This window comes from Enhygromyxa salina (assembly GCF_002994635.1).
GTDB classification, from domain to species: Bacteria; Myxococcota_A; Polyangia; order Nannocystales; family Nannocystaceae; genus Plesiocystis; species Plesiocystis salina_B.
Genome location: NZ_PVNL01000030.1, coordinates 230,685 through 329,329, shown reverse-complemented (window position 1 = coordinate 329,329; position 98,645 = coordinate 230,685). Strand labels below are relative to the sequence as shown.

Annotated in this window: 78 protein-coding genes (1 of these 78 only partly in view); 42 read left to right on the top strand and 36 right to left on the bottom strand. The window is 68.8% G+C overall.

Translation table 11 applies throughout. The features are described 5' to 3' along the window. Both ENSA7_RS44980 and ENSA7_RS06275 read right to left on the bottom strand, forming a co-directional pair. Nucleotides 1–207 (bottom strand): hypothetical protein (locus ENSA7_RS44980; RefSeq protein ID WP_219907920.1); only part of this gene is annotated, 207 nt, incomplete at its 3' end. A 43-nt stretch (nucleotides 208–250) separates the two neighbouring features. Then, nucleotides 251–5,926 carry a trifunctional serine/threonine-protein kinase/ATP-binding protein/sensor histidine kinase gene (locus ENSA7_RS06275; RefSeq protein ID WP_181233278.1) on the bottom strand — a complete coding sequence of 1,892 codons (5,676 nt, stop codon included), beginning with the start codon at nucleotides 5,924–5,926 and terminating at the stop codon, nucleotides 251–253. A 247-nt stretch (nucleotides 5,927–6,173) separates the two neighbouring features. Between ENSA7_RS06275 and cobA the strand changes: the two genes are divergently transcribed. From cobA to ENSA7_RS06255, 4 genes are all read left to right on the top strand, one after another. After that, entirely contained in the window at nucleotides 6,174–7,763 is a 1,590-nt protein-coding gene (cobA, locus tag ENSA7_RS06270) for a uroporphyrinogen-III C-methyltransferase (RefSeq protein WP_146157396.1), read from the top strand. 63 nt (nucleotides 7,764–7,826) lie between these two features. Beyond that, nucleotides 7,827–8,498, top strand: coding sequence for a CDGSH iron-sulfur domain-containing protein (locus ENSA7_RS06265; protein WP_106088295.1), 672 nt, complete (start codon nucleotides 7,827–7,829; stop codon nucleotides 8,496–8,498). A 40-nt stretch (nucleotides 8,499–8,538) separates the two neighbouring features. After that, nucleotides 8,539–9,435, top strand: a complete 897-nt coding sequence (locus ENSA7_RS06260; protein WP_244923725.1) for a LysR family transcriptional regulator — start codon at nucleotides 8,539–8,541, stop codon at nucleotides 9,433–9,435. Between the two features lie 110 nt (nucleotides 9,436–9,545). Next, nucleotides 9,546–11,231, top strand: a complete 1,686-nt coding sequence (locus ENSA7_RS06255) for an AIPR family protein (RefSeq protein WP_106088278.1) — start codon at nucleotides 9,546–9,548, stop codon at nucleotides 11,229–11,231. 186 nt (nucleotides 11,232–11,417) lie between these two features. On the opposite strand, the gene ENSA7_RS06250 is transcribed toward ENSA7_RS06255, so the two are convergent. Further along, nucleotides 11,418–11,891 (bottom strand): nuclear transport factor 2 family protein, encoded by a 474-nt coding sequence (locus ENSA7_RS06250; protein WP_106088277.1) that lies wholly within the window; start codon nucleotides 11,889–11,891, stop codon nucleotides 11,418–11,420. 257 nt (nucleotides 11,892–12,148) lie between these two features. Here ENSA7_RS06250 and ENSA7_RS06245 point away from each other — a divergent pair, with 257 nt between their 5' ends. Next, nucleotides 12,149–12,547 carry a hypothetical protein gene (locus ENSA7_RS06245; protein ID WP_146157395.1) on the top strand — a complete coding sequence of 133 codons (399 nt, stop codon included), beginning with the start codon at nucleotides 12,149–12,151 and terminating at the stop codon, nucleotides 12,545–12,547. A 66-nt stretch (nucleotides 12,548–12,613) separates the two neighbouring features. Continuing rightward, complete coding sequence (locus tag ENSA7_RS06240; RefSeq protein ID WP_106088275.1) at nucleotides 12,614–12,883, top strand: hypothetical protein; 270 nt, start codon at nucleotides 12,614–12,616, stop codon at nucleotides 12,881–12,883. A 53-nt stretch (nucleotides 12,884–12,936) separates the two neighbouring features. Here the strand turns inward: ENSA7_RS06240 and ENSA7_RS06235 are convergent, their stop codons facing one another. The 3 genes from ENSA7_RS06235 to ENSA7_RS06225 are packed head-to-tail and all read right to left on the bottom strand — an operon-like array spanning nucleotide 12,937 to nucleotide 16,947. Continuing rightward, entirely contained in the window at nucleotides 12,937–13,947 is a 1,011-nt protein-coding gene (locus tag ENSA7_RS06235) for an FAD binding domain-containing protein (protein WP_106088274.1), read from the bottom strand. After that, nucleotides 13,947–16,424, bottom strand: a complete 2,478-nt coding sequence (locus ENSA7_RS06230) for a xanthine dehydrogenase family protein molybdopterin-binding subunit (protein WP_106088273.1) — start codon at nucleotides 16,422–16,424, stop codon at nucleotides 13,947–13,949. The genes ENSA7_RS06235 and ENSA7_RS06230 overlap by 1 nt, the downstream gene beginning before the upstream one ends. 19 nt (nucleotides 16,425–16,443) lie before the next feature. Further along, nucleotides 16,444–16,947, bottom strand: coding sequence for a (2Fe-2S)-binding protein (locus ENSA7_RS06225; protein WP_106088272.1), 504 nt, complete (start codon nucleotides 16,945–16,947; stop codon nucleotides 16,444–16,446). Between the two features lie 93 nt (nucleotides 16,948–17,040). Between ENSA7_RS06225 and ENSA7_RS06220 the strand changes: the two genes are divergently transcribed. From ENSA7_RS06220 to ENSA7_RS06200, 5 genes are all read left to right on the top strand, one after another. Continuing rightward, nucleotides 17,041–18,051 carry a hypothetical protein gene (locus ENSA7_RS06220; RefSeq protein WP_146157394.1) on the top strand — a complete coding sequence of 337 codons (1,011 nt, stop codon included), beginning with the start codon at nucleotides 17,041–17,043 and terminating at the stop codon, nucleotides 18,049–18,051. Nucleotides 18,052–18,085: 34 nt separating this feature from the next. Then, nucleotides 18,086–18,670, top strand: a complete 585-nt coding sequence (locus ENSA7_RS06215; RefSeq protein ID WP_219907919.1) for an RNA polymerase sigma factor — start codon at nucleotides 18,086–18,088, stop codon at nucleotides 18,668–18,670. Further along, nucleotides 18,667–19,326: a hypothetical protein gene (locus ENSA7_RS06210; protein ID WP_106088270.1), complete on the top strand. Its 660-nt coding sequence runs from the start codon at nucleotides 18,667–18,669 to the stop codon at nucleotides 19,324–19,326. The genes ENSA7_RS06215 and ENSA7_RS06210 overlap by 4 nt, the downstream gene beginning before the upstream one ends. A gap of 144 nt (nucleotides 19,327–19,470) precedes the next feature. Continuing rightward, entirely contained in the window at nucleotides 19,471–19,740 is a 270-nt protein-coding gene (locus tag ENSA7_RS06205; RefSeq protein WP_146157393.1) for a hypothetical protein, read from the top strand. Between the two features lie 20 nt (nucleotides 19,741–19,760). Beyond that, nucleotides 19,761–21,014 (top strand): MFS transporter, encoded by a 1,254-nt coding sequence (locus tag ENSA7_RS06200; protein ID WP_106088268.1) that lies wholly within the window; start codon nucleotides 19,761–19,763, stop codon nucleotides 21,012–21,014. 12 nt (nucleotides 21,015–21,026) lie between these two features. Here the strand turns inward: ENSA7_RS06200 and ENSA7_RS06195 are convergent, their stop codons facing one another. After that, nucleotides 21,027–22,952, bottom strand: coding sequence for a glycosyltransferase family protein (locus ENSA7_RS06195; RefSeq protein ID WP_106088267.1), 1,926 nt, complete (start codon nucleotides 22,950–22,952; stop codon nucleotides 21,027–21,029). Between the two features lie 47 nt (nucleotides 22,953–22,999). Between ENSA7_RS06195 and ENSA7_RS06190 the strand changes: the two genes are divergently transcribed. The 4 genes from ENSA7_RS06190 to ENSA7_RS06175 all read left to right on the top strand — a co-directional run bounded on the left by ENSA7_RS06190 (nucleotide 23,000) and on the right by ENSA7_RS06175 (nucleotide 28,557). Beyond that, entirely contained in the window at nucleotides 23,000–24,256 is a 1,257-nt protein-coding gene (locus ENSA7_RS06190) for a hypothetical protein (RefSeq protein WP_146157392.1), read from the top strand. A gap of 67 nt (nucleotides 24,257–24,323) precedes the next feature. Next, the gene (locus tag ENSA7_RS06185) at nucleotides 24,324–26,015 is read left to right on the top strand and encodes an IgGFc-binding protein (protein ID WP_106088265.1); all 1,692 of its coding nucleotides are present in this window, start codon (nucleotides 24,324–24,326) and stop codon (nucleotides 26,013–26,015) included. A gap of 23 nt (nucleotides 26,016–26,038) precedes the next feature. Then, a complete protein-coding gene (locus ENSA7_RS06180; protein ID WP_106088264.1) occupies nucleotides 26,039–26,551 on the top strand; it encodes a hypothetical protein in 513 nt (170 codons plus the stop codon). A gap of 77 nt (nucleotides 26,552–26,628) precedes the next feature. Further along, nucleotides 26,629–28,557 (top strand): CASTOR/POLLUX-related putative ion channel, encoded by a 1,929-nt coding sequence (locus tag ENSA7_RS06175; protein ID WP_181233276.1) that lies wholly within the window; start codon nucleotides 26,629–26,631, stop codon nucleotides 28,555–28,557. Here the strand turns inward: ENSA7_RS06175 and ENSA7_RS06170 are convergent. From ENSA7_RS06170 to ENSA7_RS06145, 6 genes are all read right to left on the bottom strand, one after another. Further along, nucleotides 28,490–30,487 (bottom strand): beta-ketoacyl synthase N-terminal-like domain-containing protein, encoded by a 1,998-nt coding sequence (locus ENSA7_RS06170; RefSeq protein ID WP_106088262.1) that lies wholly within the window; start codon nucleotides 30,485–30,487, stop codon nucleotides 28,490–28,492. The two genes, ENSA7_RS06175 and ENSA7_RS06170, sit on opposite strands and share 68 nt — an antisense overlap. Continuing rightward, a complete protein-coding gene (locus ENSA7_RS06165) occupies nucleotides 30,484–31,017 on the bottom strand; it encodes a 3-hydroxyacyl-ACP dehydratase FabZ family protein (protein ID WP_181233274.1) in 534 nt (177 codons plus the stop codon). The genes ENSA7_RS06170 and ENSA7_RS06165 overlap by 4 nt, the downstream gene beginning before the upstream one ends. Further along, entirely contained in the window at nucleotides 31,014–31,958 is a 945-nt protein-coding gene (locus ENSA7_RS06160) for an ACP S-malonyltransferase (RefSeq protein ID WP_146157391.1), read from the bottom strand. Before ENSA7_RS06160 ends, ENSA7_RS06165 begins: the two co-directional genes overlap by 4 nt. A 5-nt stretch (nucleotides 31,959–31,963) precedes the next feature. Then, the gene (locus ENSA7_RS06155) at nucleotides 31,964–32,704 is read right to left on the bottom strand and encodes an SDR family NAD(P)-dependent oxidoreductase (protein ID WP_181233272.1); all 741 of its coding nucleotides are present in this window, start codon (nucleotides 32,702–32,704) and stop codon (nucleotides 31,964–31,966) included. Beyond that, nucleotides 32,701–33,771, bottom strand: coding sequence for an aminomethyltransferase family protein (locus tag ENSA7_RS06150; protein ID WP_106088258.1), 1,071 nt, complete (start codon nucleotides 33,769–33,771; stop codon nucleotides 32,701–32,703). The genes ENSA7_RS06155 and ENSA7_RS06150 overlap by 4 nt, the downstream gene beginning before the upstream one ends. Before the next feature lie 71 nt (nucleotides 33,772–33,842). After that, entirely contained in the window at nucleotides 33,843–34,139 is a 297-nt protein-coding gene (locus tag ENSA7_RS06145) for an acyl carrier protein (RefSeq protein ID WP_219907918.1), read from the bottom strand. A 175-nt stretch (nucleotides 34,140–34,314) separates the two neighbouring features. Between ENSA7_RS06145 and ENSA7_RS06140 the strand changes: the two genes are divergently transcribed. Then, nucleotides 34,315–37,110, top strand: a complete 2,796-nt coding sequence (locus ENSA7_RS06140; RefSeq protein WP_181233270.1) for a serine/threonine-protein kinase — start codon at nucleotides 34,315–34,317, stop codon at nucleotides 37,108–37,110. Here the strand turns inward: ENSA7_RS06140 and ENSA7_RS06135 are convergent. Next, nucleotides 37,081–37,446, bottom strand: a complete 366-nt coding sequence (locus tag ENSA7_RS06135; RefSeq protein ID WP_146157390.1) for a hypothetical protein — start codon at nucleotides 37,444–37,446, stop codon at nucleotides 37,081–37,083. The two genes, ENSA7_RS06140 and ENSA7_RS06135, sit on opposite strands and share 30 nt — an antisense overlap. 434 nt (nucleotides 37,447–37,880) lie before the next feature. Here ENSA7_RS06135 and ENSA7_RS06130 point away from each other — a divergent pair, with 434 nt between their 5' ends. The 5 genes from ENSA7_RS06130 to ENSA7_RS06110 all read left to right on the top strand — a co-directional run bounded on the left by ENSA7_RS06130 (nucleotide 37,881) and on the right by ENSA7_RS06110 (nucleotide 42,966). Then, complete coding sequence (locus ENSA7_RS06130) at nucleotides 37,881–39,017, top strand: hypothetical protein (RefSeq protein ID WP_146157389.1); 1,137 nt, start codon at nucleotides 37,881–37,883, stop codon at nucleotides 39,015–39,017. 333 nt (nucleotides 39,018–39,350) lie between these two features. Continuing rightward, a complete protein-coding gene (locus tag ENSA7_RS43265; protein ID WP_181233268.1) occupies nucleotides 39,351–39,941 on the top strand; it encodes a hypothetical protein in 591 nt (196 codons plus the stop codon). 181 nt (nucleotides 39,942–40,122) lie between these two features. Continuing rightward, the gene (locus ENSA7_RS06120) at nucleotides 40,123–41,868 is read left to right on the top strand and encodes an FAD-dependent oxidoreductase (RefSeq protein WP_181233266.1); all 1,746 of its coding nucleotides are present in this window, start codon (nucleotides 40,123–40,125) and stop codon (nucleotides 41,866–41,868) included. Between the two features lie 5 nt (nucleotides 41,869–41,873). After that, complete coding sequence (locus ENSA7_RS06115; protein WP_146157388.1) at nucleotides 41,874–42,695, top strand: DUF1702 family protein; 822 nt, start codon at nucleotides 41,874–41,876, stop codon at nucleotides 42,693–42,695. Between the two features lie 10 nt (nucleotides 42,696–42,705). Further along, complete coding sequence (locus ENSA7_RS06110) at nucleotides 42,706–42,966, top strand: hypothetical protein (RefSeq protein WP_106088251.1); 261 nt, start codon at nucleotides 42,706–42,708, stop codon at nucleotides 42,964–42,966. 16 nt (nucleotides 42,967–42,982) lie between these two features. On the opposite strand, the gene ENSA7_RS06105 is transcribed toward ENSA7_RS06110, so the two are convergent. Then, nucleotides 42,983–44,158, bottom strand: coding sequence for a hypothetical protein (locus tag ENSA7_RS06105; protein ID WP_106088250.1), 1,176 nt, complete (start codon nucleotides 44,156–44,158; stop codon nucleotides 42,983–42,985). A 75-nt stretch (nucleotides 44,159–44,233) separates the two neighbouring features. Here ENSA7_RS06105 and ENSA7_RS06100 point away from each other — a divergent pair, with 75 nt between their 5' ends. Together ENSA7_RS06100 and ENSA7_RS06095 are read left to right on the top strand one after the other, a co-directional pair. Then, a complete protein-coding gene (locus ENSA7_RS06100) occupies nucleotides 44,234–45,352 on the top strand; it encodes a TolB family protein (protein ID WP_106088249.1) in 1,119 nt (372 codons plus the stop codon). A 189-nt stretch (nucleotides 45,353–45,541) separates the two neighbouring features. Then, nucleotides 45,542–46,579: a restriction endonuclease gene (locus ENSA7_RS06095; RefSeq protein WP_106088248.1), complete on the top strand. Its 1,038-nt coding sequence runs from the start codon at nucleotides 45,542–45,544 to the stop codon at nucleotides 46,577–46,579. Nucleotides 46,580–46,602: 23 nt separating this feature from the next. On the opposite strand, the gene ENSA7_RS43260 is transcribed toward ENSA7_RS06095, so the two are convergent. After that, nucleotides 46,603–46,770 (bottom strand): hypothetical protein, encoded by a 168-nt coding sequence (locus ENSA7_RS43260; RefSeq protein ID WP_181233264.1) that lies wholly within the window; start codon nucleotides 46,768–46,770, stop codon nucleotides 46,603–46,605. A 618-nt stretch (nucleotides 46,771–47,388) separates the two neighbouring features. Next, nucleotides 47,389–49,896, bottom strand: a complete 2,508-nt coding sequence (locus ENSA7_RS06080) for a penicillin acylase family protein (protein WP_181233262.1) — start codon at nucleotides 49,894–49,896, stop codon at nucleotides 47,389–47,391. Nucleotides 49,897–50,020: 124 nt separating this feature from the next. Here ENSA7_RS06080 and ENSA7_RS06075 point away from each other — a divergent pair, with 124 nt between their 5' ends. Then, nucleotides 50,021–51,433, top strand: coding sequence for a T6SS phospholipase effector Tle1-like catalytic domain-containing protein (locus tag ENSA7_RS06075; protein ID WP_106088244.1), 1,413 nt, complete (start codon nucleotides 50,021–50,023; stop codon nucleotides 51,431–51,433). A gap of 13 nt (nucleotides 51,434–51,446) precedes the next feature. On the opposite strand, the gene ENSA7_RS06070 is transcribed toward ENSA7_RS06075, so the two are convergent. Next, entirely contained in the window at nucleotides 51,447–53,567 is a 2,121-nt protein-coding gene (locus ENSA7_RS06070; RefSeq protein WP_106088243.1) for a type VI secretion system Vgr family protein, read from the bottom strand. Between the two features lie 79 nt (nucleotides 53,568–53,646). Between ENSA7_RS06070 and ENSA7_RS06065 the strand changes: the two genes are divergently transcribed. The 8 genes from ENSA7_RS06065 to ENSA7_RS06030 all read left to right on the top strand — a co-directional run bounded on the left by ENSA7_RS06065 (nucleotide 53,647) and on the right by ENSA7_RS06030 (nucleotide 61,291). Next, nucleotides 53,647–54,960, top strand: coding sequence for a HEAT repeat domain-containing protein (locus tag ENSA7_RS06065; protein ID WP_146157387.1), 1,314 nt, complete (start codon nucleotides 53,647–53,649; stop codon nucleotides 54,958–54,960). A 253-nt stretch (nucleotides 54,961–55,213) separates the two neighbouring features. Further along, nucleotides 55,214–56,281 (top strand): hypothetical protein, encoded by a 1,068-nt coding sequence (locus ENSA7_RS06060; RefSeq protein WP_219907917.1) that lies wholly within the window; start codon nucleotides 55,214–55,216, stop codon nucleotides 56,279–56,281. Continuing rightward, nucleotides 56,274–57,905, top strand: coding sequence for an ATP-binding protein (locus ENSA7_RS06055; protein WP_106088240.1), 1,632 nt, complete (start codon nucleotides 56,274–56,276; stop codon nucleotides 57,903–57,905). Before ENSA7_RS06060 ends, ENSA7_RS06055 begins: the two co-directional genes overlap by 8 nt. Nucleotides 57,906–58,026: 121 nt before the next feature. Further along, nucleotides 58,027–58,437: a hypothetical protein gene (locus tag ENSA7_RS06050; protein WP_106088239.1), complete on the top strand. Its 411-nt coding sequence runs from the start codon at nucleotides 58,027–58,029 to the stop codon at nucleotides 58,435–58,437. Nucleotides 58,438–58,487: 50 nt separating this feature from the next. Then, nucleotides 58,488–58,808 carry a YbjQ family protein gene (locus ENSA7_RS06045; protein ID WP_106088238.1) on the top strand — a complete coding sequence of 107 codons (321 nt, stop codon included), beginning with the start codon at nucleotides 58,488–58,490 and terminating at the stop codon, nucleotides 58,806–58,808. Between the two features lie 14 nt (nucleotides 58,809–58,822). Next, nucleotides 58,823–59,866 (top strand): DUF2169 family type VI secretion system accessory protein, encoded by a 1,044-nt coding sequence (locus ENSA7_RS06040; protein ID WP_106088237.1) that lies wholly within the window; start codon nucleotides 58,823–58,825, stop codon nucleotides 59,864–59,866. After that, nucleotides 59,863–60,909, top strand: coding sequence for a beta-ketoacyl synthase N-terminal-like domain-containing protein (locus ENSA7_RS06035; protein ID WP_106088236.1), 1,047 nt, complete (start codon nucleotides 59,863–59,865; stop codon nucleotides 60,907–60,909). Before ENSA7_RS06040 ends, ENSA7_RS06035 begins: the two co-directional genes overlap by 4 nt. Before the next feature lies 1 nt (nucleotide 60,910). After that, nucleotides 60,911–61,291, top strand: coding sequence for a DUF4150 domain-containing protein (locus ENSA7_RS06030; RefSeq protein WP_106088235.1), 381 nt, complete (start codon nucleotides 60,911–60,913; stop codon nucleotides 61,289–61,291). A 35-nt stretch (nucleotides 61,292–61,326) separates the two neighbouring features. On the opposite strand, the gene ENSA7_RS06025 is transcribed toward ENSA7_RS06030, so the two are convergent. The 4 genes from ENSA7_RS06025 to ENSA7_RS06010 all read right to left on the bottom strand — a co-directional run bounded on the left by ENSA7_RS06025 (nucleotide 61,327) and on the right by ENSA7_RS06010 (nucleotide 69,690). Further along, nucleotides 61,327–64,359, bottom strand: a complete 3,033-nt coding sequence (locus tag ENSA7_RS06025; protein ID WP_106088234.1) for a hypothetical protein — start codon at nucleotides 64,357–64,359, stop codon at nucleotides 61,327–61,329. A gap of 15 nt (nucleotides 64,360–64,374) precedes the next feature. Beyond that, nucleotides 64,375–66,141 (bottom strand): acetyltransferase, encoded by a 1,767-nt coding sequence (locus tag ENSA7_RS06020; RefSeq protein ID WP_106088233.1) that lies wholly within the window; start codon nucleotides 66,139–66,141, stop codon nucleotides 64,375–64,377. Continuing rightward, on the bottom strand, nucleotides 66,141–67,979 hold the full coding sequence (locus ENSA7_RS06015) for a hypothetical protein (RefSeq protein ID WP_106088232.1): 1,839 nt from the start codon (nucleotides 67,977–67,979) through the stop codon (nucleotides 66,141–66,143). The genes ENSA7_RS06020 and ENSA7_RS06015 overlap by 1 nt, the downstream gene beginning before the upstream one ends. A 187-nt stretch (nucleotides 67,980–68,166) precedes the next feature. Continuing rightward, the gene (locus tag ENSA7_RS06010) at nucleotides 68,167–69,690 is read right to left on the bottom strand and encodes an OmpP1/FadL family transporter (RefSeq protein ID WP_106088231.1); all 1,524 of its coding nucleotides are present in this window, start codon (nucleotides 69,688–69,690) and stop codon (nucleotides 68,167–68,169) included. An 87-nt stretch (nucleotides 69,691–69,777) separates the two neighbouring features. On the opposite strand from ENSA7_RS06010, the gene ENSA7_RS06005 reads away from it, so the two are divergent. Further along, nucleotides 69,778–70,518 (top strand): hypothetical protein, encoded by a 741-nt coding sequence (locus ENSA7_RS06005; protein ID WP_106088230.1) that lies wholly within the window; start codon nucleotides 69,778–69,780, stop codon nucleotides 70,516–70,518. A 34-nt stretch (nucleotides 70,519–70,552) separates the two neighbouring features. Here the strand turns inward: ENSA7_RS06005 and ENSA7_RS06000 are convergent, their stop codons facing one another. From ENSA7_RS06000 to ENSA7_RS05985, 4 genes are all read right to left on the bottom strand, one after another. Next, nucleotides 70,553–73,579, bottom strand: a complete 3,027-nt coding sequence (locus tag ENSA7_RS06000; RefSeq protein ID WP_181233260.1) for a protein kinase domain-containing protein — start codon at nucleotides 73,577–73,579, stop codon at nucleotides 70,553–70,555. Nucleotides 73,580–73,690: 111 nt separating this feature from the next. Then, nucleotides 73,691–74,281 (bottom strand): histidine phosphatase family protein, encoded by a 591-nt coding sequence (locus ENSA7_RS05995; protein WP_106088228.1) that lies wholly within the window; start codon nucleotides 74,279–74,281, stop codon nucleotides 73,691–73,693. Then, nucleotides 74,278–75,126, bottom strand: coding sequence for a tRNA 2-thiocytidine(32) synthetase TtcA (ttcA, locus tag ENSA7_RS05990; RefSeq protein WP_244923723.1), 849 nt, complete (start codon nucleotides 75,124–75,126; stop codon nucleotides 74,278–74,280). The genes ENSA7_RS05995 and ttcA overlap by 4 nt, the downstream gene beginning before the upstream one ends. Continuing rightward, a complete protein-coding gene (locus ENSA7_RS05985) occupies nucleotides 75,123–75,797 on the bottom strand; it encodes a hypothetical protein (protein ID WP_146157384.1) in 675 nt (224 codons plus the stop codon). Before ENSA7_RS05985 ends, ttcA begins: the two co-directional genes overlap by 4 nt. A 179-nt stretch (nucleotides 75,798–75,976) precedes the next feature. Here ENSA7_RS05985 and ENSA7_RS05980 point away from each other — a divergent pair, with 179 nt between their 5' ends. Both ENSA7_RS05980 and ENSA7_RS05975 read left to right on the top strand, forming a co-directional pair. Further along, nucleotides 75,977–78,049, top strand: coding sequence for a PAS domain-containing hybrid sensor histidine kinase/response regulator (locus ENSA7_RS05980; RefSeq protein WP_181233258.1), 2,073 nt, complete (start codon nucleotides 75,977–75,979; stop codon nucleotides 78,047–78,049). A 246-nt stretch (nucleotides 78,050–78,295) separates the two neighbouring features. Continuing rightward, nucleotides 78,296–83,911: a protein kinase domain-containing protein gene (locus tag ENSA7_RS05975; protein ID WP_106088225.1), complete on the top strand. Its 5,616-nt coding sequence runs from the start codon at nucleotides 78,296–78,298 to the stop codon at nucleotides 83,909–83,911. Between the two features lie 5 nt (nucleotides 83,912–83,916). Here the strand turns inward: ENSA7_RS05975 and ENSA7_RS05970 are convergent, their stop codons facing one another. The 4 genes from ENSA7_RS05970 to ENSA7_RS05955 all read right to left on the bottom strand — a co-directional run bounded on the left by ENSA7_RS05970 (nucleotide 83,917) and on the right by ENSA7_RS05955 (nucleotide 87,560). Next, nucleotides 83,917–84,468, bottom strand: coding sequence for a cupin domain-containing protein (locus tag ENSA7_RS05970; RefSeq protein WP_106088224.1), 552 nt, complete (start codon nucleotides 84,466–84,468; stop codon nucleotides 83,917–83,919). A 3-nt stretch (nucleotides 84,469–84,471) separates the two neighbouring features. Then, entirely contained in the window at nucleotides 84,472–84,762 is a 291-nt protein-coding gene (locus ENSA7_RS05965) for a nickel-binding protein (RefSeq protein ID WP_181233256.1), read from the bottom strand. A gap of 359 nt (nucleotides 84,763–85,121) precedes the next feature. Continuing rightward, nucleotides 85,122–85,721 carry a DUF3224 domain-containing protein gene (locus ENSA7_RS05960; RefSeq protein ID WP_106088222.1) on the bottom strand — a complete coding sequence of 200 codons (600 nt, stop codon included), beginning with the start codon at nucleotides 85,719–85,721 and terminating at the stop codon, nucleotides 85,122–85,124. A gap of 216 nt (nucleotides 85,722–85,937) precedes the next feature. Then, nucleotides 85,938–87,560, bottom strand: coding sequence for an ABC-F family ATP-binding cassette domain-containing protein (locus ENSA7_RS05955; RefSeq protein WP_106088221.1), 1,623 nt, complete (start codon nucleotides 87,558–87,560; stop codon nucleotides 85,938–85,940). 96 nt (nucleotides 87,561–87,656) lie between these two features. Between ENSA7_RS05955 and ENSA7_RS05950 the strand changes: the two genes are divergently transcribed. Further along, nucleotides 87,657–88,130, top strand: a complete 474-nt coding sequence (locus ENSA7_RS05950; protein ID WP_106088220.1) for a CBS domain-containing protein — start codon at nucleotides 87,657–87,659, stop codon at nucleotides 88,128–88,130. Between the two features lie 24 nt (nucleotides 88,131–88,154). Here ENSA7_RS05950 and ENSA7_RS05945 read toward each other — a convergent pair whose 3' ends face one another. The 3 genes from ENSA7_RS05945 to ENSA7_RS05935 all read right to left on the bottom strand — a co-directional run bounded on the left by ENSA7_RS05945 (nucleotide 88,155) and on the right by ENSA7_RS05935 (nucleotide 90,761). Then, complete coding sequence (locus tag ENSA7_RS05945) at nucleotides 88,155–88,970, bottom strand: alpha/beta fold hydrolase (protein ID WP_181233254.1); 816 nt, start codon at nucleotides 88,968–88,970, stop codon at nucleotides 88,155–88,157. A gap of 65 nt (nucleotides 88,971–89,035) precedes the next feature. Further along, the gene (locus ENSA7_RS05940) at nucleotides 89,036–89,863 is read right to left on the bottom strand and encodes a hypothetical protein (RefSeq protein WP_106088218.1); all 828 of its coding nucleotides are present in this window, start codon (nucleotides 89,861–89,863) and stop codon (nucleotides 89,036–89,038) included. A 10-nt stretch (nucleotides 89,864–89,873) separates the two neighbouring features. Then, the gene (locus ENSA7_RS05935; protein ID WP_106088217.1) at nucleotides 89,874–90,761 is read right to left on the bottom strand and encodes a serine/threonine protein kinase; all 888 of its coding nucleotides are present in this window, start codon (nucleotides 90,759–90,761) and stop codon (nucleotides 89,874–89,876) included. A gap of 237 nt (nucleotides 90,762–90,998) precedes the next feature. Between ENSA7_RS05935 and ENSA7_RS05930 the strand changes: the two genes are divergently transcribed. Next, entirely contained in the window at nucleotides 90,999–91,265 is a 267-nt protein-coding gene (locus ENSA7_RS05930; protein ID WP_106088216.1) for a hypothetical protein, read from the top strand. A 411-nt stretch (nucleotides 91,266–91,676) separates the two neighbouring features. Beyond that, nucleotides 91,677–91,880, top strand: coding sequence for a cold-shock protein (locus ENSA7_RS05925; RefSeq protein WP_106088215.1), 204 nt, complete (start codon nucleotides 91,677–91,679; stop codon nucleotides 91,878–91,880). 69 nt (nucleotides 91,881–91,949) lie between these two features. On the opposite strand, the gene ENSA7_RS43255 is transcribed toward ENSA7_RS05925, so the two are convergent. Continuing rightward, nucleotides 91,950–93,377: a penicillin-insensitive murein endopeptidase gene (locus ENSA7_RS43255; protein WP_181233252.1), complete on the bottom strand. Its 1,428-nt coding sequence runs from the start codon at nucleotides 93,375–93,377 to the stop codon at nucleotides 91,950–91,952. A gap of 228 nt (nucleotides 93,378–93,605) precedes the next feature. Between ENSA7_RS43255 and ENSA7_RS43250 the strand changes: the two genes are divergently transcribed. Genes ENSA7_RS43250 through ENSA7_RS05915 form a run of 3 tightly spaced genes read left to right on the top strand, consistent with a single transcriptional unit; the run spans nucleotide 93,606 to nucleotide 95,401 of the window. Beyond that, entirely contained in the window at nucleotides 93,606–94,058 is a 453-nt protein-coding gene (locus tag ENSA7_RS43250) for a hypothetical protein (protein ID WP_181233250.1), read from the top strand. Nucleotides 94,059–94,061: 3 nt separating this feature from the next. Beyond that, nucleotides 94,062–94,646, top strand: a complete 585-nt coding sequence (locus ENSA7_RS43245; RefSeq protein ID WP_181233248.1) for a MotA/TolQ/ExbB proton channel family protein — start codon at nucleotides 94,062–94,064, stop codon at nucleotides 94,644–94,646. 8 nt (nucleotides 94,647–94,654) lie between these two features. Beyond that, the gene (locus ENSA7_RS05915; RefSeq protein WP_146157383.1) at nucleotides 94,655–95,401 is read left to right on the top strand and encodes a hypothetical protein; all 747 of its coding nucleotides are present in this window, start codon (nucleotides 94,655–94,657) and stop codon (nucleotides 95,399–95,401) included. On the opposite strand, the gene ENSA7_RS05910 is transcribed toward ENSA7_RS05915, so the two are convergent. Together ENSA7_RS05910 and def are read right to left on the bottom strand one after the other, a co-directional pair. Beyond that, complete coding sequence (locus ENSA7_RS05910) at nucleotides 95,395–96,825, bottom strand: FAD-dependent oxidoreductase (RefSeq protein ID WP_106088212.1); 1,431 nt, start codon at nucleotides 96,823–96,825, stop codon at nucleotides 95,395–95,397. The genes ENSA7_RS05915 and ENSA7_RS05910 overlap by 7 nt on opposite strands. A 216-nt stretch (nucleotides 96,826–97,041) precedes the next feature. Continuing rightward, the gene (def, locus tag ENSA7_RS05905; protein WP_106088211.1) at nucleotides 97,042–97,599 is read right to left on the bottom strand and encodes a peptide deformylase; all 558 of its coding nucleotides are present in this window, start codon (nucleotides 97,597–97,599) and stop codon (nucleotides 97,042–97,044) included. Between the two features lie 205 nt (nucleotides 97,600–97,804). Between def and ENSA7_RS05900 the strand changes: the two genes are divergently transcribed. Next, nucleotides 97,805–98,645, top strand: the 5' portion of a protein-coding gene (locus ENSA7_RS05900; protein WP_106088210.1) for an Mrp/NBP35 family ATP-binding protein. 242 nt of this gene lie beyond the right edge of the window; the window shows 841 of its 1,083 coding nt (coding positions 1–841); it begins with the start codon at nucleotides 97,805–97,807; its stop codon lies beyond the right edge, outside the window.

The following is a 98,645-nucleotide window of genomic DNA, read 5'->3' as shown; positions in this document are numbered from 1 at the left end:
AAATAGCAAAAAGAAAGCGAAGCGTTCCCACAGGCCAATCCCGACCTCGAGCCCGAGCGAAGCGAGGGTGGCGGCTCGCACGGAGGCGAAGCCGAGTACGAGCCGCGTCGGGCAGGCCTGGGGGCTAAATAGCAAAAAGAAAGCGAAGCGTTCCCACAGGCCAATCCCGACCTCGAGCCCGAGCGAAGCGAGGGTGGCGGCTCGCACGGAGGCGAAGCCGAGTACGAGCCGCGTCGGGCAGGCCTGGGGGCTAAATAGTCTTGTTGGGTAGTTCCAGGTGGAAGCTCGCTGACACCCCTGGCTCGTTCTCGAGCCGCAGCTCGCCGCCGTGCTCCGCGACGATCCCATGACTGACCGCGAGCCCGAGCCCGGTGCCCTGGTCGCGACCCTTCGTCGTGAAGAAGGGATCAAAGATCCGCGCGACGACGTCCTCGGGCACGCCGCCGCCCGTGTCCGTCACGGTCAACCGCACCCACGGCTGGCCGTTGCGCTCGAAGGTCGATCCAACGATCTCGATCCGCTTCTTCTCGTGATAGTCAGGCCAGCGACCGCCGACGGCGTCGCGGGCGTTGGTGACCAAATTCATGATCACCTGCTGGATCTGCTGGACGCGACAGTCCACGCTCGGCAGCGTGTCGGGGATGTCGATATGCAGCGCGATCTGGTCCTTGCGCAAGACCGTGCGGATCAGCGACAGCGTGCCTTCGACGATGTCCGCGAGCTTGGCCGGGGTCGCCGCGCGATCGCCCTCTTGGCGCGAGAACGCCAGCAGGTTGCGCACGATCGTCGCGACCCGCTGCGACTCGTGGCCGATCTCCTCGGCGAACTCGCGGGTCATGTCGCTGACGTCCTCCGAGCTCGCGATCAGCTCGGCGTAGTTCATGATGCCCTGCACGGGGTTGTTGATCTCGTGGGCGACGCCGCTGGCCAGGGTCCCGATCGACTCGAGCCGCTGCTGCTGGCGCAGCACGGCCTCGAGCTGGGCGTGGCTCGCCTCGGCCTCGCGTCGCGCGGTGATGTCGGTGCCGACGGCGATCACCCGATCGACGCGGCCGTCTACGACGATCGGCGCGAGTCGGGCCGTGTACCAGCGCGACTCGCCGCTGAGAAAGTGGGCGCGCAGCTCGAGCTCGCGGTGCTCGGCGTCACGGATGACCTCGGCCATGGCCGCGCGCAGCTGCGGCAGGTAGGCGGCGTCGATGAATTCACCAGCGAGCCGGTTCGCGCGGCGGTCGGGCTCGGCGTGGCCTTGGTGGATGACGCGCTCGACATGATCCGCGTGGTTGAGAAATTCGACGCGCCCGGTTCGGTCGACCAGCATCACGACATCGGGCAGGCCCTCGACCAGCGAGCGCCAGCGGACCTCGCTGGCGCGCAGCTGCTCATACAGTCGCGCGTTCTCCAGCGCGCTCGCGGCCTGGGTGACCAGCAGCTCGAGGACCTGCAGGCGATCTTGCGTGAAGCTCCTGGGGCTCAGCTTGTTCTCGAGGTACAGCAGCCCGACGTACTGGCCCTGCTTGAGAATTGGCAGGCACAAGACCGATCGGACCCGCTGGTGATCCACGTAGGGATCACTCGCAAACCGCAGGTCGGTCGCGATGTCGTCGAAGATCGCGGGCTCCCGGGTCCGCTCGACAAAATGCAGCAGCGACAGCGGCGCGCGGCTGCCCACTTCAGTGAGCGGGACCGGGTCACGCAGGAAATTTTGTAGCGGCTGATCGGCCGAGCACAGGGCCACCAGCGCGGTGCGCCCGTCAATTCGTAGCAACAGCGCCCCTCGATCCGCGCCCGCGTTCTCCAGCGCGAGCTCCATGACCCGGCCGATCACCTCGTCGAGGCGAAGCTCGGCCGAGATCGCCGCCGAGGTCTGCAGGATCGTGGCCATGTCCAGCGCCTGCGCGGACGTCGAGCCGCTCCCGCTGGCCGTCTGCCGCAGTGTCCCTGTCGAGTCGCCGGACTTCGAGCGCGACCGGCCGTGAGAGGCGCGCCCGGTTCGAGTTCCGCTCGTCGACTCGCCTGGATCGCGGGGGCCCTCGCTGACGCTGGCGTCGTCGCGAGTCAGCGCTGGCCACCGCCGCTCGAGCGCGGCGACCTTCGTGAACGCGCCCCAGTAGTGGTAGCGGGCCCGAGCCTCACGCAGGGGTCCGAGCGCCAGCTCGTCGAGCCCGCGGGCCCGCGCATGCACGGCCATGCGCTCGAGCGCGATCGCTTCGGTCATCAACGCCCGCTGCTCCGCAGCCTTGTGCCGGGCCTGCCGAAACAGCTCGAAGGCCCGCATGATCGGCCCACGGATCGCGACGAGCTCGGCCTCGAGCAGCAGCGCCCCCGCTTCGAACGCGACCGTCCCCTCGCTCACGTAGCGACGCAGACGACGGTGGCAGCGCTCGATCATCCACATCAAGCGCACACGCTCGACCCGACTCGCGCGCGCGTACAAGGCCGCCGCCAGCAGCCCGCGGACCTCGAGGTACGACCCCACCTCCCACGCGGCCAAGCTCTGGGCCTCGAACTCGCGCTCGTGGGCGTCGAGCGAGGCCATGGCCTCACGGTGGCGCCCAAACAAGAAGAACAGCTGCGCCTGCAGCTTGGCCACGGACAGGCGCGCGCGCGTCAGTTCGGGGGACTTGTCGATCGCCTCGAACCCGAGCGGATCCGGGAGCACCAGCAGCTCTTCGTCACCCGAGAGCATCAGGCGGGCGAAGTCGAGGTGGGCCATCGGCGGCGGCACCAGGGTCCGGGCGTTCCATTGTTGGAGGCGGTGGACCGCGACCTCGGTCGCGCGCTCGAGCGCGCGCAGGTGCAGCCCGCTGGCGAAGCTCAGCGAGCACTGCATCCCGGTCGCGTAGCCAGCGAACTCGATGTCACCGGCCTCGAACGCGCGCGCGCCCGCGTCCCGCAGCGGGGTCAACACCTCGGTGAAGGGCTGCCGCCAGCTCATCACCAGCGACCGGAACATGTCCATGCGATGCCGCATCGCGGCCGGACCCTCGAGCTCGGCCAGCTCCTGCGCGACGGCCAAGACCTCGATCCCAAGCTCGCGACTCGCGGCCGCGAGCAGCAACCCGAGCTGCGTCAGCGCCAGCGGGCCCGAGGTGTGGCGACCGTGAACCAACAACAGCTGCACGTGGGTGGCGACCAACGCCACGTGCATCGTGCGATCGACGAAGTGGGCCACGGAGCCGAGCATCATCAGGATGCTCATCGCGGCCTTGGCCTTGGGCTCTTCGGCCCGCGGGCGGGCGATCAGCCCACGCAGCTGCTTGGGGCGCAGGTTGGGCAGCTGCCGCAGCAACCCGGCCCCGACCTCGAGCTTGCCGCGCGAGGTCTCCACGTCGTAGCCGAGCGCGCGCAGCCCCGCGAGCCCAACCGTGAGCGCGGCGCGACGATCGCTGGCGAGCACGTGGCCCTCGATCCGCTTGGACACGATCCGCCCGTAGTCCGACGGCTCGACGCGGCGCCTGAGCAGGGTCTCGAAGCGCTGCTCCGAGCGGTCTCGCTGACCACACAGCGCCAGCGCCTGCGACAGCCCGAGCTCGAGCGCCAGCCGCAAGGTGTGGCCTGGATCGCCCGGATCTGGGAACCCGCTCTCGCGCTCGAGCAGCTTGACGCCGGCCTCGAGGTAGCTGGCCGCGGTCGCGGCCGCGCCGCCGTTGAGCGCCTTGTAGCCGGCGAGCGCGTTGAGCTCGGCCAGGTTGCCGCGCGCAAACTCGTCCATCTGATCGAGCGCCCGCTCGGCGCGAGCCGACGCCGCGGCCGGATCTTCGTCGGACAGCGGGATCAGCCCACAGCCGAGATCCAGGTGATCGACGAGATCGAACACCGCGTCGGCGAGATCGTTGAGCCCGACGCGATCGAGCCGAAACTGACCGATCTGCTCGTGCAGGGCGCAGCGGCGCTCGAGCGAGATCATGGTGTAGGCGACCTCGCGGATCCGGTCGTGGGTGAACGCGTAGCGACTGGCGCCGACCGCCGTGAGCAGGCCCTCTTCGACCAGTCGGACCAGCCCGCGGCCGAGGTGCTTCGACCCCGCCGTGAACTCGAGGGTGGCGACGTCGAAGCGGGTGCCGATCACAGCCGCCACGGTCAGGAGCTCGCGCGGCCCGTCATCGAGGCGCGCGAGCTTCTCCGTCATCATCTCGAGCAGATCGTCGGGGATCCCCGCGAGCTCGATCGCCTGCTCATCCCAGGCCCAGCCCTCGGCGGTGGCCCGCAGTAAATTCAGGTCGACGAGGTGGGCCAGGAACTGGCGGATGAAGAACGGGTTCTGGTTGGCCTTGCGCCCGACCAGGGCCGCGAGCGAGAGCACGTCGTCGGGGCTGCGCGCCAGTGAGTCGCCGACCATCGCCGCGATCTCGCGCCGCCCGAGCGGACCCAGGTCGAGCCACAAGATCTGATCGCGCTCGGCCTCGCACTCATCAATGACCTCCCGCAGCGGGTGGCCGCCCGACAGCTCGTCCATGCGGATCGTCGCCAGCACCAACAGCGCGCCGCGGGGCTCGGCGAGCAGGGCGGCGAGCAGCTCACAGCTGGCCCGATCAGCCCAGTGCACGTCGTCGAGCGCGAGCGCGAGCGGGTGCTCGGCGCGGGCGAACACCGAGATCAGCCGGGCGCACGCGAGCGCCGTCCGGTTGTGAGCCTCGGCCGGTCCGACGTCGACCATCGCCGGGGTCGAGCCGATCACCATGCGCAGCTTGGGGACCAGCTCGCACATCGCCGAGGCCAGCGACTCCAGCGCGAGCAGGATCTCTCGCCGCCAGTGCTGCAGTTGCTCGTCGGTCTCGGTGAGCAGCTGCTCGACCAGATCGGTCAGCGCGACCACAAAGCCCGCGTAGGGCTTGTCGCTCTGCTCACGATCGAACTTGCCCCGGGCCAGGAACCCCTGCCGACCCATGACCGGCTCGGCGAGCTGGGCGATCAGTGCGGTCTTGCCGATCCCGGCCGGCCCGCTGATCAGCACGAAGCGCGGCTCGCCGGTCGCGATGCGTCGGTACTCGCGGATCAGCAGCTCGACCTCGACGCTGCGCCCGTAGAGCCGATGCGGCAGCTGCAGGGTCATCGGGACGTCGTCGATCCCGAGCTCGAAGTGGTCGAGGCCGTGGCCCTCGCGCAGCGCCGCGTCGAGCCGGACGAGATCCGCCCGCAGCCCCTGGGCCGACTGGTAGCGCCGCTCCGGCGCCTTCTCGAGCAGCTTCATCACGATCGCCGACAGCGGGGCCGGGATCTCGGCGCGCAGCCAGTGCGGCGCCTCGGGCCGGCGCGCGAGGTGGGCGTGGATCAGCTCGAGCGGCGAGCGGGCCTCGAACGGGCGGCGCGCCGTCAGCATCTCGTAGAAGGTGACCCCCAGCGAGTAGAGGTCGCTGCGAAAGTCGACCTCGCGGCGGGTTCGACCGGTCTGCTCGGGCGAGACAAACGGCAGCGTGCCCGCGACCACCGCGGGATCGTTGATCCGCTGCCGCTCGCTCTCGAGCAGCACCGAGATCCCAAAGTCGGCGATCGAGACCACGTGGGTCTCGGGATCGATCAGGATGTTGGTCGGCTTGATGTCGCGGTGGATCACCCGCTGCGCATGCACGGCCGCGAGCGAGCGGGTGAGCTGCAGCGCGATCTCGAAGAACACCTCGAGCGCCAGCGGTCGGCCCGCGCAGAACTGCTCGAGGTTGACGCCCTCGCACCACTCGAGCACCACCGCGATCTTGGTGCCCGCCCGCTCGAGCGCGAGGGCCCGCACGACCCCCTCGACTTCCAGGTCATGGATCAGCCGAAACTCATGCTCGACCCGCGCCTCGAGCCCCTCGTCACCGGCGAGCTCGTAGACCTTGGCCACGACCGAGCGCTGGTCCTGCTCGCGGACCGCGGCGTAAACCTTTGTCGAGGGCGACGAGCGCAGCAGTCGCGTCGTTCGATAGCCATCCAACGCGAAGCTCACGTTGCCCGCCCCCGCTTGGATTGCTGCCGTCGACCCTGCAAACTGGCCCGGTCCAGAGTACACCGCCTATCGCACACAAACGCCACGCGCTCCGCCGCCCAAATGCGTGTGACACCCGCTACTCTGCGCGCTGGCGAGCCCTCGGATCGCCACCACTCCTTCACTGCGCGAACGTGCATGAGTGCCACTTCGACCATCCTCACCCACCCGGTCCCCCCACGCCACACCCTTGTCGGAGGGCCAGCGCATGACTGAGGGCTTCGTCTCGCTGGTCGGCGCTGGGCCGTGGGATCCCGAGCTGCTCACGCTGGCCGCGCGCGATCGACTCGCGCGCGCCGACGTCGTGATCGTCGACTATCTCGTCAACCCCGCGGTGCTGCTGCACTGCCCACCCCACACCGAGGTTCTGCAGCGCGTTCGTGGTCCGCATGTCGGGCCAGGTGCGCCCAAGCTCGCCCAGGCCCAGGTCAACGAGCTCATGGTCGCGCGCGCCAAGGCCGGGCTCTACGTCGTGCGGCTCAAGGGCGGCGACCCCATGATGTTTGGCCGCGGCGCGGAGGAGGCCCAGTACCTCGCGCGGCACCAGGTGAAGTTCGAATTCGTGCCGGGCGTGTCCTCGCCGATCGCGGCCCCGCAGACAGCGGGCATCCCGATCACCCATCGCGATCACACCCCCTCGGTCAGCTTCGTGTCGGGCTACGAGGCCTACGAAAAAGCCGGCTTGACCGTGGCCTGGAACCACCTGGCCAACAGCGCTGGCACCCTGGTCTTGATGATGAGCGTGAAGAACGCGAGGACCAACGCGCAGCGGCTGGTCGACGCGGGCCGCGACCCGAGCACGCCCGCCGCGGTGGTCCGCTGGGGAACCCGCGGGATCCAACAGACCGTGGTCGGCACGCTCGGAGACCTCGCCGATCGCGTCGCCGCGGCGGGGATCCGCCCGCCCGCGGTCATGATCGTCGGCGACGTGGTCACGCTGCGCGAGCGGATCCAGTGGTTCGAGCAGCGCCCGCTGTTTGGTCGCCGCGTGGTCGTGACTCGGGCCGCGCGCCAAGCTGGGGGTCTGGTCAACCTGCTCGCGGCCGAGGGCGCCGACGCTGTCGTGTTTCCCTGCCTCGACTTCGCGCCTGCCGCGGCGGATCAGCAGGCTGCCCTCGATCAGGCCCTCCGATCATTCGCACCGGGCGGCGCCGGGCCGGACTTCGCGGGCGTGATCGTGTCGAGCCCCAACGGCGTCGAGGCGCTGTTCGAGGCGCTCGCCCGCGCGCAGCTCGACGTGCGGATCTTCGCCGGTAAGCTCGTCGCCGCGATCGGCACGGGGACCGCCGAGCGCCTGATCGAGCGCGGCCTTCGCCCCGACATCGTCCCCGATCGAGCCCGCGCCGAAGGCCTGATCCAGGCGCTGCGCGACCGCCAGGTGCTCGGCCGCGCGTGGCTGCAGATCCGCGCCGACGAGGGCCGCGAGCTGCTCGGTCAGGCGATCGCCAAGGCCGGCGGTCAGCTCACGCTGGTCGTCGGCTACCAGACCGTGCGTCCGGCCGTGCCTGGGCTGCTGCTCGCCTCGCTGCAGCCGGTCGACGAGGGCGGTGAGGGCTACGACGCGATCTGCTTCGCCAGCGGCCGCACGGCTCGGCACTTCCTCGAGACCACCGGTGAGGTGTTGGGTGACGAGCGAGCGCGAGCGCACCTCGCACGCGCCAAGGTCATCGCGATCGGACCCGTGACCGCCGACGCGATCACGGCGCTCGGGATCAGGGTCGACGCCGTCGCCACCGAGCAGACCGAGGCCGGTCTCCGCGACGCCGTACTAAAGCTGTTTGCGACCCCCAGCCCGTAGCCGCTCGATACCGAGCGCCCGCAGCCTGCGTGGCGACGTCCCAAAAAGCATAGAATGGTGGGCATGTCGGACAAGCCGAGCATCCACGAGTACCCCGGTGACCAGGTCGACGTCAGCTGGGACGGGCGGCTGTGCATTCACGTCGGTGAGTGCGGGCGGGCCGAGGGTCCGTTGTTCACCGGTGGGCGCAACCCCTGGTGTGACCCCAACGTGGCCGGCTCGGCGGCCGAGGTCGCCGAGGTGTGCGAGCGCTGCCCAACCGGCGCGCTCACTTACGTGCGCAAGGACGGCGAGCTCGAGCGCGCGCCCGGGCGCAACCAGGTCGTGATCTCGAACGACGGCCCGCTGTATTTCACGGGGGATCTCCAGATCGCAGGCGCCCCCGAGGACATGAGCGGCGTCCGGTTCCGCGCGGCGCTGTGCCGCTGTGGCCGCTCGGCCAACAAGCCGTTTTGCGACAACAGCCACCGTGCGGCCAGCGATGGCGTCGAGCCGTTTCATGACGCGGGCGCCGTCGGTGCTGCAGGTCAGGCGTCGATCGACGAGGGCGGCCCGCTCGAGATCAAGCGCGTGCCGAATGGGCCGCTGCTCGTCAACGGTAGCTTCACGATCGTGACCGGGGCGGGGCGCGTAGCCTGGCGAGGCACCCGGCATGCGCTGTGCCGCTGCGGGGCGTCCACCAACAAGCCGTTTTGCGATGGCTCGCACAAGGCCGCTGGGTTCACCGCCGAATAATTAGTTCCATTGCGTAAGGCAGCGCTTCATAATCGATCGTGTGGAGGCGCTGCCCTCGATCGAAAATTTGCGCTGCTTCGAGGCCGCGGCGCGGACCGAAAATTTTCGGGCCGCCGCCAAGCTGGTCGCGCTCACGCCCGCGGCGTTTGGCCAGCGCATCAAGCAGCTCGAGGATCAGCTCGGCGCCTCGCTGTTTCTGCGCACGACCCGTTCGGTCCGGCTGACGACCGAGGGGCAGGCGCTGCTGCCCCAAGCCCGGAAGATCCTGGTCGAGGCGGGCGAGTGCGCTCGCATCGTTCGCGGCGAGCTCGGGACCCCGCTCTCGCTCACGGTCGGGACCCGGTTCGAGCTGGGCCTGTCATGGTTGCTGCCGCTGCTGCCCGAGCTCGAGCGCGCGCTCCCGCAGCTGCGCGCCAACTTGTACTTTGGCTCGGGCCCGGACCTGCTCGCGCGGCTCGCCGACGGCACCCTCGACTGCGTCGTCACCTCGGCGCGGCTGCCCGACCCCAGCTTCGAGGGCGAGGTGCTGTTCGAAGAGAACTACGCGTTCGTGGCCGCCGCCGCGCTGATCGAGCACACACCGTTTCGCCGCCGCCGCGACGCGATCCGCCACCGCCTGCTCGACGTCGACGCCGAGCTGCCGCTGTATCGCTACCTGCGAGACGCCCCGGGCCTGCGCGGGGCCATGCGATTTGAGGATCACCGCTACCTCGGGCTCGGCGAGGCGGTGAAGCGGCGGGTGATCGCGGGCGAAGGCGTGGCCGTGCTGCCGGAGTACATGGTTCAGGCCGAGCTCGCGGATGGCTCGCTGGTCCAGCTGCTGCGCAGCGTCGAGCTGCTGCGCGACCACTTTCGTCTGGTGTTTCGCAGCGCGGATCTTCGCCGGGAGCGCTTCTTCGAATTCGCCGAGGCGCTGCGCCGCTGGCCGCTCGCGTAGTCGCCGGTTTGCTTGGGCATCACCGAAGTCCGAGCTGGCTCCGCGGCCTCCCGCGCAATAGACGCGGATCGGTGACCGTGCTAGCCTCCACCCGCCAGAGCAGGTCCCGCATGAACGTCAGCGCCGCGATCATCGACCAACGCGTCACCGCACTCGTCGAGGAGCTTCGGGACCGAGCGAAGCAAGAGCTGAAGCTCAGCGGTGATGACGCCAAGCTGAGGTCTGTCGCCTTTGTGTTTCTATGTGTTCGGACGCTGCTGGATCTCGACACCGACGACGCCTTCGATTGTCTCGTCGAGGGTGGACAGGACTTTGGGGTGGATGCCATCCACATCAGCGAGGAGCGCGACGGAGAGTTCGTCGTCACCTTGTTTCAGGGGAAGTACTCCAAATCGCTAGATGCAGGCTCGGGCTTCCCGGCAACCGGTCTCGAGAAGCTGGCTCGAGCCGTCCGCTACCTATTTGATCCAGACACGCTGCTCACCACCATCAACACGCGGCTGAGCACCCGAGTTGAAGAGGTGCGCAGCTTGATTCGAGATGGGATCATCCCGCAGGTCCGCGTCATTGCCTGCAACAACGGCAGGACCTGGGAATCCAACGGCGCCGAGGTCATCCGCGTGGCCAATTTCGGCGACCAGGTCACGTGGGAGTACGTCAACCACGATGATCTCGTCAAGATCCTCCAGGCTACCAAGCCGGTCGACGATCGCCTGCAATTGACCGGCAAGGCGCTCGTCGAGGATATGAACTTCAGCCGTGTGCTCGTGGGCCGGGTGTCGGTCGAGGAGATCCATGCGCTGATCAGCAAGCACGGCGACCGCTTGCTCGAGCGCAATATCCGACGCTATCTCGGGCTGCGCGGAAACCGAGTCAACGAGGGTATTCAAGCCACGTTGCGAAGCGAGGAAGAGCGCTCGAGGTTCTATTTCTATAACAACGGCATCACCCTGACCTGCGACAAGTTCTCGCACAATGCGCTGCAGAGCGGTGATTTCCAGGTCCAGGTCGAGAACATGCAGATCATCAACGGTGGTCAAACCTGCATGACGATCTACAGGACATTGGAGATGTACGGGCCGGCGAGCGGTTCTTTCGGGCCCGCGTCGGTGTTGCTGCGGCTCTATCAGCTCCCCAGCCACGACTCCGATCTGGTTCAGCGGATCACCTACGCGACCAACAGCCAGAACCCGGTTGACCTACGTGACCTGCGGGCCAACGACGAGCGCCAGCGGCGGCTAGAGCTGGACATCGAGCAGCTCGGCTACACCTACCGGCGAAAGCGCACCGATCACTCCACGCGCCCCACTGACATCACCTCGGGGGCCGCGGCCCAGGCCGTGCTGGCGGTATGGCGGCGACGCCCACACCAGGCCAAGTTCTTCAGCCGCGAGCACTTTGGCAAGCTCTACGACCTCACCTTCAGCGCGGACCTCTCCGGCGCACAGGTGATCGTCGCCGTCTTGCTGTATCGAGTGGCCGAGAATCGCCGGCGACGCCCGCGAGAGACCGACCCCAACTATGTTCGCTATGCCTCTGCGTTCATCGCCATGCAGATGGGGCGCCGGCTGCTGAGCAAGCTTGGGCGTCCGGCGAAAATTGATCATCGCGCGCTGGCTCAGGCGCAGAGCGAGATCGAGGCGAACGGAGACGCGTATTTCGAGGCAGCGTTGGGTGACATCGAGTGTGCGTTGAAAGATCTATACGGTGACCGCGAGATCTCGTTGCAGCAGCTCGCGGCGACGTTTCGGCGTGGTGACTTGATCAACCGGCTCGAGGCGATCGCCACGATCTAGAGCGCCGATCAGTTCGGAGTCGCGTCGTCAGGTGCGTCTGGGGCCGTTCCTGCCTAGGAGCGAGGCCGAAGCTGTATCCGGCATACTGCGAGCGCCGAGTCGACAACGGCAGGAGCGGCCCCAGATGTGCCTGGCGTCGTGAATTCAAGCTGATTGGCGCTCTAGTACCGAAGCTTTACGCTAGCGTTAACCTGGGTGCTTCCGCAGATAGCTCTCGAGCCCCTTGCGGGCCTGCCCGCGAACCTTGTTGCGAATCACCCCCGACCACCCCAGCAACAACCCAGGCATCCCGAGCGCCTGCCGGGACCAGCTGTAGAAATCGAACTGATCGCGATGCTCGATGATCTTCCCATCAGCAAACCGAAACGTCGCGTCGATCACGTTGTGCACACGGCGTCCCGTCGTCGTGAACACGTAGCGCGCCTCCCAGTGGGCCGAGCCGCGCTCGCCATCGGCCGACACGTTCGAGAACTCCAGCGAGAAGTCCTGGGCTCGCTCGCACAGCATCCGCCACATCCCGCAGGCCTCGCGCGCGTCGAGATCCACGAACACGGGATCCGAGAAGCTGACGTTCGGGTGGTAGCACGCGACCATCGCGTCGGCGTCTTGCTTGGCGAACGCGGTGTAGAACTGCTCAATGGTCTCAGCGGGGGTCGGCACTGGCGTGGGCTAGCAGATCTACGCGACAGCTGACAGCGGGACACGGCACCCACTCACCACGAAGCGGCTCATCGAGCTTGGCGTGCCCCGCAGCGGCGATTTTGACCAAGGGGTTGGCGCTGGGCTCGCAGTCGCGCCGGGGGCCGTCGTGGCCCCGACCGCCCGACAGTCCGCGGCTCGATCCGCGGCTCAGATCGCCGCCAGGCCCCACATTTCTGGTTGCTATTTTTGCCAGTTTCTGGGAACGATAGACGGTCATGCGCCGTACATTTTCGTCAATCGCTGTGGTTGGTCTGTCCGCGTCGCTCACGCTCGCGGCGTGCGAATCGGCAGACGAGGGTGGAGGGCTCGACGGCCTGGTCGGGGACACGACCGGCGATGGCGACAGCGAGACTGGTGACGGTAACGAGGGCGACGGCGACGGCGACACGGGCAACACCGATCCGGTCGGCTGCAACGCCGAGAGCCCCTACATGGCGGGCTGGGACATCGGCTGCTGTCAGGACGAGATCGTCCAGAACGGCTGGTCACCCGGGGCCGTGTACGCGGGCACGATCATGCCGGACTGGACCCTCATGAACCAGTTCGGCGAGGACACCCGGCTCTACGACTTTTGCCATGAAGCTGTATATTTCGAGTATGTAGCCCTCTGGTGAGGCGCTTGCCAGGCGCTGGCACCCGCGGTCGCGGGTCTGTTCAACACGTACGACGAGTCCGGTCTCATGACCCTCACCTATGTCAGCGAGGGGGCCGACGGCTCTCCGGCGACGTTGGCTGACGTCCAGGCGTGGACCAACAACTACAGCCACAAGGGCCTGGTCGTGCGCAGCGATCTGTCGGACGTCTGGTATCCGTTTGGCGTCGACCAGGGCGGCGGCTCGTTTGCGATCGCGCTGCCGGGGACGATCCTGATCGGTCCCAAGATGAAGATCGCCAAGATGGGCGAGCCGACCACGCAAGAGATCGAGCTCGTCATTCCTGGCAAAGACTGAGTGTCTAGACGGGCGTGGGCCAGCATGCTGGCCCACGCTGATTACAGTCAGCACTAGCCCGCGGCGACCAGCTCCGCGATCGCCCGGCGGGTGAACACCTCGAACATCCGCCGCCGATACGGCGCCTCATAGGGCACGTTCTCGAGCGGCTTGCACTGTTTGCCGACGGCGGCGCAGACGATCCGCGAGAGCGCGGGATCCGACAGCGGCTTGCCGATCACGTCGTCGAGCTTGGCGATGACCCGCGGCTTGGCCCCGAGCACGCCCGCGACCACGACCAGCTCGGTCACGGGCGCGTCCACGCTGTCCGACTTCAGATCAAAGCGCAGCGCGACCGAGACCAGCGGAAAGTCGATGCTCTTGCGCACCGTCCACTTGGCGTAGGCGCTGCGCCGCGGCGTGGTCGGCACGGGCACCCGCAGCTTGGTGGTCAGCTCGGCGTCGTCGCGCACGGTGTGGCGCAGGCCGTCGGCCTTGAAGTACTTCGCGGCCGGGACCACCCGCTGGCCCTCGGGGCCGGCCAGCACGATCTCGGCGCCCAGGCTGATCAGCACGGGCACGCAGTCGCTGCTCATCGCGGCCACGCAGTTGCGCCCGCCCGGCACCACGAAGCACACGTTGCCCTCGGACTTGAGGCAGCCGCCGCCCAGCGCCTCGCGCCAGAACTTGGTCTGGTTGACGTAGCGACAGCGCGTGTCGAGGTTCACGTTGCCGCCGAGCGTGCCCATGTTGCGGATCAGCGGGCTGGCGACCAGGCCGGCCGCCGTCGCGAGGCTGGGGAACAGCTCGCGCACGAGCGGATCTTCGCTGACGCGAGTGAGCGTGTTGCCAGCGCCGATCTCGACCACCTCGCGGCCTTCGTGCGCGAGCTTGGCGATGCTGCGCAGCTCGCTGACCTGCGCGAGGCTGATCAGCATGCCCGGCTCGTCGAGTCGGTGCTTGAGGTTGGGCAGGATGTCGGTCCCGCCCGCGACGATCCGCGCCCCGGGGTTGTCGCGCAGCAGCGCGACCACGGCGTCGACGTTGCTCGGCAGCGCGACCCCAAACTGTGGAAGCCGCAGCATCAGGCCACCCCCCCAGCCGCGCGCGCGCTGGCGAGCCCTGCCCGACCGCGACCGAGCTTGAACGTGGGCAGCTCGCCCGCGTGCTCGAGCGCCAGGCGATCGTCGATCGCGGTCAAAACCCGCGGCGGCGCGAACGGCAGCGAGTCCAGGCGCACGCCGACCGCGTCGTAGATCGCGTTGGCGATCGCCGGGATGCTCGGGTGCAGCGGCCCCTCGCCGGCCTCCTTGGCGCCGTACGGGCCCTGGGCGTCGGGCGCCTCGACGATCAACGCGTGCAGCTCCGGAGTGTCGAGGAAGGTCGGCATGCGGTAGTCGAGCAGGCTCGGGCCAATGTGGACGCCGTTGTGGCCAGGGTCGACGTCGTGGCGCTCCATCAGCGCCTCGCCGAAGCCCATGTAGGCCGAGCCCTCCATCTGGCCTTCGACGATTCGCCGCGACAGCGCGGTCCCGCAGTCGTGCGCGACCCAGATGTGCTTGACCTCGACCACGCCCGTGTCGGGGTCGACCTCGACCTCGGCGACGTGGGCGGTGAAGCTGTAGGCGGGCGAGGCCCCGATCGTCCCGCCACGGTAGCTGCCGTGCCGGTCCTTGGGCGTGTTGTAGTTGCCGACCTCGCCGAGCAGACCGTGGTCGGCCTCGGCCCACTGAAATGCCTCGACGATCGACACGCTGCGCGAGGGATCCTCGAGGTCCATGGCCTTGCGATCGATCAAGGTGACCCGTCGGGCCGGCAGCTCCCAGCGCTTGGCGACCGCGGCGCGGACCTTGCGGCGCAGCTTCTGGGCGGCGTCGAGGCACGCGCCGCCGACCATCAAGGTGATCCGCGAGCTGTAGGCGCCAAGGTCGACCGGGCACAGATCACTGTCGGCCGAGAGCACCCGGATGTCGTCGAGCTCGAGCCCGAGCTCCTGCGCGACGATCACCGCGAGCATCGTGTTGCTGCCCTGGCCGATGTCGTTGGCGCCCGAGAACACGCGCGCGCGACCGCTGCGATCGAGGCAGACCTGGACCGCCGCCTGCGGCATCTCGTTGGGGTAGATCGGGTAGTTGGTGCCCGAGATATACGTGCTGCCGGCGATCCCGAGCCCGCGCCCATACGGCAGCGTGGCCCGGCGTCCCCAGTCTGACGCGGCCTCGACCCGCGCGAGGCACTCGAGGAACCCGTTGCTGCCGATCTTGAACTCGTTGACGGTCATGCCGTCGGGCCCGATGTCGTTGCGGCGCCGCAGCTCGATCGGATCCAGGCCGAGCTCGACGGCGGCCTTGTCGAGCTGCACTTCGATCGCAAACCGTGGCTGGACCGAGCCGTGCCCGCGCTTGGGCCCGCACGCGGGCTTGTTGGTGTAGGCCCGGGTCGAGTGAAAGCGGTAGGCCGGGAACGCATACGGGGCGCACAGCAGCTGGCCCGAGTAGTAGGTGGTGACCAGCCCAAAGCTCGAGTACGCGCCGCCGTCGATGAAGGTGCGGGCCGAGACCCCGGTGATCGTGCCGTCCTGGCGAAACCCGGTCTTGTAGCGCATCCGCATCGGGTGGCGGCCGCGGTGGCTGTAGAACACCTCTTCGCGGGTGTAGAGGCACTTGACCGGCCGCTGGGTTCGGATCGCCAGCAACGCCACGCAAAACTCGAGGTCGAAGGGCTCGGACTTGCCACCGAAGGCGCCGCCGAGCGGAGGCTGGATCACGCGGATCGTGTGGGCCGGTCGGCGAAGCACCTTGGCGAGCTCGCGGTGCAAGTAGTGCGAGACCTGCGTGGCCGACCACACGGTGAGCAGGCCGTTGGGCTCGACCTGGGCGACCGCGCAGTGCGGCTCGATCGCGCCGTGGGTGGTGCCCTCGAAGTAGTACTCGCCCTCGACGACGACGTCGGCCTGCTCGAGGCTGGCCTCGACGTCGCCAAACTCGAGCACGACGTCCTTCGAGAGGTTGCCGCGCTTGGCGTAGGGGTTGATCTTGTGGTCGCCAGCGAGCGCCTCTTCCGGGTCGTAGTAGGCCGGGAGTGGCTCGTACTCGACGTCGATCGCCTCGCACGCGGCGATCGCCGTGTCCTCGTCGATCGCGGCCACGGCCGCGACGCCATCGCCGACGTAGCAGACCTTCCCGCACGCGAGCGCGGTCTCGTCGGGCGTCCAGGGGATCACGCCGTAGGGGACCGGGAGGTCCTCGCCCGTGAGCACCGCGTGGACGCCCGGCATGGCCAGCGCGCGGCTGACATCGATGCTGAGGATGTTCGCGTGGGGGTGGGGACTGCGAAGGATCTTGCAGTGCAGCAGCCCGGGTAATTTGATGTCGTCGGTGTAGCGGGTGATCCCCCGCATCCGCTCCATCGCGTCGACCTTCCGGTGCGACTTGCCGAGCTGCCACCGAACGGGCTCGGGCTCGGACTCGGGTGCCTCCCCATCAACTGGACCGTCGACTGGGGCTTCGACTTGGCCGTCGACTGGGCCGACGTCTTCCTCAGGGCCTGGTTGCTCTGGCATCTCGCTCGCTCCTCGAAGCTCAGGTCTCGTCGCGGGGCGCGGCCAGCATCTCGCTGGCGTCGACGACCGCGTCGATGATCTTGGTGTAGCCGGTGCAGCGGCACAGGTTTCCGGCCAGGGCCTCGCGGACCTCGTCGCGGGTCACGACGCGACCGACCTTGCGCAGCAGCGCCTCGGCGCTCATCAGAATTCCCGGCGTACAAAACCCGCACTGCGCCGCGTCCCACCGATCAAACGCGTCCTGCAGCGGATGGCAGCCGTTGCTGGCCTCGGGCGACCAGCCGAGCCCCTCGACGGTTCGAACCTCGCGGCCCGCCGCCGCGCAGGCCAGGGTCAGACACGCGAGCACCGGCTCGCCGTCGACCTGGACCGTACAGGCACCGCAGTCGCCCTTGTCGCAGCCCTGCTTGCTGCCAATTAGATCGAGCCGGTACCGGAGCACCTCGAGCAGCGTCCAGTGGGCGGGGGCGGCGGCGTGCACCGACTCACCGTTTATGCGCAGGGACAGGAGCGCCTCAGCCATCGGGCCTAGATTCGCGCCCGGCCCCGAGCTTCGCAACCCGGGCGCCCGTGATAACGCGTGCGTAAGCTCTGGGAGCCGTCTATGTTGATGGTGGTGCCTGTGATCGCTCACCGCGTTCGACGCCTCGGGCTGCTTGGCATGCTTGGGATGGCGAGCGCGGGTTGTCAGCAGGTCAGCTACGGCGACGACGGCCGCGACGACGACTGGCAGCCGGCTCCCAACGCCTGGTGGGAGGACACGGACAGCGGCAATGAGCCGCCGCCACCCGACGACGAAGCCGACGAGTCGGACGAGGCCACGGACGAGGGTCTGCCGCCCAAGCTCGACACCCCCGACGACAAGCCCGAGACCCCGTGCAGCGTCGTCGATCTGTTGTTCGTGATCGACAACTCGAACAGCATGAGCGCCGAGCAGGCCAACCTGATCGCCAGCTTCGACGGGTTCATCGCGGGGATCCAGGCCAACCTCGACGAGGCCAACGACTATCACATCGGCGTGGTCACGACCGACGCCTACGCGCTCAACGACGCGCCCTGCCAGCAGCTCGGCGCGCTGGTGACCAGCAGCGCCGCGGGGCCGTGCGGGCCGTGGGCGGCCGGTCGCTTCATCTCGCTGGCCGACGACCTGGCCCCGGCGTTCACCTGCGCCGCCAACATCGGCGGCAACGGAGACACCGACGAGCACCAGATCGAGGCCGCGCTGCGTGCGATCAGCCCCGAGCTGGGCGCCCCCGGTGCGTGCAACGAGGGCTTCATCCGTGACGACGCGCTCCTGGTCCTGGTCCTGATCACCGATGAAGACGACGGCGCGGTGTTCAATCAGGGCTCGCCCGGTGGCCCCTCGGATTGGTTCGCGGAGTTCGTGGCCCGCAAGGGCATCGAGTCCAACGTGGTCATGCTCGCGCTCGGCGGGCTCCCGCCACCCAACGCGTGCAACAACGCCGAGCCGTTCGAGGGCGCGCAGATCACCTATCGCGTCGCCCAGCTCGTCAACAAATTCAGCTACGGCCAGATGGGTGACGTGTGCGCCGACGACTACTCGGCGTTCTTCGCCGACGCGCTCGAGGTCATCCACGACGCCTGCAACAACTTCACCGAAGGTTGATAACGGTTCGTCGGCGGGCCGCGTCCTTGGGGAGATGGCGATCGCCACCGCGCCCATGCCAGTCACCGAGCGAAGGCCTGCGTGGGTCGCCGTGGTCGAGTCGGCCAAGCACGGCGACGAGGCCGCGTTCGAGCGGCTGTACGTCGAGTTTGGATCCATGGTCCACGGCCTGCTGCTCGCGCGCGTGGACCGGGCCAGCGCCGACGATCTGACCCAGGAGGTGTTCCTGCGGGCGTGGCAGCGGCTCGCCAACCTCCACGACCCGATCGCGTGGCCGGCCTGGCTGGCGACGATCGCCCGCAACGCCGCCGTCGATCAGCTGCGACGCGCGCCGCAACCAGGGACCCTGCCACCTGAGGCGCAGCTGCCCGCGACCCGGTCCGACGACGCCGGGATCCGCAGCGAGGCCGAGCAGCTGCTGCAGATCATTCGCGAGCTGCCACACGCCCACGCCGAGCCGCTGATCTTGCGGCTGGTCGAAGGGCTCAGCGGGCCCGAGATCGCCCAGCGCACGGGCCTGCGCCCCGCGTACGTGCGCGTGAACCTGCATCGGGGCATGAAGCTGCTGCGCGCGCGCTTGCACGGTCGCGTGAATGACAACGAAGGAGTGGGAACGTGAGCGAGATCCCAGACGAGTACCTGTGGACGGGAGAGGGACCGCCGAGCGCCGACGTGGTCGCGCTCGAAGCCGAGCTCGGCCGCCTGAGTTGGCGACCGCGCGCGCTGAAGCTTCACGCTGACTCGGCCGCCGCGGACCCGGCTCACGCGGCCGCGCGCGTGGTCGCGATCGAAGCGCCGCGCAGGTCGTCGCGGCGGTCGGCGACGTGGATCGCGGGCGTGGTCGCGGCGGCGGCGGTGCTCATGGTGGCGGTCTGGCTGCGCCCGCCCACCGCGCCGAGCGCTGCGCCCGATCCCGTCGATCCGACCTCGCGTCCGATCTCGCCCGACCTAAAGGACCCGTTCGCGCGCCAAGCTCTCGATCAGCAGGGCGGATTGACCACGCCGATCACCGATCCCCCGCAGCAGCCGCCAGCCGCGGGCCGCGAGGTCAGTCCTGATCTCGAAGATCCGTTTGCGGGCTCGTCGTCCACGCCGAACCAACGCGTGCCCCCCGATCGTCGCAACCGCGAACGGCGGGTCTCACCCGATCTCAAAGACCCGTTCAAGTCCGGCGACCAACCGCGAGACCCACCGAAGTCACGCCCGAGTCACGAACCACCACAGGCGAAGAAACAGGTCTCGCCGGATCTCAAAGATCCGTTCGCGAACAACTGAGCGCGCGCACGCCAGCGCGATCGTTCTCGCGCCAACACGGCAACGAGAACGCAAACTGTGCTCGCGCCGAGACCCCGCCCCCACCCACGAACCGGTCGCAAGGCCAGTTGCGCCGTGGCGGCCAAGCCCTTAGGGTCCGCCGGCATGAGCGAGGCAGAGGACAGGTCGGTGAAGAGCTTCGAGGTCTACCGGCGCGACAACGGGCGCACCGCCATCGTTCGCACGCTCCACCACAACCCCTACAGCGGACGCACGTGGGTCACGGAAGTCCACGAGAAGAGCGGCGCTGGGGACTCGCTGCGGATCGAGACCAGCACCGAGCTCGAGGACATGGACCCCGAGGACCGCGCGCTCTACCAGCTCCGCCTGCACAAAGAGCTCGCGGCCGAGCAGGCCACGATGCCGCCCGTCTGAAGTTCTGGTAGATCTCGCGAATGACGGCCCGCCAGCCCCTGTCCGCGCGGGTCGCCATCTTGTCGGTCTTCTATCTGGTGCAGGGCCTGCCGTTCGGGTTTCAGGCCAAGGCCCTGCCGGTCTACCTGACCACCCACGGTCTGTCGCTCACCAACATCGGCTTCGCGGGCGCGGTCTCGGCCCCGTGGCTGCTCAAGCCGCTGTGGGCCCCGATCGTCGACCGCTACGGCAGCGCTCGCTTCGGTCGGCGGCGCAGCTGGATCGTGCCCTTGCAAGCGGCGCTCGCGAGCACCTGTTTGGGCCTGGCGTTCGTCCCGGCCGAGGCGCTCGGCCTGTTCCTCGGCATGATCGCGCTGACGAACCTGTTCGCGGCGACCATGGACATCGCGGTCGACGGGCTCGCGGTCGACATGCTCGAGCCCGAGGAGCTCGGCTGGGGCAACATCGCGCAGGTCGTCGCCTACAAGGTCGGCATGCAGATCGGCGGCGGGATCTTGCTGTGGGCCAGCCAGTGGATCGGCTGGCGCGGGCTGTTTCAGGCCATGACCGCGCTGATCGTCATCGCGTTGCTGGTGACCTTGGCGTGGCACGAACCGCGACGCGACGCGGCCGCTCACCAGGCCGAGGCCAAGATCCGGACCAGCATCCGCGCGATGTTGAAGACCCTGGGCCAGGCCCTGGCCAGCAAAGGTGGGATCGCGCTGTTGGTGGTGGTCGCCAGCTACAAGATCGGTGAGTCGATCAGCGACGCGATGTTCGAGCCGTTCTTGGTTCGCTACGCCGGCTGGGGCGAGTCGCGCGTGGGCCTGGTCCTGGGCATCTACTGCATGTTCTTCTCGCTGGCCGGCTCGTTCGTGGGCGGGTGGTTGGCCTCGCGGATCAGCATCTTGCGCGCGGTGGTCGGGTTCGCGGTCGCGCGCAGCTTGGCGATCGGCGGGGTCGTCTGGCTCGCCACCTTGGCGCCCGGCGAGATCGGCAACGCCGAGGTCGTCGTCGCCAAGGGCTTCGAGGAGCTGACCGGGGGCGCCCTGACCACCGCCATGTTCGCGTTCATGATGAGCCGCGTAGATCGGCGGATCGGCGCGACCCACTACACCTTGCTCGCGGGGGTCGAGGTGTTCGGCAAGGCCCCCGGCGGTCTGTTCTCGGGGGTGCTCGCGGACGCCGTCGGGTTCACGGCGACCTTCGCGACGGGGCTCGGGATCTCGCTGCTGTGCCTGCCGCTGCTCACGTTGGTCCGCGCGGCCCCGGCTCCGACCGACGACACGGCGTAGACCTGCGCCGGGTCAGTTCGAGCCCGGCCGTGCGCGCGCGGGCATCACCTGGGCCCGCGGCTCGACGGCGGCGGGGACCGGCGTCATCGGTTCTTCCGCTCGTTCGATCAGCTCGTCGGGGACGCACATCGCGTCGCGCCGCTCCTGACGCTTGCGCGCGGCCTCGTGGGTGCGCCGCTCACGAGCCTTGCGCTGGCGCTGGGCCAGGCGCTCGACCTTCTCGCGCTCGCGCCTCTCATCATCCCACGCCTGATACTCGGCGCGTCGCTCGGGCGTGGCGAGCTCCCAGACATCGAGCTGGCGCTGACGAAACACGACATGCCCGAGCTTGCGCCGCGCGACCAGCATCTCGGGCACCTGGTCTTGCATGAGCTCCTCGACGAAGTCGTCGTCGCCCGCGACGACCAGGTGCGTGATGCCGAGCTGATAGAGGATCTCCGGCCGAAAATTAAACTGGTTGGGGCGCACGTAGAAGTGGCGATAGTCGGTCTCGAACGCGGCCTGGGCCGCGAACTCGCCGACGACCACGGCCTCGCTATCGCCGATCAGCGCGCGCAGGTCCTCGCCGATCCACGCCGCCGAGGCCTCGCCGTCACGCATCCAGCCGACGAAGCGCATCGCCGTCAGCGAGGTCCCGAGCAGGGCGATCCAGACCAACCCGACGCGGACCGCCCGGCCCCAGCGCGGGGTCGGCCAGCTGTGCAGCCACGCCCGCCCGATCATCGCGCCAGCCAGCCACGCCGCGGGCGGCAGCAGCACCAGCTGAAACCGGATCGCCCGGTGCGGGCTGGCGAGGTTGGCGAGCAACGCGAAGATCGCCCACGCCAACATCCACAGGTCGATCGCGTCGGCGGGCGCGTCGAGCCCGGCGCTCGAGGGGGTCGGCGCGACGACCTCGCCCCGCTTGCGCGCGCGTCGAGTCTTCCACGCCAGGATCACCACGCGAACCAGCTCGAGGGTCGCCAGCCACAAGATCACCGGGGCCAGCAGCATGAACATCAGCTGCAGGCGCATGCTGAAGAACCCGCGGACCAGCGTGGCCACGGCCCGCTGCCACACCGATTGCTCGTACGCGGCGGTGAAGTGCACGGCGTTGAAGGCCAGCCGCTGCTGGTACTCGGGACGCAGCACCAACAACGCCAGCGCCAGCGCCAGCGTGGCCACGGCGATCAGCGTGACTTTGGCCTCGCGCGTTCGCAGCCGGGCTTTGAGTCGGTCTTGCCAGCGCGCGTCTGGGTCTCGCAGGCCGCCGACCACGGCCGCCGCGCGCAGCCCCAGCAAGGTCAGCGCGATCGCAAACGCGGGCACCAGCAGCAACCCCGTCTGCTTGATCGTGCACGCGACCAACATCGCGAACACGGCGAACATCGACCACCGCCCCGCCTGCTCCGGTCGCCGCTCGAGCTGCGAGAGCCCGACCGTGGCCACGAGCAGCCAGCAGATCAGCGCGCCCTCCATCAGCGCCAGCCGCGAGTACACCAGGTAGGCCCAGTTGAGCCCGAGCAGCAGCCCGGTTGCGATCGCGGACGGGAGCCCGTGGCGGACCAGCGCCAGCCACATCAACAGCGCGAGCGCGACGATCGACTGCACGACCACGAACGCGCGCGCCTGAGCCAGGCCGACCCCGAACTGGCGAAACCATAGACACTCGCCCCACACCCACGCTGGCGACTGCGCCCGCCAAAACCCGTACTCGTCGACCGGCGAGAGCGACCACTGCTCCCACTTGGCCATGTTGCGGGCCTCGTGGGCCTTGGCTGCCTCGTCGCGAAAGTGGGCTTGGCCGCTGTAGCCGCGCACGACCGACAGCGGCGGATCCAGCTCGAGCTTCCACACCCGCAGCAGCGAGAACCCGAGCAGCAGGCCGAGCAACACCAGCCACGCGCGACGCGAGGGCGCGCGGCGGGTGGCCTCGCGCTCGCTGGTCTGGTCCGGCACGCCGGGAGTATGCACGCTGCGCCCGCCAAACTGATAGCGTGGCGGCCGTGCGCAGCGGTCTCGGTTTGCGTCTGTCTCGCCGAACGCGGTCGCGCGCGGCCGCGCTGCTGGTGCCGCTCGTCATGGTTGCCGCTGGCTGCCGCCATCGTGGGGCTGCGTGGGCGGATCCGGCCGGGCCAGTCCCCGGCGCGGCCGGGGTCGAGATCATCGTGATCGGCCAAGCGCGCGAGAGCCGACAGACCCGCCAGGTCGCCCACGCGCTCGAGGTCGTCCTCGCGGACGCGGCCGCGGCCGGGCGCACGCCGATCGTCGCGTGGCTGGGGACCGATCTCGGCCGACCCGGGCCCGATCGCGCCGCCCCCTGCCCGGCCCCCGGAGCAGCCCACGCGGGCCCGGTCCTGACCGAGCTCGCGCGGGTGATCCGAAGCTCGGGCGCGGGGATCTGGGGCCTGCCGGGACCCGACGGCTGGCGCTGCGGCACGACCGGCTTCGAGGCACGCGCGACTCCCCTGCCCTACGCGCAGCCAGGTGTCGCGTACGTCGTGCGGGTCAGCGAGGCCGGCGAGGCTGCGCTGGTCTCGAGCTGCGATCTCGACGCCTGCACGATCGCGCCGCCAGCAGACGACACGCTGATCGAGCTCGTGGCCCTCGACTTCAGCTTCTGGCACTACCCGGCGCTCGCGGGCGAGGATCTGAGCGCCGCGGTGCTCGCCCAGCAAGCGGCGCTGCTCGACGCGCTCGCGGCCCAGCCCGCTCGCCCGCGCGTGTTGCTGTCGCCGATCCCGGTCGAGTCCGCGGGCGCCCACGGTGTCGGTGGGCGGCTGCAGCGAGCCGGGTATCGCTACCTGCCGAAGTTCGTTCAGGAGGCGCTCGCCGACGGGCTGTTCGTTGGCGTGGTCGGGGCCCTCGAGCGCAACCTGCAAGTCAGCGAAGATCTGTCCAACGCGATCTATCGCAGCGCGCGAACCTTCGTGGCCAAGCCGATCTTCGAGGTCGTGTCGGGGTCCGCGGGCGGGGCCAAGCCCACGCCGCGAACCAGCCGCGGCGACACGCTGCTGCCCGATCTCGAGAGCGAGCACGTTGGGTTTGCGCGGGTGATCGTCGCCGACGAGCGCGTGTACCTGCGCGTCCACGCGCGGGTCGCCGGGCGCTGGCGGGTCGCGGGGATCGAGCTGCCGCTGGTACCCGCGCCGCTCCCCAACCTGCGCGAGCCACCGACGATCCAACCTTGCCACAGCTGCGACCCAACGCGTGGAGCCGCCGACGGAGACGTGGACATCCCCCGTGGACCGCGGCCGCGGTAGCCGTCGCAGCGCTGGTCGTCGCGTGGGCGTGAACGCGAGCGGCCGCAAATCGCGCTATCCTCCGCGCATGTCCGCTCGTCCGCTCCTGCTGCTGTGCGTCGTCGCTGGTCTGACCGCGTGCCAAAACCCCCCATCCGCCGACGGCAACCAGACCGAGACCGACAGCGGTGAGTCGAGCTCTACCTCGAGCGACGACGCCGAGACCGGAGGCGTGTGCGAGCCGGGCCAGACCAGCTGCGCGGACCCGAGCACGCTCGACACCTGCGCGCCGTCGGGCCAGGCGTGGTCGTCGACGGCGTGCGAGGGCGGCCAGGTCTGTGACGCGTGCGCGGCGGACGACGGCGTGGGTGGGTGCCTCGCCGCGTGCGTCGATCCATGCGCGCAGCCACGAGGATCCACGGGGTGCTCGTTCTACGCGACCGGTCTGTACCAGGCCACGCTGCCGCCTGGGGTGATGTCGAGCTCGGATGCGATCGTGGTCGTCAACCCCGATCCCGATCACACCGCCACCGTCGAGCTGTACTGGAACTCGCCGTTCTTGGGCGGTGAGGCGCTCGAGGCCAACGCCACGCTCGCGCCCGGCGAGTCCGCCGTGCTCGACCTCGCGTCGGGTCTGACCTCCGACATGGGCCCCAGCGAGACCTCGGTGTTTCGCTCGGGCGGCGTCTATCACGTGGTCAGCGACTTCCCGATCGGCGCCCACCTGCACGCGCCCTACGAGTCGGTCAACGCCAACGCCTCGACGCTGCTCGTGCCCGAGCGCTCGCTGGGCAGCTCGCACGTGGTGTTCAACCATGGCGCGTGGGTCGACCCCAACTACTTCGTGGTGATCGCCATTGAAGACGACACCGCGGTGACCTGGCAGCCCAGCGTCGAGACGGCCGGCGACGACATGCCCGTGCCCTTCGTCGCTCAGGGCGCGACCGGGATGATGGTGCTCGATCGCTTCGACAACCTGCGGGTCGAGACCTCGGCGAGCCTCGGCCGACCCAAGTGCGAGCAGGATCTCTCGGGCACGCTGGTCACGGCCGACAAGCCGATCTGGGTGCTGTCGGCCGTCCGCGGGCTGCGGCTGCCGTGGTGTGGCGGGTCCATGGTCCCGGGCTGTCCGACGATCGTCGACAGCGCGTGCGACTTTGGCTCGGACTTTGCGATCGAGCAGAGCCTCCCGCTGGCGGTCTGGGGCACCCAGTACGTGGGCGCGCACGCGCCCGTGCGCGGGAGCGAGAGCCACTACTGGCGGATCTACGCGGGCGCCGACAATGTCACGGTGACCACGGATCCGCCCCAGCCGGGCACGCCGATCAGCCTGGCCGCGCGCGGCGGCTGGGCCGAGCTGGTGCTCCCGACCGGGACCAACGTGGTGTTCGCCGGCGACGGCCCGTTCATGCCCGTGCAGTACCTGACCGGCCACCACGACGCGCAGACCGACATGGGCTCACCGGAGATGATCCAGGGCGTGCCCAGCGATCGCTTCTTGGATCGCTATGTATTCGTGACGGCGGCCAGCTACGAGCAGCACTTCGCCCAGGTCACCCGGGCCGCTGGCGGTGCCGAGGTCGAGATCGACGGCGACGCCGTGGCCGGCTGGGAGAGCGTCGGCGCGTGGGAGGTCGCCAACGTGGCGGTCAGCGAGGGCGCCCATCAGGTCACGAGCACCCAGGCGTTTGGGCTCTCGCAGTACGGCTACTCTCAGCACGTCGGCGCGGCGGACAACTCGTCGGCCTACGCCTATGTGGTCGGGCTCAGCTTGGACTGAGCTTCACTCGGGTACCATCGGGCATGGCTGTCGCCGCGCGGGCCCCACTCGTGATCGCAACTGCTCTGCTCGGCTTCGCGTCCGGCTGCTGGCCGGGTCGCTGCGCGGGCGTGCTGCGGGGGACGCCCAGGGTCTCGTTCACGGGCGAGCATCAACCCTGCACCGACGGTCCGGCCTGCGCCGAGGAAATCTCGCCCGAGCAGGGCTTTCACCAAAACGGCGACTTCGCCCGGGTCGAGGACCCCGCGGTGCTGCTGGAGTCGGCGGCGATCGGCCCTCAGTCGTGGTTTCTGGTCGACGAGGCGGGCGCGGTGATGCCCAGTCAGATCACCGCCATGCAGCACGGGTCCGCGCACAGCTGCGCGTCGGCGATCGGGTTTGACCTGGTGCCCAACGACCCGCTGGCTCCGGGTGTGTATCGGCTGGTGCTCATGACCGATCGGCTCGAGTGGTCGGTCTTGAAGCTTGGCGTGGACGCGTCGAGCTACGCGGGCGAGCCCGCGATCGTGCAGTACTACCGAGTGCCCGAGGCCTGACCTGCGGCGGCTCGGTCGCTCCGGTTCGTGGTCTCGCAGTAGACAGCCCCCGCCCGCGCGGTAGCATGCCCGCAGCCATGCCGACCACGCGGCCCTCCCTGGGCGACCACTTCCGCTACGCGTTCGACAGGTTGATGGCCAGGGGTGCGTGGGCGCTCATGGCGTGGCATCTGCTGATCGCGCTGGCGACGATCGTGATCGTCTCGCTGGTCGGCGTGATGTTGGCGCTGGTCCCCGCGAACGAGCAGGGCGAGGCGATGAGCTTTGGCGCGCTGCTGTGGACGACGCTGATGCACGCGATCGACCCGGGCACGATCACTGGCAACGAGGGCAGCGTCGGCTGGCGGGCCCTGATGATGATGGCCACGGTGTTCGGGATCCTGCTGGTCGGCAGCCTCATCGCGATCTTGGTCGCGAGCGTGGCGGACCGGTTCGACAAGCTGCGCAAGGGTCACTCGCGGGTGCTCGAGCAGGACCACACCCTGGTGATCGGCTGGTCGTCGCAGATCTTCACGATCATCGCCGAGCTCGTGCGCGCCAACGAGAGCCGCAACGGCGGGTGCATTGTCGTCTATGCCGATCACGACAAGATCTGGATGGAGGACGAGCTGCGCGTCAAGGTCCCCGAGCTCGGGCGCACGCGCGTGGTCGTGCGCGAGGGCGACCCCACCGATCCGGCGACGCTCGACGTCGTCGCGACGGCGCACGCCCGGGCGATCATCGTGCTCGCGCCCGAGCAGGCCAGCGACGACACCCAGGTCGTCCGCGCGCTGTTGTCTGTGGGGCGCACCGAGCCGGACGAGGGCCGCACCCAGCACGTGGTGACCGAGATCCGCGACCCCCACAACGTCGCGGTCGCGCGGCTGGCCGGGGACCGCCGCACCGAGGTGCTGGAAGTAGGCGAGCTGGTCGCCAAGATCGCCGTGCAGACCTGCCTGCAGGCCGGGCTCTCGGTCGTCTACGAGGAGCTGCTGAGCTTCAGCGGCAACGAGATCTACTTTATCGACGCGGCGCAGGTCATCGGTCTGAGCTTCGGTCGCGCGCTGCATCAATTCGACGACGGCGCGCTGCTCGGGCTGCGCGACGCCAGCGGTCGGGTGGTCCTCAATCCGGCGATGGACCGGGTGATCGCGGTCGGTGAGCAGCTGGTGTTGATCGCCGCTGACGACGATCAGATCCACGCCGCCGAGACGCCTTGGCCCGAGTCCAGCGCGACGGTCGAGGCGGTCGGCGCCGTCGAGGCCACCAAGGTCAGCGCGAGCGCAGCCCCGGCGCGGACGCTGATCCTCGGCTGGAGCACGCGCGTGCCGTCGATCGTCAGGGGCATCGACGCCTACGCGGCGCCCGGCTCGGAGCTGCTGGTCGTCAGCACCAACCCCGACGCCGAGGCCGTGCTCGCCACGCTCGCGCCATCGCTGACCCGGGTCGCGCTCACCCACCGCAGCGACAACATGAGTGATCGGCGGGTGATCGACAGTCTGGATCCTCGCGCGTGGAAGCACGTGATGGTGCTGCCCGATGACCGCATCGCGCAGGCGACCGAGGCCGACGCGAAGGTGCTGGTCGCCCTGCTCCACCTGCGCGACGTCGCCGAGGGGCTGGCCCGCCCCTTCTCCGTCGTCAGCGAGATGCGCGACGTCCGTAGCCGCGCCCTCGCCGAGGCCGCGCGGGCCGACGACTTCATCATTAGTGATCACTTCATTGGGTTGTTGCTCGCGCAGATCGCCGAGAACGCCGACCTCGCGGCGGTGTTCGCCGAGCTGTTCGACCCGGCGGGCGCCGAGATCTATCTGCGGCCGGCGATGGACTATGTCGTTGAAGACCACGAGCTCGACGTGCACACGCTGATCGAGATCGGTCGGCGCCGCAGCGAGGTAGTGATCGGGGTTCGCATCGGGCGGGACGCGCGGGACGAGAGCAAGAATTTCGGGGTCGTGATCAACCCGCGCAAGACCGCCCGTCTGCGGCTGACGCCGGCTGATCGGGTGATCGTGCTGGCGGCCTGAGCTCGGTCTCGCGGATCAGCACGATCGCGATCGCAGCGCGCGCGGGCTCGTCGACGACCAAGGCCACGCTCGCGCCTGGCTCGAGCGACTCACATGCACGCATGACCGCGCGCGCGCCCTCGGCGATCGGGATCGATATCCCGGGCCCGATCTGAACGGTCTGTTCGAGCTCGGCGCGCGCGAGGCCGGCTCGTTCGCACGCGCGCGTGAGCGCCTCGTCGCCTCGCCCGTGGCCGAGGATCGCCCAGCCTGCCAGGCGGATCTCCCCCGCGCGCGCGAGCACGAGCGCGGCCGCGCCGTCGGCTGGCTCGCCGACGCGCTCATCGAGCACCGCCGCGATCATGCGCGAGCAGTCGCTGCGGCGGAGTTGATCGGCTGCCCAGCTCAACGCCAGCAGCTGCCCGCACTGATCCGCCACGCACAGGCCAAAAGGACCGCGCAGCCCGATGATCCGCGTGCAGCCACCAGCCGGCATGATCGTGAGCGGCTCGGCGAGCGCGGAGCCAGCGACGTGCTCGAGCCCGTGCTGTTGGATCTCGTCTCGCAGGCGCGCGACCGCGGCCGCGCTGCTGCGGGCCTGGGCGACGATCAACCCGGTGTCGGCGTCGCGGCTGCGCTGCAGCGCACGATCCACGGCGAGCGTCAGCAGCCGCGTCGATGGATCGACACCGCGAAGATCGACGCCGCGGACCGCTCGGCGCCAGTTGATCGCATCGTCGGAGGGGTCCCAGCCGGCGCTGGCCCACCGCTGAATGTAGATCGGCGGGAGCTCCTCGACGGCCCGCGACGCCGCGTGACCACGCGCGACGATCACCGCCGCGCTCGTGCCCCCAAACCCAGCGCTGCTCAGCACGACCCGCTCGGGCACTGGCGGACGTGAACGACCGGGCCGCGACACCTGCCACGACGCACCCGCGCGCAGGCTCTCGAAGTTCGCGGTGACCGGTGTAATCTCGCTGGCCCAGGCGACCAGCATCGCCGCGAGCTCGACCGCGCCCGCGGCCCCCTGCGCATGACCGAACACGCTCTTGAGCGCGACGATCGGCGTGTCCGTTGCCGACAGCCCCGCGCGCGCGAGCCCACACAGCTCGGCAGCGTCATTCGCGATTGTCCCGGTGCCGTGGGCCAGGATCATCTGCACGTCGCGCGGGCCGAGACCGGCCTGGGTCAGCGCTGCGTGCATGGCCGCGCGGGTCCCAGCGCCGTTGGGCTCGGGCGAGGTCGGGTGGTGGGCGTCGGCGGCGAGGCCCTCGGCGAGCACGCTGGCGATGACCTTGGCCTGACCAGTCCCAAGCGCTCGCGAGCTCGCGCGCTCGAGCACGAACGCGGCCGCGCCTTCCCCCAGCGAGATGCCGACGCGGGTCGAGAACGGCGCGCACGGCTGCTCGCACAGCAGCGCGAGCCGGTCGAAAGCGGCGATCACCCGGGGCGTGAGCACGTCCGAGCCGATCACCAACACGGCATCCACGTCGGCGTTGGCGAGCAGCGATCGCGCCAAGCTCAGCGCGGCGAGCGACGAGGCGCAGGCCATCGAGGTCACCAGCCGCGGCCCGTGGACACCCAGCGCGGCGGCGATCTCGACCGCCAGCTCGGCGAGCGTGCGCGGGTGATCTTCGAGGTTGCTAGCCAGCACCAACCCGAGCGCAGCCGGCTGCTCGACGCCGGCCCGGGCGAGCGCCGTGTGACCGGCTCGGATCCCCCAGTCGACGCACAGCCGCTGCGCGACACCGTCGGCGAGCTCACCCATGTCGAGGTCGAGTCGCTCGGGGACCGTGCCGGTCCAGCGAGGTGGCGGCCGCTCGATCCTGGCGCGCTGAGCCAGCGCTGTCCCACCCGCGCGCAGCAGCTGGGCGAGCGCCTCGTCGTCATTGATCCCGGCGGCGCTGATCATGCCAAAGCCGGTGATCGCCAGCGGCTGTGAGGCGATCACCGGACCCCGTGCGCGTCGGCCAGCGCGATCACGAGCGAGCCCTCGGCGACCGCGTGGCCTTCAACCTCGACCCGACCGTCGACCCGCTCGATCCGATCGGCCCCGCCGCGGCGGCGCAGCTCGTAGACCAGCTTCGCTGGCGGCGCAACGGGCTCGAGAAACGCGACCTCGGCCCGGGCCAGCAGGCCGCCCGCGCTGAAGTTGGTCGCGGCGAGCGAGCCAGGCTCGGCGAAGCTGCGCACGCCGTCGGCCCCGTGGGTCGCGAACATCTGATCCAGCCCGAGCAGCAACCCAGCCGCCTGCGCGAGACCTTCGAGCAGGTACGCGCCGGGCCAGATCGGCCGGCCTGGAAAGTGGGCGCGAAACACCGGCTCGGCCCCGTCGACGCTCAACCCCGCGCGCAGCCGCGGGCGCGGACCCGGGACGAATTGATCGACCCGATCGACGAGCAACAGCGGCGCGCGATGGGGCAGCAGGCGCTCGATCTCCGCGGGGCCCCACGCCAACACGATCGTGGCCGGCCGCGTCACGAAGCCTCCGCGCGGGCCGTGCCGATCAGACGTCCGATCGCCTCGATGTCCGCGGGTCGCTCGGCGACGTGCAGTCGCAGCGGCAATTCGTGGGTGTCCCGCACGCCAAAATTCTCGCGCACGAGCAGGCGCAGCAGCTTGGCCGGGCCCGCGAGGATCAGCTCGCGAACGCCGAGGCCGGCGAGCGTGGCCATGCCCGCGGCGAATTGCACGGCGCCGTCGAGCTGCCCGACCAACGCGTCGATCAGCTCACCGCGACCACGCTCGCCGAGCGCGGCGCCGTCGTGATTGAGGATCAACCCAGGCGTGGACCCAAACTCACCGTGCGCCTGCAAGGCCGCCCGGTACCCCGCGCACGCACCCCGCATGTGGGCGCAGTGCCACGCCCCGCTGGTCGCTACCAGGCTCCCGCCCACGCGATCGCCGATCTCGAGCAACGCCGCTCGATCTCCGCTGAGCACCCAGTGCTGGGGCGCGTTGTGGAGCGCCACATCGACGACCCCGTGCGCGCGCCCAAGCGCCAGCGCCGACTCGAGCGCCGCCGCGCTCAGCTTCGGTAACGCGAGCATCGCTCCGTCCTGGCCGACCGCGAGCGCCCCCATCAATTGCCCGCGCCGGGCCGCCAGCGCGATCGCCCGCGCCGGGTCGACACCGCCGAGCGCCGAGAACGCCGCGAGCTCCCCGAGCGAGTGGCCGAGCGCCCAGCGTGGCCGAACCCCCACCCGCGCCAGCGCCTGACTGACGCCCAGCGCGACCGCGGTCATCAGCGGCTGCAGCACCCGCGTGTCCGCCAGCGCCTCGCCGCCCCGCCGCAGCACCTTCGCAGCCGAGAACCCGCCCTGCTCGCCCGCGAGCTGCAGCAGCGCCGCCGCCCGAGGATCGACCGCAGCCAGCTCGAGCCCCATGCCCTGCGCCTCCGAGGCGTGGCCAGGAAACAGCATGGCGATCACAGCGACAGCCCCCCATCGACGACCAGCGCGGCCCCGGTCACGTAGCTGGCCGCGGGCGAGAGCAGCCACGCGACGGCCTCGGCCAGCTCTTCGGCGCGCCCGATCCTGGCCAGCGGGATCGCCTGCTTCCAGCGCTCGATCGTCTCGCGCGGCTGGGCCTGGGCCATGCCCGCGTCGAACACCCCGGCGATCACGGCGTTGACCCGGACCTGCTTGGGCCCGACCTCGATCGCCAGCGCGCGGGTGAACGCCTCGATCGCGCCCTTGCTGGTCGCGTACGCGACCTGCCCAGGCTGGCCGCGCCGGGTGATCACCGAGCTGATGTTGACGATCGCCCCGCCGCCGACGACCAACATGTCGCGGGCGAGCGCGCGGGTGCAGCGAAGCGCGCCCTGAAGTCCGACCTCGAGCACCTCGTCCACGCGCTCGGCCGGGATCATCGCGAACATGCCCTCGTCGGGGACCGCGGCGTTGTTGACCAGCGCGGTGATCGGGCCGCAGCGAGCGCGCAGGGCGTCGAGCGAGGCGGTGACCGAGGCCGCGTCGCGCAGGTCGAAGCGGGCCAGCAAGCCGTGGCCGCCGGCGGCCTCGATCTCGTCGAGCACGGCGCGCGCCTGATCTTCACGGCGACGAAAGCCAATCACCACACGATCCCCGGCCGCCGCCTGGCGCAGCGCGATCGCCCGCCCCAGCCCGCGCGAGGCCCCGGTCACCAGCACCGTCCGCGGATCGCTCACGATCCTGGGGCCCCCGCTGGCGCTGGCTCCCGGGGCTCCCGGGGCTCCCGGTCCACCGCGCCGCCCGGCACGATCGGCGGAAACTCGCCGCGGTCCTCGGCCCGAAACGCGTAAGTGTGCTTTTTGGGATCGACGAACAGGCTGCGGTTTTGCAGCAACGGCGGCGCCGCTGTCTGCAGCTCGTGACCAGCGGCGTCGTGGAACTCGGCGATCCACGGGTGCGCCAGCTCGCCGTCCACCAACGCGATGCCCACGAAGCAGCCCAACACCGGACTGACGAAACCTTCGAGCAGCTCACCGACCTCCGCACCCTCGCGCCGCAGCGGCCCCAGGGTCGCGGCGCCGGCTTCGAGCCGGCCGATCATCCAGCTGAGCCGTCTGTTCACGCCGCGATCTCGCGCCGCTCGCAGCCCCTCGACCCCGCGGTAGTCGAGATCGAAGGCCACGCGCCACTGCAGGGCGAGCTGCAGCGGCGAGCGCCCCAGCACCCCGCGGTGGCGCGGACAGAAGAATCCGTTCTCGAGCGCCGCGCGGTCGAGCACGGCCTGGTCGACCTCGCACAGATCAAAGCGCGGCCCGAGCTCGACCAGCTTGGCCTCGAGCTGCGCCAAGCTGCTCGGCGGCAGCAGCAGCTCGTAGCCATACTCACCCGTGCTGCCGACCCGCAGGCACAGCGCGAGCTCGCCCGCGTCGGCCAGCTCCGGCAGCGCGATGCAGCTGAGGTAGCGCAGGGTCGAGAGCTCGGGCCCCAGCAGCGCCGCGATCAGCTCCCACGCGTACGGGCCACTCAGCCCAAATAGCGTACGGTCAGCCGGGACGGCCTCGAGCTCGAACTGGGCACCCGCTGGCGCGTGCGCCTGCAGCCGCGCGAGCAGCCCGGCGTCGTCGAGCCCATCGGCGATCAACAAGAACGCCTGGTCGCGCGGACACACCAGCAGGTCGGCCTCGATCCCGCCGGCCTCGTCGAGCACCAACGCATGCAACACCCGCCCGCTGCGAACGAACAAGTCCCGCGGACATAGGGCCTCGACGACCTCGTAGGCGTGCTCGCCCCGGACCCAGCCCATCGCAGGCCGACGCCGATGCGAGACCACGCCGGTCCGCAGCGCCCACAGCTGGGCGGCCTGGTCGGGCCCGCTCAGGCGGCCTCCCGCTTGGCGGCGAGCAGGTAGTTGATCGCCATGTTCACGCTGCGCAGCCCGAGTCGGCCGGCCTGGTCGTCGCTGATCCGCACGCCCGTGCGACGCTCGATCCCGACGATCAGATCGACGGCGTCGATCGAGTCGAGCGCCAGCCCGGTCCCGAACAGCGGCGTGTCGGGCTCGATCTGCTCGCGCGGGATCGCGAGGCGCAGATCCTCGAGCAGCACGTCGCGCAGCTGGTCGAGCAGCTGCTCGCGGCTGGCGACGTAGGCGGCGAGATCGGGCTCCGTCACGGGTGTCATGATGGCCGGACGTGCGGCCGCCATGCAAGCGCCTGCCCGACGCGATCGACCGCGCGCCCGCCCCGTCCGCTCGTCGACGGCCCACCGTGCCAGCTCGACATCGCGGGTCAGCCGTCGGCCGCGAGCCGCTCGACCGCGCCGCTGCGCCGCGGGTTACCCTTGGTTCGTGACACCCGGGTCGACTGAGTCCGAGCGCGGGGATCTGCTCGAGACGCGCGTCTCGGATCGAGAGCGAGCCAGCCCCGCGAGCGAGAGTGGGTGTGAGATCGGCGATCGCATCGGTCGATTCGTGGTGCTCTCGGTGCTCGGCGCGGGCGCGATGGGGATCGTGCTCGCGGCCTACGACCCCGAGCTCGACCGCAAGGCTGCGCTCAAGCTGCTCAAGCACGCGGGCAAGGCCCACGAGTCACGCGAGCGGCTGCGCCGCGAGGCCCAGGCGCTCGCCCGGCTCAACCACGTCAACGTCGTCACCGTTCACGACGTCGGCGTGCACGAGGGTCGGGTGTTCGTGGCCATGGAGTTCGTCCGCGGACAGACCCTGCGCGAGTGGATCAGCGGCGACACCCCGCGGCCGTGGCCGGAGGTCCTGCGCGTGTTCGCTGCGGCCGGCGAGGGCCTCGCCGCCGCGCACGAGGTCGGCCTGATCCATCGCGACTTCAAGCCCGAGAACGTCATGCTCGGCGACGATGGCCGGGTCCGCGTCATGGACTTTGGGCTCGCGCGTCGTGGTGATGAGCAGACCTTCGACGAGCCTGGGCGCGAGCACCCGAGCTCCCGCTCCGACAGCTTCAGCCTCGCGCTCACGAAGACGGGCACCCAGGTCGGGACCCCGGCCTACATGGCGCCCGAGCAGTTCGAGGGCAAGCTCGCGGGCGCCCACAGTGATCAGTTCGAGTTCTGCGTCGCGCTGTATGAGGCGCTCTATGGCCGCCGGCCCTTCGTTGGTGACAGCTACCAAGATCTCGCGCGGGCCGTGCTGCGCGGCGAGCTTCAGCCCCCGCCGCCGACCGCCAAGGTCCCAGGCTGGATCGCCAAGGTCGTCACCCGAGGCCTCGCGGTCGACCCTGCCCAGCGCCACCCCTCGATGCGAGCCCTGCTCGACGCGCTCGCCCGTGATCCCGGCCAGCGCTACCGACGGGCGGGGCTGGGGGGCGCGATGCTCGTCGCGCTGGCCAGCGCGGTCTGGCTTGGCGGGGTGCTGCAGCGCGGCGAGCCGCCGACCGATCCCAAGCCCTGCGCCAACATGGACGTGGAGCTGCGCGGGGTGTGGGACGTGACGCGGCGCATCGAGGTCGACGAGGCGATCCTCGCAACCCAGCTGAGCTACGCGAACCAGACCTCGCAGCGGGTCACCGCCGGGCTCGACGCCTACACCAGCGCATGGGTGGCGGCGCGCGTGGAGGCCTGCGAGGCCACGCGGGCGGGCACGCAGTCGGGCGAGCTGCTCGATCGCAAGATCGCCTGCCTCGATGAGCGCCTCGCTCGGGTCGACGCCCTCGTCGCCGAGGTCGCGGCCGCCGAGATCGCCGCGGTCGAGCGAGCCACCCAAGCCGTCATGGATCTGCCCTCGCTGGCCCCGTGCGCCGACGCGGAGGCGCTGGCGACAGGTCGGCGGCCGCCCGAGGATCCGGCCGTGGCCGCGCAGGTCGACGCGCTCGAGACCGAGCTCCACCAGATCCGCGCCAAGATCTCGCTCGCCAACTATGACGAGGCGGGGTCCATGGTCAACGCGCTGGTCGAGGCGGCCACCTCGCTGGACTACGAGCCGCTGCTGATCCAGGCCTGGCTCGAGCAGGGTGTCGTCGACGATCGGCTTGGCCACTATGAACAGGCCCTCGCCACGCTCACGCGAGCGTACGACGCGGCCCTGGGCCAGCAGATGCTCGCCGAGGCCACGGACGCCGCGATCGAGCTGACCGACGTGGCTGGCCAGTCCCTCAAGCGGCTCCCCGACGCCGAGCGCTGGGCCGCGGTCGCCCGGGCCCTGTCCGAGCTGCTCGGGACCGACAGCGCGTGGGCCCGCTACCTGCTGCACGTGGCCACGCTGCAGAAGAACCTGGGGCGCTACGCCGAGTCTCTCGCGTCGATCGACGAGGCCCGGGTGCTGACCGAGCGAACCTACGGTCCCGAGCACATCAAGGTCTCGCTGGTGCTGGCCCAGGCAGGCGCCGTGTCGCTGAACGCCGGCGAGTTCGAGCGCGCCCGCGAGCTGCTCGAGCAGGCGCTAGCGATCCTGGAGCCCGCGCTTGGCTCGGCGCACCCCAACGTCGCCAACACCCTCGCCAACCTGGGCATCGTCGCGTTTCGGACCGGCGACTATGTGCAGGCGCGCGAGAAGCTCGAGCAGGCGCGAGTCATCTTCGAGCGAGCGATGGGCCCCGAGTCGTTTCAGGTCTCGCGCACGCTCGACAGCCTTGGCAGCGCCGCGCTGCTGCAGGGCGACTACGCACAGGCGCGCGCGTACTACGAGCAGGCCCAGGTCCTGCTCGTCGAGCTCGTGGGCCCCGATCACCCGCAGATGGCCGCGCTGATCGCCAACCTCGGTGAGGTCGCGCGCAACGAGGGGGCGTTCGAGCGCGGCCTCGAGCAGCAACTGCGAGCGCGCGAGATCATCGCGGCTTCGGTCGGCCTCGAGCACCCTTCGCTGATCTTGGTCCAGACCGAGATCGGCAAGGATCTCCTGGGTCTCGGTCGCCCGGCGGAAGCGATCCCCGAGCTCGAGCGAGCGCTCGCCCTATATGACAGCTTCGGGGGCGATCCGCTGGCGCTCCCGGACATTCGCTTCACGCTGGCGCGAGCGCTGTGGGACGCGGGCACCCGCGAGCAGCGGACGCGCGCGCACGCCCTCGCGCTGCTCGCTGTCACGAGCTACGCGGGCGCGGGCGCGGCCAAGCGGCTCGCGGGGGTTGAAGCGTGGCTGGCCGAGCGCGACTCACCAACCGCAGAGGTTGCCCGGCGGTAGCGCTCCGCCCTTCTTGCCAGACTGAAAACCCGAGCTGGTCAGACAGGTCAGCGAGTACCAGGTCGCGCCCTGCCCCTTCCTGTAGGCGTCGCAGTTGCTGCCGTTCCACTCTTGTGGCGCGGTGAACGACTCGCGCCAGTAGTTGGGGGAGTCAAACCAGATGGTGCAGAGCTTGAGGTTGCCGTTGTCGCCGCCAGGCGGCGCGAGATCATCGAGCACGGGGACGTGAGGAGCCTGATTGGCGGCCTCGACCGCCATCAAGTCCTCGGCGCGCTCTAGTTCCTCCGCGTCGCATCCCCCCAGCGCCACGCCGCCGACCAGAGCGATGCAGATCATCGAATACGCGTATCGTGATGGATTATTGCTGTTGCCGTACATCTATATCCTCCTGCGCCAGCGATGCGAACCCACCGCTTCATGGATTCATACAATGCATCCACTTCACCAATCGTCAACCCGAATGAATTGCAAGCACCGTGTTCCAGCCGCGACCGCTCGGGTCGCTCGTCGCTCAATCATGCATACGCCACGTCCGAGCCGCGCGGCCAACACCAGCCCTCGTGCGAACAGCGCTCCACCCGGTGCCATCGACGCAGCAGCGTGCATCTCGTCAATCAGTGACTATGCGTTATCCGCTCATATGACATTGAATGCCTCACCGTGGGCGCGTAGCTCAACCTACCTATGTTTCACACAGACCGAAACTCCCCGGGCACCAGGCAACACATGTTCGCATTTCGAGTACTATACTGTTACTTCAAAGGACCACCATGTCGAAGCCCACCATGTCGATACGCCGATCCTTCCCTCTCTCTCTCGCTGCCCTCGCGCTGGTCGCCTGCTCGTCCGAAGACCCGGGCTCCGGCGTGTTCACGACGTCGGGCATCGACTCGGGCATCGACTCGGGTATCGACTCCACGGGCCGCGATTCCCTCGATGACGACTCGGGCGGGGGCGAGGGCAACGGCGGCCCAGGCGGGGGCGACTCGGGTGGTCCCAAGCTCGACGTCCTGCCCTCGGACACCGGTGTCGACGACGGCGTCGGGCCGGGTGAAGGCTGCGACTATGTCGATCTGTTGTTTGTCATCGACAACTCCAAGTCCATGGAGGTCTACCAGGCTGCGCTAGGTCTGGCGTTCCCCCAGTTCGCCGACACGCTCGTGGCCGCGCTCCCGCCAGGGACCAACGTGCACGTCGCGGTCACCAGCTCCGAGATGGGATACGCCGGGTCGGGTCAGACCAGCGTCTTCAACGGCATGTGCACCTTCACCGGCGACGGCGAGCCGAGCGACACCTTCTATATTACGCCGGATAAAGAGAACACGGGCACGAACGGCGCCCAGGGGCGGCTGTTCGATCCCGGCGACGGCACCTATTACTTCGAGTTCGACACCGACGACGCGGCCGCGGTCAAGCAGCTCGAGACCTGGTTCACCAGCGCCGCGGCGATCGGCACGGGTGGGTCGAACATCGAGATGACGTCTGCACCGGCCGGCTGGGTCATGGATCCTGCCAACAACGCGACCAACGCCGGGTTCTTGCGCGACGCAGGCGCGGTGCTGCTGGTCTTCTTCATGACCGACGAGCCCGACCAGACCCCGATGGTCATCGACAACATGCCCGGTGGGCTCGCGATGCTGGACAAGATCGCGGCGGCCAAGGCCGGCTGCGGTGGCCTCGACTGCGTGCTCGGCGGGGGCTTCTTGCTCGAGACGGCCTGCAACGCCCAGGGCAACCTGCCGCTCGACGACTTCCTCCAAGGCCTGCCCGAGGAAGCCGCGATCGCGCCGCTACCCAGCGAGAAGCTCTCACCCGAAGCCGCGGCCAGCGAGATGAACGCGCTGCTCGCTGACAGCCTCGCCGACGTGATCGCCACCAAGTGCGACGAGATCGCACCGGTCGGCTGAGCGATCCACCGACAACCCGCGGAGTGGCCCCAGGTGCCTGGGGCCACTCCTGTTTTAAGCGCGGTCGTAATTTCGTGTAGAACGGGTCGGCGCGAGAGCCAATCGTGCAATCCCCCTCGTGCCCCAGCGAATACGTGCACCTGTACCGATGCGGTCATCGCACGAATAGAGTCGCATCATTACTGTACTGAGTCAGCTTCCTGGTCCCACGATATCCGCGGCCGCTGTTACTAATCAAAAGCGTCGCCATTGTGTCACGGCTGAGTCGCCGTTGAGGCTTTGCTCAGCTGCTCCATTCGCATGACATCCTGTCAGTGCTAATCTGCCTCCACCATGAAACGGACACATCTCACAGGTTTAGCAATCACCCTGTTGCTCGGTGGCAGCGCGCTCGGCTGCGATAGCAGTGAAGAATACGAAGAGTATTTGATGCTGCGTAGCGGTGACGTCGATCTCGAGGGCGACCTCGAGGCCACGCTCGAGGCCGACGTCGAAGCTCAGGCCGACGCTGACTCCGAGGCCGACTCCGACGCTCAGGCGGACTCCGACGCCGAGGCGGTCGCCGACGCCGAGGCTGACGCGCAGGCTGACGCTCAGGCTGACGCCGACGCGGAGTCCTCACCCGACACCAACGTCGAGATCGACGCCGAGGTCAACTTCGAGCTCGATATCGACGGCGAGGACTCGGACATCGACATCGACATCGACTCCGACCTCGACATCAACACCGAGATCGACGTCGACTCCGAGGTTGACGCCGACGCTGACGCCGACGCTGACGCCGACTCTGACGCCGACGCTGACGCCGACGCCGACGCCGACTCCGACGCCGACTCCGACGCCGACTCCGACGCCGACGCCGACTCCGACGTCGACTCCGACCTCGACTCTGATCTCGACTCCGAGATCGATGTCGAGAGCTAATGCAGCGAAGGCAGCACCAGACAGCGACTGCGGTCACGACAGGTGGTGCCGGGCCTCCGGCGACATCAATGCTGATGATGAGATGCGCGGAGATTGGTAGAGGTTCGAGGCCGAGACCGTTGAGGTCTCGGCCTCGATGATCGCGGCCCCACGACGATCTGGCCTCTGGTACGCTCCCGCGGTGCGCAGCTTCGACGTCGCGGTGATCGGCGGTGGCATCGCGGGCCTGTGCTTCGCCCGCCACCTGTTGCGCGCTCGCCCGTCGACCACCGTCGCTATCATCGATCGCCGTCGGCTCCCGGCCGACCCGACCCAGCGAGCGGTCGGCGAGTCGACCTCGGAGATCGCCGCGTGGTACCTGGCCCGACGGCTCGGCTTGCGTGATCTGCTCGAGCGCGATCACGTGATCAAATTTGGCCTGCGGTTTTGGCTGCGCGATCCAGCCGACCCGGCGGCGATCGAGCGACGCGTCGAGTTTGGTCCCATGAGCGTTCCGCCGCTCATGCTCGAGCGCGGCGCGACGGTCACCCCACCGCTCGAGCCCCACGCGTACCAGCTCCACCGCGGCCGGCTCGAGGCCGCGCTCGCGCGCATGCTCGAGGCTGACGGCGCTGAGCTGCTGGGCGCGACCGAGGTCGTCGGCGTGACGGTGTCGAGGACGTTCAGCGAGGTCGAGCTGCGTCGCGACGGGGAGACCTCATCGCTGCGCTGCCGCTTCATCGTTGACGCCAGCGCGACCGGCGAGCTGACCCGCACGCACCTCGGCCCCCGCGCGCGCGAGCGACAGCTCCCGCATGAGCTCGCGGCCGCCTGGTGGTGGGTCGAGGCCCGGCTCGATCCCGCCTCGTGGGCCGACGCCGCGGTGAACGCTCGCTGTAGCCCCGAGCTGCGCTGGCGCAGCACCCATCACTTTGTCGGTCGTCACTATTGGTCATGGGTGATCCCGCTGTCCGACGGCAGCACCAGCGTGGGGATCGTGGCCGACGCCGCTTCGCTGGATGTGGACGACCCCGCCCCCCTCGCCGATCAGCTGCGAGCGGTGCTCGAGCGCGAGGAGCCCCAGCTCACCGCCAAGCTCGCGGACCACCCCAACACCTCGAGCCGCGCGATCGCAGCGCGGCCGCGCGCGCGCTGCTTCGACGCGCCACTCCAGGATCGCTGGCTGGTCACGGGCGCGGCGTTGGCCTTCATGGATCCGCTGTACTCGCCGGCCCACGATCTCACCGCGCTGGTGCATGAGCTCGCGGTTCCAGCGATCGTGGCCGAGCTCGACGGCACCCCGACGAGCGAGCAGTCGCGCGCGCAGATCAACGCCAGCGTCGCCCGGATCGTCGACTACTACGCGACGATCTACCTCGACGGCTGGCCGGTGCTGGCCACCGCCAAGCTCGCGGCGATCAAGATCACCTGGGATCAGCTGAGCTACTTCGGCTGGCTGTGTCCGCTGGTGATGTCGCAGCGACTGAGGGATCCGCTGACGATGCAGCGCCTGCGCCCGCACGGCGAGCGGGTGCACTTGCTCAACGAGCGGGTCCAGGCGCTGCTGCGCCGTTGGGTGCGGCTCCGGCCGGGTTCGGATCAACCCAGCGCGAGCGGTCGCGAGATTGACCTCGGTCGGCTGCGCACGGTCATGGATCGATTCTTGGCCCTCGAGTCGCTCGCAATTGGTGACACTGCAATCACGCTCGAGCAGCTCGAGCGGCACACCGCCCGGGCCGTCGAGCTGCTCGAGGGCCTGGCGCTGGCGATCCTCGAGCGTGCGTGCGTGGACCTCGGCCTGGACCTGCCGAGCGGTCCGCTCGATCCCTACTGCGTTGGCCTGGACCCGGAGCGGTGGGGGGCCGACGGCTTGTTCGGGACCCGGCGCGCCCGCGATCACTCGGCCGAAGCTCGCGCTGACCTCGACTATTTGTGGGGCGAACAGTGACCCCGATGACCCCGATGATCCCGATGATCCCGACGTCCACGACGATCCCGCTGCTCGACGCCATGCTCGCCGATCCTGCCCGGGCCCAGGCCCCGCTCGGCGACGGCCCAGCCCGGGCGCGAACAGGCGTCGCCGTGGCCAGCTTCATCGATGGGCTGCGCTGCTTCGACGCTGGCCCCACGGCGATGATCGCCCGTGTCGAGGCGCTCGCGCCCGAGGCTCAGCTGTTCGCGTGGGAGGGCGTCGGGCTGGCGGCCGAGGCCCGCGGACAGATCGACGTCGCGCTCGCGGCTGCGCCCACGTTCGCGCCGCTGCTGTTGGTGGGCGCCGGCTGGGCCGACGCCCTGCGCGGGCGGAAGATCGGCGCGCCACGCTGCGCCCACGTCGATCGCTGGTCGGTCCTCGACGGCCAGGGGTTTTGCCTGGGCCTGCTGGATCGCCGGGCGGCGCTGCTGGAGTTCGCGCCCGAGCCGACGGTCGCGCTCGCCATCGATCAGGGTATCGGCCGCAGCCTCTACTTCGTGCACGGCGGGACCGCGTCCGCGATCGAGCGAGCGATCATGGACGTGCCCGCATCACGACGGGGCGCGCTGTGGTCAGGTGTCGGGCTGGCCAGCGTAATTACCAACGGCCTAAACGACACCGCGCGCGCCGATCTGCGTGAACGTGGTGGCGCCGACCTGCAGCTTGGGGAGCACCTCGCCGCGCTGCTGCTCGCTCGGATCAGCACACCACCACACGAGCCGCCGACCGGGTGGGCGGCCACCGTGCTCGACGGCAGCGAGCCGCCGATCGCCGTGTTGCGCCGCGGGCTCGATCGCGGCTAGCGTCTATCTCGTGGACCCGTCGGCCGCCGCCCGTCGCGAGCAGCTCGATCGCGCGATCGAGCTCAAGACGTTCGAGATCGCGTGCGCCGATGCGCTCGTCAGCCAGTGGTCGAGCGGCTCGGAGCGGGGGTGGTTGCTGTCGATGCTCGCGGGCGGACTGGGGACCGCGCTCGCCGTAACCCGGGGCCGGACCGCCAGGCAGTGGGCCGCGCGAGCCAGCGCCCTGCGCCACGAGCTCATCGAGCTGAAGATCGAACGTCGGCTGCTGTAGGCCGCACGAGGCGGGCCTACGCACCGTCGGCCAGCTGGTTCTTGGCGCGAACCGCCAACACGATGCCGATGAACAGCAAGATGATCCCCGCGGTCATGCCAGCGCCGCCCAGGCTGACCGCGATGATCGCCCCGGTGGCCGCCATGAACGGGATCCCGGCCCCGACCGCGACACCGCCGAGCACCAGCAGACCCGCGCCGGTGCCCGTCAGGATCAGTCCGGTGCGCCGCCGCTTCTCGAGCTTGGCCTGCTCGGCCGCCCGGGCCTGCTCGCGCTGCTGCTCGAGCTCCCACGGGGCCGGCTCGGCTGGGGTGGGGTTTGGCGCGGGCCCGACCGGGGCGGACGGAGCCGTCGCGCTGGGCAGCCCGACCGGCTCGGGCTCGGGCGCGGCATCGGCTTGTTCGGCATCGTCAGCCCCGTCGGCGGGGGCGTAGAAGCGCACGACCTCGCGGGTCCGCGCGACCCAGTTGACGTCGGCCCCAGCCAGCGCCACCGCCAGTCCGTTCATCTCACCTGGACCAGCGCCCGCGAGCGAGTCGGCGATCGCATCGACCGCGCGCCCGACCTTGTCGACGACCTCGCTGACCACCGCCGAGAAGGCCTCGCGCTCCAGCCTCCAGTCGAGGTGCTGGGCCATGCGGCGCAAGTGCAGCCGGCGTGGCGCGGACACGTCGAGCTTGGCGCTGAGCTCGTCGATGTGCTCGGCCACGTCCATGCCCAGCGACCCCTGCGCGAACTCGCGATCGAGCGCGGCGAGGTCCGAGGCGTCGAGGCTGCGCAGCTTGCTGAGCGTACCCAGCAGCGCGTAGTCGGCCTCGCCCGCGATCTGCTGGACCCGCGCGGTGACCCGCGGATCGCTGCGGTTTTGCTCGGGCAGCTCGGCGACGCTCGACAGCAACAGCGCGCTGCGCAGAGACGCCCGCACCAGCTCCCCCTCGTGGGTCAGCCGCTCGCGGTCGGCCTCGGTTGGCGGCTTCGCCCCCGCGGCCCGACGCTGCTCGTGAAACCACCGCGTCGTGTGCCTGTGGTTCATGCGCTCGAGCGTGGCGTCGAGTCTGTCGAGCTTGCGCTCGAGCTCATCGTCCGCGAGCGGGACTTCGCTGGGCTGGCCCGCTCGTCCGCTCGCGCAGGCGCTGCCGCTCACGGCGAGGCCGCCAGCGAAGGTCGTCGTCAGGAATCCGCGCCTGTCCATTACTTCGAGATATACCACCTCGAGACCGAGCGCGTGACTTTCCCAAGACCCGCTGGTCCGCTACGGTCGCCGCTCATGCGTCGCCGTCCCTTGCTGACCTCGTTGGCCCTGCTCTCGCTCGCCTGCCACGCCGAGCCCAATCCCCAGCCAAGCACCACCGCGCTGACGGATCCCGCCCCCGCTGCGGTCGAGCCGGCCAACGCTGCGGTCGATCGCGAGCCGCTCCCCGAAGAGCGACACTTTGCCACTCTGCGCCAGCTGACCTTCGGTGGCGAGAACGCCGAGGCCTACCTCTCGTTCGCCGAGGATCAGCTGATCTTTCAGAGCACCCGCGACGGGCTTGGCTGCGATCAGATCTTCACAATGGGGATCGACGGCAGCAACCCGCGGATGGTCAGCTCGGGCAAGGGCCGCACGACCTGCGCGTACTTCTTGCCCGGCGACGACAAGCTGATCTACGCCTCGACCCACGCGGCCGCCGACGACTGCCTGGCCAACCCCGATCGCAGCAAGGGCTACGTCTGGAAGCTCTACGACGAGTTCGACATCTACGTGGCCAACGCCGACGGCTCCGACGTGCAGGTGCTCTCGGCCTCGCCCGGCTACGACGCGGAGGCCACCGTCTCGCCCAAGGGTGACGAGATCGTGTTCACCTCGACCCGCGACGGCGATCCGGAGATCTACCTGATGAAGATCGACGGCTCGGACCTGCGGCGGCTGACCAACGCGCCCGGCTACGACGGCGGGGCGTTCTTCAGTCACGACGGCACCCAGATCGTGTGGCGGGCCAACCGGCCCGAGGGCGCCGACGAGCTGGCCAAGTACGCAGAGCTGCGCGACGAGGGCCTGGTCCGGCCGACCCGGCTCGAGCTGATGGTCATGAACGCCGACGGCAGCGATCAGCGAGCGATCACCAGCAACGGCGCCGCCAACTTCGGCCCGTTCTGGCACCCCGACGGGCGCCGGGTGATCTTCGCCAGCAACGTCGCCGATCCCAACGGGCGCAACTTTGATCTGCACATCGTGCCCATCGACGCGGGCGCGGATCAGGCCGCCGAGCGGGTCACCTTTGGCGAGGAGTTCGACGGCTTCCCGATGTTCACGGCCGACGGCAAGCAGCTGATCTTTGCCAGCAATCGCCACCATGACGCGGACGGCGACACCAACGTGTTCATCGCCGACTGGGTCGATTGACGCGATCGCGTCGAGCAGGCGCGAGATCGAGCCATTCTTGCGGCTAGGCCAGCGCCAACCCGTGGGTGTGGCCCGGCGCGAGCGGCTCCGATCCGGTAGCCCCAAACCCATGGTCGTGGCACGCTGCGACTCGTGGGTCGCGCTCGGCAAGCTCGGACAACCGTCGCAAAGCGTCGCCGTCCGAATCATGTGACATCGCAAAGCATCGACATTCCGCAAGCGGATCGGCTCTCGCACCTGCGCCGGTTGGCGCTGGCGATCCGCGATGGTGTCAGTCACCCAGCGACCTTGCAGGAGTACCTGGGCGTCGACGCCCGGCACTTCAACTACTACCGCCACGGCGCCGAGCTGCTCGCGCTCGCCGAGCGCCGCGAGCAAGGGTTGCGGGTCACCACGCTCGGCGAGCGCCTGCTCGAGACCGCCGAGGGCTCGCTCGACGAGCGCAGCGTGTTCCGGCAAGCGATCGCCGCCGCGGCCCCGCTCGCGCCCTTCGCCGGGTACTTTGCGGGTGAGTCGGTGACCAGCGTCCAGCTGGCCCGGCGGATCCAGTCGCTCACCAAGCTGTCGAGCTCCACCGCGCAGCGCCGGGCCCGAACGCTCGCGCGCTGGCGAGACTATTTGGTCGGCCCCGAGCACGCCCCCACGACCGAGCTGTCGATCCCCAAGCTCGGTGAGCAGCTCGAGCGGATGGTCGCCCACCACAACGCCGTGGCCAAGCAGCGAACCTTGGACTGGCTACACCGGGCCACGCCCGCGCGGTTCGAGGGCATCTGCGCCGAGCTGCTGTGTGCGATGGGCTACGACCAGGTGCGCGTGGTCGGAGGCAGCGGTGACGGGGGCGTCGACGTGCTCGCCGTGCACCGCGATCGCTGGGGCCACCAGCTCGCGGTCGCGGCCCAGGCCAAGCGCTGGTCGAGGTCGCTGGGCCGCCGCGTCGTCGACGAGATGATCGGCGTGCTCGTGCGAGGCCGGCTCGGTCAGGCGATCTTGATCACGACCTCGGACTTCTCCAAGGCCGCGCGCGAGGCCGGTGCCGCCGAGCCACGTCTGCGCCTGGTCAACGGCGCGCAGCTGGTCGAGCTGATGGCCGCGCACGATGTGATCGTGGGCTTCGGTCGCCACGGTGAGCTGGTTGATCTCGACCCCGAGCGCGGCCGCGCGGGCGTGCCACGGGCGTATCTCGGCCTCGAGGCGCTCGCCTCCCAGACCCACGCCCGCTCGCCCTGAGCCGGCTCAACGCACACGGAGTGTCACGTCGACAGATCGCCCAGTCGCTCGAGCGCCTCCACATCCGCCGCGTCCTTCGGGCGTCCTGTGCTGCGCTTATTTTGGAGGAGCGCGCGACGGCTAATGACACGAACGCTCACGCCATCGAAGCTTCGTACGACGCTCTCGGGCCACGCCTCGTTGAAGCTCACCCCCCGCACGCTCGTGAGTAGGTCGACCGCAAAGGGACTCCGCCCGAACCGAAAGCCTGTTGGGGGAGATCCATCAATTTGGCCAAGCACATCGAGCGAGAGTCCGGGTGGCAGCCCGAACTCTGTCATCGCTTGCATTACCCGCGCCGCGTTCCCTGGAGTTGCGTGAACCCACACGTCCAGAGCCTGGGTTGTCCGTAAGTACCCGTAGATCATCACGGCGTAGCCGCCTACGAGCATGTACTCAGCGCCGGCCTCGTTGAGGCAGACGAACAAATTAGCAAAGTCCGGTGGCAGTCGGGGTGCGCTCAACCGATGCGCTCCACCGGCCACTTTCGCCGCTCGTCTTTGGGTGTCGGACCTTCGGGATAGGGGACACCTTGCAAGGCAAACGCGATTCGGCGCAACTGCTCGAGCTGCTCGAGTCGCTCGTTGAGGCTCGCTGGCGGCGAAGGCGGCGAGTCAGAGAGTGGCTCGAGTCGCCAGGTCTCGCGCCGAATTTTCGCCCGTTGCTGCCGCGCCTGTGCGTCGTCGCGCATCATGGCCAAACTACCATACATCTCCGACCACGGCCGCTTCGCTGCTGAGACCGCGCTCCCAGCTGGTCCACGCGCGGCGTCACTGAAACGGCTCGGGCGCGGTCAGCCGCCGGGTCTCGACGGCCGCCGCTTCGACGTCCTCGCGCGCGAAGGGCATCTCCACGTAGGTCCCGGCGACCCAGGCGTCGACCAAGTCGCCCCAGAAGTCCGCGTTGGGCGAGCCGCCGTTGCCAGGCGCGAAGTTGTAGTGCATGCGCGGACCCTCGGGTCCAAACGCGACCACCGAGCGGAACATGGGGCCGTGCTTGCTGATGAACTCCGGGGCCACGTCGCCGTTGGCGTCAAAGTAGCGGCCGGTCAGTTGGTTGAGTGAGCCGACCGAGCCCGCGGTCCCGACGTCGCCCCAGGTCAGCGCGTCGATCGGGGACTCGAACCGGGTCTTGTGGATCGCATCCCAGCGCAGCCCGCTCATGTCGACGCTGCCATAGCGATCCGCCAGCCACACGGCGGTCGCGTCGAGGGCCGCGAGCGCCAGGGCCTCGGGCGTACCGTCGAGCAACACGCTGGCGTTCGCGTAGGCCTCCGTGATCGTGAGCGCGCTGAACTTGAGCGGGAACGCTGGCGCGGCGCCGACGACAGCCTCGAACACCAGCGACATCTCGTCGCCAACGGTGACCCGGGCGAGCTCGTTGGCGAACACGAAGAACCCGATCGCGGGCCCGGAGTCGGCGGCCATGCGCCGGTCCCAGCCCTCGAGCTGGGTCACGAGCGACTCGATGTCGGCCCGCCCCTCGTACTGCGCGAGATCGGGATCGCTGGCGACGGCCGCCCACGCGGCGCTGACCACTGGCAGCAGCATGTCGGCCTCGGTCAGGTGGTTGTCGGTCTGCAGCGCCTGCATCGCGGCGACGTCGACCGAGCCGTCGGCGATCAACCGGCGCAGCTCGTCGTCGCCACGCTGGGCCCGAAACCCGGGCAGGAAGAAGGTCCCGAAGTAGAAGGGATCATTGCGGACGTCGCCGTCCTCGGTGAACCCGTAGGGATCGTTGTTGGAGCTGAGCAAGTAGCCCTGGGCCGGGTCGCGGCTGGCGGGCAACAGCGCGTCGGCCAGGTAGGCGCCGCTCCAGTAGCTGCTGGCGTCGGCGCCATCGAGCATCGAGAACGGGATCGCCATTGCGCTCGGACTGCCGCGATCGGGCACCAAGATACGCGAGCGATAGGCGATGCTCTGGGCGTCGGCGAACAGCCAGTTGAAGGTTCCGACCTCCATCATGTCGGCGGCGGCCTGAAATTCATCGACGCTCGTCGAGCGGCTCATGGCCATGAACGCTGGGAGCTCGTTGCCGGCCGTGAACCCGGTCCAATTGAGCAACAGCCGACGATCCGCGCCCGCGACGAACGCTTCGTCGATGCCCAGATCGAGCAGCAGCGCGTCGCCGAGCAGCAGCCCGTAGCCCGGCACCTCGTCGACGACCAGGACCACGTCGGACTGGCCGCGCACGCCGATCGTCTCGGTCCGCGGCACGTAGGCGACGCTGGCATCACCCACTTGCACGGTCTGCGCGTCGGCGTTCACGCTCACCGACCACAGATCCATGACGTCAGCCGTGCCCGTGGTCGCGCCCCAGGCCACGCTCTGGGTGTGGCCCAGCTGGACCCCTGGCGAGCCCGCGAACGCGAACCCTGCGACGGCGTAGTTGCCACCCGCGGACTTACTGTCGAGGTGCGTGGCGTAGACGATCGACGGGCTCGACATCGGCTGGTGTGGATCGTTGGCCAGCAGCGGCCCACCCGTGGCCGTGTGCGCGCCCGCGACCGCCCACGCGTTGGAGCCCTCGACCGAGAATTCGGCGAGGGTCTCGTGCAGGCGCTTCAGCCCGGCGATCGTCGGGCGCGGATCGACGTCGGGCGCGGGCGGCAGCGCCAGGTTTCCTAGCCCGAGCGGCAGCGCAGCGCCGGGCGCCGGGCGATGTTCGGGCGGCAGCGTGAAGATCGGATAGGCCGGCAGCGGCAGCTCGAGCGCGTCGAACAAGGTCGGATCGATGCGCAGCAGCACGGTCGTGAGCAGCTCGTTCTCGAGGCTGTTGGAGTTGCCGAACATCAGGAGCTTGGCGATCGCCCCGACGTCCGCCACCGTCCACGGCTCGGGGATCAGATCGAGCCCCTCGGGTCCAAGCCCGACGGGCCGATCGCGCTCGTCACTGGCCAGCTCCTCGATATACGCGTTGACCCCCGCGACCCAGGCCTCGTACAGCGCGTAGTCGTCGGGGTGTTGCTCGCGGACCCGCTCGATGTCGCGGGCGCCGAGGTCACGAAAATTCATGATCCGCGACAGCTCGTCCTCGTCGACCTTGCCTACGCCGAGCACCTCCGCCTGGCGCCCGAGCGCGCGACGACGCAGCAGCACCATCTGCGCCAGCCGAGCCTCGGCCTGCAGATACCCCGAGGCCCAAAACAGGCTCGCGTCGGTCGGCGCGTAGACGTGGGCGACGCCCTGGGCATCGACGTACACGTCGACGACCCCGGGCTCGGGACCAGGATCACCCTCGGCCGGCCCGCAGCTGCCGAGCAACGGCGGGAGCAACAACGCGACACGACACGCAGGAAACTTCGACAAACGACGACGTAGGTGCATTGGGAGCTCGCGCGACACGGCGCGGCGGCCAGCATAGCCTCATTCGCGTGACCACGGGGTACCCTCGCTCACGCGCATGGTCGAGCAAGGCGAGCGAGTCACGCAGTCGGGTGGAGCGAGCTCTAGCGGGTCGAGCTCGAGCTCATCCCGCACGCTCGAGATCGGCTTCTTCTTCGACGGCACCCTCAACAACCTCGAGAACGCCGGGGGCAGCCGCGAGGGCAGCTACGCCAACGCGAAGTCCAACGTCGCGCTGCTGTATCAGCTGTACTCGAACGCCTCGGACCACGACGGCGACGGCAGCGAGCGACGGCGGCGGGGGGTGTACCTCGAGGGGATCGGCACCAACACCAACGGCTCGGACGACATGGTCGACGCGGCGCTCGGGACCGGCAACACCGGGGTCTCGGCCCGGGTTCACGCGGCCTGCCGACGACTCGAGCAAGAGGCGCGAGGTCGCGGCTACGCGGAGATCCTCGTCGACACCTTCGGGTTCAGCCGCGGCGCCGCGGCGGCGCGCTACTTCGTCAATTGCGTCAACCGGCGCTCGTTCGAGCCAGTCCGGACCGGGTTCTTGCTCGACGACGAGCCGACTGACCTCGGCCGGGTACAGCTGCCCGAGGCCACGGTGCGGTTCGTCGGCCTGTTCGACACCGTCGCCGCGATCGGCACGCCCCGCGACGGCGCCGACACCTCGGACGCCGACAACGCCGACGTCAACGTGCACCTCGACGACAGCTCCGCTCAGGCGATCTGCCACTTCGTGGCCGCGAACGAGTACCGCAAGAACTTCGCGTCCAACTCGATTCGCTCGCGCTCGGGCGCGGTCCCCAGCGGCGGCGTCGAGATCGTGTATCCCGGGGCCCACTCCGACATCGGCGGGGGCTATCGGGCTCGCGGCGAGACCGTGGTGCCGGTCCAGCCCGCGTTCGGCAACTTCGCGACCCGAGCAGAGGCGCTCGCGTGTCGCGACGAGCTGATGCAGCGCTACTCGGCGTTCGCCCAGCGCATGATCCACGAGCACTACGCTGGCACCCAGCCGCCAGAGTTCTCGCTCAGCTACGACGAGATGCGCGAAGACCCGAACGGGCTGCCGTCGACGCGCTACTCCTACGACGGCCGGGTCGCGTGGGTCCGGTCCTCGATCGACCCCGGGCTCGAGAAGGTCTACCTCGAGCTCATGCACAGGCAGGCACGCAGTCACGGCGTTCCGTTTCGCAGCGTCCCCAACACCTCGGAGTACGCGATCCCGGCGATCCTCCAGGGTATCCACAGCCGGCTCGCCGCCAGCCCGCAGCTCGGCGTCGCGGACCTCGCGATGCTGCGCATGAACTTCATCCACTGGTCATGCCACTACGGGCGCGCCGACGGCAACGCGCGGGAAGCCATGCGTCGGATCCCGGGCTTTCAAGTCGACATTTACCCGCACGAGCCGGCGCCCAACTGGCAACGCATCATTCACCACAACCAGCCAAACCGCGCGTGCTGACGTGCCTCGCTGATTAGTTCTCGGCCACTTCCTGGCCCTTGATCACCACATTGCCCGAGCCCTTGACCAGCACGTCCTTGCCCTTGATCTGGATCTTCCCATCTTTCTTCAGGGTGATCGACGCGTCCCCGCACTTGAAGACCATCTCCTCGGCGGCCTCGACGATGACCTTCTCGTCGCCCTTCACGGTGAGCCGATCCGTGACCTCGAGCGAGTAGGTGTTGGCGCTGGTCACCGTCATCGCGTCCGCGCTCTCGACCGTGAGCTTGTTCGACGCGACCGACTTGTCCCCGGCCACGGTCTCGCTCGCGTCGCCGCCCACGCTCAGCGTGTGATCCTCGCCGATCGCGGTGGTCCGGTTGCTGCCGATCCGCTCGTCGAGCACGGTGCCCACGGTCACGCTCTTGGCCACGCCCACCGTCTCGACCGCGCTGGCGCCGACCGTGTCGGTCCGGCTGAGCCCGATCGTCTCGACCTGGTTGCAGCCAACCGTGAGGGTTTGGTTGTTGCCGATCTGCCCGGTCTGGTCGTGCCCGATCGAGAACGACTCGTCGTGACCGATCGTCTCGCGCTTGTCGTCCTCGATCTCGATCGTCCAGTCCTTCTCACCGTGCAGGTAGATCTCTTCGTCGCCCGCGGCGTCCTCGAAGCGCAGCTCGTTGGAACCGCCGCCGCCCGGCGACGACTCGGTTCGCCAGCCGCTCTGGGTCTTGTGATCAGGCAACGCAAACGGCGGCATGTGCTCGGAGTTGTAGACGCAGCCGGTCACCAGCGGGCGATCGGGGTTGCCCTCGAGAAACTCGACGACCACCTCCATGCCGATCCGCGGGATGAACTGCGCGCCCCAGCCCATCCCCGCCCAGCTCTGCGAGCAGCGAATCCAGCACGACGCGTCCGCGGCGTAGCTCGGGTGCTCCTGCCAGTAGAACTGGACCTGGATCCGCCCAAGCTCGTCGGTGTGAATGTCCTCGCTCTCGGGCCCGGTCACGATCGCGGTCTGCGGCCCGTACTCGCGCGGCTTGGGGGTCTTCGCTAGGGGCCGGATCGGCGCGTCGAAGGGCACGCACTCGAACTCGTTCATGTAGGTCTCGCCCGCGGTGCCGCTGGTGCTGACGTCGACCTCGGCGCCGCTGTGGCGAACGTGGGTCACCAGGTACTCCTGCTCGAGGTCCATCCGATAGTGACCGACGACCCGAAACCGCAGGCCGGGCCGCATGGCCGTGACGTTGCTGCGACCACGCGCGACCCGAGCAGCCAGCGCGCTGGCGAGGCGCTGATCCTTGGCCCGGATCTCGAGCTCGTCCTCGATGAAGCGCCGGGTGCCGTGGGCGTAGACCCGGCGGTCGCGGCCGCGATCGTCCGCGCCCTCGTCGAGCGCGCTCAGCAAGTGCCGCGGGGTCCTCCAGTCGAAGTCGCGGCGCAGCACGCTGGTCGAGCCCAGCTCCTTGGTCCACTCGAACTCCTGAATCGACTCGACGTCGGCCTCGCTCGGGTTGCTGGTGATGATCGGCAGCTCGGCGCTGCCGTGGGCGCCCTCGAGCTCGGCGTACTGGGCGTTGGCGTCGCGCAGGGTGAGCCGCTCGAGCTTCGATTTGGCGTCGTGGATGAACTCGTACGAGATGCCCTCTTCCTCGAGCAGGCGCGAGACAAAGTCGAAGTCCGACTCTCGATACTGCACGCAGTAGTCGCGCAGCGCGTGCCCGCGCTCGATGCCCGCGAAGTCCAGCTCGCGCCCGTAGTCGCTCAGCCCAACCCCCAGGACCTGCTTGACGAGCTCGCGCACGTCGATCTGCTGCCAGATCCGCGAGTCCACCCTGCGGCGCAGCACGGCCGCGGCCGGGATCACGTAAAAGCGCAACAGCAGGTGGGGATCGCCGACGCCGAGAAAGTCGATGCGCGAGACCAGCCCACACACGGCGCGCGCGGGGCCATGTCCGCGGACGAGAGTCAGCGCCGCGTCACAGCCAAGCAGCGTGTCGGTGTCGAAGTGCTCGGCCTCGGTGCGCGCGTCGATGACCGCCCGGTACGGCTCGTTGAGCGCCTCGCTGACGCTGACGCGGGTCACTTGCCACGCGACGTCGGCGTGGTCGGACAGCGCGAGCTCATAGCTGACAGGCGGGAGACGTTCAGGCATCGATTGGCTCGCGGAGGCTCTGACAGCGTATAACACTCAGCGGGCTCGACGACCGATGAGCGATGTCATCTGGGACATCATGCGAGAGCACCTTGATGAGGCCGAGTTCCTCGTCGAGACCTGGTCCAATTGCGTCGACTCGCCCAAGTTCAGCGTCGCCAAGCTGCGCGCGGGGCCGGAGCAGCGGTTGCTCGCCCACCTCGAGGCGCTGCGCGTGGGCGGGCCGATCGTGGTCGAGCGGCTGCTGCTGCCCGCGCTGAACGAGGTTGACGACGATGAATTCCGCACCGCCGCGGTCGGCCTGGCGATCCTCCACGGGGCCGGACTCGACGCCTGCGAGCAGCTGCTGGCGAGCTTGGATCGGGCCGAGGAGGTCGGGCACCGCGGTCTGGTCCGGGGGCTCTCGCTCAGCCAGCGCGACGGACTGGTCCCGTGGCTGGGGCGGGATCTCGATCGGCTCGCGCCGCGGGTCCTCGCCAGCCGACTGCAAATCCTGGCTGCCCACCGGGTCAACGCCGGTCAGCGACTGGTGGCGTGGTTGGGCGCGGAAGACCTCGAGGTCCGACGCGCTGCCGCACAGCTCGCCCGTCACACGGGCGCTCCGTCGGCGCTGCACCTGCTGCATCCGTTGATGCAGCACGAAGACGACGCGCTGCGCTGGGCCGCGATCGAGAGCGGGTTGATCCGCGGTCAGATGCCCGCGTGGTTGGCTGTCGCGCGTGAGGCCTTCAGCCCGCGTGGGGGGACCAGGCAGCGTGAGGCGTTGGGCTGGCTCGCGATGCTGGGCGACGCGTCGGTCCACCAGCGCCTGCTCACGACGCTGCGCGACGCACCGACGCGCGCGCTGGTCTGGGCGGCTGGGCTGACCGGGCGACCGGCTGCGATTGATCTCGCGCTCGAGCTGCTCGAGGACCCGCGGCTGGCTCGACTCGCGGGGGAGGTCGTGTGTGCGATCGCGGGGCTGCGCGACGACGAGCCGGATCACTGGCTGGACCGTGGCGTGCGGGTTGGCGACGCGGACGACGATGGCCTTCCTCCGCTGGACCGCGACGACCTCGAGCGAGGGGTGATCCCCAGCGGCGACGACAAGCTGCGGCTGCCGGACCCGGACGCGGTTCGGTTCTGGTGGGCCCGCCGTCGCAGTCAGCTCGATCCGCGGCTGCGCTACTCGAACGGGGCCGCGTTGGACCTACCTGCCCTCGCGCGCAGCCTGGCCGCGGTACCGACTCGACGTCGCCACCCGCTGGCGCTCGAGCTCGCGGCCCGAACCACGGGTCGAGCGCAGATCGCCACCTGGGCGCTCACCGGAGCGCAGCATGGGCAGATCCAAGACGTGTTCGCGCGCTTGGCCTTCGCGGACTTTCAGCGCGGGCTCGCGTTGCCGGGCAACTGATCGAGCGCCTTGCAGCGCGTACGCTGCCATCTAGATTGATGGAACATCTTGACCAGCGGCCAGGAATATGGCATCAAAAATGATGCCATCGAAGCCGAAGCTCGAGAGATCACTCCCCTCCGACGTCGGGAACTGGGTGCACGGGGACCGCTTCTGGGGCCGTGAACCCGAGCTGGCGGAGCTCACCGAGCTCATTCGGGATGGCGCAAACATCGCTATCGCCGCTCCGCGGAGGATCGGCAAGACGAGCATCATGCGCGAACTCGCGCGTCGCCTGGAGGGAGAGTTCGTCGCGGTCCACGTCGATCTTCAGGGCGCGGCCGGGCCCGAGGACCTGGTGGTCGAGCTCGCGCTGGCCAGCCGCGAGCACCGCGAGCTGCACAAGCGGGCGCTTGACGTGTTCCGCAACGCGCTCGGCGACGTGACGCAGCTTCAGGCGCGCGAGCTCGCGGTTCAGATCCGCAGCACGATGACCGACTGGCAGAGCAAGGCCAACCGGCTGCTCGACGAGTTCGTCGCCAACACGCCGCCCGTGGTCGTCTACTTCGATGAGCTGGCGATCCTCGTCAACCGCCTGCTCAAGGGCCATGACTACAGAGTTACCCCAGCGCGCGTCGCCGCCGTCGACCAGCTCATGTCCTGGCTGCGCGCGGCCAGCATTCGACACACCCGGCAGATCCGCTTTGTGATCGCCAGCTCGATCGGCCTGGCTCCCGTGCTCTCGCAGGCCAAGCTCAGCGCGACCCTCAACACGTTCACCCGCTTTCACCTCCCGCCCTGGGACCGCGAGACGGCGAGCGGGGCACTGAGCGCGCTCGCCAATCATGCGCGGATTGGCTGGGCCGAGGGAGCATCTGACGCGGTCCTCGATCGTCTGGGCATCCATGTTCCGCATCACGTTCAGGTGTTCTGGCGATCGCTGCGCGAGGATGCACGCCAGCGCAAGGTGTTCTACGTGACCCGTGCGGACGTCGAGCGGGTCTATCAAACCCATCTGCTCGGCTCGCACGGCCACCTCGAGCTGGCTCACTACGAAGAGCGACTCTCGACCAGCTTGGGCAGTGAGCTGGCGGAGCTCGCCGTCGATCTACTCAGCGAGACCGCGATCGTGGGGGCGCTTTCGATCCCCAGCGCGCGGGCGCTCGCGTCCGAGAGTGAGCCGCAGGCGCTTCGAGACGTCATCCACGTGCTCATCCACGACGGCTACCTGCAGCTCGAACGAGACGACTACGTGTTCGCCAACAAGCTCCTGCAGGACTGGTGGCGGGCACGCCATCGCCTGACTCATCGTCCACTCGCGCAGCGAGGCACCCATGGTTGAACGACGAAACCAAACCATGACCCACAACCCCGGCTTCTCGTCGGCCGACGAGCTCATCAACTCGTTCATCGCGCGGCAACCGGAGCTCGAGTCGGTGCTCGAGACCCTCTCGTACAACAACACCGCGAGCAATCAACATCTATTGATCATCGGGCAGCGCGGGATGGGTAAGACCATGCTGGTTCATCGCGTCGCACGGGCGATCGAGCGAGATCCGGAGCTGGCCGCCCAGTGGTACCCGATCGTGTTCGACGAACAAGCCTACAATGTGGGCTCCGCGGCCGAGCTGTGGCTGGAGGCGCTGCATCAGCTCGCCAGGCAGACCAACGATCAGAAATTGCGCAGCGCCCATGTTGCGCTTCGGCGCGAGCACGACAGCAAGCGCCTCCACGATCTGGCGCTCGCCCGTCTGCTCGACTTTGCCGACGAGCGCGGGGTCCGACTGCTGGTCGCGGTGGAGAACCTGCAGGACATCCTCGGAGCTCAGATGCACGAGGAAGAGGGTTGGATGCTGCGCCACACGCTGCTCAACGAGCCCCGGATCATGCTCCTCGCCACGGCGACGGCCCGCTTCGATGAGATTGAGCAGCCCAAGAAAGCCACTTATGAGCTGTTCGCCACCTTGCGATTGCGCCCCCTGAGCCGCGACGCCGTTCGGGCGGTCTGGGAGCAGCTGACGGGTGATCGACTCGAAGCGCAAGCGTGCCGCCTGATCGAGATCTGTACGGGCGGGAATCCACGCTTGCTCACCGTGCTGGCCGGCTTCGCACGCGGGCTCCCGTTGCGCGATGCACTGCACCCGGGACTGCTCGGATTGATCGACGATCAGAGCGACTATCTCGAGTCAAACATCGAGGCGCTGCCGCTCGATGAACGCCGGGTGTTCAAGGCCCTGTGCGAGCTGTGGGACCCCAGCCCCGCACGCGAGATCGGGGAAGTCGCGCGGTTCACCGTGAACAAGGCCAGCATGTTGCTCGGACGCTTGGTCCATCGCGGCGCCGTCGAGATCGTGACAATCAGGGGCCGGGCCAAGTACTACCAGACGAGCGAGCGGCTGTATGGCCTGTTTCATGGCCTTCGCCCCAGCCCGAGTCCACACAATCGGGTCGCCCACGTCATCGAGTTCATGGCACAATTCTACCTGCCGGAGCGCCTGCCCGAGGTGGCGATCGAATTCGAGGCTCGACTCACGGACGCGCCTCCGAACTCACGCCACGTGAAGGTTGCCGTCACCCGCGGAGACCACAATCGCGCCCTCGAGCTCCTGAGCCAGCTCGCCCGCGACACTCCCCAGTCGCTCAGCGAGCTGCGCGGTGTCCACCGCGACACCCTCTTGCAGCTCGCGGTCGCCAACCCCGAGGGTCTCCACGCGATCGCAACCACGATCCCGCTGTACGAGCCGCTCGCGTTCGCGCTCGCCCAGGAGCTCGGCCACGATGTCCTCGCCCCCCATGAGGTCACCGAGGTCGCCAACGACATCCGCGCGGAGCTACGTAAACTCCGGGGTCCGAGCTACGTGGTCAATGTCCCCGTGCTCGCGGCCGCGGAGGATGCCCCCCGCCCGAAGGCCGCCAAGCGGCGCAGCCCGAGCAAGCGGCGCAGCCCGAGCAAGTGGCGACGCTGATCCACGCTGCGCATCCATGATCGCCAGCGACTCGGGATCGCCAGCGACTCGGGATCGCCAGCGACTCGGCCTCGATCCCTCCGTCGGCTCGATTGGGCGTTTCCCTGCTAAGCTCGCGGCCGTGGACGACCCCGAGCTCCAGCGCGTCACCGAGCTGCTCGCCCGTGAGCGCGCCGGTCAGCTCGACGACGCCGAGCGCGAGGAGCTGGCGCTCTACGGCGAGCAACCCGACCTGGTCGAGCGAGCCCACGCGCATGTGCCCGCGCTGATCTTGCCGGGCACCAGCAACGACGGCGCGTGGCTCGAGCGGGTCCGCGCTGACGACGCGCTGGCACAGGCCGACCACGCGCCACGGATGCGTGCGGCGAGGGGCGTCGGGCTTGGCATGATGATCGGTGGCTGGGTGATCGGCATGTTCGGCACACCGCTCGGCCCCGCGCTGGCGGTGGCCGGCGCGGTGGTCGTGCTCGGGTCGTTTCTTCGGGTGCGACTCGGCCAACGAAGTGACCCTTACGACGAGATCAAGCGATGACCAACGGCAAGACATCGATGACACTTGCTCCCCTGGACCGAGCTGGGGGGGTGTTACTGGCGACCACGGACACGGTGCCCGGCTTTCAGATCGTGCGCGTGCTGGGGCTGGTGCGCGGCAACACGGTCCGCACCCGCAACGTCGGGGTCGATATCCTCGCGAGCCTGCGCACGCTGATCGGCGGCGAGGTCGAAGGCTACACCGCGATGCTCTCGCAGAGCCGCGAGCAGGCGCTCGATCGGCTGCGCGCCGAGTGTCTGTCCCACGGTGGCAACGCGGTCGTCGGCCTGCGCATGACCACATCGGCGGTCATGCAGGGCGCGGCCGAGCTGCTCGCGTACGGGACCGCGGTGGTGCTCGAGGTCGGCTGATCCGCTCCTGATTCATGCTGCAGCTGCGCAACACATCGCCCTTCGTGCCGACGATCTTCGCGACCCCAGATCGTCGCGGCGTCGACACGATCGTCGTGGTGCTCAAGGCCAGCTTCGTCGTCGCGGACACGCTCGAGATCGCCGCCGAGCAGCGCCCGATCACCCTCGCCGACGAGTACTGGGGCGACCCCACCGCGAGCAGCCTCCGCTATCCAACCGAGCTCCACCTGCCCAAGCCGGCGGCCGACGTGATCGTGATCGGGGAAGCCTGCGCGCCGCGGGCCCAGGCGGTCACCGAGCTCGACGTCCACGTGCGCGTGGCCGATCAGCTCAGGCGCGCCCGGGTCTACGGTGATCGCAGCTGGGTCGAGTACGGCGGCCATGTCCAGCCCAGTCGCCCGCTCCCGTTCGTGCGCACGCCGATCACCTGGGAGCGAGCGTTCGGCGGCCGCCACCTGAGTGACGCGCAGTCGACCGAGCATCGCAACCCCGTGGGTGTCGGCTTGCTCGGCGCTCGCAGGCCGCAAGCGATGATCGGCCAGCCAGTCCCCAACGTCGACGACCCCGACGAACCGTTGACCTGGCTCGGGCAGACCCCAACGCCGACGGGCTTCGCCGCGATCGCGCCAACCTGGCAGCCCCGGGTGGCCTACGCGGGCAGCTACGACGCGAGCTGGCGCAAGCATCAGGCCCCGTTCTTACCCACCGACTTCGACCCACGGTTCTTCTGCAGCGCGGCACCAGGGCACAGCTTCGCGTCGGGCCTGCACGGCGGCGAGCCCGTCACGCTGTCCGGATTCGACGCCGATCGAGCCTGGCAGTTCGCGCTGCCGCGGTGTCGCTTCGAGGTCCGCGCGGTCGTGGCGGGGGCGACGAATGACTTGAACCCCGTGCTCGACACTGTCCTCATCGAGACCACGAACGACCACCACCTCAGCGTCGCCCTGACCTGGCGCGCGAGCCTGGCTGTCGACGAGCAGCTGCTTCGGGTCTCTCACGTCGACGTCGGCCTGGCCGAGCTGAGCGGCGCGACCGAGCCGCGAGGATCCAAGCAATGACCGAGGCGCTCGCCGTCGTTCGCGTGGGGGTCTGCTCCCCGATCGGCCTCGACACCCGCCAGACCGCCGCCTCGATCCGCGCCGGGATCACCCGCAAGCGCGAGACGTGGGTGCTCGACGGCGAGCTCGAGCCGGTCGTGATGGGCCACCTCGACGACACTCATCTGCCCCCGATCGCCCCGTCGCTGCGCAAGTGCGTGCGGGCCAGTCCGCTCGAGCCCCGGCTGCTCCGGCTCGCGACCCGGGCGATCCAAGAAGCGCTCTCGCACGAGTTCACGAAGGTCGAGCTGCCCCTGTATCTGGCCACCCCGCGGCCGCTGCCGGGCTACGCGTTCTTGTCCGAGCAGTTCATCCCGATGCTCGGGGTCCAGACCGAGCGGCGCCTGACCTCGAGCGCGAGCCGGATGTTCGCCGATGGCCGCGCGGGCATGTTCACCGCGATCGCGGCTGCCCGCGACCAGCTGCTGATCCCCGGTCACGCCGAGTTCGTGCTGGTCGGCGGCGTCGACAGCCACCTCGACCACGAACGGATCGCCGCGCTCGAGCGCGACGGTCGGCTGCGCACCTCCGGGCCGCAAGACGCGTTCACCCCGGGCGAAGCGGCCGCGTGCTTGGTGCTCGCGACCGCCGCGACCTGCCGACGGCGTGGCCTGACCCCGCTCGCGTGGATCACCGCGCTCGCGCTCGCCGAGCCTTGCGAGCCTCGCCGCACGACCCTGGCGACAGCGTGCAGCGCCGTGCTCGACCAGCCCCGCGGCGAGGGTCAGCTGGTCCACTTGGTCATGGCCGGCCTCAACGGCGAGAGCAGCTCGGCCAACGCGTGGGGGGTCGCGTTCGTGCGCAACCGCGAGCATTTTGCCGAGCCCCTGTGGATCGAGCACCCCGCCGAGTACGTCGGCGACTGCGGGGCCGCGCTCGCGCCCTTGATGCTCGGCACCGCGACCCGCTTCATGCAAGCTGGCGTCGCGACCGGCCCCACCTTGGTGTGGGCGTGCTCAGACCCCGGCCGCTGCGGCGCGCTGTTGCTGTATCCTGGCGGCTGACATGGGCCAGCGAACTTTCGCCAACGGACGCGGTGTCGCCCACGGCAACAGCGGCGGCATGAGCATCGTGTTCCCCGACGTGTGTCTGACCCCCGGCCCCGCCGGGCCGGTGCCGATCCCCTACCCCAACATCGCGCGCTCGGCCGACACCGCCGACGGCCCCGCGACGATCACCTGCGACGGCGCGATGCCCATGAACAAGGGCGCCAAGTACAGCAAGTCGTCGGGCGACGAGGCCGGCTCCAGCGGCGGGGTCGCAAGCGGGACCAGCCGCGACGCCGCCGAGTTCATGCTGTACTCCTTCGACGTGAAATTCGAGGGCAAGGGCGCGTGTCGGCTCGGGGATCCGCTGTTTCACAACAACAAGAACACGCTCGGCTGACCGCGCAAGTCGGGCCGTCGCGCTCTTTGGATCCGTTACTTGGGTCCGTACTCGCTCGCCAAGCTCTCAATCCGTGCCTCGAGCTCGGCGGGCTCGACCTCGCGCTGGCGCATCTGCTCGAACTTGGCCGCGAAGCTGGTCGGGTTGCCGTAGCGCGGCGTGGTGTAATTGTCCGCGGCGCCCGGATCTTCACGCATGTCGGCGAACCAACTCTCGAGCTGCAGCGGCGTGGCCTTGGGATCCGCGACAATGCTGGTGTGCGCGTGCTCGGCCGGCAGCCGCAGGTAGTCATCGATCGATCCAAACGCGAGGCTGTCGCGACCCAGGCGCAGCGCGTTGACGTGACACTCGATCGCCACTGACCCAGGCTCGAGCCCGGCGACCCCAAGCCGCGAGCCCAGCAGCACGGCCGCGTGCGCACGACCGCGACCGATCACCGAGTCGATGACCACGCAGCCACGCACGCTGCCGTCGTCGGGCACCTGCGAGTCGCCGACCAGATAGTTGCCGTGGCGATCCGGCGCGAGCCCGCCAAACCCGGCGAGCTCGCGCGCGAAGTCGCCTTGCTCACCCTGGACCGCGAGCGCCGACCAGACCGCGCGCGCCTTGCTGAGCTGCCCGATGTCACCCCAGTACGACTCGGCGCCGATGTCGACCACCACGATCCGCAGCGGGTGCCCGCGCTCGGCCTGAATTCCGCGGCGCAGCTCGGCCACCCGCGCGTAGAAATCGGGGCAGCGCGCGATCAGGGCCCGCAGCTCGGCGTCGCGCTCGAGCTCGGCTGCCCACTCGGCCTCGTCGTGGGTCAGCGCCTCGAACAGGTAGCCGTCGACGTCGAGCCAGCCTTCGCAGTCGCCAAACACCCGCTCGGCGTGACGCAGGAACAGGTGCGAGAACGCGGGGCTGCCCACGTGCACGAAGCTGTTGCCCCGACGCGCGCCCTGGTGCTCGTCGATCCGCTCGCGCAGCTGCTCGAGCGGACGCCGCCGCAGCTGAACGATCAGATCGCGCGAGCCCGCGTCCGCGAGCAGCCACTCCTTGGAGCGCGCGAGCTCGCTGTCGTGCTCGCTGGTGCCCAGGCTCGCGCCCGCGCCAAACCGTATGGCGTCGACGTCGGACAGATCGTAGTCGAACGCCGTCGCCAGCCTCGCGGCGACCTGCGGCTCATCCCCCCACTTCCACGCGACCCCGCGAAAGCCATGACTCTCGAGCGCCCACGCGACGAGCGTCCAGGTCCACAGCGACCCGGTCACGCCGTCGAGCCACACGGGCCCGAGCGGCCCCTGGACCCGCACCGGGACCGGAAACAGCGGCTTGATCCCGTGCAGCCGCTGGGTGATCGGGCTCAGCCGCGTGCCCTTGCCCGGCAGCATCACGCCCAGCGAGACGCGATCGGGATCGAGGCCGCCGTCGCGCTCCCGTTGGCTGCGCAGCGCGTCGATCAGCCCCAGCAGCTGGCCCCGCCGCGTCGCCTCTTCGTGCACGTAGACCTTGGTGGACCCGTCGGCCCTGAAGATCGCGGGGGTCAGCGCCCGCAGCCGCGCCCGCAGCTCGGAGCTGTCGCCAGCGTTGACGATCGCCATGACCTGCGAGGGGCCGGTGGACTCGGCGACCAACCGACGGGTCTGCGCCAGGTTCTCGCGCTTGGCCTCGTTGACGCTGAAGATCCGGAGCTCCCGCGTGGGTTGATCCTCGATCGCAACCGGATGCACGCGTGGCGGCAGCGGGATCGTGACCTGAACGACCTCACTGTCGGCGGTCTGCGCGTCCAGGCTCAGGCTCGGGATTCCGGCCGGCAGCAGCAGCGACTCGCCAGCTCGGAGCACGCCCCAGTGGACCCCGTTTGGGCCCTGCAGCCGAACCGAGCCGCGGATCCCATGCAGGGTGGTCGGCAGGCCCTCGGCCAGGGCGGGGACCGACAAGCCCGGCCGCGGGCACAGGTGATCGACCACGAACGCGCCGCAGCTGACCGAGCGAAACGCCCCGGCCCGACCCGCGATCGGCCTGCGCTCGCACACGAACTCCGCGGCATGCGAGGCCCGGCAGGTCATCGCCGCGAACGCCTCGTCGATCGCCAGATCCCGGGCTGGGAACCGCACGTGATCCCAGGCGCGGTGGGTGGTGCCGGGCCGCCGGACCTCGAGCATGAGCACGGCTCGGCCCTCGGGGTTGCCGAGGCAGTGGACCTGCGCCGAGGGGATGTCCGGCGTGCTCGCGCCAGGTGGATCCGCGTTGAAGATGACCATGCCCGGGGCCACCTCGATGACGTTGAGCGCGTCGAGCATCGCGCGATAGCAATTGTCGAGCACCGTGAGCGCCTCGAGCAGCCGCGGCTTGTCGCTGGAGTTGGTCAGCAGCGGCGTGAGCCGCTCCCCCAGCCGCGCGACCGCGTCGGGCTTGCCCAGCAGCTCGGCGAGCTGCGGCGCGTAGCGTTCCTCCGGCACCCAGAACATCGCATCCAGCTGATCTTGAGTGGCGCGGGCGGCTCGCAGCATCTGTCGCATCTGCTCGACGTCGACGTCGCGGTTGAAGCCAACCCGCAGCGTGGCCCCGGGGTCGCAGCTGATCACCACATACGCCTCGGGGTTGCCGGGCGGGTGGCTCTGGACCGAGAGCAGCCCCTCGACGTCGAGCAGCTTGGGCAGCAGCGGCAGGTTGGGCCCGTACGCCGCGAAGAAGCTGGGCCCGAGCACGGTCTCGCCCGCGCGGCCGAGCAGCTCGCCCAGGCCCATCGACGACCCGTCCGCGAACTCGACGATGCTGGGGTAGCGCGCCGCTTCGGGATCATCTGGGTAGGCCGAGACTTCGAACGACTCGCCGTAGCGGCCGGGCCGGGTCGCGCCCTCGAGGCCCTTGAAGGTCAGCAAGCTGCGACCCCCCCACGGGCGCGGCACCAGGTTGTCTCGTCGAAGTCGCAGCGGCTCGGTCGCCAGCCGATCGAGCACTTGCTTGACCTCGCCACGCGCGAGCCTGCGCAGCTCGCCCGTCTCGTGCGGCACCGTCAGCTCTTCGTTGATCGGCGCGGTCGACTCGTCGGACTCGAGCTCATCGATCCTGTCCTTCGGCATCCAGCCAAGACTACTCTACCTCACCCGGGTCACGTCGAGCGCCAGGCGATTGTTGCTGGGCTTGGCGGCGACGTCGATCCGATAGACCCGACCCACGTCGTCCTCGACGAACAACTGGTCGCCGGGCGCGATGCGGATCTTCTCGTGGGTGTCGTCGCCGTCGACCTCCGCCGTGCTCGACAGCTTGGTGGTCAGGCCCTGATCCGCGAAGAACCCCGGGTTCGCGTAGGCGTAGGGCCGCGCGGGGCCGCTGTCGTCGACCGGGATGTCGTCGGCGGTCACGAAGAACAGCCAGTCGCCCTCCCACTGATCCGAGCCGCCCGGCTTGGGCTTCCAGTAGTAGAAGTCGGCGAACCCGAACGTGTTCGCCGTCAGGTTCTCGGCCAGATCTTGCAGCGCGACCGGATCCGCGGCCATGTTGGTGCGGATCTCGGCGACGATGTCCTCGGCCTCGACCCCGAGCGACACATCGGACAGCGTGAACGCAATGTCTGCGTCCCCCTCCTGAAGGCCGCCGTCGTGCAGCCGCACCTGCGCGAGCTCGAGCACGACATCCCACGCGTAGCTGGGCGGCGGCGGGTTGCCGACGTTGTTGAAGGTCTCGAACTCCACCCAGTGGCTGTCATCAATGCAGGCCGAGAACGCCTGCACGCCGGTCCCGAGCTCGTACTCGGTGCAGTGGTTCGAGATGTTCTGGGCCGAGAGCATGGTCATCTCGGCCACGACCCGCTCGAACTCCCACGGCGGCAGGCTCCACGCTGGCGAGTCCCCGGTTGGCAGCGGGTCTTTGTTGGTGCCGCTGGCGATGAACTGATCGTTCTCGACCATGACCACCGTCATCGACGAGATCGACGGATTGGCGACCAGGCCCTCGACCTGCATCCAGTCCGGGTCATTGACTGGAAACACCGACTCGATCTGGCTGGCGATGCTGTTGACGCTGGCGCCGCTGACGTCGGTTAGATCCGCGCCCTTGAACGGCAGCGGGTTGAGGTCGACCTTCACGGTCATCGCAAACTCTTCTTCGATCACCGATAGCCCCGTAGCGTCCTCGATGAACCCCGGGTGCTCGCCGAACTCGGTCGCGGTCGGGCCAAACCGATCCGCGAGATCATCGAAGTTGCTGACGACGTCACCCAGCGTGATCGGCAGCGAGTTGGGCGCGACCGGCCAGAGCCCGTCGGGGTGCGCGGCGTCGATCGGCCCGTCGCGCAGCTGGGTGGCCGGGTGACTGGCGATCAACCCCTCGACCACCGCCTGGGTGTTGGCCTCGATCGGGATGAAATTCTCGGTCACGCCGATCTCGAAGATGTCGCTCAGGGCCTTGGCTGGCGGCAGCCCGACCGACGACGACAGGCCGATCAGCTCCTCGAGCGAGGTGCCCGAGAGATCGACGTTGTCAGGCGTGATGTTGAGCAGCGTCCGCATGTTCTGGGCCGCCTGCGGCAGCTGCGAGACCTGATCGGCCGGCAGCTGCTTGAGCTGCGTGAGCGCGTTTTGAACCAGCGGCGTCAGCTCGAGATCGAGCAGCCAGACCCCATCCAGGGTCGATTGTGGCATCGCGCGCAGATCGTCGAGGGTCAGGACCTGCTCGAACCCCTCGACGTCGAAGCGAAGGTAGCGAAGCTCGATCCGCCGGGTCTCGGACACGGCGATCTCGGCCTGGGGTTGGTCGTCCTCGATCGTCAGCGGCTCGATGCAGCCGCCGAGCGGGAGCGCGATGCCCACCGCGAGGGCGCCGACCAGCGCCAGGCTGCTGAATGTGTTCGTGAGCTGCGACATTAGTTGGTTCGCTTCGAGATGTAGGCGGTGATCTCGGTCAGGTCGTCAGCGGGCGCGAGCACGCGGATCTTGTAGGTGTCACCCTCGTCATCGGCCGCATACACGACGGTCTCACCCGGCTCGATCCGCAGCTTCTCGTGCATCGTGTCGCCGACCCCGGAGATGCTCGTGGATGACAGCTTGGTGGTCAGGGCCGCGTCGGCATAAAAGCCCGGCGCGGCCCAGGCGTAGGGCAGGCCCTCCAGCAGATCATCTGGCGCGACCCAGAACAGATAGGGCACCCCATCGTCGGCGCGGCGATAATAGAAGTCGACCGGCCCGCTGTTTTCTTTGTAGTTGCCCAGCAGATAGCCCGCGATGTCCGACGCTTGCCCCTGCAAGAACGGCCGGACCGCGGCCTCGGCTTCCTCGCCCGTGAGCCCGCAGGGGATGTCTTCCAGGGTGAATTCGACGTTGGCCGCGCCCTCGGGGAAGCTCGCGGGACCCTTGGGATCGAGGTGGTGGAGGTTGTGCTGCGCGACCTCGTTGATCAGTTCCCAGACGTACTGCGCGGGCGGCTCGTCGAACAGGAAGCCCAGCGGGACATTGAACACCGCCCAGCCGCCGGGGTTGCCGTCCTGGCCGACCTCGACCAGGTCGATGAACAACTTGGTGACCACGCTCTTGAGCGACGAGTAACGCAGCAGGCCCGCGTACGCGACCATGTACTCGAGATCCCACTTGTCGAGGGTCCAGACCAGGCCGTTGCCGACCGGCACGTTCGGCTTGTTGCCGATGCACGCGGGGCTGACCTCCTCCGTGCACGACTCGATGAAGCCGTCGTGCTCGAAGATCGCAAACCGCAGATCCAAGCTCGGGTTGGGGTTGAGCCCGGTCATCGAGAATTTGTCGGGGTCGGTGAAGTCGAACTCCGCCTCGTCATCGAAGCTGGGCCCGCTCACGTCGACGATCACCGAGATGAAGTCCTTGTCGCCCGACAGATCCACGCCGTCGAGCACCCGCAGGTTGGACTCGGCGATCACCTTCATCTCGAAGTCGGGGCCGAACACCTCGCCGTGGGTCGGGTAGTCGGCGACCAGCACGCCCGGGTGATCGCCGACCGGCCCGAGCCGCGTCGACAGGGTCGCCATGTCGGTGAGCGCGTCCGCGAGGGTCACGACCATCTTGCCGTCGGCGGACACCTCTGGATGGGTCGCCAGCAGGTTGACCTTCATCGACGCGACGACCGACTGCGTGTCGAGGAACTCGCCGTTGACGGGGATCCCCAGGCTGTCCGCGAGCATGCCCGGGAACCCGCCCGTAAACAGCGACAAGAACTCGGTCACACCTGCCACGCCCGCGAGGCTGGTCCCGTTGACCACCGAGTTGGCCGGCGTCATCGTCAAGATTCGCACCATCGAGAACTCGGCCGAGCTCTGCCAGTCGCCACCGCCGAAGGTCTGCCCCAGCGCGGTCAACGAGCAGTCGTGGTTGGGGTCTTCACTGTCGAGCTGCCAGCTGGTGCCGCAAGCGTTCTTGATCGTGTTGAGCGTGTTGGTGAGCAGCGGCGTCGAGTCGAGCTCGAGCAGCTCGATCTCGCTGGCGACGTCGCCGAACAGCTCACTGACCTCGTCGCGGCCCATCTGCAGACTCAGCGGAGGCGGCGCGTCGTCGCTGATCCGCAGGGTGATCTCGGTCTCCGCGCCAAACTGCTCGTCGCCGGCCGTGTCGTTGGACTCGTCGCCGGTCGTGGTCCCCGTGTCCGTGAGCGTGCCCGCGTCGCCGCTGCCGCCGAGGCCGTCGTCGCCACAGCCCGCCGCCGCGAACAGCCCAGACCCCGCGAACAGACCGAGCAACAACAGCGGGGAACCAAAGCGAAGCGGGCGATCTACATGCGACATAAAGATCCTCGACCGGGGCAATCTACCATCCTCCGGGTCGGGTCGGGGGACTCACCGGGGGCGACGAACTTGCGGCTTGCGCTACAAGCGCGGCGCACGTCTGGCACCCTGAAGCTGCACGACGTGCGGAAAAATCTAGCTACTGTCACCCCTTCCCCTTCAGCACCTTCCCGCCGTTGCCAAACTTCACGATCAAGTGCAGGTGCACCCCCCCCAGCACCAGCTCATAGGTGCCATTGCCAAGATCGAAGGTGGACGTCGTCACCGTGCGCGGCAAGATCCCCTGGACCTCGCCGTCGGCCATGAAGCCGATCCGCTCGTTGATCGCCACCGCGACCCCGAGCGCGCCGAGCAGCCGGTGACCATCGGGCGACGCGACGTCAATGGTCTGATCGGGGCTGGCCGGCGAGTGGTAGCCGAGCGTGGCCGACAGCCGCACGCGCTCGCGCTTGTCGACGGTCGCGCGCACGCTCAGCTCGGCGTGCACGGTGCCCTGCCAGTCGCGCCGCAGGGCGACCTCGGTCCGGCTGGGCAGGCCGATCTCGGGCTGGGCCAGGTCGGGCGAGTCCAGGGTGATCACGAACGCGTCGAGATCCGACCAGAACACATACGCAAAATTTCCGTCGACGCGCAGCCGCTTCGAGATGTCATACGCGATCCCGAGCATGATCCGCTTGGGCAGTCGAAAGCTCAGCTTGGCGTCGCCCGTGACCAAGGGCGGGAACGCCAGGCCCTGGCCCGCGAGATCCTGCGTGAAGAACTCGTCGTTCATGTCGAGCTGGAATCGCCCGTTGACGTTGAGCCGCGAGCCATGATCATAGGTCAGGCCCAGCCACAGTGGATCGATTGGGTTGGCCGCCAGCGCCACATTGAACGTCGCGTTGTGCGAGTAGCCGTCGGTCAGCGCGAACGGCCGCGCGAGCACGGACAGCTCGCGCACGGTCGAGGGCGCGGCGTCGCCAAAGTCGTTGGGTTGGTTGATCGGCGGGTTGGCCAGCGCCTGCGCGAAGATCTCGACCGCCGCGAAGTCCTGGACCCGGGTCAGCGACACGACGCCCAGCACATATGAAGCGCTGGCGCCGAGCGAGACCCGCTCGTGCAGCTTGACCCCGAGCCCGGCCGAGATCCGCGAGACCGCGATGAAGGCGTCTTGCAGGGCGAAGCGCTGGTCGCCGTCTGCCGGAAAGCTCAGCGGCGCGGCGTAGGGCACGTAGGCGCCAAACCCCAGCGTGAGCCGATCTTTGATGACGGGCGCCGACACGAACAGCCCCGCGTTGGGTGAGAAGATCGGCGAGGTCACCCGCGGGTACGCGCCCGGCTTGCTGGGGTCGATCGCGGCCGGGTCGATCGGCTCGGCGAACTCGAGCGAGTCTTCGAACTGATAGGCCCCGAGCCGATCACGCTGGTAGCCCACGAAGCCGCCCACCACACCGACGGTGATCAGGACCTCGCCCTTCTCGGCGAACCCGAGCATGGCGGGGTTCCAGTACAGCGCCGCCGCGTCGTTGGTCGTTGGGCTCGAGAAGGTCGTGCCGATCTGCGGGACATCCAAACCGGACGCCCAGGCCGACCCGGGGGCCGCGATCAGCGTGGCGACGGTCAGGCCCAAGGTCAGGCCCAAGCCGGCTGGCCACGAGACTCGGGCGTGCGAACCGGCGCGAAATCGCATGGCGGCGATGCTCGCATAGGTCCGCGCAGCCGCGCTAGACTCATACTTTGCTTCATGGATGTCCCGTGATCGACTAAGTTGGAGGGGATGGACGAGGACGAGCGGATCAAGGCGCCAGAGCTGCAGGGCCGGGCGGCAGTGCTGGCGATCTCGCTGGTGATCATCGCGCTCGCTGGTGGCACCGCATGGGGCTGGTACTACGCGGGGCCACTCGGCGGGTTGCTCGGCGTCCTGCTTGGCACCGCGATCGGTGCCTTGTTGTTCACGATCGTTCGCGCCATCGCGTCAGGCCAGCAGTTCGACGAGCCGCCCGCGCCCGATGTCCGTGAACTTCCGCCTGATCAAGCCATGCAAGTATTGACGGCCCTCATGGCAGCGAGCGCCAGCGGCTCGTACGCCCGACTCGAGCTCGAAGGCGGTCTGCTCGCAGAGATCGCCAAAGCCAAGAATCGCGCCAAGACCGGCGATCTCGACGGCGCCATGGCCCAGCTGCGCGCGCTTCAAGAAGAGCACCCGCGCTCACCCGCGGTCCCGCTCGAGATCACCCGGGTGCTCGCGGGGCACGAGGCCCACGACGAGGAGCGCCAGCGGGCGGTCGTCACCACGATCAGCTTGGCGATCCGCGGCGGCATGAACCGCCTCGCCGCCGAGCTGTATGAAAAGCTCGACCAAGATCGGCGCGACAAGCTCGAGTTCGACGACGTGATCTGGGAGCGGCTGGCCAGGGTATTCGCGGCCCGCGACGACAGCGAGAACGCGGCCGCGTGTCGGGCCCGGGTCCAGTCGACCGAGCCGCTGCCAGATGACTCGATGGTCGGCGAGATCTAGCGCGTAGCGAGTCTCCAGATTCGGGTGTAATCGATTAGGGCGACTCCGGCTCGAGCGCCCGGTCGTGCATGGACTGCAAGATCTCGCAGGTCTCCGGATCCACGCTGCAGCCCACCAGCGCGGCCTCGAGCACCACCGCCGCGCGAGCCCGGTCCCCGGGCCCACCGCGCATGAGCAGCGCGTCGGCGAGATAGCACCGATTGGCCCGGAGCAGCTCGGGGTCGACCGCCTCGCCGCCCTCGAGCAGCTCGACGGCCTGCCCGAGCTCGACGATCGCCGGGTTCAGCTCCTCGAGGTTCAGGTACACCAGCCCGAGGTTGGTCACCGTCGACGCCAGGCCGATGTGCCCCGGCGGCAGCGCGCGGCGCTTGATCGCCAGCGAGGCCCGATAGTGGACGATCGCCTGCTCGAGCTCGTCGGCCGTGAACGCGACGTTGCCCAGCATCTCGTGAGGCTCGGCCCGGTCGAGGTTCGAGGGGCCGAGCTCGTGCTCGTAGATCGTGCTGGCCTTGCTCGCGTGGGCCCGGGCCCGCTCGACCTCACCCGCAGCGAGCTCGAGGCCCGCGCGCAGCAGCTCGATCGCCCCCACGTCCCGGTGCTCGGGCCCGCGCGCGGCCGCATAGATCACAAACGCGAGGTCGGCCTGCTCGCGCGCGCGCTCGAGCTCGCCCTGCTCATAGGCGAGCCGCGCGAGGTTGTAGTGGGCGTTGGCGACCCGCGGGTGCCCGGCGCCAAACGACTCGACGCTGGCGGCGAGGGCCTGCTCGTAGATCACGCCCGCCGCAGCTCGGTCGCCTCGCGCGACCAACACGTTGCCGAGGTCATTGAGCATGATGCCCCGATCCGGGTGGCCGGGCGCGTGGGCTTCCAACAGCTCGAGGGCCGCGCGCAGGTGCTGCTCGGCGTGCTCGTTGTCGCCGTCGAGTCGCTCGAGGTTGCCGAGCGCCCAGATCCCGCGGGCGCGGGCGTGACCCAGCTGGCTGGTCCGCCCCTCGCCTGGTCGCTCACTAGCGGCAACCCCGAGTCCGGCGTGAGCCTCGAGCCGGTCGAGCCCGGACAGCGCACGCCGAGCCCACAAGCGACCACGCACGGGGTCGGGCTTGGTGTAGATCGACAGCGAGACCAGCTCGGTCGCCGCGATCGGCACGAGCTCGTGGTGCCGGCTGCGGTCGGCCTCGTCGAGGGCGTCCTGCAGCTGCGCCAGCGCTTCATCGGCGCTCGCGCTCATGCCCGAGTGCGCGAGCAGGCGGCCGTAGGTGACCTGAGCCTCGGCGATCAGCGGCGCGTAGCCGGTACCTTTGGCCTGCTCGACAGCCGCCTGCGCGAGCACCAGGCCCGACTCCCAGCGGCCTGTGCTGCCGCGGGTGTCGAGCTCGGCGAGGTGGCTGCGCAGCTCGGCGACCTCCATCTCGACCGTCCGTGGCGGCGGCGCCAGCTCGACGCCGCGCGCGTCCATGTCACCGCAGCGGGCCGGATCGGGCAGCGCCGCGGCGGCCTCGATCGCGTGCTCGACGACGGTGGGATCGGCCTCGTGCAGCTGACCGAGCAACGCGACGAACGCCCGGCGATCTCGGTCGAGGCACGCGCGACGGTGATCGAGGCTGGCCGGCTGGGTCGACGCGCCAGGCCGCTCACTCCGGGCCCGGTCCAGCTGCGCGGCCTCGCAGACCGCGACTCGCTGCCCCGCCCAGCTCTGCGCCCACGTCGAGAGCCGGGTCTCGGCGATCGACCAGGCCGCGTCGGCGTAGGCCAGCTCCGATCGCGCGAACGCGTCCGCGAGCTCGTGGGTGCGCTCGGGCGTCCACACCTCGGCCGTCGCGGCCTCGAGGGTCGGGCACGAAGGCTCGCGCTCGGGTGCCAGGATCCCGGCCGTCAGCGCCACCGCCACGACGGCCCCGATCCCACCGCCAAGCACCCACGCCCGCTTCGACTTGGCTTGCGCCGGGGGCTCGAGCGCCTCGATCAGCGCGTCCATCGACGGCCACCGCTTTGCAGGATCGGGGCTGAGCCCGCGCAGGATCACCTCGCGCAACCACGCCGGGACCACCGGAGCGGTCGCGGCGGGCGGCCTCCCCGGACCCGCTGACCTGGGCGGCGCCGCAGCGGCGGGCGGCTCGATCACCGCCCCCGCGTGGACCTGAACGATCAGCGCTTCCAGGCTCCGGGCCGCGAACGGTCGCCGGCCATAGAGCGCCTCGTGCAGCGCGACACAGAAGCTGAACTGGTCGGAGCTCGGCCCCGCGGGCTTGGCCATCAGCTGCTCGGGGGACATGTACGCGGGCGTGCCCATCCGCGCGCCCGTCCGCGTCAGCACGTCGGGGTGGCCCCCGCCATCGCTGGAGTCCGCGCGCAGGGTCACGCCAAACTCTGGGTCTGGATCGCTGTCGAGGGTGTCGGGTGTCCCGTCGTCGATGATCGTCTCGCCGCCGGTCCCGGCCGCCCCGGGCTTCGCCGCCACCGTCGGGCCAGACGCCGCCTCTCGTGGGGCGTCGGCAATGACATGAGGAGCATGACCAGCAGCATGACCAGCAGCATGATCAGCATCACCCACTTCAGCGTCTCGGGCGGCCCGGCCCAGCTCATGCTCGAGCGGCCGCGCCAGGCCAAAGTCCAGCACCCTCGGGCGCCCGTCCGCACCCACGATCACGTTGTCCGGCTTGAAGTCGCGGTGGACGACCCCCGCGGCGTGGGCCGCCGCGACCCCGCGTCCGGCGTCGGCGAACATTGCGAGGATCTCCGCGAGCGCGTGCGGGTCTCGCATCCACTCGCCGAGCGTCCGCCCTTCGACGAATTCCATGACCACGAACACCCGGCCATCGAGGTCGCCGACGTCGTAGACCTGGACCACGTTCGGGTGCGAGAGCTTGGCCAACGCCCGGGCTTCGCGACGCAGCCGGGCCTCGAGGTCGGCCCGCCCCGCGCGGGCGCGGTTGAGCACCTTGATCGCCAGCTTGCGATCAAGACCCTCGTGATAGGCCGCGTACACGACCCCGATCGCCCCACGTCCGAGCTCGCGCAGCAGCACGTAGCGGCCAAGCTCGGGCGGCTGCGTGGCGCTCACGCTCGGCGCGGTGGATCGGGTAGCGGCCATACTCGAGGTGGGGTCGCCACAATAGCGCAGGTCCTCGCGCGTCAGCGGTCTGGATCGCGCGTCAGCGGCCTGGATCGCGCGTCAGCGGCCTGGATCGAAGCGCTCGACCGACTCACCGAAGCGCCGCAGCTCGACCGTCGCACCCGCGCCATTGAGTGTCACGACCCACATGTCGCCATACTGGGCCTCGTCGATCTCCACCGCCTCGGGGACCCCGAGCCCCGCGAGCAACAGCGGGATTGTGTTCGAGTGACCGACCACCAGCACGTGCTGCCCGTGGCGCTTGCGCAGCCGCTCGACCAGCCCGTCGGTGTCCGCGGGGGGGTAGATGATCGGCTTGACCCCGTTGAGCGCGACCACGGCCGAGGCGGTGTCGTTGCTGCGCCGGGTCTTGGTCACATAGATCGCGCTGATGTCTCGGACGGGCACGTCTTCGGTCAGGCCCATGGCCCGCACCTGTCCGTCGCGCGAGAGCGGTGGATCCTTGCGCTCGGCCTCCGGCGCGTCTTCGGGGAGCTGCTGCTTCTCGGCGTGACGCACGATATAGATCGTCACGTCGGCCGGCTCGGGGCGGGGCGCCTCACAGCTGCACGACTCGCCGCAGCCGATCGCGCTCACACCCGCCAGCGCGAGCGCAGCCACGAGCAGGCGCCTGCGCGAATAGTCGCTCATTCGACCCTCAGCTGGGTGAGCTCGAGGCCCGCGAGCGGCGATTCGTCGAGGTCCGCGCCGTCGCCTGCGTGGCCCAATTCGGGATCCCACAGGTGCGATGGTTTGACGTTGCCGACCGCGGCCAGCAGGTTCTTGCGCAACAATGGATTGTCCTGCTCGAGCGACGCGAGCAACCCCTTGATCTGCTGGCGCTTGAGGTTGGGCTGCGAGCCGCACAGGTCACACGGCACGATCGGGAACCCGCGCAGCTGGACCCACGCGGCGATCTCGGCCTCGCCGCAGCTGGCCAGCGGCCGGATCACCACGTTGCGCCCGTCGTCCGAGTACAGCTTGGCTGGCATCGCCTTGAGCTGCCCGGCATAGAACGCGTTGAGCAACAAGGTCTCGATGACATCGTCGCGATGGTGGCCCAGGGCGATCTTGGTCGCCCCGAGCTCGGCGGCGACATTGTACAGAATCCCCCGCCGCAGGCGCGAGCACAGCGAACAAAACGCCTTGCCCGGCTTGGTGTTGGCCTTGACCACCGTGTAGGTGTCACGCGCGATCAAGCGATGGGCGAACCCGTGGGCGTCGAGGTGCTCGCGCAAGGTCGAGACCGGAAACCCGGGGTGGCCCTGATCGAGGTTGACCGCGACCAGCTCGAACGAGAACGGGACCATCCGCTCATACGCACGCAGCAGGTGCAGCAGCGCCCACGAGTCCTTGCCGCCCGAGATCGCGACCATGATCTTGTCGTCGGGCTCGATCAGCTCGAAGCGTCGGTTGAGCGAGGACATGTGGCGCAACAACCGACGCTCGAGCTTGGCGGCCCGATCGTCGACAGCATCGCTGGCGACGGCAGTCACAGCGCTCCTTGGACCAGCGAGATCAGCCGCGGCGCCTCCGCGACCATCTTGTCGATGTGGATGCGCTTGTGTGAGCGATACACCAGCCCGACCAAGTGGTTGTGCGCCCGCCACAAGATCAAATACGCCGACTCGGACTCGCGCCCCCCGCTGTCCCACGCGCTGACGTCCCGAAACCCGACGTTGACGCCGTTGACCGCCTCGACCCGTGGCATGTCGCCGATCCGCTGATCGAGCTGGCGCTGCGCGTCCTCGTCGTCGAGCGCTTGGATAATCGGCTCGATGTCGACGTCCGCGTCGACCGTCGCGTGCAGGGTCTTGGCCACGTCCAGCGCGACCGGGGCCAGCTGCTTGCCCTTGGCCAGCAGCGCCTCGGCGCCGTCGCTCTGCGCCTGCGCGCCCTTGGCCAAGATCCCGGTGGCCGCGTCGCTGAGCTGGCCGTTGCGCTCGGCCCACATCTGCTTGCCCTTGCCGACCGCGCTGTCGGCCAGCTCGCCGGCCTTGTCCTTGGCTTGCTCGCCGACTTCCTTGGCCTTGTCTTTGGCGAGCTCGCCGACTTCCTTGGCTTTGTCTTTGGCCTGGTCGGCGGCCGCGTCGGTGTCACACGCGGACAGCGACAGCAGGCTCAGCGCAAAGATCTGCACGAAGGTCGGCGAAGGTCGAGCGGTCACGACCTCGACGGTAGGCAAATCCGGGGTCCAACGCGAACGAAGAGACGCACCGATCACGTGATCCCCGCAACACGCTCGGCTCGCCTCGAAACTGGAGCCACCGCCGTCCACTGGCGCATCCGCCCGGCCGCGCCGCGTTTGAGTTGAAGCGACCAGTGTGACCCATGTACCGTCGAGGCTTGCGCGACGCATCGGGTGCAGCGACGCGAGGCGAGCTCCTGCGTGAGATCGCCACGCTCCAGGACGAGCTTCGCGCCTTTCGCGACGCCCGACTCGGCTCGTTGCGGGCCGTCAATGAGCACTTCTCGGACGTCGACCTCACCGCTGACCACATCAAATTCATGCTCGACTCGAGCCCGGTCGGCGTCGGGATCTCCCGCACCTCCGACTCACTGGTGGTCTATCAAAACCAACGCTGCGCACAGATCTTCGGGGTCGAGATCGACGAGGTTCGCTACGCGCAAGACTCCTGGTTCGACCCCCAGGAGCGCGCCGACTTCGTCGACGCTTTCGCCCGCGGCGAGCCCCTCCCCGATCGCCCGGCTCGCATGCGCCGCAAGGACAACGCCTTCATCTGGGCGCTGCTGACCTTCGAGTCGATTCGGCTAGCGGGCGTCGACTGCGTGCTGTTTTGGATCTACGACGTCACCCAGCTTCGGGCCGCGCATCTCGAGCTCGAGCGGACCCGAGACGAGCTCGAGCAGCGGGTCGAGGCGCGCACCGCCGAGCTCGCCCACAGCGAGGGGCAGCTGCGCACGATCCTCGAGTCGCTGGCCGACGCCGTGCTCGTGTGCGACACCGAGGGGCGGGTCATTCACTGGAACGTCGCGGCCGAGTCGCTGTGCATGAGCCGGCCTGAGGTCGGCGCGCCGCTGGCCACGTTGATGGGATCGGCGCTTGGATCCCGGCTGAGCGAGGCTGCCCGCGAGGCCATCAGCTTGGAGACGTCCTCGCGGCTCACAGACGCGGAGGTCATCGATGCGGACGGGATCACCCACCTGCTCGACGTGGTCGTGTCCCCGACCCGTGGCGAGAGCGCCGAGCTGCGGGCGGTGTTCGTGCTCCGCGACGTCACCGAGCAGCGGCGGCTCGAGATGCAGATCCAGCACACCGCGCGCATGGAGTCTCTCGGGCAGCTCAGCGGGGGCATCGCCCACGACTTCAACAACATGCTCAACGGGATCATGGGCGCCGCCGAGCTGCTCGGCATCGACGCCACATTTCCGCCTGGCAGCCCCGCCGCGGCCCATCTCAAGCTGATCTTGGACACCGCCGGGCAAGCCGCCGAGCTCACCCGCAAGCTGCTGGCGTTCTCCCGCTCCGACCAGCAGTCGACCAGCGTCATCGATCTTCACGAGCCGATCCGCGACGCCGTCGCAATCTTGCATCACAGCGTCGACAAGCGAGTGGAGATCTCCATGCGCCTCGACGCCGAGCAGGCCACGATCCGAGGCGACAAGGTCCAGATCCAAAACGCCCTGCTCAACCTCGGGATCAACGCCAACCAGGCCATGTCGAGAGGCGGGCTGCTCGAGATCGTCACCAAGACGATCACCCTCGACGCCGCGGCCTGTGCCGCCGAGCCGTTCGCGCTCGAGCCCGGTCCGTATGTCCAAATTTTGGTTCGGGACACGGGGATCGGCATGGACGAGGCCCTGCGCGCCAAGATCTTCGAGCCGTTCTTCACGACCAAGGAATTCGGCCGAGGCACGGGCCTGGGTCTGTCGATGGTCTACGCCACCGTCGAGTCGCACGGCGGCGCGATCTCGGTGACCAGCGAGCTCGGGGCTCACACCACGTTTCGGCTGCTGTTTCCGTATCATCCGGCCGACTCGCAGCGCCCACCCGTCCAGCCGATCGACACGCTGACCCAGGCGCTGCGGGTGCTGGTCGTCGACGACGAGCGCAGCGTCCGGCGCACGCTGTCCGCCTTCTTCAAGATGAAGGGCGGCGAGGTGCTCGAAGCCAGCGACGGCCAGGCCGGCCTCGAGCTGATCGAGCGCCACATCCATGAGCTCGATCTGGTCATCCTCGACACGGTGATGCCCCGTGTCAGCGGGGCTGACTGCCTGCGCAGGCTCCGACAGCTGTCTGTGAGCCTGCCGGTCGTGATGATCTCGGGCCACCTGCGCAACGTGGCGCTGCGCGACCTCGAGGACCTGGGCATCGGTGCGTTTCTCAGCAAGCCATTCCGCTTCGCGCAGCTCAGTCAGGCCGTCCAGCAAGCGATGTCAGGCGCATCCGAGCCGTGAATTACCGCTGTGAATTGACGATAGGAAAACATCACATTCAGATCATGTGATTTGATGCAGTCATCACCCTGAACGAAAGGCCAAACCCGTAGGCCAAACCACATGGGAGCCCGTGCAGTGCGCAACATCATGCATGGGGCCGCGTCGCCGTGTTCAGGTACCATGTGCCAACCGGACCGCGCACAACCGAACCGTGCATAATCGCACCGTTCACAATCGCACCGCGCCCACCGCACCGCGTCACCCATGGGCTTCCCGCTAGCAGAGTACCAGGCGATCCGTCCGCTGCGGGAGTCCGCGCGGTCTCGTGTGTACGAGGCGGTCTCCGAGCGGGACTCGCGCGCGGTGATCGCCAAGGTCTTCGACATCGAAGACGAGGCCGACGAGGACCGGGTCCAGCACGAATTCGAGCTCATCCAGCGCCTCGAGATCGAGGGCATCGTCAAGGCTCGCGAGCTTCGACGTGTCGGCAATCAGCTCGTGCTGATCCTCGAGCGAGCCCCGGGGGTCAATCTATCGGAGTACGCAGGCGGCCGGCCGATCCCGCTCACCAACTTTTGGCCGATCGCCACGCGGATCGCAACCATCCTGGCGCAGACCCACTCGGCCCAGGTGATTCACCGCGACATCAAGCCAACCAACATCTTGATCGACCCGCACACGCGGCGGGTTCACCTCGTCGATTTTGGCATCTCGGTCCTGCTCGCGAACGAGCGCCGACATATCTATGACGCCGACGTACTCAGCGGCACGCTGCCCTATATATCGCCGGAGCAGACCGGCCGGACCAGCCGCGCCGTCGACCGACGCAGCGATCTCTACTCACTCGGCGTCACCTTTTATGAGCTGCTGACGGGGCACCTTCCGTTCGAGGGGCTGCTCCCGCTCGAGCTGATCCACGCTCACCTCGCCCGCGAGCCCGAGCCGCCCACGCGGCTGCGTCCCGAGCTGTCGGCGGGGCTGTCCGGGTTGGTCCTCAAGCTCCTCGCCAAGGCCCCAGAGCACCGCTACCAGACCGCGGCCGGCCTCGCCGCTGATCTGCGCCGCCTGCAGGCTCTCCACGAAGCCGGGCTCGACGACGCACACATCGAGCTGGGCGCCGAAGACTTCACCACCAACTTGCTGCTGCCCCAGCGACTCTACGGCCGTGAGCGCGAGCGCGCCGAGCTGTCCGAGGCGTTCGCGGTCGTGGCCGGATCCGGCGGCCGCCAGACGATCGCGCTGACCGGCCCGCTCGGGGTCGGGAAGTCGCTGCTGGTCCGCGAGCTCGAGACCACGGTCATCAGCCACGGCGGCTACATGCTCGGCGGCAAGTTCGATCCTCATCGTGATCTGCCCTACGCCGCGTTCGAGCAAGCCCTGACCGTCCTGTTCGAGCAGCTGCTGACCGAGAGCGACGCCCGGCTCGAGCGCTGGCGGCGACGGCTCACCGAGATGCTCGGCGGCCTCGCCAGCGTGCTCGCCGAGCTGTGCCCGACCGTCGAGCTCATCGTCGGGCCGCAGCCCAAGCCCGCGCGGCTCGACGCGGCCGAGGCTCGCAACCGGCTGCTCGTCACGGTCGAGCGGCTGCTCTCGATCGTGTGCAGTGATCGGCGACCGATCGCGCTGGTCCTCGAGGATCTGCACTGGGCCGACCAGGGCAGCCTCAAGCTGCTCGAGGCGCTCATTCACGGCCACGAGGGCCCTCTGTTGTTGGTGTTCTCGCTGCGGCGCGAGGATCTCGGCGAGGACCACCCGCTGTGGGCCCTGATCGCCGAGCTCGAGAACCACCCTCGCGCCCGCGAGCTCGAGCTCGGCGGGATCTCGACCCCCGCGATCGAGGCGCTGCTCACCGACGCGCTGCCCGGCGCCCGCGAGGTCGGCGTGCTCGCGCGCACGATCACCCGCAAGACCAACGGCGTGCCCTTGTTTGTTGGTCAGTTCCTCGCACAGCTCGCGCAGCGAGAGCTGCTGCGGCCGAGCGCGCAGGGCTGGGTCTGGGATCAAGACCGCGTCGACGCCGAGCCGATCCCCGATGACGCGGTGGCGATGATGGGCACCAAGCTGCAGTCGCTCAGCGCGAGCGCCCGCGAGGTGATCCGCCGCGCGGCCTGCATCGGCTCGCGCTTCGAGCTGCCGCGCCTGGCGTTGGTGTGCAGTGAGCAGCGTAGCCAGCTGACGGCGTGCTTGTTCGAGCTCGAGGCTGCGGGGCTGCTCACCCACCTCGGGGGCGAGTACCAGTTTGTTCATGACAGCATTCAGGACGCCGCGCAGCAGGGTCTGGCCGACGACGCCCGGCGCGACCTACACTGGACGATCGGACGCGAGCTGCTCGCTGGCCTCGCGGCGTCTGACGAGCGCCTGTTCGAGGTCGTCGACCACCTCACCGCTGGCGCCCCCGCCGATCCCGACCACGCCACCCGCCTCGAGCTCGCCGAGCTCGACCTGCGCGCGGGCACGCGGGGTCTCGACACCGGCGCCTACGACCTCGCCCAGAGCTACCTCAGCCGTGGCATCGAGCTCACGGTCGGCAGCCGGGCCGACGTCATCGCGCGCGGCCCACAAGCGCCCGACTACGAGCTGTCGTTTCGTCTGCACTTCAGCCTGGCCTACTCGCTCGCGCTCAATGGCCTGCGTCGAGCCGCCGACCGGGCGTTCACCGAGCTGCTCGATTGGCGCCTCGCGGACCATCACTACGGCGAGGTCGTCGCGCGACGCGTGCGTCTGCTGTGGGTCGAGACCCGTCACTTCGAGTCCGTGGAGCTCGGGCTCGAGGCGCTCGCGCGGCTGGGCTCCCCGATCCCGCGCGCGCCCACCCGCCTGCGCGCGATGGCGACGCTGTATCGGGCCTGGCGCATGGTTCGTGGGCTCGACGACGCCGCGATCCAGGCGTTGCCTCGCTGCGAAGACGAGCGCAGCGCGGCCGTGCTCGACCTCGTCGACCAGGTCAAGAACCCCGCGTTCATCGTCGACAACCGCCTGTACCTGTACCTGATCGGCCTCCACCCGCTGTTCATCCGCACCCACGGCGTCCACTCGACCATGATCCGGGCGATCGGGGACCTGTCGATCGGGGTCGGGGGTGGCCTGGGCAAGATCGCCGACGCGGTTCGCATGCAGGATCTCGCCAGCGACCTGGCCCGCGCCGAGCCCACGGCGAAGACCCTGTCGCGGGTGCTCGCGCTTGGCGGCGCCATGTCGCTGCACCGGGGGCGCGGCTTCGCCGAGATCGTCGCGCTGTTCGACGCCAGCTACCCAGCCGCGCTGGAGGCCGGGGAGTTCGACTCGGCCAGCTTCATCGGAGGCTTCGGCGGCGACATGCAGCTCGAGGTCGGCACCCACCTGCGCGTGCTCGACCGCCACTGCCGTCGGGTCGCGCGAGACGTCGGGCGCTGGTGCCCCAACCAGATGAAGGTCATGGTCTGGATGCTGCGCGGGCTGAGCCTCTCGCTGCGAGGCGCCCAGGCCGACACCGACGAGGCCGTCGACCGCGAGTCGGTCTGGGATCTCGATCCCGAGCAGATCCTCGCGCACGACGGCGCCCACTCCAACTACTACGTGGGCTTCATCGCCAAGGCCCTGCACGAGCTGGTGTTTGGTAATCACGCGGCGGCGCTCGTCAGCTGCCTTCGCTGCATCCACGACGTCGAGAAGGTCGTGTTCAACACATGGTTCGTCGCCCGCGCGTATGTCCTGACCTGTGCGGCGTACTCGATCCGACTGCTCGCTGGTGGTGCACCCTCGGCGCTGGCCAAGGCGGGCGCGCGCAAGGGCCTGCGGGGGCTGGAGCGCTGGACCAAGCACAGCCCCGCCAACTACGGCCACTATCTAGACCTCGCCCGCGGGCTTCGATACGCCGTGAGGGGCCAGCCGGCCGCCGCCGCTCGGCTCCTCGATCGGGCCTGGTCCAGCGCCCGCAAGCGTGGCTGTCGCTGGATCGAAGGCATCGCGGCGGAGCAGCTCGCGGCCCTGCTCGAGCGGCAGGGGATGACCTCGCTCGTCGACGGCGCCAGGCAGCGAGCGTGGGCGGCCTACGCCGCGTGGGGGGCAGACGCCAAGCTCGACCAGCTGCTCCGCGCTCACCCTGGAGCATTCGCGGCGTTCGGCGGTCGGCAAGAAGTCGCGCGCGCCTCCAGCCCGCGCATGCTCGAGGAGCGTCTGCATGTCGACGACGAGCGCTCGTCGGCGTCCGGCAGCACGCCGCGGCTGGACCTCGCCGCGGTCCTGCGCACGGTCGGAGCGATCAGCGAGGACCTCCGCCTCGACGAGGTCATCCGGCGAGTGCTCGACGCCGCGATGACCAGCGTCGGAGCCGATCACGGGCTGCTGGTCCTCGAGCAAGGTAGGGAGCTGACCCTCGTCGCCGAGGCCGCCGCGGTCGGATCGACCACGATCTTCCCCGATCCTCCCCTGCTCCGAGATGTCGGCGGGCGCGCGCCGAGCATGCTCATCAACTTCGTCGTTCGCAGCGGGCAGTCCGTGGTCCTCGACGACGCCCGCTCGGATCAGCGCTTCGCTGGCGATCCCTACCTCGAGCACGAGCACGTCCGCTCGGTCCTGGCGCTGCCGCTGGTCAAGGGCGAGCGGCGGCTCGGCGCGCTCGTGGTCGAGAACCGGCTCACCACCCACGGGTTCAGCCCGACCAGCATCAAGGCCCTCAAGCTGATCACGGGCCAAGCCGCCAGCACCCTCGAGAACGCGCTGCTCTACAGCGCGCTGCGCAGCAGCGAAGCTCGCTGGCGGTCGCTCGTCGATGGCGCCCCGGACCTGATCGCGCTGCTCGACGAGCGCGGCCGGATCGTGTTCCGCAACCACAGCGGACCGCTGACCGGACTCGACGAGCGCGAGGAAGATCATCTCGACCGCGCTGATCGTGATGACGCCGACGCCGGCGGCTCACTCCGGCCCGAGTCCGCCAAGACCTGGCGCGCCGCCGTCGAGGGCGTGCTCGCCGACGGCCAGCGTCGCGAGTTCGAGCTCGAGTTCATCCCCCACGCGGAGCCGATCCGCTGGTACGCCGTGCGCGTCGCCCCGATCGAGGTCCGTCGCACGCTGCTGAGCGAGACCGACACCGTGCACCGCAACGCCGTCGCCGTCGCAACCGACATCACCGCGCAGAAGCAGGCGGAGGCCGAGCGCCAGGCGTTCGACGCCCAGGTTCGAGAACATCAGCGGCTCGAGTCGGTGGGTACGCTGGCGAGCGGGGTCGCCCACGAGATCAACAACCCGATCCAGGGCATCATGAACTACGCCGATCTGATCCAGGCCAGCTCGAGCGACGCCGTCATGATCGAGTTTGCGACCGAGATCATCTACGAGTCCAACCGCGTCGCAAGCATCATTCGCAACCTCCTGGCCTTCTCGCGCCAGCACGCCGACGACGCCGTCGACTCCGTGGCGCTCGGCGAGGTCATCGACGCCACGCTCTCGCTCGTCCGCTCGCTGCTGCGCGGCGACTACATCACGGTCGAGGTCGAGATCACCCCGGACCTCCCGCTGGTCCGGTGCCGCGCCCAGCACATTCAGCAGGTCGTGATGAACCTGATCACCAACGCCCGCGACGCCCTCAACGAGCGCTACGGCGCCCACGACATTCGCAAGCGCATCGACATCCGGGTCGAGCGGGCCCAGCGGCCCGGATGGGTCCGCGTCTCGATCAGCGACACCGCGGACGGGATCCCCGAGGACGTCCTGCCGCGGATCTTCGATCCCTTCTTCACGACCAAGGATCGATCGCAGGGGACTGGCCTGGGCCTCGCCGTGTCCCACGGCATCATCAAGGACCACGGCGGCGAGCTGTTGGTCGAGACCAAGATCGGCGAGGGCACCCGGTTCCTGGTCGAGCTCCCCGCCCTGACCGACGACGCCCTGACGGACAGCTAGATAGATCAGGCCCGCAGCTGGGTGGCCAGCTCGGCCCACCGGTAGGGCGCCAGATCGACGGGTGGGTGAAGCTCACCGCAGCGCTGGCAGCTGCGCTGCGCCTCGCGCTCGTTGAACGACTCGCACCCGCTGAGATACCCCTCTTGCGGGTAGGTCTGTGCGGTGTCGAACACGTGCCGATAGAGCTCGTTGCCGCACGACTCGCAGTACCAGGCGACGCCCTCGAGCCCGGGCTCGCTGGCCTTGTAGCGCATGATCACCGACTCGGTCACCGCCGCCAGCCGCGTGGGCGCCCCTGCGGGCACGTACACATGGTCGCCGGGCTCGAGCATGAAGTGCTTGACCCCCGTGTCCTTGAACTCGACCTTGCTCGTGCCCGAGAACACCGCGAGCAGCGTGTCCTTCTCGCAGATCAAGTAGAAGGGCTGCTCGCGGTCGTTGCGACTGAGACAGACCTGGGTCTGGATGGCGTCCGGCAGCATCGGGCGCTCGTCGTAGGGCCCGAGCTTGGGCGCCTCCTTGAACACGAAGAAGGTCTTCTTGCGCGGGAGCGGCATGGCTCAGTCAGCCTTTCCCGCCCCGCTGAGCTTCCCCATCTTCCTGAGCATCTGCTCGAGCTCCGCGGCCGACTGGCTGAACTGGATCTCGTGGATCTCGTCGTAGGGCAGGCCCAGTTCCTCGAACTGCTCAATCAGCTTGTCCTGGGTGTCCGCCTCGTAGATGGTGAAGATGAAGCCCGCCCCGAGGTTGACGTAGGCTTGCACGAAGCGAGCATGCTGGGCAGCGTGGACGCTGGGTGCGTTCTCGGCCCATTGCTCCTTCAGCAGACCAGGCGCGCGATGAACTGTCATGTACTGTGGCATGCTAGACGTCTCCGAGGGGCTCGATAGGAGTATCGGCGCCCCCGGGCCCGCGCGTCAATCACGGGCCCCGATCAGCGAGTAGCGCGACGAATCCAGCCGAGCGGGCGCTATCGCCCCGGCTGCCCCACAACCGGCCATCGGGCCGCCGCTGGTGTGGCTGCGGACCGAACTCTGCGGAGCCAACGTGAGGTGCGAGCGTCTACACTTGGCTCGGCTCGCCGGAGTAGCTACGGAGAACCTGTGACGTCCTCAGTCAACAACAGCCAGGCAGAGTGCGGGATCTTGGTCAAGCTATCGATAGACATCATCAATGACATGACAGCGATGCGAGACAACAGCATTTCATACTACTCGAGCTCGACCTGACCGGCGTAGCTGCCCCCGACCCCGGTGACGCCGTCGAGGGTGATCGTGCCGCCGACCCCCTCGAGTTCGCCCGTGCCCGAGGCACCGTCGATGGTCAGATCCCCGAGCGCGTTGCCCTGCACGTCGATCTCCCCCTCGAAGGTAAACGCGAAGCCACCCTCGCCACCGAGCACCTCACCAGCCCAGACCCCCTCACTGGCGAAGTACTCCGGCGCCGGCTGGTCACACGGCCCGTAGTGCTCGATGTAGAACTCGCAGTCGGTGAAGCTGCCGTCGAGATCCCCGGTGAAGCTGAAGGTCGCCGGTAGATACAGCACGCACAGGTCCGGGGTCTCCTGGCTCGCCCAGCTCGGCGGGCCCATGCTGACGACACCAAACGACCCGTCGACCGCGAGCTGATGCTTGTGATGTCCGTGCCCGTGACCATGACCGTGACCATGACCGTGACCATGCCCCTTGCCGTGGTGCCCATGCCCATGCCCATGCCCATGCCCTTTTCCGCTCCCCTTGGCCTGCACGTCGGGGGTGGCTGCGACTACGCACACCAGGCCCGCGATCGCCAGACCAGAGACAGTGAGCACGACTTTCGACGAAGAAGCTCGGAGGTTCACAGGCGGGAACCTATCACCCAATACCTATTCGGCATACGACTCTTTTCGGTCACGACCGATTGAAAATACGCTCACTGTGTCGGACATGTGGGTAGTTGAATTGCCGAGAGTGAATCGCAAGAACGTGCGCACTCAGACCCACGCGCTGGCATCGCGCCACTAGACGGACCTATAGTCATAGGTCCCTCAACGAACCCCAGGCGCCTCGCGCTGGGCCTGCGCGACATACTCGACGTACCCGCCACCGTAGGTGCGTGGCCCGTCCGCGGTCAGCTCGAGCACACGATTGGACAGCTGCGCCAGGAAGCTTCGGTCGTGCGAGACGAACACCATCGTGCCCTCGAAGCCCGTGAGCGCCCGAACCAGCATCTGCTTGGTGTCGAGATCGAGGTGGTTGGTGGGCTCGTCGAGGACCAAAAAATTGGGCGGGACGTAGAGCATCTTGGCCAGCACGACCCGCGCCTTCTCCCCGCCCGAGAGCACCCGGCAGGGCTTCTCCACGTCGTCGCCAGAGAAGCCAAACGCCCCCAACAAGGTGCGCAGCGACCCCTGCGAGGCCTGGGGGTGCTCGGCCTGCAAGGCCTCGAGCACCGTCTGCGCGGGGTCGAGCAGCTCCATTGCGTGCTGTGCGTAATAGCCGAGCTTGACGCTGGCGCCGATCGTCACGCTGCCCGCGTCCGGCTCCGTGCGCGCCGCGATCAACTTGAGCAGGGTCGACTTGCCCGCGCCGTTGATGCCCATGATCGCCCAGCGCTCGAGCCGGCGGACCGCAAAGGTGAACCCCGCGTAGATCGGCGCGGCGCTGCCGTAGCGCTTGTGTACATCGGCGAAGCTGACCACGTCGTTGCCCGAGCGCGGCGGCTTCGAGAACTCGAAGTCGATGATCTTGCGCGATCGCGGCGGATCCAGCTTCTCGATCTTGTCGAGCTTCTTGACCCGTGACTGGACCTGCGCAGCGTGGCTGGCCCGCGCCGCGAACCGAGCGATGAACGCCCGCTCCTTGGCCAGCGCGGCCTGCTGCCGGGCGTACTGCGCCTCGTGCTGGGCGGCCGCGAGATCCCGCTGTTGCTCGTAGAAGTCGAAGTTGCCCGCGTAGGTCGTGAGCTCGCCGGCGTCGATCTCCACGATCTTGGTGACCAGGCGATTGAGCAGCTCGCGGTCGTGCGAGGTCATGACCAGGGCCCCAGCGAAGCCGCGCAAGAAGCCCTCGAGCCACAGGATCGACTCGATGTCGAGGTGGTTGGTGGGCTCGTCGAGCAGCAGGATATCGGGGCGCATCAACAAGATCCGCGCGAGCGCCACCCGCATCTTCCACCCGCCCGAGAGCTTGGCGACGTCGTCCTCGATCCGCTCGGGCGCGAACCCGAGGCCGGCCAGGATCTCGTGCGCGCGCGGCTCGAGCTCGTAGCCGCCGAGCGCGTCGTAGCGGGGCTGAACTTCACCGTAGCGGGCGACCAGAGCGTCGAGCTCCGACTGGCGGTCGGGGTCGGCCATGGCCTGCTCGAGCTCGCGCAGCTCGGCCGCCAGGACCGAGACCTCGCCCGCGCCGGCCATGGTCTCGGCCAGCACCGATCGGCCGCCCATCTCACCGACGTCTTGGTCGAAGTAGCCGATCGTCAGGTTCTTCTCGACCGATACCGCGCCGTCGTCAGGCTGGTCTTCACCCACGATCAGGCGAAAGATGGTGGACTTGCCCGCGCCGTTTGGTCCGACCAGCCCGACCTTCTCACCGCGGAACACGCTCATCGACGCGTCGACATACAGGAGCTGCGAGCCATAGCGCTTGGAGATGTTGTCGAGGCTGATCACGCGGGTGGAACCTAACCGAAGCGGCGCGCTCGCCAAAACCATCGCCGGCAAAGTTTTCGTGCTGGCGCGCAGCCGTCGTGTTCCTAAGCTGAGTACATGCGACCTCTCCAGGTTCCGTTGGTCTCCGATGTGATGACGCAAAAGGTGTTTGCGGTCGGGCCAGACACCAGCCTCGAGACGGCTGCCCGATTATTCGCTCAAAAGCGCGTCAGCGGGGCGCCAGTCGTGAATGCAAGCGGCGAGGTCGTTGGAGTCGTGAGCGCCTCTGACCTCATCGATCCAGATCGCGATCGCGGCGCCGGAGTCGGCAACGCCCACTACTACTCGCTCGAGAACGGCCACGCCCTCGAGTTTGGCGACCCCACGGTCGGCCGCGACGGCACCGTGCGCGAGGTCATGACCCCCAGCGTGCTGCGCATCGGACCCGATCAGAGCATTGTGGAGGCCGGTCGGGTGATGGTGTCCAAGGCGGTCCATCGGCTGCTGGTGACCGACGACAAGCACGTGCTCGTCGGTATCGTGTCGGTCATGGACCTGGTCCGCGGCTTCGTCGAGACCGAACCACAATGAGTGCACCGGGGGGCCGCGGCCGGCTCAGCCGCTCGGTCGCAGCAGCGCGGCATTGCGGCGCACCACCAGCCGATCCATCAGCGGGATCCCATGCGCCACCCCCGGCAATACCTCGAGCCGAGATCGGCGGATCTTTGCCGCGAGAATCTCACTATTGCGGGCTGGCACCAGGCGATCTTCGTCACCCGTCACGATCTGCGCAGGCGCGCTGATCTGCCGCAGGCGACTCCCCGTCGAGTGCGTGCCGATCGCTCCCATCTGACACAGAAAGGTCCGCCGCGTCGGTGCCTGTTCGCGCATCAGCTGAAACCACCCGGACAGCAGCTCGCGCGCGTTGGGCAGCTCGGCGTCGGGCAGGATCAAGCGGGCGAACGACTCGATCTCCCCGCGGCGCAGCAGCGACGAACCAAATAGATCCCCCAAGGTCCGCAGCCCGGGCAGCTTGCCGTGCGGCAGGCCCGGCGTGGTCGCCATCAAGACCAAGCCGCTGACCCGCTCGGGGTGCCGCAGCGCGACATGCTGGGCGATCATGCCGCCCATCGAGATGCCCGCGAGCACGGCCGTGCGAACCCCGGTGGCGTCGAGCACCGCCGCGATGTCGTCAGCCATGTCACCCATCGTCCACGGGCGCTTGGGCATGTCGCTCTGACCGACGCCGCGGTTGTCGGGCACCAACACGTGCCACGGGAGCTCGGCGTCCGCTGCCAGCTCCGTCGGCATCTGCAGCCAGAATCGACCGTCGAGCACCAGGCCCTGGATCAGCACGATCGTCGGGTTTGCGCGCGATCCATACTCTTTGAAGTGAACGCGGTGTTCCCCGGATCCCGTAGCGAAGGGCACCGAGCCCTTGTAGAAAAGGCCTGCGGTGATTGCAACCGTCCGCTCCCGCGCCTCCTGGGACAGGTCTAGAACCGTCCGGCGACGCCGAGGCTGACCCCGCCACGCGTCGGCGCGACCGTGGGCAAGACGCTCAGGAAGGTCGACTGCCGCCAGCTTCGATAGCGGTCACGCCGGATCATCCCCGCCGCTACACCGCCGACACCAAAGCCGACCCCAGCCGCACCGATCCCAAACAGGGTTGGCGCCAATGGACGATCGAGCGCCCCCGGCTCGCCGGCCTGGACCCCCGCCGTGATCAGCGTGACCCCGCCGATCACGAAGCTCATGGTCCCGGCGACGAGCAGTCCGTTGCCAGTCGGGCGCGACCTCGCCTGGGTGTATGCCTTCCACTCGTTGAAATTGGCCCGCGCCTTGGCCCCGCGAATGAGCAGGTAGGTGCCCACGCCGATGCAGCCGAGCCCAAGGGGCACGAAGGTCGACGCGACGAACTGCGGGTTGCCGTCGGCCCGCGCAGCTTCCACGACCACCGCCGAGCCAGCCGCCAATCCCAGCGCGATCGTCAGGCTGCCGCCTACCAGCCGACCCGCGCCGTCGGGCGGCGGCGGCGGTGGAGGAAGCGGCGGTGGCTGCAGGACGGTGTCCCACGGGTCCGTGACCGCGTCGGCCGGGAGCTCGGGCTCGGGCGGTGGGCGCTCGGGTGGCGGGGTGATCTCGATCGGCGCGACCGGGTCGCCCAGGGCGCCCGGGGTCGGCGGCTCGCTCGGCTCGCTCGGGGTCGGCGGCTCGCTCACCGGATCACCCGGCGCGGGCTCGTAGATCACGCTCTCGTCGGTCGCCCCCGGCCCGGCCGTGAACGCGCCAGCGAGCAGCACTGCGAGCCCCCACGCGAACATGCCCGCGATGCTACCCGATCTCCGCGCGGACGCCGGCCGCGGTGATCACCGCGTGAATGTCACGCCAGAACTCGAGCGCCGTCGGGGTGCGCTCGGCCGCGCAAGGGTTGAGCGCCCGCGCCAAAGGTGGCCCGTAGATCGAGTCGAGCGAGCGTGCGAGCCGCTGCGGCTCGCCAGCGAGGATCTGCTCGCGGTTGAACCGGAGGATCTGCCCATACACCACGCACATGAAGGTGAGCGCCGCGTGATAGATGTCGACCCGGCGATCGATCGGCCCGAACTTGGCGGGGTCGATCGCCTCGGGCGGCAGCATCCAACGGGCGAGCTCGGACCCGTGCGGCCGAATGCTGCCCTCCATGCGCGAGATGCCAAAGTCGCCGAGCTTGAAGCCGATCACCGGCTCGCGGGCTTCGTCGAAGGGATCCTTGGTCGCGCTCACGAACACGTTGCCGACGTGGATGTCCTTGTGCACCCAGCCGGCCCGATGGATGTAAGCGGTGGCCTGCAGCAGGTCCCGGGCCATCTGTGGGAGCCACAGCTCACTCGCAACGTGCAGCTCGGCCGAGAGCGGATACAGGCACTTCTCGATGATCAGATAGAACAGGTTGTGATAGACGAACGCGTCGTGGATATAGGTAATGCTGGGGTGCCGCATGGTCGTGAGCACGGCGGCCTCACGCTGCCAGCGATCCGCGACCTCTTGAAACGACCCCATCGGCTTGAGCACCTTCGCGACGAGCTCGTTGCCCCAGTCGTCGGTGCAGTCGTAGACGATCCCGTAGTAGCCCTGGCCGATCGGCGCGCCAATGTAGTAGTTGGCGTGGTCGCGCTGGACCGTCTCGCCCGTGTCGGGGAACACGTAGTGAACGGGCTCGGGCTTCGGCGTCGTCTCGGTCATGCGGCTGACGGCGGCACTCTAGCAGGCCGGCTAGCAGAGTCGACCGCGCGCGCGCTCGCCACGACGTCCACCGTGGGCGCAGTCGGGGTGACAGCATGTCCACGAGCGGCCGGACCCTGCCCCGAATCTCTCGATGTTTTTGGCGGACCGGTTCTTGTAGAGAGCCCGCGTGATGCAGGCAGCAGACACGCACGGGTCCCGGCTTCGCCCCGAGTTCGACATCCACGGAGACGCTCGATGAACCTGGTCGAGCTGGCGATGGTCTCCGCGCTGGTCGTCGGCGCCGTCGCTGGCACATGGATCGGGGCGACAGCTGCCGGTCCACTGGGCGCGCTGGCTGGGGCCACGATCGGACCGCTCACAGGGGGCTTGGTCGTGAGCGTGGTGCTGCTGGGGATCGTGGCGTGGCTCACCGTCGTCGACTGGTGGAACCAGCGCCACAGCGCCGCCCTGCTCCGCCGCCTGCTCGCGGCCGACGCAGACTCGGCCGACGCAGTGCCCTGATCAGGCCACCAACACTTCGCTCCGTTTGGCCGAAGCCCGGGCGACTTCACCGCAGCACACGTTGACGCACGCGGCAGTCGACGCGGCACCTCGGCTCCCGTTCGGCGCCCGGGTGGCGCGCATACGCTATAGAGGACGCGGCACCCAAGGACGCGGAGTGTGCGTGAATTCTGCCAAAGTGCGTTCCCCATGGCGTAGCATCACGCAATGGTGGACCGTCCGGGGGACCCAGCGCGTCACTCGCCCAGCCAGAACGCGATGTTCGCGCGTGCCAGGATCGCAAGAAGCCGCCGCGGCGCCGCCAACGACAGTGGACACGGGCCCGCAATTCACGTACACGCCTCCCTCGCAAGGTCCGTGCCTCCCCTTGGATGGCGAAGGCGTTGCGAGACACTCTTTCAGGAAAAAAAAATGGCAGAAGGCAAGATCAAGCGTCTCACGGACAAGGGCTTCGGATTCATCGACACTGGTACAGGCAAAGACATGTTCTTCCACATGTCCAACGTCGAGGGCGCCCGCTTCGATGAGCTCCGCGAAGGCCAGAAGGTTTCTTTCAACGCGGGTGAAGGCCCCAAGGGCCCCCGCGCCGAAAACGTTCGCGTCCTCCAAGACTAGAGGATCCGAAGGCGCTCACGCGCTGAAGAGGGGCCGATTCGTCGGCCCCTTTTTCGTTTAACGCCGCCGCTATTTGCGGAAGCGGACGTGAAAGTGGTTCACGTGGCCCTTGGAGTGACGGATCATCCCGTGTCCGCGATTCTTGCCGCGTGGGTACTGGAACAGCTCGTCGAGGGTGTCGCGCGAGACCCCCTTCTTCTCGGCGTGCTCGTACAGCAGCTTCTGGATCGAGTAATCCATGAAGATGTACTTGATCTCGTCGGTATCGAGGAACGCCTGGATCAGATCCCAGGTCCGCGCGACGTCTAGGTTGCTGGCGTTGGCGCTGATGAACTTGGTCTCATCAGCCTTGTCGCCCTTGAGCACGTAGCCCATGTCGACGTCCTTGCCGTGCTGGTGGCTGCGGTGCGGCGGGAACTTGCCGCCGCCCTTCTTGGAGATGTCGCCCACGTGGATCTGCGGCGAGCTGCGCCACACGCCGCGGTACGAGGAGATCGCCGTCTGAATCAGGCGCACGGTGTCGCCCGTGCCCCACGACAGGCCGGGGTTCTTGACCACGTAGTACTTGCCCGAGGGCATCTGGACGCCGCTGGGGAGCACGCCAGTGTCGTCGTCGAACCCACCGAAGCCGGGCAGCACCGAGCCCTCCTTGTAGACGACGAGGGTCTTGCCGACCTGGAGGTCGTTGGCGTCCTTGAGCTTGCCGCGCTGAAACCCGAGCAGCTCGCCGGTCGTGAGCCCGTACTTCTCGGCGATGTCCCCGAGCGTGTCGCCCGACTTCACCGTGTACTCGAGCTTGGTGCGATCGCGCGGGGCGATCTCTGGGCACACGCGCAGCTTCTGCCCGACGCTGAGCAGGTTGGCGTTGGACCGGAGCGAGCTGTTGAGCTTGATCAGATCGGCCCGCCGAACCCCATAGCGTCCCGCGATCTCCCCCAGGTTCTCACCGGGGACGACCACGTGGGAGTGCAGCGGCGTGCGATACCCACAGGTCTTGCTGTTCTTGGTCTTCTTGGTCTCCAGGCAGATCAACAGCTCTTGACCGACCCGAAGCGAGTTGGGGTCCTTCTTGAGCTTGGGGTTGCGCGAGACCACCGTGTCGGTGCTGACGTCGTACTGGGCCGCGATCCCGCTGAGCGTGTCGCCCGAGCTGACCTCGTGGGTCGCGATGGTCTTGCCGCCACCGCAGGACTTGCCGCTGTCGCTCGACTTCGACTTGGATGAGCCCGAGCCGCTGTCTGGCTTCGGCAGGCAGATCTTCAGCTTCTGACCTTCGCGGATCTTGTTGGGGTCGAGGCCGGGGTTGGAGCGCTCGATCGAGCGCTGGCTGACCCCATGCTTGACCGCGATCCCGCTGAGCGTCTGACCGCTCGCGATCTCGTGCTCGATCATCTCGCCACCGTCTGGACAGCCACCAGCGCTCACGAGGCTCGGCGCCACAAACGGCGCCGCGAGGCCGACGACGAAGCCCACAATCAGTCCCAATCGGACGCGCACCCGGATTGACTCGCATGAGCGAGAGACGATCGCAAGGGCTCGGACAGCCCCCTCAGTGGCTGTTTTCGGGGTTTGGGCCGCAACTGAATAGACATGGGGCTCGGTGCGTCGCCCGCCAAATTCGCTGCGAGGCGTAGGGGCTGCGCGTTTGACTCCAGGACCAGCGCCGACAGTTGTGCGGCTCGGGTCGGTTGATCTGTGCGGGCCTTCGGGCGATCTTCGCGTCGCATGGCCGACAAGCAAGAGCGCAAACGCAAGGGCAGTGGCGGGCGCACGACGGTGCTCGGCGCGTTGCTGGCCGTCGTGGCGCTCGTCGCCCTGTGGCTGTCGGACTGCATCCCCGGGTTCGGAATCGGCTCGTCGGGTGACGCCGAGGGTGACGCCGAGCAGGCCGAGCCGGTCGAGCAGGCCGAGCAAGCGCCGCCGGTACCCGAGCCGGTCCCGCCGGAGCCGAAGCAAGCCGTCGACAAGACCCTGAAGGTCACGATCGACGTGCACGGCTGCTCGATCGACGGCGCGCCCGCGGCCGACTGCGCCAGCGTCTGCGAGCGCGGCGAGCTGTTCGAGGGGGTCGACGACGCGATCCTCGACGTCAAAGAGGCGTCGCACGGATCGGTCATTGCGATGACCGACTGCCTGAAGTCCAAGGGCATCGAGAAGGTCGCGATCAACCGCGAGTGAGCGATGGGGATCTCGACCCTCTTCGATCCGCTCTCGGTGCTGGTGCTCGCCGCCGTGCTCGGCATGACCGGGACCTCCGCGCTGTGGTTTCGCCAGGGTCAGCAAGCCTTCGACCAGGTCGTTGGCGCGCTCGAGGTCCTGCGCCAGATCGCCGGCCAGCTCGCTGACGACCACCCGATCCGCAGGCGGCTCGAGGCCGCGCCGGTCGTCGATCTCAGCTTCGAAGAGATCACCCGTCTGCTCGACGGCAAAGGTCCGTCTCGAGCCGGCCCGGCCGCCCGCGCGCTCGTGCGACTGAACGAGCGGATCGCGTGGATCGAGCGCTTCGCTCAGTTCGCCGTGCACCTGGGCATCCTCGGCACCGTGTTCGCCCTGCTCAGCTCGGATCCCACCGATCTCGAGGGATTCCGCGCGCGGCTGCCGACGGCGCTCGGGACCACGTTCTGGGGGCTGATCGGCGCGCTCATGCTCTCGGCGGTCGCGGGCACGTGTGAGAGCCTGATCGAGCGCGCGCGCCTGCATGTGCGGATGGCGTTGCTCGAGGGGCTCGAGCAGCGCTCGGACCAGGGGCCCGTTCAATCAAAGTGAGCCGGTCGATGCGCAAGCGCAGCCTCGACATGCTCCCGCTGCTCGACGTGTTCATGGTCGTGCTGTTCGTGTTCGCAACCGTGCAAGAGAGCGAGCTCGACAGCACGATCCGCGAGGTCGACGAGCTGCAGGCCAAGCTCCTCGAGGCTCAGGTGATGCACGCGGCCGAGGCCGCCCGCGCCAGCGTCCTGGCCGCCCAGGTCGAGGTCCAGGCTCAGCAACGAGATCGTGCCACGCAGCTCGAGGCCGAGCTCGCCGACTACCAGCGCGCGTGCGGCCCACGTGGCGCCGACGATCCCCTGTGCCCCGCGGCCGATCCCGAGCGGCGCGAGCAGGCCGAGATCGCGGTGATGCAAGACCAGCTGCTGTCCAACATCGCGGTGTTTCAGATCGAGATCGGCGGCGAGGTCGACCTCGAGTCGGGCCGGGTGATCAACCACTGCTGCTTTCGCGCTGATCCACCAATCGGCGAGTGGCGGCGCTGCGGCGAGGTCCCCTACTCGCGGATCGCCCAGGCTGACTGGTTCGACGAGGGCGCCAACGGCCTGCGCGAGAGCCTCAAGCAGACCCGCGAGGGCTACGCGATCATCTTGTTGCAGCAGGACAAGCCGGCCAGCTATCAGCTGACCAAGGACTTTGCGCAGCTGCTGCAATCACGCCTGCGCGACCACTACGTGTACGACAACGGCGTCGCCGCTGGCCCGCTGCAGTGCCCGCTGCTGGCCCGGGAACCGCTGGCCCTCGAGCCTCAGTAGCCCGTGCGGCGCACGCCCGAGAGCTCGGGGGCGACCGCGAGCTCGCTCGGACCGGAGCGCATCTGCCTCCGCCCCGAATTGCGCTGGCCGAACAGCACACCCCACAGCACCCGGGGTCGGAACAAGTGGGACACCGGGTTCATGAAGTGCATCACCTCGGAGAGCGTCCGATACACCTCGAGATCGTGCGACGCGAGCTCGAACACCCGCTTGAGGTAGCGCTGCAGCACCGTCGCCCCGGTCGACACCTCATCGTGGTTCTCCGGCCAGCAAGACGCATCGGTGGAGGTCAGCAGCCACGGCACGTCTGTGACCCGCGCGATGCGACGCTGCATGCGAGCCGTCCGCTGGCCAGGCCGCAGCTGCACGAGCAGCTCCGCCTGCATCGCCGCGGTGGTCATGCCCTGGCCAAAGCTCGGGTCGAAGCTGCACAGCGCGTCACCCATGACCACGTACCCGGCGGGCATGCGCATGCCTGCGTAGCCGCGACGCTGCTGGTACGGCATGGTGTGCTGGCGAAGCTCGCCGATCAGCCGCGAGCGCGCGAGCAACCGATGCAGCTGCAGCTCGGGCAGCGTCTTGGACCACTCCACGAAGCCGGCGTGGTCCATGGGCGCCCGATCGCCGTGGTAGCCAAACAGCGTCACCATCATGCGCCCACCCTCGACGCGAAGCGCGATGCCGCCACGATGGTTGTCGGGCGCCTGTGGGTAGAGCATCAACCCGTCGTCGGGGTAGCCCGCGTCGGCCACGTCAAACAGGCCCGACACATAGGTCATGCCGATCTCGACCCGGTGCTCCTCGACCTCGCCGTAGCCCCACTCGGCGAGCCACTTAGGAGACTTGGACCCGCGACCGAGCGCGTCGACGACGAGGTCGGCCTCGAGCACGCTGCCATCACGCAGGCGCACACCTTTGACGCGGCCCCCGGCTTCGTCGTGAATCGGTGCGTCGACCGGGCACTCGTGGCGCAGCACCACGTTGCCCCGAGCCGTGAGCGAGTCGCGAAGGTGCGACTCGAGCAGCGGACGCGAGACCATCCAGCTGTCGATGCCGAGCCGGCCACGAACCCGCCACGAGCCATGGTGATACCAGCGAAAATCCTTGCCGAAGTCACTGACGCTGGCACCGTCCTCCAGCAGCGCTTCGAATGCGCCCGGGAACAGCTGCTCCATGATCTCCTGGCCTCGCCCCAGCAGCGCGTGGGTGTGATGGCTCTGCGGGACGCCACGCCGCGGAACCGGCCCTGGCAGCGCGTCGCGCTCGAGCACGGTGACCTTGCCGAAGTTCTTGGCCAGCGCCGCGGCGGCACACAGCCCGGCCACACTGCCACCAATGACAATGGCGTGAGACGCTGTCAGCTTTCGATCTGTCCGGCTGACCTGATGGCGAGACTCGTGACTGGTCTTTGCGAAGCGGTTCACGCCATCAAAGTTGCACAGGCTGTGTTTCCAAGCTCATCTAAATTGCCGGAAAAAAGCACGCTGATCGCACGAATTCGATGACAGTACAGTTTCCCGCACTCATGACGGAATCGCGCGTTCGTATTGTAGGCGCCCCCACAGACTCACCACAGCGCGATTTGCAAATCAGTACGGGGACCAGCGACCCACTCGTACACCGTCGCACAGACCTAAAGATCACTCGGCCGATGCGGTCGCGCCGCGGTCCGTAATCTCTGCTTCGTGTTGCGAATGCCAGCGCTTCATTTTGCGCTTGATCATCTCTTTTTTGACCATGCCGACCAGATCGATCATCAGCTTGCCCGTGAGGTGATCGTGCTCGTGCTGCAGCGCGCGACCGAACAGCTCGTCGCCCTCGGCCTCGAACATCTCGCCCTCGACGTTCATCGCCCGCAGCTTGGCCCAGCGCGGGCGCTTGACGTCCACGAACACGTCGGGGAACGACAGGCAGCCCTCCTCCGCGATCGCCAGGCCCTTGCCGGTCTCGACCACCTCGGGGTTGATGAACACCAGCGGGTCGGCGGTCTCGGAGCCCGTTGCGACCTTGCCGTCGATGATGAAGATCCGCTCGAGCCGGCCAACCTGGATCGCGGCGATGCCGGCGGCGTTGAGCGAGAACATCGTGTCGATCAGGTCGCGGACGAGCTGACGGATGTCTTCCGTGATCGCCTCCACGACGAAGGTGTCCTCGCGCAAGCGCGGATCGGGGTACTTGACGACTTCGAGCACTGCCATGACTTGCTGGTCCAGGTGACGCGCGAGGGTAGCCCGAAGCCGCGCCAGTGGCCAGATGCGGAGAGTCTCGCGGCGACTCTCACGGCAACTCTCACGGCAACTCTCACAGGGGATCGGTGCTGGTCGCGCCACGCCGTTCCCGGCCGCGGTGAGTGGATGTGGGGGTCGTTACTTGTTAGGTTCCCCCGCGCAAGCGCAGCCCAAGATGACTCACGCCACGCCCGACAGCATCCGCCAGGCCCTGAGCACCGTCGAAGATCCGGCGACCGAGCGGGACCTCGTCAGCGCCCGGCAGGTCGGCGAGATCAGCGTCGGAGACTCGATCGACGTCGAGCTCGCGCTGATCTCCCCAGGCTACCCACTGCGGGGCACGCTCGAGTCCCGCGTCCGCGCGGCCCTCGAGCCGTTCGCCAAGCCGGTCAACATCTCGTGGCAGCTCAAGGTCCCGCGCAAGCCGCCGCGCCAGGACCTGGATCGGCTGCCCACCGTCAAGAACGTGATCGCCGTGGCCGCCGGCAAGGGCGGCGTCGGCAAGAGCACCGTCGCCGTCAACCTCGCGATGGCGCTGCAGCGACTCGGCGCCTCCGTCGGCCTGCTCGACGCCGACATCTACGGACCGAGCGTGCCGAAGATGATGGGTCCCGCCGCCCGGCAGTGCGACAAGAGCGTCAGCGGAGCCAAGATCATCCCCGCCCTGCACCGCGGCATCCCGGTCATGAGCGTGGACTTCTTCGTCGAGACCGGGCGCGCCGTGATCTGGCGTGGTCCCATGATCCACAAGCTGCTGCAGCAGTTCCTCGAGGACGTGGAGTGGGGCGAGCTCGACTACCTGCTGATCGATCTGCCGCCCGGAACCGGCGACGCGCAGCTCTCGCTCGGGCAGCTGCTCCCGATCACGGGCGGCGTGATCGTCACGACCCCGCAAGAGGTGGCGCTGCTCGACGTGCGCAAGGCCGTCGACATGTTCAAGACCCTCGAGATCCCGCTGCTCGGCCTGATCGAGAACATGAGCCACTACCGCTGCCCGTCTTGCGGCCATGTGGATC

What these genes read in the sequence shown, in the direction of transcription:
- cobA (WP_146157396.1), top strand. Translation starts at nt 6,174, where the DNA reads ATGACTGAGGGCTTCGTCTCGCTGGTCGGCGCTGGGCCGTGGGATCCC.
- ENSA7_RS06265 (WP_106088295.1), top strand. Translation starts at nt 7,827, where the DNA reads ATGTCGGACAAGCCGAGCATCCACGAGTACCCCGGTGACCAGGTCGAC.
- ENSA7_RS06255 (WP_106088278.1), top strand. Translation starts at nt 9,546, where the DNA reads ATGAACGTCAGCGCCGCGATCATCGACCAACGCGTCACCGCACTCGTC.
- ENSA7_RS06245 (WP_146157395.1), top strand. Translation starts at nt 12,149, where the DNA reads ATGCGCCGTACATTTTCGTCAATCGCTGTGGTTGGTCTGTCCGCGTCG.
- ENSA7_RS06240 (WP_106088275.1), top strand. Translation starts at nt 12,614, where the DNA reads ATGACCCTCACCTATGTCAGCGAGGGGGCCGACGGCTCTCCGGCGACG.
- ENSA7_RS06235 (WP_106088274.1), bottom strand. Translation starts at nt 13,947, where the DNA reads ATGCTGCGGCTTCCACAGTTTGGGGTCGCGCTGCCGAGCAACGTCGAC.
- ENSA7_RS06230 (WP_106088273.1), bottom strand. Translation starts at nt 16,424, where the DNA reads ATGCCAGAGCAACCAGGCCCTGAGGAAGACGTCGGCCCAGTCGACGGC.
- ENSA7_RS06225 (WP_106088272.1), bottom strand. Translation starts at nt 16,947, where the DNA reads ATGGCTGAGGCGCTCCTGTCCCTGCGCATAAACGGTGAGTCGGTGCAC.
- ENSA7_RS06215 (WP_219907919.1), top strand. Translation starts at nt 18,086, where the DNA reads ATGGCGATCGCCACCGCGCCCATGCCAGTCACCGAGCGAAGGCCTGCG.
- ENSA7_RS06205 (WP_146157393.1), top strand. Translation starts at nt 19,471, where the DNA reads ATGAGCGAGGCAGAGGACAGGTCGGTGAAGAGCTTCGAGGTCTACCGG.
- ENSA7_RS06200 (WP_106088268.1), top strand. Translation starts at nt 19,761, where the DNA reads ATGACGGCCCGCCAGCCCCTGTCCGCGCGGGTCGCCATCTTGTCGGTC.
- ENSA7_RS06185 (WP_106088265.1), top strand. Translation starts at nt 24,324, where the DNA reads ATGTCCGCTCGTCCGCTCCTGCTGCTGTGCGTCGTCGCTGGTCTGACC.
- ENSA7_RS06180 (WP_106088264.1), top strand. Translation starts at nt 26,039, where the DNA reads ATGGCTGTCGCCGCGCGGGCCCCACTCGTGATCGCAACTGCTCTGCTC.
- ENSA7_RS06175 (WP_181233276.1), top strand. Translation starts at nt 26,629, where the DNA reads ATGCCGACCACGCGGCCCTCCCTGGGCGACCACTTCCGCTACGCGTTC.
- ENSA7_RS06160 (WP_146157391.1), bottom strand. Translation starts at nt 31,958, where the DNA reads ATGCTGTTTCCTGGCCACGCCTCGGAGGCGCAGGGCATGGGGCTCGAG.
- ENSA7_RS06150 (WP_106088258.1), bottom strand. Translation starts at nt 33,771, where the DNA reads ATGGGCTGGGTCCGGGGCGAGCACGCCTACGAGGTCGTCGAGGCCCTA.
- ENSA7_RS06135 (WP_146157390.1), bottom strand. Translation starts at nt 37,446, where the DNA reads ATGATCTGCATCGCTCTGGTCGGCGGCGTGGCGCTGGGGGGATGCGAC.
- ENSA7_RS06130 (WP_146157389.1), top strand. Translation starts at nt 37,881, where the DNA reads ATGTCGAAGCCCACCATGTCGATACGCCGATCCTTCCCTCTCTCTCTC.
- ENSA7_RS43265 (WP_181233268.1), top strand. Translation starts at nt 39,351, where the DNA reads ATGAAACGGACACATCTCACAGGTTTAGCAATCACCCTGTTGCTCGGT.
- ENSA7_RS06115 (WP_146157388.1), top strand. Translation starts at nt 41,874, where the DNA reads ATGACCCCGATGATCCCGATGATCCCGACGTCCACGACGATCCCGCTG.
- ENSA7_RS06105 (WP_106088250.1), bottom strand. Translation starts at nt 44,158, where the DNA reads ATGGACAGGCGCGGATTCCTGACGACGACCTTCGCTGGCGGCCTCGCC.
- ENSA7_RS06100 (WP_106088249.1), top strand. Translation starts at nt 44,234, where the DNA reads ATGCGTCGCCGTCCCTTGCTGACCTCGTTGGCCCTGCTCTCGCTCGCC.
- ENSA7_RS06075 (WP_106088244.1), top strand. Translation starts at nt 50,021, where the DNA reads ATGGTCGAGCAAGGCGAGCGAGTCACGCAGTCGGGTGGAGCGAGCTCT.
- ENSA7_RS06070 (WP_106088243.1), bottom strand. Translation starts at nt 53,567, where the DNA reads ATGCCTGAACGTCTCCCGCCTGTCAGCTATGAGCTCGCGCTGTCCGAC.
- ENSA7_RS06065 (WP_146157387.1), top strand. Translation starts at nt 53,647, where the DNA reads ATGCGAGAGCACCTTGATGAGGCCGAGTTCCTCGTCGAGACCTGGTCC.
- ENSA7_RS06060 (WP_219907917.1), top strand. Translation starts at nt 55,214, where the DNA reads ATGCGCGAACTCGCGCGTCGCCTGGAGGGAGAGTTCGTCGCGGTCCAC.
- ENSA7_RS06055 (WP_106088240.1), top strand. Translation starts at nt 56,274, where the DNA reads ATGGTTGAACGACGAAACCAAACCATGACCCACAACCCCGGCTTCTCG.
- ENSA7_RS06040 (WP_106088237.1), top strand. Translation starts at nt 58,823, where the DNA reads ATGCTGCAGCTGCGCAACACATCGCCCTTCGTGCCGACGATCTTCGCG.
- ENSA7_RS06035 (WP_106088236.1), top strand. Translation starts at nt 59,863, where the DNA reads ATGACCGAGGCGCTCGCCGTCGTTCGCGTGGGGGTCTGCTCCCCGATC.
- ENSA7_RS06030 (WP_106088235.1), top strand. Translation starts at nt 60,911, where the DNA reads ATGGGCCAGCGAACTTTCGCCAACGGACGCGGTGTCGCCCACGGCAAC.
- ENSA7_RS06025 (WP_106088234.1), bottom strand. Translation starts at nt 64,359, where the DNA reads ATGCCGAAGGACAGGATCGATGAGCTCGAGTCCGACGAGTCGACCGCG.
- ENSA7_RS06020 (WP_106088233.1), bottom strand. Translation starts at nt 66,141, where the DNA reads ATGTCGCAGCTCACGAACACATTCAGCAGCCTGGCGCTGGTCGGCGCC.
- ENSA7_RS06010 (WP_106088231.1), bottom strand. Translation starts at nt 69,690, where the DNA reads ATGCGATTTCGCGCCGGTTCGCACGCCCGAGTCTCGTGGCCAGCCGGC.
- ENSA7_RS06005 (WP_106088230.1), top strand. Translation starts at nt 69,778, where the DNA reads ATGGACGAGGACGAGCGGATCAAGGCGCCAGAGCTGCAGGGCCGGGCG.
- ENSA7_RS05995 (WP_106088228.1), bottom strand. Translation starts at nt 74,281, where the DNA reads ATGAGCGACTATTCGCGCAGGCGCCTGCTCGTGGCTGCGCTCGCGCTG.
- ENSA7_RS05975 (WP_106088225.1), top strand. Translation starts at nt 78,296, where the DNA reads ATGGGCTTCCCGCTAGCAGAGTACCAGGCGATCCGTCCGCTGCGGGAG.
- ENSA7_RS05970 (WP_106088224.1), bottom strand. Translation starts at nt 84,468, where the DNA reads ATGCCGCTCCCGCGCAAGAAGACCTTCTTCGTGTTCAAGGAGGCGCCC.
- ENSA7_RS05965 (WP_181233256.1), bottom strand. Translation starts at nt 84,762, where the DNA reads ATGACAGTTCATCGCGCGCCTGGTCTGCTGAAGGAGCAATGGGCCGAG.
- ENSA7_RS05950 (WP_106088220.1), top strand. Translation starts at nt 87,657, where the DNA reads ATGCGACCTCTCCAGGTTCCGTTGGTCTCCGATGTGATGACGCAAAAG.
- ENSA7_RS05940 (WP_106088218.1), bottom strand. Translation starts at nt 89,863, where the DNA reads ATGTTCGCGTGGGGGCTCGCAGTGCTGCTCGCTGGCGCGTTCACGGCC.
- ENSA7_RS05935 (WP_106088217.1), bottom strand. Translation starts at nt 90,761, where the DNA reads ATGACCGAGACGACGCCGAAGCCCGAGCCCGTTCACTACGTGTTCCCC.
- ENSA7_RS05930 (WP_106088216.1), top strand. Translation starts at nt 90,999, where the DNA reads ATGAACCTGGTCGAGCTGGCGATGGTCTCCGCGCTGGTCGTCGGCGCC.
- ENSA7_RS05925 (WP_106088215.1), top strand. Translation starts at nt 91,677, where the DNA reads ATGGCAGAAGGCAAGATCAAGCGTCTCACGGACAAGGGCTTCGGATTC.
- ENSA7_RS43250 (WP_181233250.1), top strand. Translation starts at nt 93,606, where the DNA reads ATGGCCGACAAGCAAGAGCGCAAACGCAAGGGCAGTGGCGGGCGCACG.
- ENSA7_RS43245 (WP_181233248.1), top strand. Translation starts at nt 94,062, where the DNA reads ATGGGGATCTCGACCCTCTTCGATCCGCTCTCGGTGCTGGTGCTCGCC.
- ENSA7_RS05915 (WP_146157383.1), top strand. Translation starts at nt 94,655, where the DNA reads ATGCGCAAGCGCAGCCTCGACATGCTCCCGCTGCTCGACGTGTTCATG.
- def (WP_106088211.1), bottom strand. Translation starts at nt 97,599, where the DNA reads ATGGCAGTGCTCGAAGTCGTCAAGTACCCCGATCCGCGCTTGCGCGAG.